Annotated in this window: 105 protein-coding genes, 2 tRNA genes and 2 pseudogenes (2 of these 109 only partly in view); 50 read left to right on the top strand and 59 right to left on the bottom strand. The window is 63.4% G+C overall.

The genetic code is table 11. The features are described 5' to 3' along the window. The 3 genes from ABID59_RS07535 to ABID59_RS07525 form a co-directional block, all read left to right on the top strand. Positions 1-612, top strand: partial view of an AI-2E family transporter gene (locus ABID59_RS07535; RefSeq protein ID WP_354082956.1) — the 3' portion only. 504 nt of this gene lie to the left of the window's left edge; 612 of the gene's 1,116 nt are visible here — the last part of the coding sequence; the start codon falls outside the window, past its left edge; it ends in the stop codon at positions 610-612. Positions 613-767: 155 nt separating this feature from the next. Continuing rightward, a complete protein-coding gene (locus tag ABID59_RS07530; protein ID WP_148749342.1) occupies positions 768-1,160 on the top strand; it encodes an NUDIX hydrolase in 393 nt (130 codons plus the stop codon). Positions 1,161-1,595: 435 nt separating this feature from the next. Then, the gene (locus ABID59_RS07525) at positions 1,596-2,558 is read left to right on the top strand and encodes an alpha/beta fold hydrolase (RefSeq protein ID WP_354082955.1); all 963 of its coding nucleotides are present in this window, start codon (positions 1,596-1,598) and stop codon (positions 2,556-2,558) included. A gap of 162 nt (positions 2,559-2,720) precedes the next feature. Here ABID59_RS07525 and ABID59_RS07520 read toward each other — a convergent pair whose 3' ends face one another. The 11 genes from ABID59_RS07520 to ABID59_RS07470 all read right to left on the bottom strand — a co-directional run bounded on the left by ABID59_RS07520 (position 2,721) and on the right by ABID59_RS07470 (position 13,792). After that, positions 2,721-3,008: a YciI family protein gene (locus ABID59_RS07520; RefSeq protein WP_354082954.1), complete on the bottom strand. Its 288-nt coding sequence runs from the start codon at positions 3,006-3,008 to the stop codon at positions 2,721-2,723. A gap of 287 nt (positions 3,009-3,295) precedes the next feature. Next, entirely contained in the window at positions 3,296-4,273 is a 978-nt protein-coding gene (locus tag ABID59_RS07515; protein ID WP_354082953.1) for a sugar ABC transporter substrate-binding protein, read from the bottom strand. Between the two features lie 43 nt (positions 4,274-4,316). Next, positions 4,317-5,294 carry an ABC transporter permease gene (locus ABID59_RS07510; RefSeq protein ID WP_354082952.1) on the bottom strand — a complete coding sequence of 326 codons (978 nt, stop codon included), beginning with the start codon at positions 5,292-5,294 and terminating at the stop codon, positions 4,317-4,319. Then, positions 5,291-6,241: an ABC transporter permease gene (locus ABID59_RS07505; protein ID WP_354082951.1), complete on the bottom strand. Its 951-nt coding sequence runs from the start codon at positions 6,239-6,241 to the stop codon at positions 5,291-5,293. Before ABID59_RS07505 ends, ABID59_RS07510 begins: the two co-directional genes overlap by 4 nt. Further along, complete coding sequence (locus ABID59_RS07500) at positions 6,234-7,748, bottom strand: sugar ABC transporter ATP-binding protein (RefSeq protein WP_354082950.1); 1,515 nt, start codon at positions 7,746-7,748, stop codon at positions 6,234-6,236. Before ABID59_RS07500 ends, ABID59_RS07505 begins: the two co-directional genes overlap by 8 nt. Beyond that, on the bottom strand, positions 7,745-9,136 hold the full coding sequence (locus tag ABID59_RS07495; RefSeq protein ID WP_354082949.1) for an FAD-linked oxidase C-terminal domain-containing protein: 1,392 nt from the start codon (positions 9,134-9,136) through the stop codon (positions 7,745-7,747). The genes ABID59_RS07500 and ABID59_RS07495 overlap by 4 nt, the downstream gene beginning before the upstream one ends. Before the next feature lie 63 nt (positions 9,137-9,199). Next, positions 9,200-10,084: an intradiol ring-cleavage dioxygenase gene (locus ABID59_RS07490; protein ID WP_354082948.1), complete on the bottom strand. Its 885-nt coding sequence runs from the start codon at positions 10,082-10,084 to the stop codon at positions 9,200-9,202. Positions 10,085-10,100: 16 nt separating this feature from the next. Beyond that, positions 10,101-11,003 (bottom strand): NAD(P)-dependent oxidoreductase, encoded by a 903-nt coding sequence (locus ABID59_RS07485; protein ID WP_354034408.1) that lies wholly within the window; start codon positions 11,001-11,003, stop codon positions 10,101-10,103. 20 nt (positions 11,004-11,023) lie between these two features. Beyond that, a complete protein-coding gene (locus ABID59_RS07480) occupies positions 11,024-12,388 on the bottom strand; it encodes an amidohydrolase family protein (protein ID WP_354082947.1) in 1,365 nt (454 codons plus the stop codon). Positions 12,389-12,392: 4 nt separating this feature from the next. Beyond that, the gene (locus ABID59_RS07475) at positions 12,393-13,472 is read right to left on the bottom strand and encodes a maleylacetate reductase (protein ID WP_354082946.1); all 1,080 of its coding nucleotides are present in this window, start codon (positions 13,470-13,472) and stop codon (positions 12,393-12,395) included. Beyond that, the gene (locus ABID59_RS07470; RefSeq protein ID WP_354034412.1) at positions 13,469-13,792 is read right to left on the bottom strand and encodes a Dabb family protein; all 324 of its coding nucleotides are present in this window, start codon (positions 13,790-13,792) and stop codon (positions 13,469-13,471) included. The genes ABID59_RS07475 and ABID59_RS07470 overlap by 4 nt, the downstream gene beginning before the upstream one ends. A gap of 107 nt (positions 13,793-13,899) precedes the next feature. Here ABID59_RS07470 and ABID59_RS07465 point away from each other — a divergent pair, with 107 nt between their 5' ends. After that, a complete protein-coding gene (locus ABID59_RS07465; protein WP_354082945.1) occupies positions 13,900-14,820 on the top strand; it encodes a LysR family transcriptional regulator in 921 nt (306 codons plus the stop codon). Positions 14,821-14,835: 15 nt separating this feature from the next. Here the strand turns inward: ABID59_RS07465 and ABID59_RS07460 are convergent, their stop codons facing one another. The 4 genes from ABID59_RS07460 to ABID59_RS07445 form a co-directional block, all read right to left on the bottom strand. Beyond that, on the bottom strand, positions 14,836-15,126 hold the full coding sequence (locus tag ABID59_RS07460) for a hypothetical protein (RefSeq protein ID WP_354082944.1): 291 nt from the start codon (positions 15,124-15,126) through the stop codon (positions 14,836-14,838). Between the two features lie 118 nt (positions 15,127-15,244). Then, the gene (locus ABID59_RS07455) at positions 15,245-15,484 is read right to left on the bottom strand and encodes a hypothetical protein (protein WP_354082943.1); all 240 of its coding nucleotides are present in this window, start codon (positions 15,482-15,484) and stop codon (positions 15,245-15,247) included. A gap of 140 nt (positions 15,485-15,624) precedes the next feature. Next, the gene (locus ABID59_RS07450; RefSeq protein ID WP_354034416.1) at positions 15,625-15,867 is read right to left on the bottom strand and encodes a hypothetical protein; all 243 of its coding nucleotides are present in this window, start codon (positions 15,865-15,867) and stop codon (positions 15,625-15,627) included. 167 nt (positions 15,868-16,034) lie between these two features. Then, positions 16,035-16,205: a hypothetical protein gene (locus tag ABID59_RS07445; protein ID WP_354082942.1), complete on the bottom strand. Its 171-nt coding sequence runs from the start codon at positions 16,203-16,205 to the stop codon at positions 16,035-16,037. 280 nt (positions 16,206-16,485) lie between these two features. Here ABID59_RS07445 and ABID59_RS07440 point away from each other — a divergent pair, with 280 nt between their 5' ends. Then, entirely contained in the window at positions 16,486-17,172 is a 687-nt protein-coding gene (locus ABID59_RS07440; protein ID WP_354082941.1) for a hypothetical protein, read from the top strand. 523 nt (positions 17,173-17,695) lie between these two features. On the opposite strand, the gene ABID59_RS07435 is transcribed toward ABID59_RS07440, so the two are convergent. From ABID59_RS07435 to ABID59_RS07420, 4 genes are all read right to left on the bottom strand, one after another. Continuing rightward, complete coding sequence (locus ABID59_RS07435; protein ID WP_148749324.1) at positions 17,696-18,013, bottom strand: hypothetical protein; 318 nt, start codon at positions 18,011-18,013, stop codon at positions 17,696-17,698. A 184-nt stretch (positions 18,014-18,197) separates the two neighbouring features. Further along, positions 18,198-18,273 (bottom strand) — tRNA-Lys (locus ABID59_RS07430). A 273-nt stretch (positions 18,274-18,546) separates the two neighbouring features. Then, entirely contained in the window at positions 18,547-21,207 is a 2,661-nt protein-coding gene (locus ABID59_RS07425) for a glycosyltransferase (RefSeq protein ID WP_354082940.1), read from the bottom strand. 222 nt (positions 21,208-21,429) lie between these two features. Further along, the gene (locus tag ABID59_RS07420; RefSeq protein ID WP_148749302.1) at positions 21,430-22,023 is read right to left on the bottom strand and encodes a beta-1-3, beta-1-6-glucan biosynthesis protein; all 594 of its coding nucleotides are present in this window, start codon (positions 22,021-22,023) and stop codon (positions 21,430-21,432) included. A 226-nt stretch (positions 22,024-22,249) separates the two neighbouring features. On the opposite strand from ABID59_RS07420, the gene ABID59_RS07415 reads away from it, so the two are divergent. Continuing rightward, positions 22,250-23,914, top strand: a complete 1,665-nt coding sequence (locus ABID59_RS07415; protein ID WP_354082939.1) for a glycoside hydrolase family 17 protein — start codon at positions 22,250-22,252, stop codon at positions 23,912-23,914. On the opposite strand, the gene ABID59_RS07410 is transcribed toward ABID59_RS07415, so the two are convergent. Both ABID59_RS07410 and ABID59_RS07405 read right to left on the bottom strand, forming a co-directional pair. After that, a complete protein-coding gene (locus tag ABID59_RS07410; RefSeq protein ID WP_148749300.1) occupies positions 23,874-24,254 on the bottom strand; it encodes a hypothetical protein in 381 nt (126 codons plus the stop codon). The genes ABID59_RS07415 and ABID59_RS07410 overlap by 41 nt on opposite strands. Before the next feature lie 393 nt (positions 24,255-24,647). Continuing rightward, positions 24,648-26,030: a hypothetical protein gene (locus ABID59_RS07405; protein ID WP_354082938.1), complete on the bottom strand. Its 1,383-nt coding sequence runs from the start codon at positions 26,028-26,030 to the stop codon at positions 24,648-24,650. A 166-nt stretch (positions 26,031-26,196) separates the two neighbouring features. On the opposite strand from ABID59_RS07405, the gene glmU reads away from it, so the two are divergent. After that, a complete protein-coding gene (glmU, locus tag ABID59_RS07400) occupies positions 26,197-27,564 on the top strand; it encodes a bifunctional UDP-N-acetylglucosamine diphosphorylase/glucosamine-1-phosphate N-acetyltransferase GlmU (protein WP_354082937.1) in 1,368 nt (455 codons plus the stop codon). Between the two features lie 6 nt (positions 27,565-27,570). On the opposite strand, the gene ABID59_RS07395 is transcribed toward glmU, so the two are convergent. Further along, positions 27,571-27,792: a hypothetical protein gene (locus ABID59_RS07395; RefSeq protein WP_354082936.1), complete on the bottom strand. Its 222-nt coding sequence runs from the start codon at positions 27,790-27,792 to the stop codon at positions 27,571-27,573. 220 nt (positions 27,793-28,012) lie between these two features. Here ABID59_RS07395 and glmS point away from each other — a divergent pair, with 220 nt between their 5' ends. From glmS to ABID59_RS07380, 3 genes are all read left to right on the top strand, one after another. After that, positions 28,013-29,839: a glutamine--fructose-6-phosphate transaminase (isomerizing) gene (gene glmS, locus ABID59_RS07390; protein ID WP_354082935.1), complete on the top strand. Its 1,827-nt coding sequence runs from the start codon at positions 28,013-28,015 to the stop codon at positions 29,837-29,839. A 79-nt stretch (positions 29,840-29,918) separates the two neighbouring features. Continuing rightward, positions 29,919-30,689, top strand: coding sequence for a DUF502 domain-containing protein (locus ABID59_RS07385; RefSeq protein ID WP_354034434.1), 771 nt, complete (start codon positions 29,919-29,921; stop codon positions 30,687-30,689). Between the two features lie 120 nt (positions 30,690-30,809). Further along, entirely contained in the window at positions 30,810-31,667 is an 858-nt protein-coding gene (locus ABID59_RS07380) for an NAD(P)-dependent oxidoreductase (RefSeq protein WP_354083118.1), read from the top strand. A gap of 187 nt (positions 31,668-31,854) precedes the next feature. Here the strand turns inward: ABID59_RS07380 and recG are convergent, their stop codons facing one another. After that, positions 31,855-33,963 (bottom strand): ATP-dependent DNA helicase RecG, encoded by a 2,109-nt coding sequence (gene recG, locus ABID59_RS07375; protein WP_354082934.1) that lies wholly within the window; start codon positions 33,961-33,963, stop codon positions 31,855-31,857. Between the two features lie 184 nt (positions 33,964-34,147). On the opposite strand from recG, the gene ABID59_RS07370 reads away from it, so the two are divergent. Beyond that, positions 34,148-34,438 (top strand): FAD assembly factor SdhE, encoded by a 291-nt coding sequence (locus ABID59_RS07370; RefSeq protein WP_148749293.1) that lies wholly within the window; start codon positions 34,148-34,150, stop codon positions 34,436-34,438. Next, positions 34,435-37,953, top strand: coding sequence for a transcription-repair coupling factor (gene mfd / locus ABID59_RS07365; RefSeq protein ID WP_354082933.1), 3,519 nt, complete (start codon positions 34,435-34,437; stop codon positions 37,951-37,953). The genes ABID59_RS07370 and mfd overlap by 4 nt, the downstream gene beginning before the upstream one ends. A gap of 12 nt (positions 37,954-37,965) precedes the next feature. Here the strand turns inward: mfd and ABID59_RS07360 are convergent, their stop codons facing one another. From ABID59_RS07360 to ABID59_RS07350, 3 genes are all read right to left on the bottom strand, one after another. Further along, positions 37,966-39,189: a GGDEF domain-containing protein gene (locus ABID59_RS07360; protein WP_354082932.1), complete on the bottom strand. Its 1,224-nt coding sequence runs from the start codon at positions 39,187-39,189 to the stop codon at positions 37,966-37,968. Between the two features lie 84 nt (positions 39,190-39,273). Beyond that, the gene (locus tag ABID59_RS07355) at positions 39,274-40,776 is read right to left on the bottom strand and encodes an AMP-binding protein (protein ID WP_354082931.1); all 1,503 of its coding nucleotides are present in this window, start codon (positions 40,774-40,776) and stop codon (positions 39,274-39,276) included. A gap of 4 nt (positions 40,777-40,780) precedes the next feature. Continuing rightward, positions 40,781-42,628, bottom strand: coding sequence for an extracellular solute-binding protein (locus tag ABID59_RS07350; RefSeq protein ID WP_354082930.1), 1,848 nt, complete (start codon positions 42,626-42,628; stop codon positions 40,781-40,783). A gap of 260 nt (positions 42,629-42,888) precedes the next feature. On the opposite strand from ABID59_RS07350, the gene ABID59_RS07345 reads away from it, so the two are divergent. Beyond that, entirely contained in the window at positions 42,889-43,713 is an 825-nt protein-coding gene (locus ABID59_RS07345) for an invasion associated locus B family protein (RefSeq protein ID WP_148749288.1), read from the top strand. Between the two features lie 78 nt (positions 43,714-43,791). Here the strand turns inward: ABID59_RS07345 and hspQ are convergent, their stop codons facing one another. Next, a complete protein-coding gene (gene hspQ / locus ABID59_RS07340; protein ID WP_018317973.1) occupies positions 43,792-44,124 on the bottom strand; it encodes a heat shock protein HspQ in 333 nt (110 codons plus the stop codon). Positions 44,125-44,230: 106 nt separating this feature from the next. Here hspQ and ABID59_RS07335 point away from each other — a divergent pair. Beyond that, a pseudogene (locus tag ABID59_RS07335) lies at positions 44,231-44,425 on the top strand (AEC family transporter); the annotation flags it as partial. A 207-nt stretch (positions 44,426-44,632) separates the two neighbouring features. Here the strand turns inward: ABID59_RS07335 and ABID59_RS07330 are convergent. Next, entirely contained in the window at positions 44,633-45,817 is a 1,185-nt protein-coding gene (locus tag ABID59_RS07330) for a UbiH/UbiF family hydroxylase (protein WP_354082929.1), read from the bottom strand. A 140-nt stretch (positions 45,818-45,957) separates the two neighbouring features. Here ABID59_RS07330 and pcsA point away from each other — a divergent pair, with 140 nt between their 5' ends. The 3 genes from pcsA (at position 45,958) to ABID59_RS07315 (ending at position 48,464) form a co-directional block, all read left to right on the top strand. Then, the gene (gene pcsA, locus ABID59_RS07325; RefSeq protein ID WP_354082928.1) at positions 45,958-46,683 is read left to right on the top strand and encodes a phosphatidylcholine synthase; all 726 of its coding nucleotides are present in this window, start codon (positions 45,958-45,960) and stop codon (positions 46,681-46,683) included. After that, positions 46,680-47,414 (top strand): TerC family protein, encoded by a 735-nt coding sequence (locus ABID59_RS07320; protein WP_148749285.1) that lies wholly within the window; start codon positions 46,680-46,682, stop codon positions 47,412-47,414. The genes pcsA and ABID59_RS07320 overlap by 4 nt, the downstream gene beginning before the upstream one ends. Before the next feature lie 75 nt (positions 47,415-47,489). Continuing rightward, positions 47,490-48,464 (top strand): quinone oxidoreductase family protein, encoded by a 975-nt coding sequence (locus tag ABID59_RS07315; protein ID WP_354082927.1) that lies wholly within the window; start codon positions 47,490-47,492, stop codon positions 48,462-48,464. Positions 48,465-48,585: 121 nt separating this feature from the next. Here ABID59_RS07315 and ABID59_RS07310 read toward each other — a convergent pair whose 3' ends face one another. Further along, positions 48,586-49,782, bottom strand: coding sequence for an acetylornithine transaminase (locus ABID59_RS07310; RefSeq protein ID WP_354082926.1), 1,197 nt, complete (start codon positions 49,780-49,782; stop codon positions 48,586-48,588). A 468-nt stretch (positions 49,783-50,250) separates the two neighbouring features. On the opposite strand from ABID59_RS07310, the gene ABID59_RS07305 reads away from it, so the two are divergent. Next, positions 50,251-51,192, top strand: a complete 942-nt coding sequence (locus ABID59_RS07305) for a hypothetical protein (protein ID WP_148749282.1) — start codon at positions 50,251-50,253, stop codon at positions 51,190-51,192. A gap of 24 nt (positions 51,193-51,216) precedes the next feature. On the opposite strand, the gene rimO is transcribed toward ABID59_RS07305, so the two are convergent. Continuing rightward, positions 51,217-52,542, bottom strand: a complete 1,326-nt coding sequence (rimO, locus tag ABID59_RS07300) for a 30S ribosomal protein S12 methylthiotransferase RimO (RefSeq protein ID WP_354082925.1) — start codon at positions 52,540-52,542, stop codon at positions 51,217-51,219. 112 nt (positions 52,543-52,654) lie between these two features. Here rimO and ABID59_RS07295 point away from each other — a divergent pair, with 112 nt between their 5' ends. The 6 genes from ABID59_RS07295 (at position 52,655) to ABID59_RS07270 (ending at position 59,374) form a co-directional block, all read left to right on the top strand. Next, positions 52,655-53,245, top strand: coding sequence for an ANTAR domain-containing response regulator (locus ABID59_RS07295; RefSeq protein WP_148772657.1), 591 nt, complete (start codon positions 52,655-52,657; stop codon positions 53,243-53,245). Next, a complete protein-coding gene (locus tag ABID59_RS07290; protein ID WP_148749279.1) occupies positions 53,242-54,405 on the top strand; it encodes a CmpA/NrtA family ABC transporter substrate-binding protein in 1,164 nt (387 codons plus the stop codon). Before ABID59_RS07295 ends, ABID59_RS07290 begins: the two co-directional genes overlap by 4 nt. 351 nt (positions 54,406-54,756) lie before the next feature. Beyond that, entirely contained in the window at positions 54,757-55,587 is an 831-nt protein-coding gene (locus ABID59_RS07285) for a formate/nitrite transporter family protein (RefSeq protein ID WP_148749278.1), read from the top strand. A 13-nt stretch (positions 55,588-55,600) separates the two neighbouring features. After that, on the top strand, positions 55,601-57,397 hold the full coding sequence (locus ABID59_RS07280; RefSeq protein WP_354082924.1) for a NirA family protein: 1,797 nt from the start codon (positions 55,601-55,603) through the stop codon (positions 57,395-57,397). Beyond that, on the top strand, positions 57,394-59,007 hold the full coding sequence (locus ABID59_RS07275; protein WP_354082923.1) for a sulfite reductase subunit alpha: 1,614 nt from the start codon (positions 57,394-57,396) through the stop codon (positions 59,005-59,007). Before ABID59_RS07280 ends, ABID59_RS07275 begins: the two co-directional genes overlap by 4 nt. Before the next feature lie 214 nt (positions 59,008-59,221). Further along, positions 59,222-59,374: a hypothetical protein gene (locus ABID59_RS07270; protein ID WP_187434626.1), complete on the top strand. Its 153-nt coding sequence runs from the start codon at positions 59,222-59,224 to the stop codon at positions 59,372-59,374. Positions 59,375-59,383: 9 nt separating this feature from the next. Here the strand turns inward: ABID59_RS07270 and ABID59_RS07265 are convergent, their stop codons facing one another. From ABID59_RS07265 to pxpB, 3 genes are read right to left on the bottom strand one after another with little or no spacing between them, the layout of a single operon-like run. Continuing rightward, positions 59,384-60,151 carry a LamB/YcsF family protein gene (locus ABID59_RS07265; protein ID WP_354082922.1) on the bottom strand — a complete coding sequence of 256 codons (768 nt, stop codon included), beginning with the start codon at positions 60,149-60,151 and terminating at the stop codon, positions 59,384-59,386. Between the two features lie 28 nt (positions 60,152-60,179). Next, positions 60,180-61,217 carry a 5-oxoprolinase subunit C family protein gene (locus ABID59_RS07260; RefSeq protein ID WP_354082921.1) on the bottom strand — a complete coding sequence of 346 codons (1,038 nt, stop codon included), beginning with the start codon at positions 61,215-61,217 and terminating at the stop codon, positions 60,180-60,182. Then, complete coding sequence (pxpB, locus tag ABID59_RS07255; RefSeq protein ID WP_354082920.1) at positions 61,214-61,945, bottom strand: 5-oxoprolinase subunit PxpB; 732 nt, start codon at positions 61,943-61,945, stop codon at positions 61,214-61,216. Before pxpB ends, ABID59_RS07260 begins: the two co-directional genes overlap by 4 nt. A gap of 247 nt (positions 61,946-62,192) precedes the next feature. Between pxpB and ABID59_RS07250 the strand changes: the two genes are divergently transcribed. Continuing rightward, a complete protein-coding gene (locus ABID59_RS07250; protein WP_354082919.1) occupies positions 62,193-62,891 on the top strand; it encodes a ribonuclease activity regulator RraA in 699 nt (232 codons plus the stop codon). Between the two features lie 19 nt (positions 62,892-62,910). Then, positions 62,911-63,315, top strand: a complete 405-nt coding sequence (locus ABID59_RS07245; RefSeq protein WP_148749270.1) for a (R)-mandelonitrile lyase — start codon at positions 62,911-62,913, stop codon at positions 63,313-63,315. Here ABID59_RS07245 and ABID59_RS07240 read toward each other — a convergent pair whose 3' ends face one another. The 3 genes from ABID59_RS07240 to ABID59_RS07230 form a co-directional block, all read right to left on the bottom strand. Continuing rightward, positions 63,316-63,696 carry a hypothetical protein gene (locus ABID59_RS07240; RefSeq protein ID WP_354082918.1) on the bottom strand — a complete coding sequence of 127 codons (381 nt, stop codon included), beginning with the start codon at positions 63,694-63,696 and terminating at the stop codon, positions 63,316-63,318. 65 nt (positions 63,697-63,761) lie between these two features. Then, on the bottom strand, positions 63,762-64,655 hold the full coding sequence (locus ABID59_RS07235) for a DUF2147 domain-containing protein (protein WP_354082917.1): 894 nt from the start codon (positions 64,653-64,655) through the stop codon (positions 63,762-63,764). A gap of 168 nt (positions 64,656-64,823) precedes the next feature. Next, positions 64,824-65,618 (bottom strand): transporter substrate-binding domain-containing protein, encoded by a 795-nt coding sequence (locus ABID59_RS07230; RefSeq protein ID WP_354082916.1) that lies wholly within the window; start codon positions 65,616-65,618, stop codon positions 64,824-64,826. 113 nt (positions 65,619-65,731) lie between these two features. Here ABID59_RS07230 and ABID59_RS07225 point away from each other — a divergent pair. Further along, a pseudogene (locus ABID59_RS07225) lies at positions 65,732-66,228 on the top strand (DUF1993 domain-containing protein). On the opposite strand, the gene ABID59_RS07220 reads toward ABID59_RS07225, so the two are convergent. From ABID59_RS07220 to ABID59_RS07195, 6 genes are all read right to left on the bottom strand, one after another. Continuing rightward, on the bottom strand, positions 66,229-66,714 hold the full coding sequence (locus ABID59_RS07220) for a hypothetical protein (protein WP_354082915.1): 486 nt from the start codon (positions 66,712-66,714) through the stop codon (positions 66,229-66,231). Positions 66,715-66,880: 166 nt separating this feature from the next. Next, positions 66,881-67,870 (bottom strand): hydroxyacid dehydrogenase, encoded by a 990-nt coding sequence (locus tag ABID59_RS07215; RefSeq protein ID WP_354082914.1) that lies wholly within the window; start codon positions 67,868-67,870, stop codon positions 66,881-66,883. Between the two features lie 34 nt (positions 67,871-67,904). Then, a complete protein-coding gene (locus ABID59_RS07210) occupies positions 67,905-69,005 on the bottom strand; it encodes an ABC transporter ATP-binding protein (RefSeq protein ID WP_148749266.1) in 1,101 nt (366 codons plus the stop codon). A gap of 6 nt (positions 69,006-69,011) precedes the next feature. After that, positions 69,012-69,917, bottom strand: coding sequence for a carbohydrate ABC transporter permease (locus ABID59_RS07205; RefSeq protein ID WP_148749265.1), 906 nt, complete (start codon positions 69,915-69,917; stop codon positions 69,012-69,014). Then, on the bottom strand, positions 69,917-70,858 hold the full coding sequence (locus ABID59_RS07200; RefSeq protein WP_148749264.1) for a carbohydrate ABC transporter permease: 942 nt from the start codon (positions 70,856-70,858) through the stop codon (positions 69,917-69,919). Before ABID59_RS07200 ends, ABID59_RS07205 begins: the two co-directional genes overlap by 1 nt. A 145-nt stretch (positions 70,859-71,003) precedes the next feature. Next, positions 71,004-72,344, bottom strand: a complete 1,341-nt coding sequence (locus ABID59_RS07195; protein WP_354082913.1) for an ABC transporter substrate-binding protein — start codon at positions 72,342-72,344, stop codon at positions 71,004-71,006. A 486-nt stretch (positions 72,345-72,830) separates the two neighbouring features. On the opposite strand from ABID59_RS07195, the gene ABID59_RS07190 reads away from it, so the two are divergent. Together ABID59_RS07190 and ABID59_RS07185 are read left to right on the top strand one after the other, a co-directional pair. Continuing rightward, a complete protein-coding gene (locus tag ABID59_RS07190; RefSeq protein WP_354082912.1) occupies positions 72,831-73,643 on the top strand; it encodes a Spy/CpxP family protein refolding chaperone in 813 nt (270 codons plus the stop codon). 111 nt (positions 73,644-73,754) lie between these two features. Beyond that, entirely contained in the window at positions 73,755-74,132 is a 378-nt protein-coding gene (locus ABID59_RS07185) for a response regulator (RefSeq protein ID WP_148749262.1), read from the top strand. A gap of 83 nt (positions 74,133-74,215) precedes the next feature. On the opposite strand, the gene ABID59_RS07180 is transcribed toward ABID59_RS07185, so the two are convergent. The 3 genes from ABID59_RS07180 to glk all read right to left on the bottom strand — a co-directional run bounded on the left by ABID59_RS07180 (position 74,216) and on the right by glk (position 75,832). Beyond that, entirely contained in the window at positions 74,216-74,404 is a 189-nt protein-coding gene (locus tag ABID59_RS07180; RefSeq protein ID WP_354082911.1) for a hypothetical protein, read from the bottom strand. Between the two features lie 112 nt (positions 74,405-74,516). After that, a complete protein-coding gene (locus ABID59_RS07175) occupies positions 74,517-74,720 on the bottom strand; it encodes a hypothetical protein (protein WP_148749261.1) in 204 nt (67 codons plus the stop codon). Between the two features lie 143 nt (positions 74,721-74,863). Beyond that, on the bottom strand, positions 74,864-75,832 hold the full coding sequence (gene glk / locus ABID59_RS07170; protein ID WP_354083117.1) for a glucokinase: 969 nt from the start codon (positions 75,830-75,832) through the stop codon (positions 74,864-74,866). A gap of 270 nt (positions 75,833-76,102) precedes the next feature. On the opposite strand from glk, the gene pncA reads away from it, so the two are divergent. From pncA to ABID59_RS07140, 6 genes are all read left to right on the top strand, one after another. Further along, positions 76,103-76,729 (top strand): bifunctional nicotinamidase/pyrazinamidase, encoded by a 627-nt coding sequence (pncA, locus tag ABID59_RS07165; RefSeq protein ID WP_354082910.1) that lies wholly within the window; start codon positions 76,103-76,105, stop codon positions 76,727-76,729. Between the two features lie 13 nt (positions 76,730-76,742). Further along, the gene (locus ABID59_RS07160; RefSeq protein WP_354082909.1) at positions 76,743-77,861 is read left to right on the top strand and encodes an alpha/beta fold hydrolase; all 1,119 of its coding nucleotides are present in this window, start codon (positions 76,743-76,745) and stop codon (positions 77,859-77,861) included. Between the two features lie 139 nt (positions 77,862-78,000). After that, positions 78,001-80,034 carry an NAD(+) synthase gene (locus ABID59_RS07155; RefSeq protein ID WP_354082908.1) on the top strand — a complete coding sequence of 678 codons (2,034 nt, stop codon included), beginning with the start codon at positions 78,001-78,003 and terminating at the stop codon, positions 80,032-80,034. Positions 80,035-80,664: 630 nt separating this feature from the next. Next, the gene (gene ilvD, locus ABID59_RS07150; RefSeq protein ID WP_354082907.1) at positions 80,665-82,515 is read left to right on the top strand and encodes a dihydroxy-acid dehydratase; all 1,851 of its coding nucleotides are present in this window, start codon (positions 80,665-80,667) and stop codon (positions 82,513-82,515) included. A 236-nt stretch (positions 82,516-82,751) separates the two neighbouring features. Next, positions 82,752-83,078, top strand: coding sequence for a hypothetical protein (locus ABID59_RS07145; protein ID WP_354082906.1), 327 nt, complete (start codon positions 82,752-82,754; stop codon positions 83,076-83,078). 296 nt (positions 83,079-83,374) lie between these two features. After that, the gene (locus ABID59_RS07140) at positions 83,375-83,689 is read left to right on the top strand and encodes a hypothetical protein (protein ID WP_148749254.1); all 315 of its coding nucleotides are present in this window, start codon (positions 83,375-83,377) and stop codon (positions 83,687-83,689) included. Between the two features lie 524 nt (positions 83,690-84,213). Here the strand turns inward: ABID59_RS07140 and ABID59_RS07135 are convergent. Beyond that, complete coding sequence (locus ABID59_RS07135) at positions 84,214-85,806, bottom strand: tyrosine-type recombinase/integrase (protein ID WP_354082905.1); 1,593 nt, start codon at positions 85,804-85,806, stop codon at positions 84,214-84,216. A 141-nt stretch (positions 85,807-85,947) separates the two neighbouring features. Between ABID59_RS07135 and ABID59_RS07130 the strand changes: the two genes are divergently transcribed. The 4 genes from ABID59_RS07130 (at position 85,948) to ABID59_RS07115 (ending at position 91,340) form a co-directional block, all read left to right on the top strand. Next, positions 85,948-86,172 carry a hypothetical protein gene (locus tag ABID59_RS07130; RefSeq protein ID WP_354082904.1) on the top strand — a complete coding sequence of 75 codons (225 nt, stop codon included), beginning with the start codon at positions 85,948-85,950 and terminating at the stop codon, positions 86,170-86,172. Positions 86,173-87,024: 852 nt separating this feature from the next. Then, positions 87,025-87,660 (top strand): hypothetical protein, encoded by a 636-nt coding sequence (locus ABID59_RS07125; RefSeq protein WP_354082903.1) that lies wholly within the window; start codon positions 87,025-87,027, stop codon positions 87,658-87,660. A gap of 67 nt (positions 87,661-87,727) precedes the next feature. Beyond that, a complete protein-coding gene (locus ABID59_RS07120; RefSeq protein WP_354082902.1) occupies positions 87,728-88,906 on the top strand; it encodes a phage major capsid protein in 1,179 nt (392 codons plus the stop codon). Between the two features lie 169 nt (positions 88,907-89,075). Next, a complete protein-coding gene (locus tag ABID59_RS07115) occupies positions 89,076-91,340 on the top strand; it encodes a hypothetical protein (RefSeq protein WP_354082901.1) in 2,265 nt (754 codons plus the stop codon). 300 nt (positions 91,341-91,640) lie between these two features. On the opposite strand, the gene ABID59_RS07110 is transcribed toward ABID59_RS07115, so the two are convergent. The 6 genes from ABID59_RS07110 to ABID59_RS07085 all read right to left on the bottom strand — a co-directional run bounded on the left by ABID59_RS07110 (position 91,641) and on the right by ABID59_RS07085 (position 95,097). Beyond that, the gene (locus tag ABID59_RS07110; protein ID WP_354082900.1) at positions 91,641-92,036 is read right to left on the bottom strand and encodes a type II toxin-antitoxin system HicB family antitoxin; all 396 of its coding nucleotides are present in this window, start codon (positions 92,034-92,036) and stop codon (positions 91,641-91,643) included. A gap of 23 nt (positions 92,037-92,059) precedes the next feature. Beyond that, positions 92,060-92,854 carry a hypothetical protein gene (locus tag ABID59_RS07105; protein ID WP_354082899.1) on the bottom strand — a complete coding sequence of 265 codons (795 nt, stop codon included), beginning with the start codon at positions 92,852-92,854 and terminating at the stop codon, positions 92,060-92,062. Between the two features lie 126 nt (positions 92,855-92,980). Then, a complete protein-coding gene (locus ABID59_RS07100) occupies positions 92,981-93,169 on the bottom strand; it encodes a hypothetical protein (protein ID WP_354082898.1) in 189 nt (62 codons plus the stop codon). After that, on the bottom strand, positions 93,169-93,672 hold the full coding sequence (locus ABID59_RS07095) for a hypothetical protein (RefSeq protein WP_354082897.1): 504 nt from the start codon (positions 93,670-93,672) through the stop codon (positions 93,169-93,171). The genes ABID59_RS07100 and ABID59_RS07095 overlap by 1 nt, the downstream gene beginning before the upstream one ends. Before the next feature lie 164 nt (positions 93,673-93,836). Then, the gene (locus ABID59_RS07090; RefSeq protein ID WP_354082896.1) at positions 93,837-94,652 is read right to left on the bottom strand and encodes a hypothetical protein; all 816 of its coding nucleotides are present in this window, start codon (positions 94,650-94,652) and stop codon (positions 93,837-93,839) included. Positions 94,653-94,680: 28 nt separating this feature from the next. Then, a complete protein-coding gene (locus ABID59_RS07085; RefSeq protein WP_354082895.1) occupies positions 94,681-95,097 on the bottom strand; it encodes a hypothetical protein in 417 nt (138 codons plus the stop codon). A 427-nt stretch (positions 95,098-95,524) separates the two neighbouring features. Here ABID59_RS07085 and ABID59_RS07080 point away from each other — a divergent pair, with 427 nt between their 5' ends. The 5 genes from ABID59_RS07080 (at position 95,525) to ABID59_RS07060 (ending at position 98,560) form a co-directional block, all read left to right on the top strand. After that, positions 95,525-95,818 carry a hypothetical protein gene (locus ABID59_RS07080; RefSeq protein WP_354082894.1) on the top strand — a complete coding sequence of 98 codons (294 nt, stop codon included), beginning with the start codon at positions 95,525-95,527 and terminating at the stop codon, positions 95,816-95,818. Between the two features lie 14 nt (positions 95,819-95,832). Next, entirely contained in the window at positions 95,833-96,258 is a 426-nt protein-coding gene (locus ABID59_RS07075) for a helix-turn-helix domain-containing protein (protein WP_354082893.1), read from the top strand. Positions 96,259-96,377: 119 nt separating this feature from the next. Beyond that, positions 96,378-96,467: transfer RNA gene (locus tag ABID59_RS07070), tRNA-Ser, on the top strand. Between the two features lie 161 nt (positions 96,468-96,628). Then, positions 96,629-97,786 carry a three-Cys-motif partner protein TcmP gene (locus ABID59_RS07065; protein WP_354082892.1) on the top strand — a complete coding sequence of 386 codons (1,158 nt, stop codon included), beginning with the start codon at positions 96,629-96,631 and terminating at the stop codon, positions 97,784-97,786. Positions 97,787-97,795: 9 nt separating this feature from the next. Further along, a complete protein-coding gene (locus ABID59_RS07060) occupies positions 97,796-98,560 on the top strand; it encodes a DUF5131 family protein (protein WP_354082891.1) in 765 nt (254 codons plus the stop codon). A 280-nt stretch (positions 98,561-98,840) separates the two neighbouring features. Here ABID59_RS07060 and ABID59_RS07055 read toward each other — a convergent pair whose 3' ends face one another. The 4 genes from ABID59_RS07055 to ABID59_RS07040 form a co-directional block, all read right to left on the bottom strand. Further along, complete coding sequence (locus ABID59_RS07055; RefSeq protein ID WP_354082890.1) at positions 98,841-100,061, bottom strand: VWD domain-containing protein; 1,221 nt, start codon at positions 100,059-100,061, stop codon at positions 98,841-98,843. 361 nt (positions 100,062-100,422) lie between these two features. Next, positions 100,423-100,659, bottom strand: a complete 237-nt coding sequence (locus ABID59_RS07050; RefSeq protein ID WP_354082889.1) for a hypothetical protein — start codon at positions 100,657-100,659, stop codon at positions 100,423-100,425. A gap of 225 nt (positions 100,660-100,884) precedes the next feature. Further along, positions 100,885-101,151, bottom strand: coding sequence for a hypothetical protein (locus ABID59_RS07045; RefSeq protein WP_354082888.1), 267 nt, complete (start codon positions 101,149-101,151; stop codon positions 100,885-100,887). A 206-nt stretch (positions 101,152-101,357) separates the two neighbouring features. Then, positions 101,358-102,704 (bottom strand): tyrosine-type recombinase/integrase, encoded by a 1,347-nt coding sequence (locus tag ABID59_RS07040; protein WP_354082887.1) that lies wholly within the window; start codon positions 102,702-102,704, stop codon positions 101,358-101,360. A 250-nt stretch (positions 102,705-102,954) separates the two neighbouring features. Between ABID59_RS07040 and ABID59_RS07035 the strand changes: the two genes are divergently transcribed. Then, positions 102,955-103,698 (top strand): DUF7168 domain-containing protein, encoded by a 744-nt coding sequence (locus tag ABID59_RS07035; protein WP_354082886.1) that lies wholly within the window; start codon positions 102,955-102,957, stop codon positions 103,696-103,698. A 286-nt stretch (positions 103,699-103,984) separates the two neighbouring features. On the opposite strand, the gene ABID59_RS07030 is transcribed toward ABID59_RS07035, so the two are convergent. Continuing rightward, positions 103,985-104,284: a hypothetical protein gene (locus ABID59_RS07030; RefSeq protein ID WP_148749245.1), complete on the bottom strand. Its 300-nt coding sequence runs from the start codon at positions 104,282-104,284 to the stop codon at positions 103,985-103,987. 1,122 nt (positions 104,285-105,406) lie between these two features. Then, positions 105,407-105,604 carry a hypothetical protein gene (locus tag ABID59_RS07025; RefSeq protein WP_148749244.1) on the bottom strand — a complete coding sequence of 66 codons (198 nt, stop codon included), beginning with the start codon at positions 105,602-105,604 and terminating at the stop codon, positions 105,407-105,409. Positions 105,605-106,132: 528 nt separating this feature from the next. Between ABID59_RS07025 and ABID59_RS07020 the strand changes: the two genes are divergently transcribed. The 3 genes from ABID59_RS07020 to ABID59_RS07010 all read left to right on the top strand — a co-directional run bounded on the left by ABID59_RS07020 (position 106,133) and on the right by ABID59_RS07010 (position 108,356). Beyond that, positions 106,133-106,324: a hypothetical protein gene (locus ABID59_RS07020; RefSeq protein WP_148749352.1), complete on the top strand. Its 192-nt coding sequence runs from the start codon at positions 106,133-106,135 to the stop codon at positions 106,322-106,324. A 22-nt stretch (positions 106,325-106,346) separates the two neighbouring features. Then, the gene (locus ABID59_RS07015) at positions 106,347-106,673 is read left to right on the top strand and encodes a DUF1476 domain-containing protein (RefSeq protein WP_148749243.1); all 327 of its coding nucleotides are present in this window, start codon (positions 106,347-106,349) and stop codon (positions 106,671-106,673) included. Between the two features lie 756 nt (positions 106,674-107,429). Beyond that, complete coding sequence (locus ABID59_RS07010) at positions 107,430-108,356, top strand: septal ring lytic transglycosylase RlpA family protein (protein WP_354034513.1); 927 nt, start codon at positions 107,430-107,432, stop codon at positions 108,354-108,356. A gap of 21 nt (positions 108,357-108,377) precedes the next feature. Here ABID59_RS07010 and ABID59_RS07005 read toward each other — a convergent pair whose 3' ends face one another. Further along, positions 108,378-109,334 carry an alpha/beta fold hydrolase gene (locus ABID59_RS07005; RefSeq protein WP_354082885.1) on the bottom strand — a complete coding sequence of 319 codons (957 nt, stop codon included), beginning with the start codon at positions 109,332-109,334 and terminating at the stop codon, positions 108,378-108,380. Positions 109,335-109,487: 153 nt separating this feature from the next. On the opposite strand from ABID59_RS07005, the gene ABID59_RS07000 reads away from it, so the two are divergent. Further along, entirely contained in the window at positions 109,488-110,750 is a 1,263-nt protein-coding gene (locus ABID59_RS07000; protein WP_148749240.1) for a D-alanyl-D-alanine carboxypeptidase family protein, read from the top strand. 2 nt (positions 110,751-110,752) lie between these two features. Beyond that, positions 110,753-110,983, top strand: partial view of a dTMP kinase gene (tmk, locus tag ABID59_RS06995; protein ID WP_354082884.1) — the 5' portion only. Its footprint extends 456 nt past the window's final position; 231 of the gene's 687 nt are visible here — the first part of the coding sequence; it begins with the start codon at positions 110,753-110,755; the stop codon falls past the right edge of the window.

Raw genomic sequence — 110,983 nt, 5'->3', positions numbered from 1 at the left:
ACGCTCCAGTTCCTGGTCTCGGTGTTCGTGGCCGGCTTCCTGTTTCCGCACGGACCCCGGCTGGTTGCGGCCGGGCGCGCTTTCCTGTCCCGCATCGTGCCGGCGCAGAGCGAGCATTTTCTCGAGCTGGGCGGTGCCACCATCCGCGCCGTGGCGCAAGGCGTGATCGGCGTCGCCATCGTGCAGGCGCTGCTTGCCGGCATCGGCTTCAAGCTCGCAGCCGTGCCGAGCGCGGGCCTGCTTGCCTTCATCGTGCTGCTGCTGTCGATCGTGCAGATCGGCGCCTTCCTCGTGCTGCTGCCGGTGATCATCTGGATCTGGACCGCCAAGGACGTGACCACGGCGCTGGTGCTCACCGTCTTCCTCGTCATTGTCGGCTTCCTCGACACCATGTTGAAGCCGCTCGTGATGGGGCGCGGTCTCAACACGCCGACCATCGTAATCTTCGTCGGCGTGATCGGCGGCACGCTCGCCCACGGTATCGTCGGCCTGTTCATCGGGCCGATCATCCTGTCAGTGGCGTGGGAGATGGCGGCGGCGTGGATTCGGACCGAGGACCGGACCGCGGCTGCGAAGCCGAATGCGATGCCGCCAGCCGACGAGGCTCGCTAGCCGGGCAGCCCCGGCAGGTCGCCCGGACGTTTGCCGCACCTTGCATGCGCGTGGACAACGATGGGAGCCGACGGGTATCCGGGGCGGTCGCCGAACTTGTCTAATGACATAGACAAGTTACGATAGCCCGATTCTTTTCTCGGTTTGCGACAGGTATGGCGAAGTCCTCCAAGCTGGTTGCCGCCAAGCGCGGCAAGGTTCTGTTGGTCAGGCGACGGGTGGACGGCCTGTGGATGTTTCCGGGCGGCCGCAAGCGCGCACGTGAGACTGAGAAGGACTGCCTGCGGCGCGAGATCAAGGAAGAGCTGCCCAAGCTGAAGCTCGGCCGGATCAGCCTCTGGAAGGAAGTGAAAGCCAAGAACAAGCGTTCGGGCCGCAAGATGAGCGACGCGATCTTCATCGCCAAGAGCGCCAAGGGCCGGCTCGCGATCGGCGACAAGAAGGAGATCGACCGCGCCGCCTGGCAGAAGCCGCGCGGGATCCGCCTGACCGCAACCTCGCGCTACATCCGCGATCGCCTGTTTCCAAGGAAGCCGCGGCGGCGGTGAGCTTCTCAGGGTGTGACAAATCGTCCGGTCATTCCTCGCGACATGTGTGAACCGGTTCACAGACTGACGCGGAGACGGCTGCTACAAAGACGTCATTGCCTTACCAATCCATTTTCCTTGAAACGCCCCAGTGCTTCCGCGCACTGGGTTTTTTTCGCGTCGGGGGCATGATACTTCTCGTTACCGGAAGATTTGTAAGATCGATGCGCGGCTATGTCGTCGCCTTGCTCGCGCTCGGCACATTCGGGCGGCCGGCGTCCGAAACCCTTCACAGAAGCCGACCTTGCGTCGATGCTGCCGGAGGCGCGGTGCGGGCTCGAAAATAAATTCGTAGAGCATGTCGTTTTGGCGGTCCGCCGTTCGACCGGGTGTCGGCGGGGCCACTTCGGTTGTGGCTGGAGCTCACAATGTGACTGGATCTTACGGAGGTTGGCAATGACGATCTCGCATCGATTTATCGAGACAAATGGCATTCGAATGCACCTGGCCGAAGCAGGGAGCGGCCCCACCGTGCTTCTCTGCCATGGCTTTCCGGAGTGCTGGTATTCGTGGCGGCACCAATTGGAAGCGCTCGCTGCCGCCGGATATTGCGCCATCGCGCCCGACATGCGTGGTTACGGGCAGACGGACAAACCTGATGCGATCGATCAATACACTCTATTGCATTTGACCGGAGACATGGTCGGATTGCTCGACGCGATCGGCACGGATCAAGCAGTCGTTGTCGGACATGATTGGGGAGCGCCGGTCGCTTGGCGCTGCGCTCTGTTCAGACCGGATCGATTTAGGGCCGTCGTTGGCTTGAGCGTGCCGTTTCAGGTGCGTGGTCCCAACCGACCAAGCACCGTCATGCCGAGGACCGACAAGCAGCGCTTCTATCAACTGTATTTCCAGACGCCGGGCGTTGCCGAGGCAGAACTCGAAAAAGACGTCCACAACGCAATCAAGACGACATTGTTCGCCCTATCTGGCGATGCGCCGGTTGAAGATCCTGCGTCGCTCACGATGCTTCCTAGTGAGGGGGGGTGGCTTGATGGGAAGCCTACAACCCAATCATTGCCGACGTGGCTCACGGACAGTGATATCGAATTTTACGTTGAAGAGTTCAAGCGCACCGGCTTTGGAGGAGGTTTGAATTGGTATCGCAACATTGATCGCAATTGGGAGTTGCTCGCACCATGGTCCGGCGCAAAGGTTCAGGTCCCGGCACTCTATGTCGTTGGCGATCGAGACGGGGTTTACAGATCGCCGAGTTGGAGCCATCTCGTCCCCAGCCTGAAACAGTTCGTGCCCTTGCTTCGCGAGACAATAGTCTTGAAAGGTTGCGGTCATTGGACTCAGCAAGAGCGCGCCAAAGACGTAAGCAATGCGCTCCTGGAATTCCTGAAACAGTTATAGATCGCGAACGGGGACTTGCGTAGACGCGGAAAGCAACGCAATGTCGCGTTTCGGCCCATCTGCGACCTCGGGAAATGTCCGCATTTCGGCCGCTGTTGGTGGGTAACCGGACATCAGTTGGCTGGCCATCCAACAAGTGCACACCGATGGACGCGGCGCTGCTCAGCCTTGCCGCCGCAGGAAGCCGGTGATCGTGACCTTCTCCCAGATGCCGGCCGCGGCGAACGGATCGGCGTGATTGAAGGCCTCGACCTCGGCGCGGCCGGGCGCCTCGATCAGGAACAGGCTGCCGATCATGGTGGTGCTGTCGTCGGCGACCAGCGGTCCCGACATCACGATCTTGACGCCGTAGCGCGAGGTGTCGCCGAGGAAGGCCTTGTGGGCGTCGTAATTGGCAAGCCGCGTCGGCAGTGCGCCGGTGCGGTCGATGGCATGGATGGCAAACAGCATGATGTCTCCGGGAGTTCTGCAGGGTCATATGGCATTTTGCATGACCTGAGTGCGCGCCTCGTCCTTCGAGACGACCGCTTCGCGGTCTCCTCAGGATGAGGCTAAGCGGCATCGGTGCTTGTCAAAACTGCGGCCGCACACTCGGTCCTCATCCTGAGGGCCCGCCAACGGCGGGCGTCTCGAAGGATGGCCACAGGGCAATCGCTATCCTATGCGATCGCCCTGGGGATTTTTGGAGGACGGCTGTCATCTCAGCCGTCCCGGTGCTTGATCAGAACGGGCCGCGGCTACTTCGCGCCGAGCTTGCTGGCTTCCTCGAAGGTCGGACAGGTGCGTTGCTCGAGCGGCTGGTCGAACGGCTGGTAGTTGTCCTTGGTGATGACGGTCGGCTTCAGCACGATCTCGTTGACGATCGGCTGGTTGCGTAAGCTGCGGACCGCCATCATGGTGCCGAGGCAGCCCTGGAAAAATCCGTTGTAGTCGCCGCTGGCGAGCAGCTTGCCGGACTTGATGGCGTCGATGGCTTCCTTGGTGCCGTTGATGCCGATCACCTGGGCCTTGCGGTTGGCGCCGTCGAGCGCCTCGATCGCACCGACCGCCATCGCGTCGTTGGCGGCGAGCACGCCGTCGATTTGCGCATTCGACTGCATCAGGTTTTCCATCACTTGTAGCGCCTGGAGCCGCTGATAGTTGCCGGGCTGCGAGGCCAGGAGCTTGGCGCCCGGATTTTCCTTCAGCGCATCGTTAAAGCCGCGGACGCGATCGACATTGGTCAGCGAGCCCTTGACGCCCTCGATGATGACGATGTTGCCCTTGCCACTGAGCGTCTTGAGCAGGAAGCGCGCGGTCTCGAGCCCGAGGCTGTAATCGTCGGCGCCGACGAAGGAGAGGAATTTTCCGCCGGCGGAGCGGTCGGTGATGTTGACGACCGGAATTTTGGCGTCGTTGATCTTCTCGACGCCCGGCACCATCGCCTTGTAGTCGACCGGTGTGAACACGATCGCGCTCGGCTTCTTCACCACGACGTCCTCGATCTGGCTGAGCTGCTCGGGGATCGAGTCCGGCTTGGTTGGGATGTACTGGAGCGTCCTGGCGTTCAGCGTCTTCGCCATGTTGTCGGCGCCGACCCGCACCGTCTGGAAGAACGGGTTGGTCTGGTTCTTGGTGAACACCGCGATGGTCTCGCCGTCGGCGCGCGCCTGCGTCGTGAATGCGGCCGCCATCACGAATGGCAGTAATGCGAGATAGCCCAGTCTCTGCTTCATGTCGTCTCCATCCCCATTTTGGTTTGTTGGCTTGCCTAGAAACTCATTGACCGCGGCGGCGGGTCTTCATGTCGAGCCAGACCGCGAGAATGACGATGATGCCGGTGACGAGCGGTTGCCAGTTGGCACTGACCGCCAGCAGGTTCATCCCGTTCAGCACCAGCGTCAGGATCAGCGCGCCGATGAAGGTGCCGAACACGGTGCCGATGCCGCCGAACAGCGAGGTGCCGCCGATCAGCACGGCCGCAATCGCCGGCAGTGTCAGGCTTTCGCCGATATCGGCCTCGGCGGAATTCAGCCGGGACAGGAAGATGATCGAGGCAAGCCCCGCCATCGTGCCGGAGACGGCGTAGACCAGCAGCAGCCGCCGCGTGACCGGAATGCCGGAGAGGCGGGCGGCGACCGGATTGGCGCCGATCGCATAGATCTCCTGGCCCCAGATCGTGCGCTGGGCAAACAGCGTGCCGATGCCGAGGAACACCAGCAGCAGATAGACCGGGATCGGCAGGCCGAACAGATAGCCGCTGCCGATCTGGCGGAAGCCCGCGGGGAAGCCGTGCAGCGTCTCGCCCGCCATGTACCAGTAAGTCAGTCCGTTCAGCACCCAGAGCATGCCGTAGGTGGCGATGAAGGAGGGGATGCGCAGCGTTGTCACCATGATGCCATTGAGGAGGCCCACGATGCCGCCGCAGGCAAGCCCGGTCAGGATGCCGAGCGTCGCTGAGCCCGTGGTGTGGATCACGGTCCCAGCGACGCACGCGGACAGCGCGACATTGGCACCGACGGAGAGATCGAGGCCGGCCGTGAGCACCACCAGCGTCAGGCCCGAGGCGATGAAGAAGGTGAGGCTCGCCTGGCGCAGCACGTTGAGGATGTTGCCGAGGCTGAGGAAGGAGTCGTTCAGCACCGCCAGCACGGCGCAAATCAGGAAAACCGCGAGCAACCGATAGAACAGCTGGATCGCGTCCTGGGACAGGAACGAACGTGGCGGCGACAGGGGCTCCTTGGCGATGTCGGTCATGCCCGGCTCCTGAGGCCGTCGAGGAAGAGCGCGACGATGACGAGTACGCCGACGCTTGCGACCTGTACCGAGGAGGGCAGCGAGATCAGATTCAGCCCGTTGCGCAGCACGCCGACGGCGATGACGCCAAGGATGGTGCCGAGCAGCCAGCCATTGCCGCGCTCGAACGAGGTGCCGCCGACCGCGACCGCCGCAATCGCATCGAATTCGAGCCCGAGGCCCGCGGTCGGATGCCCCGAGTTCATCCGGGCGGTCATCAGCAGGCCGGCGATGCCGGCCATGGTGCCACCGATCGCGTAGACCGCGATCAGCAACTTGTTGGGCGAGAGGCCGGCATAGCGGAGCGCTTCGCGATTGCCGCCGAGCGCGAACACATAGCTGCCGAAGCGAGTGTGATAGAGCAGGCCGTGAAACGCCGCGTAGGTCACGAGCGCGATCACGATCGGCACGGGAATGCCGAGCAGCGTCGCCGAATAGATGTCGCGGACGCCATGGGGAATCCCGACCACGCTCTGGCCGTCGGAGACGATCAGCGACAGGCCCTGCGCCATGCCGAGGGTGCCGAGCGTGGCGACGAAGGGCGGGATGCCGAGGATGGCGACCAGCCAGCCATTGACGGTGCCGAAGGCCGCGCCGACCAGCACGCCGGCGCCCAGCCCAAGCAGCATCGATTGGGTCGCGAGCGAGACGATGGCGACGCAGAGCGAGGTCAGCGTCAGCACCGCGCCCATCGAGAGATCAAGCCCCTCGGTCATGATGATCAGCGTCATCGGCAGCGCCAGCATGGACAGGATGGTCGACTGCACCAGCACGTTGGAGAGATTGGCAGGGGTGAGAAATCCGGGCGCGATCGCGCCGAACAGCACGATCAGGGCGCCGAGCACGATGGCGACGCCGGGAATGCGCTGCAGCGGATTGGGTTGTGAAACGACCGCGGCCTCACGCATGATGCATCCCCAATCGCACGATGTTCTCCTCGGTCAGCTCGTTGCGCGTCAGATGTCCGGCGACGCGGCCCTCCCGCATCACATAGGCGCGGTCGCAGACATGGCAGATCTCGACCTGCTCGGAGGAGATCATCAGGGCTGCGGCGCCTTCGGCAACCAGCCGGTCGATCAGCGCAAAAATCTCGGACTTTGCGCCGACATCGATGCCGCGCGTCGGCTCGTCGAAGATGAAGAGTTTGGCGCCGGCGGCCAGCCATTTGCCGATCACGACCTTCTGCTGGTTGCCGCCGGACAGAAGACCGACGGTCTGGCGTGCGCTCGGCGTCGCGATGCGGAGCTGCCGGATCAGGCCGTCGGCGGCGCGCTGGCCGCTGCGCGGATCGAACAGCCCGCTCGGGAATAGTTTTCGCAGCGCCGAGACCACGAGATTGTCGCCGACCGAACGCAGCAGCGCGAGCCCCTCGCTCTTGCGGCTCTCCGGGATCAGCGCGATGCCGCGGCGGGCGGCCACATCAGGCTCGCCGGAGATCGGCTTGCCGTCGAACACGATCTCGCCGGAGGTGACCTGATCGGCGCCAAAGATCGCGCGCGCGACCTCGCTGCGGCCGGACCCCACCAGGCCGCAAAGGCCGACGATCTCGCCGCGTCGCACCTCGATATTGATGTCGGAGATACCAGTCGGCGAGGTCAGGTTCTTGACCTCCAGCAGCACCTCACCGGGCTTGTCGGCGAAATTGCGCGGATAGGTCATGTCGACGGTGCGGCCGACCATCATGCGGACGAGCTGGTCGGGCGTGACGTCGGCCGGGCGCACGCCGTCGATACGGCGGCCGTCGCGCAGCACCGTGATGCGGTCACCGAGCGAAAACACCTCGGCCATGCGATGCGAGATGTAGACGATGGAGACGCCATCGGCCTTTAGCCGCGCGATCAGCGCGAACAAGAGCTCGGTCTCGCGGTCGGACAGCGCCGCGGTCGGCTCGTCCATGACCAGGATGCGCGCGTTCTGGCTGATGGCTTTTGCGATCTCGACCATCTGCTGCTGGGCGACGCCGAGCGTGTTGACGATGATGGACGGGTCGATGTCGAAGCCGATCGTGTCGAGCAGGCGCCTGGCGTCGGCCAGGATCCTGCGGCGGTCGATGGTGCCGGGAATGCGGCCCTTCGGCTCGCGGCCGAGGAAGATGTTCTGGGCGATGTCGAGATAGGGGACGAGCGAGAATTCCTGGAAGATCACGGCGATGCCGAGCTTTTGCGCGTCGGCCGTCGAGGCGATCGTGACCTTCTTGCCCTCAAAGAAGAACTCGCCGGCGTCGGCGCTGTAGGCGCCGCACAGCACCTTCATCAGGCTCGATTTGCCCGCGCCGTTCTCGCCGAGCAGCATGTGGACTTCGCCGGGGTAGAGCGCAAAGGACACGTCGTCGAGCGCCTTGACGCCCGGAAACGTCTTGCTGATGCCGCGCAGCTCGAGCAGCGGCGTCGCTGCGGTCTCGCCGGGAGCGTTCATGGTCGTGCTCCCGCAAAGATCTTGCCGGGATTCATCAAGCCGTCGGGATCGAGCGCGGTCTTGATCGACCGCATCACGTCGACAGCTTCGCCGAGCTCGTCGGTGAGATAATCGATCTTTCCGAGCCCGATGCCGTGCTCGCCGGTGCAGGTGCCGTCCATGGCGATGGCGCGGGCGACCATGCGGGCCTGCAGCGCCTTGGCGCCGTCGATCTCCTCCGGCTTGGCCGGATCAACCAGGATCAGCATGTGGAAATTGCCGTCGCCGACATGGCCGACGATGGGCGCGGTGAAGCCGTGCTCGTCGGCGTCGCGGCTTGTCTCGGTCAGGCATTCCGCAAGCCGCGAGATCGGCACACAGACATCGGTGATGACGGCGCGCGCGCCGGGCCGGAGGCCCAGGCCGGCATAGAGCGTGTTGTCACGGGCATGCCAGAGCCGGCTGCGGTCCTCCGGCGCCTTGGCCCATTCAAAACCGCGGCCGCCATGCTCGGCGGCGATTGCCTGCGCCAGCTCGGCCTGCTCGGCGACGGCGCTCTCCGAGCCGTGGAATTCAAAGAACAGCGTCGGCGCCTCGCGATAGCCGAGCTTGGCGTAGGCATTGATGCCGCGCATCATGACGTCATCGAGCAGCTCGACGCGCGCCACCGGAATGGCGGCCTGGATGATGCCGATCGCGGTATCGACGGCGTTATGCAGGGTGTCGAAGCTGCACACCGCAGCCGAAATCGCCTGCGGCAGCGGATGCAGTTTCAGCGTGACCTCGGTGATGACGCCGAGCGTGCCTTCGGCGCCGACGAACAGCCTCGTCAAATCGTAGCCGGCCGCGGATTTGCGGGCACGGCGTGCAGTGCGGATCACGCGACCGTCGGCCAGCACCACCTCGAGCGCCATGACGTTGTCCTTCATGGTGCCGTAGCGCACTGCCATGGTGCCGGAGGCGCGCGTGGAGGTCATGCCGCCAATCGAGGCATCCGCGCCAGGATCGATCGGGAAGAACAATCCGGTGCCGCGCAGCTCGGCATTGAGCTGCTTGCGGGTGATGCCGGGCTGCACCACGACATTCATGTCGCTGTCGTGCACGGTCAGCACCTTGTTCATGCGCGCGAAGTCGATGCAGACGCCGCCTTCCACCGAGGATGCGTTGCCCTCGAGCGAGGTGCCGGCACCGAACGGCACGATCGGCATGCCGGCGCCGGCGCAGAGCTTGACGATCTCGGCGACCTCTGCAGTCGTCTCCGGATAAACGACGATGTCCGGCGGCAGGGCGCGATAATAGGATTCGCTCTGGCCATGCTGGTCGAGCACGCCGCGCGCGATGGTCGCACGCGGACCGATCACGCCTTGGAGGCGTTCAGCCAATGCGGCACTAGTGACCCGCGGTCCCATCGTCTCTCCCTGTCGTCCGTTCTTGTCGCGGACTGTTGTCAGTCCGTCGAGTCGACATTCGGCTTACGCCGCCTGCGGGTTGCTTGCGGCCCGCTTCAGGCCAAAATCATAGTTGAGGTGGAAGTAGGCGGCATCCACCATGCGACCATCCGGCGCACGGCCGGCCGGGCAACGCACGAAGTCGTGGATCAGGCTATCCTTGACGCCGAACACCACGTCGCTGTCGAGATATTTGTCGCCGGCGACGAACACATGCGTCACGAGCTGCTCGAAGCCTGGCGCCGAGATCATGAAGTGCACATGCGCCGGACGCCAGGGATGGCGGCCCTGCGCTTCCAGCATCTCGCCGACCGGGCCGTCATGCGGGATCGGATAGGCCGCGGGCTTGATCGACCAGAAATGGAAGCGGCCGTTGGCGTCGGTGTGGAAGCGGGCGCGCATCGCGAGATCGCCGATCTCGTCGAGCTGCTGCACGTCGTAATAGCCGTCATTGTCGGAATGCCAGACGTCGACCACGGCGCCTGGAAGCGGCTTTCCGTCGACGGTCGAGACCGAGCCGGTGACGATCATGGGATCGCCTTCCATGCTGCCCGAGATATCGTCGCCGTTCTGCTTCTCGGGTGCGGCCTGGACGAAGAACGGGCCGAGCACGGTGGTCTCGGTCGCGCCTTCCGGCACTGGGTGGTTGATCGCGTCGACCAGCATGGAGACGCCGAGCGTATCCGACAGCAGGATGAACTCCTGGCGCTTGTCGTCGCACATGTGGCCGGTGCGGGTCAGGAAGTCGATGCCGTATTCCCATTCCTTCTGGGTCGGCCTGATTTCGCGCACGAAGGCGTGGAGGTGACGCACCAGGGCTTCGCTGACCTGCTTGATCCGCGGATCGGTTGCGCCCGCGATGCGCTCGAGCACGGCGTCGGTGATGTTGGTCTCGCTGAAATTACGCAAATTCTGCCTCCGTCGATCAGAGTTTGGGCTCGCCAAGGCCCGAGAGACGTTCGAGATGCTTGACGGTCGCGATGAAGTCGGTCTCGCCGTCGCCCTGCGCAACCAGCGCGCCGTAGGTCTCGCGCACCTGAGCCGCGAGCTGCAGCGGCACGCCGACGGCATGGCCGGCGCCGAGGATGAGATCGAGGTCCTTGGCCATCTGCTTGCAGGAGAAGCTGGAGACGAAGTCGCGCGTTCGCAGCGGCGCGGTCTTGTACTTCACCATGGGGGAAGCGACCGCACTCTCATCCAGCACTTTCAGAATGTCCTGCCAGCCGATGCCGCCCTTGCGCGCCAGCGCCAGGCTCTCGGCCATCATTGCTGCCGAGACCGCGATCATGAGATTGACCGCGAGCTTTGCGTAACGCGCTTCCTCGCGCGCGCCGAGATAGGTCTGGGCCCGGGTGAAGCTCGCAAACAGCGGCTTGGCGCTCTCGAAGGCATCGTTGGGCCCGGAGACGAAGCAGCTCAGCGCGCCGGTATGGACGATGCTGGCGTTGCCAGAGACCGGCGCCCGCAGATACGAAATCCCGCGGGCCTGTGCCGCGGCATCGACTTCGGCGGAGGCTTCGGCGCTGACCGTGCTGGTCTCGATCAGCACCGCCTTCGGCGCCATCGCGCCGATCAGCCCGGTCGGGCCGAGCATCACCGCGCGCAAGGCGGCGTCGTCGGGGAGCGATGTGATGACCACAGGCCGGCCGTTGACGGCCTCAGTGGGTGAGCTTGCGACAGCGATGCCGTGCTCGCGCGCCTCGTTGATCCGCGCCGCGCTCTGGTCGAAGGCGGTAACGGCATAGCCGGCCTTGGCGACGAGAAGCGACATCGGCAGGCCCATCTTGCCAATGCCGATGAACGCGACCTGTTTGCTTGCATCAGTCATTTCTTGTTGTCCGTTGGCCGCTATCTGGCGGCGTGGCCTTGTTGTTCGATATCCCGCACCAGCCGCTGACCGGATTGCGCGAGCAGCTCCTTCTTCCGGTCGAGCCCGTCGACCAGTAATCGTCCGTTCCGCTTCTTCCAGCGGCCTCCGATCATCACCGCCTCGATATTGGCAAGGCTCGTCTGCATCACCACGGTGGCGACGGGATCGTGGACCGGGAAGAGATTGAGATCGTCGGCATTGATCATCACGAGATCGGCGAGTTTTCCGGGCGTCAGCGAGCCGATCTCGCTCTCGCGGCCGAGCATGCGCGCGCCCTCGGTGGTGATCCATGCCAGCGCCTCGCGCGCGGGAATCGTGGTCGTCGCCGGAATGGCGCCCTCGTTCTTGCGCATCTCCGCATTGTCGAGCGCGCGCTGCATCGACAGTGCGATGCGTGCGGCGGAGAAGAGATCGCCTGCCAGCACGGATTCCAGGTCGATCCCGATGGTGGGGCGCACGCCGCGCTTGAGCAGCCGTCCGGTGATGGGAAAGCCGTGGCCCTGGATCATCTCGTTTTCGGGGGTCACCGAGAAGGTGACGCCAAGATCGATCAGTCTTTGCAGGAGATCATCGGGCAGGTCGTTGCCATGGACGATGTTGACGTGGGGACCGACGAGGCCGGCCTCGATCAGCTTCTCCCAGCCGCCTTGTGTTTTCGCGGGACCACCGCCCTGATGCATCGAGGCGATCAGGCCGAGCTCCCGCGCCAGCTGAAAATCATGCAAGGACACGTCGAGCGTCGAATAATGCGGACCGAGAATGGCAAGCCCGAGCGTCACGAGCCCATCGCGGTCGGCGAGGGGACCTGCCAGCAGCCGCTCGATCTCGCGGCGCGGATGCGGCACCTCGGAGAAGTGCGGCTCGCCCGGCTTCGGCTCGGGCTTGGGTGAGCCGTGGAAGAAGGCGGCGCGGATGCCGCTCTCGAGCAGGCCGCGCACGGCTGCGTCGGTATGGGCAGGCGTCGGGTTGTTGTGGCACCAGTCGACCAGCGTGGTGGTGCCGCAATTGATCTGGTTTAGGGCGCCGACGAGGGTGGCGATGTAGATGTCGTCGGGGGCGAACAAGGTCGCGAGCCCGGCATGCATGCGGCGGAAATATTCGAGCAGCGTCCAGTTCGCGGCATACCCGCGCAGCGCCGTCTGCCAGGTGTGCATATGCGCGTTGATGAGCCCGGGGATGACGATGCGGCCGCGGCCGTCGACGACCTCGGCATCAGCGGCTTCAATACCGGGACGCACCTCGGCGATCCGCCCGTTCTCGACCAGCACGTCGCCGACACGGAGATCGCCGATCGAAGCGTCCATGCTGATGATCGTTGCCGACTGGATCAGGGTGCGCCGCATGTCGTCAGGCCGCTGCTTTGGTTGCGGCCGGCGGCTCGCCCGCCCAGGCGCGCGCAATGAGGTCGCGGATGGCGTTGCGCTCGAGCGGACGCGGATTCCAGTAGGCATTGGTCACGGCGAGGTCGGCCGCCTTGTCGATGCCGCTCTCGGGCATGCCGATGTCGCGCAGCGCAACCTTGGCTCCTAATCGCCTGGCGAGATCGTAGAGCCCCTGCGCCGCATCGGCCGCAGCGATCGCGCGGGCGATCCGCGTCATCGCGTCAGGCACGGCCGGTGCGTTGTAGGCCAGCGCATGCGGCAGCACGATGGTGTGCGTCTCGGCATGCGGGAGGTCAAAGGTGCCGCCGAGGGTGTGGCAGAGCTTGTGATGCAGCGCCATGCCGACGGTGCCCAGGCACACGCCGCATAGCCACGCGCCATAGAGTGCGTCGCTGCGGGCGGCGCGATCGTCGGGCTTGGCCGCAATCGCGGGCAGGGCACGCGCCAGCGCGCGGATGCCTTCTTCCGCCATCAGCGAGGTCACCGGATTGGTGTCGCGCGCATAAAGCGCTTCGACCGCGTGGGCGATGGCGTTGATGCCGGAGGTGGCAGTGAGCCCGACCGGCAGCGTCAGCGTCAGGTCGACGTCGTAGATCACGGTCTCCGGCAGCACGGCGGCGTCGCGCACCGTGGTCTTCAGGCCGTTTTCAGTCTGACCGAGGATCGGCGTCATCTCCGAGCCGGCATAGGTGGTGGGAATGCAGAGCTGGTTGACGCCGGTCCGCAAGGCGAGCGCCTTGCCTAGTCCCGTCGTCGAACCGCCGCCGAGCGCGACCACGCAGTCGGCATCGCAACCTTTCATCGCCGCGATTGCACGCTCGGTCACCTCGACGGGCGTGTGCATCGTGGCGCCGGCGAAGATGCCGGCATAGAGCGGGCCGAGCGCTGCGCCGAGTGCTGTACCTTGCGCTTCCTGCTGCGGCGTCGTCAGCACCAGCGCGCGCTTGCCGCCGAGGCGCTCGACCTCGGCTTTGGCCGCGGCAAGCGTCCCGCTCCCGAACACGACGCGGCAAGGCAGATTTTCAAAGGTGAATGAACCGATCATGCGCCGGTCTCTTTGACGGGATAATCGACCTGGAAGCGCCCGATCCGCAAGTCGCCGAGTTCTTCCCGCACCCGCAGATGTTCCGGATGGGTGGCGTAGGCCTTTAAGGCGCTGCTGTCGGTAAACTCGGAGACGAGGACAACGTCGCAGGCATAATCGACATCGCTGATGTCAGCGCCAACCTCGATATGGGTGAGGCCGTCGATCCGGCCCCGGAGGCCTTCGAACAGGGTTTTGACCTTGGTCCGGGCGGCCAGGCGCTCAGCCTGGGTCTCCCCGCGCAGCCGCCACATCACGATGTGCTTGATCGGACCCGACATTTCCTAAATTTCCTCGCCTGCGATCTTGCTTGTTGGCGCCATTTTGCCTTGCAGAAATCGGAAATAAAGACCAAAAATCGTAAGTCTCTTTTCCATTATGAGGAAGAATGGACCGGCTTCTCCAGCTCGAGGTGTTCTCCAGGACGGCCGAGCTCGGCAGCCTCTCAAAGGCCGCCGACGCCTTGCGGATGTCGAACGCCGCAGCGAGCCGGCACCTGCGCGCGCTGGAGGAGCGGCTCGCGGTCCGGCTGATCGAGCGCAACACGCGCCGGCAGTGGCTGACCGAAGCCGGGCAGGAGCTATTGCAGCGTTGCAGCACGCTCTTGAATGAGCTCGCCGAAGCCGAGGACGCCGTCAGTGACCGCGCGCTGTCGCCGAAGGGCATGCTGCGCGTCACGAGCTCGCTGTCGTTTGCGATGATCTACATGGCGCCGATGCTGCCGGCGTTTCGCAAGCTCTATCCGAAGCTCGACGTCCAGATCACCGCCGCCAACCGCTATCCTGATTTCATCGAGGCCGGCATCGATGTCGCGATCCGCACGCGAGAGCAGGAGCCGGATTCCAACATCATCATCCGCCGCATCGGACAGATGCGCCGCGTACTTGCGGCCGCGCCGTCCTATCTCGCGGCGCATGGCGTCCCCGAGCATCCCGCCGATCTCGCGCGTCACGACATGCTGGTCTACAACCTCGCCAACGATCCCTATTCGCTGCGACTGAGCCAGGGCAGCACGACGCAGACCGTCCGCATCGCGCCGACGCTCGACAGTAATGACGGCCAGATCATCTGCGGCGCCGCGCGCGCGGGGCTCGGCATCCTGATCCAGCCGGTTTACATCGTGCAGAGCGACATCGCGTCCGGCAAGCTCGTGCCGGTCCTGACCGACTGGGAACTGCCGCTGTTGACGATGAACGTGGCCTACCAGAACCGCGTCCGGCTGCCGGCGAAGATCAGGGTGTTTTCGGACTTTCTGGTCGACCACATCCGCGCGCATTCGGATACCGGGATCTGGATCGAGGCGACGTAGTCGGCCCGCCGGGCGCTAGTCCGATCGCTCCTGCACCCGCGTCCGTCCGATGGACGACCGCGACCGGGGAGCGGCGCGCGGTTCGGGCGAGGCAGAGCGCCCGGCTGCATCGGCCTCGTACTGTTCCTTGCGGGCCTTCCGCGCGTTTCGCATCGCGCGCTTGATGAACGGATGTTGCGAGTCCTCGGCGAAGAACAACACGACTTCGCAACCGGGGCACTGCCTGGAGTAGCCGTCCTGCAACCGGCCTGCACGATCGCGAAACATCGTCTTGCAGCGCGTGCACTGGACCTGGACGAAGCTCATCGGGGACAATCAATGATGATTGGAAATCGGCAGTCACGGTGAGCCGAATGTCTGAAGAAAGCCTGAAAGCCGGTTGCGAGTTTGGCGCGCGTCTTGCGGCGCAACCGGCTGCGCGCCGCTATTGTTTCGCCGCCATCGCATCCAGGCAGTGGTTGAGATAGTCGGTCCGATCTCGCAGCAGCACTTTCGCCAGATCCGCCTTCAGGGCGCATTCGCGCTGACGGATTTGCTCGGCGCGGCGCTTTTCGGCCGCCTCGCGGTATTCGGGTGCAACCTTGCTGGGATCGACGAGAGCCTGGGATCGGGCGGGCGCCATGGCAAGCAGCGCGACGGCTGCGAAAATAATAACCTGTTTCAAATGAGCCTCCGTAAAAGGCTCATCCTAGCGCCTGGTTTCGGAAGGCTCAAACGGCAAGTGTATTGGGGCCGATCAACAACGCAGCCTGCCTGACCCAGGTGACTGGCTTGATGATTGCGAAGTTGGCCGGGCGACCTTCGTCACTTCGGGACGTGGTCGATCTTGTGCCCCAAATGCCCGGTGTCGTGATCGCGACGCAGCTGGCTCAGCGACGTCTCGTTCAACTGATGCAAGACCTCGCTTAGCGTTGTCGCATCCGGGTAGCCGGCCGCAAAGCCCTTGCCGTAGATCTTGCGCAACGTGCCGACCAGCGTGTTGCCGTGCTTCTTGCTGATCGCGCCGTCCTTGTCCCGATGGCGACTATCCAGGCCAGCTTCCTTCATGTGTCTCTCCCCGTGCGGCGTCTGCGCGCCTGACGTGAGCGTGCTCCCAAAAGAGTTGATTGGCAACGGTGGGGCCCGCGAGAGTTGCACCTCAGCAAACGCCGCAACAACGCCTCGTCCAAATGTTGTGGCCGAGACGGCTAAGTCGCTTGCGCGGTAGGTGGAAGCTAGGCTGCCTGCTCCTCAAACGACGTGTAGACCCGGCCCTTGGGATCGACGATCTGAACGTCACGGCACCCGTCCTCGATCAATTCCCTGGCCTTCTTGAGGGCGGCGGCGAGTGACTCGCGCTTCAGGTTGACGACGCCTGCCGTGTCGAAACCGGTGATTTCAAACATGCCGCTCCTCCGTTTGATCGAATCCTACACCTTTCCGGCGGGTTGTCTCCTGGCTTTTTTTGGCAGGGCGGGTGGAACAGAACGTAAGGTCTGCCACCGCAATTCCATCGCATCGCCCCGTAGTCGGCCGGAGTGGATGGACATGCCTGGCGGCCACGTCGCTAACTTGGAATTAATCCGAAAAGCCCACAATTTTTGGCAGTTGTAGGTGGGTGCTGCGTAAAGGAGGCGTCGCGAGGACGTTCCGGCGACGGCCTCCTTTTGCTCGCTCATGAGGTCAATGCGCATGACCACGACATCCGAAATGCTGGGCTTCGCCGAACACCTCGATGCCGCAGCACTTGCAGCCGCAGCATTCGAACCCCAAACCGAACACGAAGCCGAACACGAAGCGGCGGAAGCTCCAGCACCGGGCAAGCGGTCCAGCCGGAAATCGGTCCTGGCGCTGTCGGTGTGTGCTCTGGCGATCAATGGCGCGGCGGCCATCTATACATCGCCGTTTGATCTTCCGTCGCCGAACATCAGCAGCTTGGCAGCGCTGCTTCCGCGCCAGGAAGAGCCCGTCGCAAAACCGGATCCGATTGTCGCTGCCCTGAGGGACATCCAGTCGGCCCAGCAGCAGCAAGCCGCCTCGCTGCAGGAGATCAATTCCTCGTTGCAGCAAAATGCGGCTCTGCGGCAGCAGGATTCAACGACCCTCTTTTCTCTCCGACAGAGCATCACGGACGAACGGGGCGACGTGAAGAAGATATCGCCGCAGCTTTCGACGCTGATCGCGAAGATCGACTCGCTGCAAACTGCAATGACGTCGGACGTGACGTCCTCGATTCGAAGAGCGCATGCTCGCTATGGACTGTCCGCAGCGATGCGCAAACGGATGGTTCGGCAGTCGAAATCTATCGGGCCCATTTCGGTTGGAGGCGCGCCACTGACTGCGCCGGCGACAGTTGCAGCCCCGGAAAGCTGAAGGTACCTGGCACGCCAGGCGCTCCCGGCGCTCTGATCCGCAATTGAATCGGCAGCCGGGAGCATCGGGGGCTGGAAAGCGAGCCGTGCCAAGTTCGCCCTTTTACGATCATGGGTAGAACAGCCGACTCCGGTAGTCATACGGAGTCCATTTTCGGAACGGGGTGTTCTACTGTGAGAACACCGGCGAGATTTGAGTACCGACCATTTTTCTAGTTGTCCGGGATGGCCGCAGCGGGGGCTGGAACCACCCTGCGGCCTTTCCCCATTTTGAAGACGGTCATTGATCCCTCTTCAACTTCCGCCGGCCCCCCAACGGCTCTTTGCAATTCGGGTTAAACTCATAGTGTCGGTTCAGCGCACGCATGACGCCGATCCGCGCGAACAGCGTCGGGCCGCCGCGCTCGACCACCAAGAGCTTCCATCGCCACACGCCACTCCGGTGCTTCGTGCTCCGCGTTGTGGGTGTGGCAAAGCGGCCAGGCACAGGAAGCACTCAAAGCTGCGCTTTACGAAGCTGTCGCTCAGTGCCTCGCCGCTCTCTCAAGGAATTCCAACATCGAGGGCGCCACGTCCTCGAATTCGACGAAGCGACGGCGCAGCTCATCCGCGATATCCGTGGTCACATCGCGCGACCATCCCTCGGTCGTGTTGAAGGCGACGATGCGAGCTGGACGAATGTAATGGCCTTCGATCAGGTGCCGCAGCAGAGTCGCGCGGTTGCTGTCCTCTTCTGCCGTTTCGGACCAGGCCCGCCCCAAACGGCCGCCGAAGTCCTCAAGCACAAGATAGACATCGTGGCTTGCCGCACTCTGCGGCACGATGGATGGAGACTGACCCATGAGAACGCCGCTGGCTAAAGTTCCCTTCCGGACCGAACCTGATCCCAAACGGTGGAAAAGGCTACGGCTAAAAAGGGTTAGTTAGATAGGCGGCCGTACTCCCAACGTGGCGCGTTCCCGCGCTGCTCGGCCCGCCGCGTTTCTTGGGCGATGGCGGATTGGGGCGCAAGTTTTTGGTTTCGTGTGGTGAGCGCGCTGGGGCTCGAACCCAGGACCCCGTGATTAAAAGTCACGTGCTCTACCGGCTGAGCTACGCGCTCCCATGGCCGCCGATGGCTTCAGAAATCAATCGCCATCGTCTTCGGACATTTGGAAAAGCATGTCTTGCCGCCGCGTTTGACTGAAGTGCTGCGGGGAAAACCGGCTGTTTCCGGATCATGCTTTCGGCCCGCGCTGTGTAGGGGGATGGGGCGCGGAGGTCAATAGCGCGCGCGGCTGCCGAAGATCGCGCCAGAGGCGGGGATTTGCGCGACATTTCCATCGCTTAGCCCGGGATTTTCAACCCGATTGGCGGCCGGTCATCCACGCCGAAGTCAGTTCGCCTCCCGCCGCACCTCGCTCGGCACCGGCTGCGCGTTGCCGGGCGCCGGCAGGGCGACCGGGCGCAGGCCGATCAGCTCGGCGGTGCGGATCGCGCTGTCGCGCCAGAATTGGAACGAGTTGATGCGGCTGAGCTCGAGGATCGCAATCGCGACCGCGGCCAGGAACGGCAGGCTCTGCAGCACCAGGACGCCGGCGAAGATATAGATCTCGGTGATCTGCCTGAAACTGTTGGAGGCGATCAGCACGCCAGAGCCGATCAGGAGCAGGGCGCCGATCACGGCCTCCCAGAACGCCTGGAACTCGATCGACATCCTGGACAGGCCGCCCTTGGAGGTGCGCGCGAAGGCGATGTGCTCGGTGATCAGTCCTTGCGCGACTGCACGCGAGACCGTCCATTGCACGCTCATCGCGGCGATCATGGCGCCCAGCATCTGGCCGGGCTTGATCGCGACGCGCGCGCGGTACATCGACAGGAAGTGCGCGAGCGAGACGACGAAGGCGCCGATGATCGGCAGCGTCAGAATCTTGTCAGGGATCGCGATGTCGGCGAAGGCGACGATCGGCACCCAGATGAGGTTGAGCAGTGCCACGACCACGCCGAGACTTTCGGCCCCGAGCCAGTTCAGCCAGCCAAGACCATATTCGCGCTTCTGGTCGGGCGTGAGCCGGCTCCGGCCCGGCAGGAACTGCCGCCAGTGCTTCTTCACGATCTGGAGGCCGCCATAGGCCCAGCGGTGGCGCTGCTTCTTGAAGGCCTCGTAGGTGTCGGGCAGCAGGCCCTGGCCGTAGCGGTGGTTGGTGTAATGGGTGGTCCAGCCGAGCTCCTGGATCGCAAGCCCGAGATCGCTGTCTTCGCAGATCGTGTCGGATGACCAGCCGCCGGCCATGTCCATCGCGGCGCGGCGGATCAGGCACATCGTGCCGTGCACGATGACGGCGTTGAGCTCGTTGCGCTGGACCATGCCGATGTCGAAGAAGCCGGCATATTCGCCGTTCATGATGTAGTGCATGATCGACAGATCGCCGTCGCGGTGCTCCTGCGGCGCCTGCACGAGGCCGACGCGCGGGTCGGCGAAGGCCGGCACGAGGTCCTTCAGCCAGTCGGGCTCGACGACATAGTCGGCATCGAGAATGCCGATGATTTCGGCATCGGCGGCGGTGCGGTCCATGGCGATGCGCAACGCGCCGGCCTTGAAACCCTGCACCTTCTCCGCGTTGATGAACTTGAAGCGTTCACCGAGCGCGCGGCAGTGGTCCTGGATCGGCTGCCAGAAGGCGGGATCGGGCGTGTTGTTGATGATGACGACGCATTCGTAGTTGGGATAGTCGAGCCGCGACAGCGCATCGAGCGTCTGCTTGAGCATGTCGACCGGCTCGAAATAGGCGGGGATGTGGATCGAGACCTTCGGGCAGTAATTCTCGGGCACGTTCTCGACCGGCTTGCCCTTGGCGAGCAGCCGCTGCGGCGGCCGGCCGAACGCGACGGCCGCGATCTCGTCGATCCGGGCCATCGCGATGAGGACAAGGGGAACAAGAAGTATCATGCCGAGCGTCAGCGCGAAGGCCGATCCGAAGAGGAAATAATGTCCGTTCCAGAACGCGAATACGGTCGCGGCCCAGGCGCCGACGCCGTTGGCGGTGGCCGACAGCAGAAACGACTGCCTGGCGGTCGGCTGCTCCAGCCGCAGGATCGGCAGCGACAAGAGGATGCCGACCAGCAGCGCGATGGTCATCAGTTTCCAATAGTCAGGATTCTCGACCGGGCCGGTCCAGGCGAATTTCGGCTCGCGGCTGGCGTTGAGGATGCCCCAATAGGGACCGACGCCGCCTTCAAAGTATTTCCAGGGCTGATCGATGGCTTCGACGATGTTGTATTCCATGCCCAGCGCTTCGGCGCGGCTGACGAAATTGCGCAGCGTCAGCGCCTGCTGGAACGGACCTGGATCTGCATTGCGCAGATTATAGCCCGCGCTCGGCCAGCCGAATTCGGCGATGACGATGCGCTTGCCCGGGAACTGGTTGCGCAAGAGGTTGTAGCGGTCCACGGCCTGATCGACCGCCTGGTCCGACCGGAAGTTTTCCCAATAGGGCAGGACGTGCGCGGCGATGAAATCGACGTTGGAGCCGAGGTCGGGGTTGTCGCGCCAGATGTTCCAGATCTCGCCGGTGGTGACGGGCACGCGCACCGCACTCTTCACCCGCTTGATCATCTCGATGAGGTCTTCGACCTTCTGCTCGCCCCGGTAGATCACCTCGTTGCCGACGACAACGCCGTTCACGTTGCTGTTCTTGCGCGCAAGCTCGATCGCGGCCTTGATCTCGCGCTCGTTGCGCTCCGGGTCCTTGCCGATCCAGGCGCCGACCGTGACTTTGAGCCCGAACTCGGCGGCGATCGGCGGCACCAATTCGTTGCCTTCCGTCGCCGAGTAAGACCGAATCGCACGCGTGAGGGTCGAGAGCTTTTTCAGATCGGCACGTATCTTGTCGGGGTCGAGGTTGTTGTCGACAATATGTCCCGGTTCGAACGGCGTATAAGACAGGCTGGGCAACAGGCCCTTGAAATCAGGCGCGGGTTCCTTGTCGCGCAGGACTCCCCAGAGGCCGGCGTGGAGCATGGACACGAGCAACAGAACGGCGGCGACAACGCGCATCGCGGCTAAACCAAAAGGGGCTGAGGGGGCAGGGAAGCGGATCCGACCCCGAGATCCGACCAAGTCCACGGCAAAGGGAGCATACCTCTGCCGCACGGTTTCTCAACTGTCATGGCCTCATGTCCTTATCAGGGCATGGCCTTGTCCGGTCCGGTCAACGCGCGGCAGTGCCGTCTGTTGCTATCGCCGATCGTTCCTGAACGGAGGCTGAAACGATCGCGGCTATTTCTGGGGTGCCGGCGACGGGCTTGCCGCAGGCGTGGGGCTCGCGGCCGGCTGGGGGGCTTGCGAATTGCCGGTGGTCGGCGCCGGCGGCTGCGATGCCGCGGCGGCCGCCTGCTGCGGCTGGGAAGCCGGGTTGATCCAGCAAGCGTGGACACGGCTGTCCAGGGTCTCGGCAATCTTGGGATCGATCTGGGCGCCGAAGCGGGTCAGGCAGCGGAACGCCGCCTGGATGTGGCCGCCGGGGCAGCCGAAGCGGTCATAGAGGTCGAGATGGCGGAATGCGGTATCGAGGTCATCCCGCCACATCAGCCGCACCACGCGCCGGCCGAGCCAGACGCATTCGGGGTTGCCGGCCGGGCCGTTGATGACTTGAGCAGCTTCCGCGAACTCGTCGGTGCGGCGCTGGTTCTGGGCCGCGTCCTTGGCGGCGTCGGCGGGCTGGGCGGCAGCCTTGCCCTGGTCAGGGGCGGGCGAGCCGCTCTGGGCCGAGGCGCCACCAAGATTGGCCAGGAGGACAAGGGAGGAGACGGCCAACGTGGCGGCGAACTGCCGCAGGACCGCATTTCGTAACTCGAACACCCGTCGCCGCATGAATTCCCCAATATCTCAGCCGCTCGTCCGCGCGGAAGGACCTCGCGGACGCCGAGACGTGATGGCGTCCAAATGGGTCTCCAATGCGGCGGAAAAGTCCCGCAAAATCCAATGACCTGTAATTGGATTTTTGTCCAGCAAAGTCACGATCCTAGGGCCCGGTCGAACGGCCGCAGCCCAATCCGTCGGGGAGAGCGCGCAGCCGACCCGGGTACCCCCTTGGCAGATGGCGCGCGAGCAGGTAATCGACGGACCCTCGCGGAGGACGGAACCGATTTCACTTCGTACGCCACTGGCGCTTCTGCTTGTCTCCCTCTGTGCGATTGCTTCCGTGTGGTGGTGGCTGGCCACGCCGATCACGCTCGCGCGCGCGCCCATCGATCCCAATGACAAGGTGCAATGCGTCTCCTACGCGCCGTTCCGCGGCGACCAGACGCCGCTGAACGAATGGACCCATATCGAGGCCGACCAGCTCGAGCAGGATCTGCGCCAGCTCAAGCAGATCACCGACTGCGTCCGCACCTACTCGATCGAGAACGGGCTCGACCAGGTGCCGGCGGTCGCGACCAGGATCGGCGGGCTGAAGGTAATCCAGGGTATCTGGCTCGGCAGCAACCGCGCCAAGAATCTCGCGCAAGTGGCGACCGCTGTGCGCCTCACCAAGGAATTCCCCGACACCATCTCCTCGCTCGTCGTCGGTAACGAGGTGCTGCTGCGCGGAGAGATGACGACGTCGGATCTCACCGCGATCATCCGTTCGGTGAAGGCGCAGGTCAGCGTGCCCATTACCTATGCCGACGTCTGGGAGTACTGGCTGAAGAACCGCGACGTCTATGACGCCGTCGACTTCGTCACGATTCATATCCTGCCTTATTGGGAGGATATGCCGGTGAAGGCGAAGTTCGCGGCGAGCCATGTCGAGGCGATCCGTGAGCGCATGGCGGTGGCGTTCCCCGGCAAGGAGATCCTGATCGGCGAGACCGGCTGGCCGAGCGAAGGTCGCATGCGCGACGGCGCGCTGCCGTCACGCACCAACCAGGCGCGCGTCGTCTCGGAAATCCTGGGGCTCGCGAAGGCGCTGAAGTTTCGCGTCAACCTGATCGAGGCCTACGACCAGCCGTGGAAGCGGCAGCTCGAAGGCACCGTCGGCGGTTATTGGGGCCTGTTCGATTCCGTGCGGCGACAGCTGAAATATCCGCCGGGCGAGCCGATCAGCAATTTCCCGTTCTGGAAATGGTACATGGGCGCCGGCATGGTTCTCAGCGTGCTGGTGTTTGCGGTGGCCGGCATCACGCTGCGCCGCCGGCCCTGGACGCCGCGCTTCTCGGCCTGGCTCGGCGTCGGCATCTCCGCGACATCAGCGGGCATCCTGCTCGGGATTGCCGCCGACAAGATGATTTACGAGAGCTACGGCTGGGGCGGCTGGCTGCAATGGGGCATGCTGCTGCTGGCCGGCATCCTGTCGCCGATCTTATGCGCGCAGGCGCTTGTCATCGGCCGCAGCCTGCCGAGCTTCCTCGACCTGCTCGGTCCGCGCGAGGGACGGAAATGGTCGAAGCTCTCGGCCGTGCTGGGGCTGACCCTGGCGGTGACGGCGGTGATCGCGGCAGAGACCGCGCTCGGCTTCGTGTTCGATCCGCGCTACCGCGACTTCCCCTATGCCTCGCTGACGATGGCGGTGGTGCCGTTCGCGCTGTTGATGCTCAACCGCCCGCAGATCGGCGTGCGCCCGATCGCAGAAGCCGTGTTCGCAGGGCTGCTGGCGCTGTCGGCCGTCTACGTGATCCTGAACGAAGGCCGCGACAACTGGCAGGCGATGTGGACCTGCGCGATCTATCTCCTGTTCGCGCTCACGCTGTGGCGGGCGCGGGCCGAGCAAAGCCAAGGATGAGCAGGCCGATCGCCAGGCCCGACAGCACGATGTTGTAGAGCACGATGCCGAGGCCGGCTGCGACCACGCCGAGCGTGAGCAGCACGATCGAAGGCCGCATCAGGTTCAGCGTCGCGATCACCAGCGCGACGATGCCGAACACCGAATTCTTGAACAGCGACGTCGACACCGAGCGCGCCTTGCAGATCATGGTCTGCAAGCCGGCATCGCATGCGAGCGACACTTGCGAGAACTCGACGGCGAGATAGCGCACATAGAGCGCCCAGCCGACGGTGACGAAACCGACGACGATGAGAAACTGCACCTGATACGGCGTGAGGCGAAACGGCTTTTTTGTCATGGGGGCAATATGGTCGGGATGGCCGGAGGGAGCAACAGGGCCGGGGCATTTTTACACCGGGGGGACAGCGCAGGCGGCTGCATGCATTTGCGGCACCCCGAACGCATCGGAACCGTAGCCATACGGATTTGCTAGAGTTCCAGCGTGGCCTAACAATCCGATTTGAAGCGTGGGCGCGATCGCCGATCCAGTCAGGAGCAGATCACGTCGTTCAAGAACGCGACTGCGAGGATGCGAGCGAGGTTGGCAATGGTTGAAGCGTTGCAGGTCAATTTTGCGCTTTGGGGCATGATCATTTGCGCGGCCATCAAGATCAGCCAACTGGCGGCTGTTCTTTGAACGGCGCAGTCTCAGGGAGACGCGCCGCCGATTCAATCGGAAGTCCTGACAGTCCTACCGTCTGAAGAACGACGATATCGTCGAGCTCGCCGTCTCCGGCTTGGCGGCGGCCGCTGCTGGCTGTGGCGCTGGCGCAGGTGCGGGCTCCTCACGCTTTGAGGAGCGCTTGGATGAGTAGCTGCGGCGGTGCTTGTCAGGCTTGGCGGCGGGCGCGGGCGCCGGCGGGGCGGTCTCGGCTTGCGGCACTGAGTCCTGGCTCTTCTCTTGGCTCTTCTCCGAGCTCTTGTCCTGGTTCTTGTCTGAACCCTTGTCCTGGTTCTTGTCCTGGCCCTTCTCCGAGCTGCCGCGCATCGACAAGCGCTGGCCGTCGAACACTGTCGTCTCGCAGTGGCGGTCGTTCTCGGCCAAGCCTGCGCAGAGCTTTGCGGCGGCGGCGGCATTAATCAGGGGACCGGCACCCAGACGCAGCTGCATCCCGAGGCCGTTATTGCCTTCCTTGATCATGATGATCGGCCGAAGTGCTGCGACCTCCGGATTCGACTTGCTCAGGCCGCGCCAGAGCGCGCGCAGGCCGTCGACCGAGTTCGCACCGCCGAGATCGATGGCAAAGCGCGTCTGCTGGACTGCGATTGCGGGCGACTCGGCTTCGGTTGCCTCCGGCGGTTTGGCTGGTCCCGCGGCGACTTCGGTGGAAACGGGCGCCGGCTCGGATTTCTTCTCGGGGGCGTCCGGCTGAATCAGTTTCGACGCGGCCGGATCGGGCGGCGCCATGATCGACTTTGATGGCACCAGCGGAAGGATCGGCAGTGCCGACGTCGTCACTGGGGACTGCGGAACGAGCGAGGCGGCAGCCGCCGTCTGCGGCGGCGGGCCTGGCTGATCCTTCGCAGCGTCCTTCAACGTTTCCTTCAAGACGTCCTTGGGCGCCCGCGGCTTGTCGACCAGCGAGGCTGCGGTCGAGGCGACCGGTGCGACATCGGGGGCCGGGGACTGCGCGGCGGCAACGGACGACTCCTGCGGCTTCGATGCGGTGGGCTGCGGCGATGTCGCGCTTTGCCTGGCGATCGCGCCGGTGACGGAATCAAGCCCCTGCTCGAGCACCGTGACGCGCGAGTAGAGCCGGTCGCGATCGGTGTTCAGCGTCTCGATGGCGGAGGCGAGGCGACGCGCTTCGAGCTGGCTTTCCTTGGTCAGCACCTGGAGACGGTCGGACTGGTGGGCGAGATCGGCGGAGGCGACCTGGTCGCGGCGCCAGCCGAGCTGGGCCTGGTTGGCCAAAACGGCGATCACGACGGCGCCGACAGCGGTCGCGCCCCACGAGCCCAGCCGCCACATCATACGGCGATCGAACGTGCTTTCTTCAGCCAAGAGTCCGGAGAACAGCCCGCCGGTCTCGTCGCCGAAGGCATCCGCCAGTGGGTCGGAATCCTTTGCCATGAACGTTTAGTGCCCAGCCCCGCCTGGCTTCCCCGAATCAATCAGGGAACATTAACAGGAAAACCCCCTCGCACTTGAATTCCGGGTGTTTGCGGGGGTAGCAAGGCGACAAGCTTTCGTCGCCCATCGTGTGATGATTGATTCGGCCGTATTTGACAGGATTGCGATGACCGTCCGCTCAAGCCTCACGATCGTGCTCGCCGCCGGCGAAGGCACGCGCATGCGATCCAGCCTGCCGAAAGTGCTGCATCCCGTAGCTTCCCAGACGCTGCTTGCCCACGTGCTCGGAGCCGCACCGCGCGGAACCGGCACTGCGCTTGCGGTCGTGATCGGCCCCGATCACCACGCGGTCGCGGACGAGGCGAAGCGGATCCGGTCCGATGCGCTCATCTTCGTGCAGGCCGAGCGGCTCGGCACCGCGCACGCGGTCCTGGCGGCGCGGGAGGCGGTTGCGCGCGGCGTTGACGACGTCCTGATTGCGTTCGGCGATACGCCGCTGATCTCGGCCGAGACTTTTGCGCGGCTCCGCGCGCCGCTCGCGAAAGGTGCCGCGATTGCCGCGCTCGGTTTTCGCGCAGCGGACCCGACCGGGTATGGCCGCTTCATCGTCGAGGGCGACCGCCTGGTCGCGATCCGTGAGCACGCCGACGCCAGCGCGGACGAGCGCAAGATCGATCTGTGCAATGCTGGCGTGATGGCGATCGACGGCCGCCGCGCGCTCGCGATCCTCGACAAAATAGGCAATGCGAATTCCAAGGGCGAGTATTACCTGACCGATGCGGTCGGCGTCGCCTGCGACAATGGATGGGAGTCCGTGGTGATCGAAACCAGCGAGGACGAAGTGCGCGGCATCAACACCAAGGCCCAGCTTGCAGAAGCGGAAAGCGTGATGCAAGCGCGGTTGCGCAAGGCTGCGATGGAGGCCGGCGTCACGCTGATCGGCCCCGAAACCGTCTATCTCTCAGTCGATACCGTGTTCGGCAAGGACGTCACCATCGAGCCCTTCGTGGTGATCGGGCCGGGCGTTTCGATCGCCGACGGCACCGTGATCCATTCCTTCTCGCATATCGTGCAGACTACGCTCGGCAAGAACGTCTCGATCGGGCCCTATGCGCGGCTGCGCCCCGGCACCTCGCTCGGCGATGGCGCGCGGATCGGCAATTTCGTGGAGACCAAGGCCGCGACGCTGGAGGCCGGCGTCAAGGTCAACCATCTCTCCTACATTGGCGACGCCACCATCGGCGCCAACTCCAACATCGGCGCCGGCACCATCACCTGCAACTACGACGGCTTCAAGAAGCACAAGACGGTGATCGGGCAGGGCGCCTTCGTCGGTACCAACTCCTCGCTGGTCGCGCCGGTGAAGATCGGCAATGGCGCCTATATCGGCTCAGGCTCGGTGATCACGCGCGATGTGCCCGATGACGCCATGGCGCTGGAGCGCAGCCCGCAGACCATCCGCGAAGGTGGTGCTGCGCGTTACCGCGAGCTGAAGACAGACGGCAAGAAAGTGGACAAGAAGCCCGAGAAGTGAGCGGCGTTACTCGTCGGCGAATTCTGAGAAGACCGCGCGCGTCAGGCGCCAGCCGCGCGGGCTTGCACGCTTCGCGGGCTTGCCCTCGGCATGCTTCGTGAAGACCAAGACGGGCTTGCCTTCCTTGCTGCGGTGGGGCGGCGGCCAATGCGCGAGGTGCGTGCCCGTGGTCTCGCTGGCGAGCAGATACGTGGGTGACTGACCTTTGCGGTCGGACGTGGCTTTCATGGCCGTGATCTCCCGTAGGGGAATCGTTGGCCAAACTTGTTGACAACAAGTTAATTCGCGCGGTTAAAGCCGGCCACATCGACGCAGGCGAAGGCATGCCGTCATCTGACGCTGTCGCAATCCGTCATAATTATTGAGTAACTGGTTCCTTAGGAACTTCGCTAGAAACCGAGCGCGTCGTTTAGGCGATTTTTCGACGATTTGGGGGATATTGATCCGCATGTGCGGGATTGTCGGCATTCTCGGGCGCGAGCCGGTTGCAGAGCAATTGGTGGATTCGCTCAAACGTCTCGAATATCGCGGCTACGATTCCGCGGGCGTCGCCACGCTTGAAGGCAAGCATCTGGAGCGCCGCCGCGCCGAGGGCAAGCTGAAGAATCTGGAGAAGCGGCTGGAAGCCGAGCCGCTGAAGGGCACCACCGGCATCGGTCACACCCGCTGGGCCACCCACGGCAAGCCGACCGTCAACAATGCCCATCCGCATGCGACCGAGCGCGTCGCGGTCGTCCACAACGGCATCATCGAGAATTTCCGCGAGCTGCGCGAGGAGCTCGAGAAGAAGGGCACGGTGTTCCACACCGAGACCGACACCGAGATCGTGCTGCATCTCGTCGACGATCTGTTGACGCGCGGCAACAAGCCGGTGGAAGCCGTGAAGCTGACCCTGGCGCGCTTGCGCGGCGCCTTCGCACTCGGCTTCATCTTCGCTGGCGACGACGATCTGTTGATCGGCGCCCGCAACGGTCCGCCGCTTGCGATCGGCTATGGCGACGGCGAGATGTATCTCGGCTCGGATGCCATCGCGCTGGGGCCGTTCACCGACACGATCAGCTATCTCGAAGACGGCGACTGGGTCGTGCTGACACACAAGAGTGCTGCGATCTTCGACAAGGACGGCCACGCCGTCCAGCGCGACAAGATCAAGCACGCCGCCTCGACCTCGCTGGTCGACAAGGCGAACTACCGCCACTTCATGGCGAAGGAGATCCACGAGCAGCCGGAAGTGGTCGGCCACACGCTGGCGCGCTATGTCGACATGGCGACCGAGCGCGTCTCGCTGCCGGTCAAGCTGCCGTTCGACTTCAAGGACATCCAGCGCATCAACATCACGGCCTGCGGCACCGCCAGCTACGCCGGCATCGTTGCAAAATACTGGTTCGAGCGGTTTGCGCGCGTGCCGGTCGAGGTCGATGTCGCCTCCGAATTCCGCTACCGCGAAGCGCCGTTGCGCAAGGGCGATCTCGCCATCTTCATCTCGCAATCGGGCGAGACCGCCGACACACTGGCTGCGCTGCGCTACGCGAAGGCCGAGGGCGCGCACACGATTGCCGTCGTCAACGTCCCCACCTCGACCATCGCGCGCGAGAGCGAGACCGTGCTGCAGACGCTGGCCGGCCCCGAGATCGGCGTCGCCTCGACCAAGGCCTTCACCTGCCAGCTCATGGTGCTGGCGAACCTCGCCATTGCGGCCGGCAGGGCCCGCGGCGAATTGTCCGCCGAGGACGAGACCAAGCTCGTCCATGGCCTCGTCGAGATCCCGCGCCTGATGTCGGATGCGCTCACGGCCGAGATCCAGATCGAGAAGCTCGCGCATAGAATCGCAAAATCCCGCGACGTGCTCTATCTCGGCCGTGGCACCAGCTACCCGCTGGCGCTCGAAGGCGCGCTGAAGCTGAAGGAAATCTCCTACATCCACGCCGAGGGCTACGCCGCCGGCGAGCTCAAGCACGGCCCGATCGCGTTGATCGACGAGACCATGCCGGTCGTCGTGATCGCGCCCTACGACCGCGTGTTCGAGAAGACCGTCTCGAACATGCAGGAGGTCGCCGCCCGCGGCGGCAACATCATCCTGATGACCGACGCCAAGGGCGCGGCCGAGGCGACGGTGGATTCGCTCGTCACCATCGTCATGCCGGACATGGCCGCGGCCTTTACGCCGATGGTCTATGCGATCCCCGTGCAGCTGCTCGCCTACCATACGGCAGTGGTGATGGGCACCGACGTGGACCAGCCGCGCAATCTCGCGAAATCCGTGACGGTGGAATAGGCAGAACGGACCAGGCCGCGCTCTTCCAAAACCTGCTAGAAGCCCCTAGCTTGAACGAAGCGACCGACCTGGAACCAGAATGACCACCCGCGACGACGTGCCTGCGCCTCTCGATCCCGCCCCGGAGCCGCATACCGGCCTGATGGGCCGTTTCCGCAATTATTTCCTGACCGGGCTGATCGTCACCGGTCCGATTGCGATCACCCTGTACCTGGTCTGGTGGTTCGTCACCTGGGTCGACGGCGTGGTGCGTCCATTTGTTCCGCTCGCCTATCGACCGGAAACGTATCTGCCGTACGTCGTCCCGGGCTGGGGACTGGTTGTCGCATTTTTCACGTTGACGCTGGTCGGCTTCCTCGCAGCGAATCTGATCGGCCGCACGCTGGTCGATGTCGGCGAGACCTTCCTCGGCCGGATCCCGGCGGTGCGGGCGATTTATCGCGGCCTGAAGCAGGTGTTCGAGACGTTGTTCTCGGGCAAGGGCTCGAGCTTTCGCAAGGTCGGCCTCGTCGAGTTTCCATCGCCCGGCATGTGGTCGATCGTGCTGATCTCGCAATCCCCGAACGAGGACGTCGCGCGCAGCCTGCCGGGGCAGGAGGAACATGTCTCGGTGTTTCTGCCGTGCTCGCCGAACCCGACCACCGGATTCTTCTTCTACGTGCCCAGGAGCAAGATCATCGAGGTCGATATGAGCACCGAGGACGCGGCGACGCTGATCATGTCGGCCGGTGTGGTGCAGCCGGGCTCGGCGCCGGATCCGAAGAAGGCAGCCGCGCTCGCCGGCATGGCGAACGCCGCGCGCATTGCCAACGCCTCCACGTTCCAGCCCGAGCCTGCGAAGGCGGAGTAGGGCTATTCCGCGGCGGGATGGCCTGGGATCACGCGGGCATTCGCATCCTCTGCTAATGTTCCGGTCGAACTGAGCGCCAATGCTCGGAGTTCGAACTGGAGTGCCCCGATGTCCAACTCGATGTCGAAAACCATTGCGATCCTCGCGCCCGGCGCCATGGGCAGCGCGGTGGCCCGCCGCCTCAGCGAAAACGGCGCGCGCGTGCTGACGTCCTTGAAAGGGCGCAGCGAGGCGACGCTGAAACGGGCGGCGGATGCCGGCATGGTCGGCGCCGAGGACGAGGCGATCGCGGACGCCGACATCATCCTCTCGATCGTGCCGCCGGGCGAGGCGGTGGCGCTGGCCGAGCGGCTCGCCGCATTGATCGTGAAACGTAACAAGAAGCCGGTCGTGGTCGACTGCAACGCCGTCAATGTCGACACGGTGAAGCGGATCGAGGAGATCATCGGCTCGGCGCAGGCGCCTTTCGTCGACGGCGGCATCATCGGCTTTCCGCCGCAGCCGGGCGGCAAGAGCCCGGCGTTCTACATGTCAGGCGAACATGCCGGGGATATCGCCGTGCTCAGGGAATTCGGGCTCGACCTGCGCATTGTCGAAGGCCCGGTGGGGGCGGCCTCCGCGCTCAAGATGTCCTACGCCGGCATCGTCAAGGGTCTCGCCGGGATCGGCTCCGCCATGGTGGTCGCCGCGACGAAGGCGGGGGCCGCGGACGCGCTCCGCGACGAGCTCGCGCTCAGCCAGCCCGCGATCCTGGCGCGGCTCGAGGTCGCGCTGCCCGACATGATCCCGAAGGCCTATCGCTGGGTCGCTGAGATGCAGGAGATTGCCGGCTTCCTCGGGCCGGATCATCCGGCAAGCCAGATCTACCAGGGTTTTGCCAGATGGTTCGAGCATCTGGCCGGGGACGCAAAGGGCGAGGCGGTGGATGCAGCGCTATTGAAGGCATTTGCGGAGAAGAGTGCGTCGAAGAAGGGGTAAGGGCGGCGTCTCCGTCCTTCGCCTCTCCCCGCGTGCGGGGAGAGGCTGGAATTTGCGAGAGCAAATTTCGGGTGAGGGGGATTCTCCGCGAGTCCATCTCTCACCGTCTTTGCTGAAGCGGCCCCTCACCCCGACCCTCTCCCCGTAAGAACGGGGCGAGGGGGCGCACCTGCGTCGCGGCGCGTGCTCAGCCCGCCCCGATCAGCGGGATCGCCTCGTCCCGCTCGTAGAGATACAGCAGGCAGCGCAGCGCTTCGCCGCGCTCGCCTTTCAGCTTCGGATCGTCCTTCATGATGCGCAGCGCCTCGTCTCTAGCCTGCGTGATGAGCTGGCCGTGGACCTCCGGGCGCGCGATGCGGTAGCCGGGCAGGCCGCTCTGGCGGACGCCCAGCACATCGCCTTCGCCGCGCAGTTTCAGATCCTCTTCGGCGATACGAAACCCGTCGGTGGTCTCGCGGATCACTTTCAGCCGCGCCTTCGACATTTCGCCGAGCGGTTCGCTGTAGAGCAAAATGCAGGTCGAGGCCTCCGAGCCGCGCCCGATGCGGCCGCGCAGCTGGTGCAGCTGGGCGAGGCCGAAGCGTTCGGCATTCTCGATCACCATGATGGTGGCAGCCGGCACGTCGACGCCGACCTCGACCACGGTGGTTGCGATCAGAAGCCCGATCTCGTGCGCGGCGAACTGGCCCATGACGCGGTCTTTTTCCGTGCCCTTCATCTGTCCATGGACGAGGCCGACGCGATCGCCAAAACGCTTCTGCAGGCTCTCGAAGCGCTTGGTCGCGTTGGTGAGATGCTCGGTACCCTCCGCCTCGGATTCCTCGACCAATGGGCAGATCCAGTACACCAGCTTGCCGGATTCGAGCGCGCGGCCGACGCCGTCCATGACCTCGCGGAGCCGGCTCATGGCGACGGCGCGGGTGTCGATCGGCTGGCGGCCGGCGGGCTTTTCGCGCAACTCGCTGATGTCCATGTCGCCGAAATAAGTCAGCACCAGCGTGCGCGGGATCGGGGTTGCGCTCAGCACCAGCACGTCGACGGCTTCGCCCTTCGAGGTCAGCGCCAGGCGCTCGCGCACGCCAAAGCGGTGCTGCTCGTCGACGATGGCGAGCGCCAGATCGTGGAAGATCACGTCGTCCTGGATCAGCGCATGGGTGCCGACGAGGAGATCGATCTCGCCCTCGGCGAGCTGCGTGATGATCTCGCGCCGCTCCTTGCCCTTTTCGCGGCCGGTGAGGATCGCGACCCGCATGCCGGCGCGCTCGGCGAGCGGGGCGATCGTCTTGATGTGTTGGCGTGCCAGAATTTCGGTCGGCGCCATCAGCGCGGCCTGCTTGCCGACCTCGGCGACAGCGGCGGCCGCCAGCAGCGCGACCACGGTCTTGCCGGAGCCGACGTCGCCCTGGAGCAGGCGCAGCATGCGCACGGGCTGTTGCAGATCGTTCGCGATGGCCGCAGCTGCATCGCGCTGCGAGGACGTCAGCGCGTAGGGCAGGGCATCGATGATCTTGTGGCGCAAATGCCCGTCGCCGGCATTGCGCACGCCGGCGGGACGCCGGAGCTGCGCGCGGATCAAGGCGAGCGCGAGCTGGCCGGCAAGCAGCTCGTCGAAGGCAAGGCGGGACCAGAACGGCTGGTCCGGCAGAATGTCCGTCAGCTCGACCGGCTGGTGCACGCGATTGAGCGCTTCCGCGATCGGCGGGAAATTGCAGCGGCGCTGCACCTCCGGGCTGATCCATTCGGGCAGGGCCGGCAGCTTCTGCAGCGCCTGCGCGATCGCGCGGCGGAGCGAGCCGAGCGCGAGGCCCTCGGTGAGCGGATAGACGGGGTCGATGCCAGAGAGCTTTGAGATCGCCTCCTCGTCGAGCACGCGGTCGGGATGAACGATCTGCGGCATGCCGTCGTACATCTGCAGCGTGCCGGAGACGAAGCGCTTCTCGCCGACAGGCAGCAGCTTCTCGACATAGCCGGGCTTGGCGCGGAAGAAGGTCAGCACGACATCGCCGGTGTCGTCGCTGGCATAGACCAGATACGGCGCGCGGGGGTTGCGCGGCGGGGGCGGGCGGTGACGGTCGACGGTGACCTCCAGCGTCACCATGGTTCCCTGGACCGCGTCGCGGATCTTTGGCCGCGCCCGGCGGTCGATAACCTGGCTCGGCAGATGCAGCAGCAAATCGACCAGCCGCGGCGGCTCGTTGCGGCTGAGCAGATATTGCAGCAGCTTGTCCTGCTTCGGACCGACGCCGGGCAGGCTGGTCACGGGAGCAAACAGCGGATTGAGCAGGCTGGGGCGCATGAGAGCGAATCTAGGATCGTTTCGGCTCGTCGTGCCCGGCTTTATGCCGGGCATCCACGGCTTTTTTCGCAGCCCTTCGCGGGCGTCAAGCCATGCCAAATCGAGGGCTGACACGGCAGGTTCGAGTGGCTATATCACCCCGGCCCGGCACGTCCGGGCTTTCTGCGTTTGACTGGATTGAGACATGACGGGAACGACACGATCGAGCAACGGGCTGGACCACCGCCGCAAGCGGTTGTTGTTCCGCTGCTGGCACCGCGGCACGCGCGAGATGGACCTGATCCTCGGCCGCTTTGCCGATGCCGAGATCGCCAATCTCTCCGACGCCGAGCTGATCGAGCTGGAGACCCTGCTCGAAGAGTCCGATCCCGACCTCTACGCCGCCATCACCGGTGACAAGGTGCTGCCGGCCGATGTCACCGGCGCGTTGTTTGCCCGGATCAAGGCCTATCCGATCGCGGACCGCGATTTATGAAACCGGGAATGAAATCTCCGGCCGAGCTGCTGACACCCGGCCGCGCGCTGACGCTTGCCAATGTCGCCGAGGGCGCCGAGGGCCTCGTCGTCTCCGATCTCGCGCGCGCCATCGCGGCGCGGCCGAAGAAGCCGGCCGTCAGCCTTGCTGTGGTCTGCCGCGATGGTGCCCGGATGCAGCAGCTCGAACGCGCGCTGCAATTCTTCGCGCCCGATCTGCCGGTGCTTCAGTTTCCGGCCTGGGATTGCCAGCCCTATGACCGCGTCTCGCCGCATGGCGGAGTCCTGGCGCAGCGCCTGACAACGCTGGCGCGGCTGGCCCCGCTCACCGGCAGCGACAAGCCGCTGATCGTGCTGACCACGGTCAACGCAATCGTGCAGCGCGTGCCCGCGCGCGAGCTCGTCGCGGCGCAGGCGCTGTCGGTTGCGCCGGGCAATGTTGTGCCGATGGACACCATCATCGCCTGGCTCGAGCACAACGGCTACAATCGCTCCTCGACCGTGCGAGAGCCCGGCGAATATGCCGTGCGCGGCGGTATTCTCGACCTGTTTCCGGCTGGCCTCGAACAGCCCGTCCGGTTCGACTTCTTCGGCGACAGCCTGGAATCGATCCGCACCTTCGACGCCGAGACCCAGCGCACGCTGCTCGACATGCGCGCACTCGACCTGGTCCCGATCTCGGAATTCCAGCTCGTCACAGACACAATCCGCCGCTTCCGCATGGGCTATGTCGCCGAGTTCGGCGCGCCCGAGCGTGACGACGCGCTGTACGAGGCCGTCAGCGAAGGCCGCCGCCATCCCGGCATGGAACACTGGCTGCCGCTGTTCCAGGACCGGATGGATACGCTGTTCGACTATCTGCAGAGCGCGGCCGTTGCGATCGAGCCGCAGGCCGAAGACGCCGTCCGCGAGCGCTTCAAGCAGATCCAGGACTATTACGAGGCCCGCCGCGATGCGATGGAGCATCCGGGCGGCGGCGCCATCTACAAGCCGCTGCCGCCTGATCGGCTCTATCTGACCGAGGACGAATGGGGCAAGCGTCTCGGCGACATCCCGTTGGCGCGATTGACGCAGTTCTCCATGCCGGCCGACGGTACTTCGGTCGTCGATGCCGGCGCCCGCAAGGGCCGCGACTTCGCGCCCGAGCGGAACGATACTACCGTCAACGTGTTCGAGTCCGTCGTCGCGCATGTCATGGGCCTGCAGGCGAACCGCAAGAAGGTTGTGATCGCGCTCTGGAGCGAAGGCTCGCGCGACCGAATGACCTCGATGCTGCGCGACCACAAGCTGACCCACACCACCAGCGTCAACGCCTGGCGGACGGTACAGGCGACGCCGCGCAACGAGACCATGCTCGCCGTGCTCGGCTTAGAGGCCGGTTTCGAGACCGACGAGATCGCGCTGATCAGCGAGCAGGACATCCTCGGTGACCGCCTGGTGCGCCCGCGCAAGGCAAGCCGCAAGCTCGACAATTTCATCTCGGAGATCACGAGCCTCACCGCGGGCGACATCGTCGTCCACGCCGATCACGGTATCGGCCGCTTTGTCGGCCTGCAGACGCTCGACGTCGCCGGCGCGCCGCATGATTGCCTCGAGCTGCATTATGCCGCCGAGGCGAAACTGTTCCTGCCGGTCGAGAACATCGAGCTGTTGTCGCGCTACGGCTCCGACCAGACCACGGTCGAGCTCGATCGTCTCGGCGGTTCCGGCTGGCAGACCCGCAAGGCAAAGCTCAAGAACCGCATCCGCGAGATCGCGGGCGAGCTGATCAAGATTGCTGCCGCGCGGCATTTGCACGAGGCACCCAAGCTGCCGGTACAGCAAGGCATCTATGACGAGTTCTGCGCACGCTTCCCCTATGACGAGACCGAGGATCAGTTAGGGGCGATCGAATCCACCCTGAAGGACCTCGAGCTCGGCCGTCCGATGGACCGCCTGATCTGCGGCGACGTCGGCTTCGGCAAGACCGAGGTGGCGCTTCGCGCGGCGTTTGCCGTTGCGCTCGAAGGCAAGCAGGTCGCGGTCGTGGTGCCGACCACGCTGCTCGCCCGCCAGCATCACAGGACCTTCACCGAGCGCTTCAAGGGCTTTCCGGTGAACGTGGCGCAGGCCTCGCGCCTGGTCCCGACCAAGGAGCTCAACCTGGTCAAGAAGGGTATTGCCGACGGTTCGGTCGATATCGTCGTCGGCACCCACGCGCTGCTCGGCAAGGCCATCAAGTTCCGCGATCTCGGCCTCGTCATCGTCGACGAGGAGCAGCATTTCGGCGTCACCCACAAGGAGCGGCTGAAGGCGCTGCGCTCCGAGGTGCATGTGCTGACGCTGTCGGCAACGCCGATCCCGCGCACGCTGCAGCTGGCGCTCACCGGCGTCCGCGAGCTCTCGATCATTGCTTCCCCGCCGGTCGACCGTCTCGCGGTCCGCACTTTCGTGGCCCCGCACGATCCCTTGATGATCCGCGAGGCGCTGCTGCGCGAGCGCTATCGCGGCGGCCAGGCATTCTATGTGGTGCCGCGCATCGACGACCTCGCCGAGGTCAAGGACTTCCTCGACAAGCACGTGCCGGAGATGAAGGTTGCGGTCGCGCACGGGCAGATGCCGCCTGCGGTGATTGAGGACATCATGACCGCGTTCTACGACGGCAAGTTCGACGTCCTGCTGTCGACCACCATCGTGGAATCCGGCCTCGACATTCCCAACGCCAACACGCTGATCGTGCACCGCGCCGACATGTTCGGCCTCGCCCAGCTCTATCAGCTCCGCGGCCGCGTCGGCCGTTCCAAGCTGCGGGCCTATGCGCTGTTCACGCTGCCGGCGCAGCAGAAGATCACGACGCAAGCCGAGCGCCGGCTCACCGTGCTGCAATCGCTGGAGACGCTGGGCGCCGGCTTCCAGCTCGCCTCGCACGACCTCGACATCCGCGGTGCCGGCAACCTCTTGGGCGAGGAGCAGTCCGGCCACATCAAGGAGGTCGGATTCGAGCTCTACCAGTCGATGCTGGAGGAGGCGATCGTCAACCTCAAGGCCGGTGTCTCCGAGCCGGCCGCCGACCGCTGGTCGCCGACCATCACCATCGGCATGCCCGTGCTCATTCCGGAAGATTACGTCGGCGACCTCTCGGTGCGGCTGTCGCTGTACCGGCGCCTGGCCGATCTCGACAGCGAGGAGGAGATCGAGAACTTTGGCGCCGAGATGCGCGACCGCTTCGGCGTGCTGCCGGACGAGGTGCGTTATCTCTTCAAGGTCGCCGCGATCAAGGCATTCTGCCGCCAGGCCAATGTCGGGAAGATCGATGCCGGTCCGAAGGGCGCCGTCATCGCCTTCCGCGACAATTCGTTCGCACATCCCGACCGCCTGGTGACGTTCATCCGCAGCCACGGCCAAGCCGCCAAGGTGCGGCCCGACATGAAGGTGGTGTTCCTGCAGGATTGGGAGACGCCGGAGGAGCGTCTCGCCGGCACCACCGAGATCATGCGGCAGCTGGCGCAGCTCGCGCAGAAAAAGAAAGCGGCGTAGGCGAGGTTGTGATTACGACGCTGCCCTTGACGCGTCGGCCGACAGCCGCCCGAGCAGCGACCTTGCCGTATCCGACGGCGACAGCGAGTCCACGCTGACCACGGGATCGCTGCGCATCTCGTGCTTGCCGTTCGAGGTGTGCTTCATCACCGCCGAGAGGCGGCGGGCGATCATATGTGCCGTGCGGAAGTCGGTCTCGGCGAACACCACGATCACCGAGCCGTCCTTTTGTGCTGTGCCAAAATCCATCTGCCGCATCAAGCGGCTGAGGATCCGTGCGGCATCGAGCTGCGCGCGGGGATTGCCGGGATCGAAGGCGAAGCGCGCCACCGACAGGCCGCCGCCGCGCGCGAGCGTCTGCTCGACCGCTTTGGAAAAATCGCGGGCAAAGGCTTCGACCGTCAACAGGCCGCTGCGCGGATCGAGCCAGCCGCCGGCGTCAATCGAGCGCAGCGTTCGGCTCAGTTGCGCTTCCATCGCGTGCTGGCGGATCAGCGGCAGCGCGTTGGCCGCGACCTTGGCGGGCTCGCCTGCGATCAGCTCGAGATTGGGCAGGTCGTAGCTCTGGGTGAGCTGGTGCGCGGTGACGACCACGGGCAGGTTGCGGAAGCGCGTATCCTCCGCGAGCACCGTGAGGAAGGCATCGGTGACGCGCGGCGTGAAGCCGTCCGTGAGCACGACGCCATCGATGTCCCGGGTGTTGAGATGTTTTGCCGCGGCCTCGATCGAAAGTGCGCCGACCACACCCGTCCGTTCGCCGAATGCGACGGAGAGCGCGGGATAAGCCGCGCCGCGGCCGATCAAGAGCACGATGGCGTCGCGCACCGGATCGGTCTCCGGCACCGCGACCTTCGCCTCCGGCAGCCGGCGCAGCACGGTGGCGTGTAGCGTGCGGATGCGGATCGCGGCGCGCAAGCGCGCGATCAGGCGTTCGGCAGCGTTGCCGCGCGTGGCGAAGGGCAGGGCGTTGTGGGGCAGCGAAGCTTGCGCATCCAGCGCGACCAGCGGGAGATAAAGCGGCTGATCGGCGACCTTCCTGGCGAGCAATGCCATATGCGGCTCGTGCCCACCAGACATGGCGGCGAGGACTGCGGCTGGCTGAACCTGCTCGACGGCGCGCGCGGCGCTCGCCCAATCGCTGTCGACGACCGGAAAGAGACGGGCCTCGTCCAGCGCCGCAATGAAGGCGGGGCGCTCGGCATTGGACACAAACAGGATCGGGCCCGCCTGGGACATGGGATACTCTGATCACGCAATCGATGCCGCGCAATCTAGTCCGGCGGCCTTAATGCAGCGTCAATGTGTCGGGCCAAACTGCGCCTAGATCGGCCCGGAGCGGTCGCGAAAAGCCTCGACCATCAGGGGGTTAAGGCCAAGCTCGCTAAGCGCCTCCCGGGCGCGGGCATTGTCCTGGGCCCGGCCGGCCAGCCGATGGCCCGAGAGGCGGTCGGGCAGGGCCGTCAGCAGCGCGCCCTGGCCGAGCCGGCGCGCCCATTCCTGGAGGTCGTTGGAGAGGAAGCGATAGCCACCGACCGCCATGATGCCAGAGGGCGGTGCGGTGATGCAGATCGCGCCGCTGGCGCGGTCGATCCGCGCGGCAAAGCCGGTGTCGACGTAGTCGCGCGGCGGCTGCGCCGTCAGCGTCTCGCCGACCGGCTGCGGGGGCGCGTAGGCCGCGATCGGCACCATCGGGCCGCGCAGGCCGAGCGTGCCCTTCGGGGTCAGCAGAATATCGCCCGCGATCGATGAGCCGGATTGCTCGCGCGGGGCGCCGTGCGGTCCCGGCATCACCGCCGCCGCCACGCCGTCCTTGCCGCGCCGGGCGCCGAACAGCCCGGCCTCGCCGAACAGATAGACGTCCGTGAGCGACGCATGCGGCGCGATCCAGGCTTCGCTTGCGGCTACCTGCTCCGGCGCGCGCCAGAGCCCGATGACGTTGCGCAAGGTCGGCATCCGTGCCGCGAGGTTGGAATCGCCAAGCCGCAGCGCGAGCTGGGCCGGCGCGATCAGCACGTCGCATGCGTGCTCGTTGATCTGCTGCTCCAGCACCTCGCTCTCGAACGGATGATGCAACGCCAGCGTGCCGCCGCAAAGCAGCCACACCGCGAGCGAGGAGGCGAGGCCCGCGAACGACATCGGCGTGAACGCCGCCATCACGGTCGCGCCCTGCTGGATGTCGGCTTCCAGCGACATCGCAAGCCCGCCCGCGATCAGGCTGAAATGCGGCCGCGGCACCGGGCGGAAGCCCTCGGCCGTGACATCGAAGGAGATCATCGCCGCCTTGCGGCCGTCCTGGATCACCGCGCGCGTGGTGCCGGGCGGGCGCGCGAGCACCTCGTCGAGCGAGGCCATGCCCTCGGGCAGATCAGCCCCGAAGCCGAAGACGTGGCGGATCGAGAAGGCCTCGGCGGCGGCGTGCATCGCGAGGTCGGAATAGCTGACGCCGTCGACCTTGCTCATGGTGACGATGGCGCGCGCCGCGGTGCGGTTGAGCGCGGCTGCCAGTTCCGCCTGCCGCCACAGCAGCGGCAGCACGGCGACCACGAGGCCGGCGCGATGGGCGGCGAGCACCGTCAGCACGAACTCGACCGTAGAAGGCAGCTGGATCGCGATCACCGAATTGGCCGGCAGGCCCGATTCGACGAAATGCGCCGACATCGCATCGATGGCCATGTCGGCTTCGGCGTAGGTCAGCCGCCGCGGCCGATGTCCGGTGATGCGGGATTTGTTGAGGGGATCGAGCAAAGCCGGCCCGTGCGGCTGCCGCATCAGCGTCCGCTGGAACAGCGTGTCGAGCGTCGGCGATACGGCTGGCTGGTTCACGGGGTCACTTCGCTGGATTGGCTTGAGGCTCACCCTTCGACCACCAGGTCTCCGGCAGATAGCCTGATAACGCAGTGGTCGATGGTCGTTCTATCCGATTCCAGCGCGCGATCCATTGCTCGGATACGTTAAACAGGGGGATTGTGTAGCAGCCCGCGATCAAAGCGCGGTCGAGCGCCCGCACCGCCGCGACGAAATCCGTATGATCACGGGCCTCCAGCAGGGCCTTGATCATGGCATCGACCGCGGGATCCCTGGCGCCCATGTAGTTGCGGGTGCCCGGATTGTCCGCTGCAGCGCTGCCCCAATAGAAATACTGCTCGTTGCCGGGCGACAGCGACTGGTCCCAGCGGTTCTGGATCATGTCGAACTCGTAAGACAGCCGGCGCTGGTCGAACTGCACTGGATCGACCGAACGCACGCTCGGCGCGATGCCGGCGCGCTTGAGGTCGCGCTGGAACGCGAGTGCGATGCGCTCCTGGTCGCGGGTCGTCACCAGCATCTCGAAGGTGAAGGGTGCCTTGGTCGCGCGGTTGCGCAGCACGGTGCCGTCGAGATCGTAACCGGCGTCGGACAGGAGTTTTAGCGCGGCGCGCAGCGTCGTCCGGTCGCGCCCCGAGCCATCGGTGACGGGAAGCCGATAGCTGCCATCCATGATGTCAGGCGGAATCTGTGCGGCAAAGGGCTTTAACAGCCCGCGCTCGCGCGCATCCGCAGGCCGACCATAGGCCGACAGCTCGGAGCCTGCAAAGTAGCCGGCGACGCGCGAATAGAGCGAGAAGAAATAGTTGCGATTGACCAGCTCGAAATCGAACAGCAGCGTCAGCGCCTGGCGCACGCGGATGTCGGCGAAGATCGGACGGCGGGTATTGAACACCAGGAATTCCGAGGGCTGCGGCACGCCGGGCTTGATGGTGTCGCGGATCACGTCGCCGTTCCTGGCGGCCGGAAAATCGTAGCCCTCGTGCCAGCGCAGCGGCTCGTTCTCGACGCGGAAATCATAGAGGCCGCGCTTGAAGGCTTCGAACTGGCCGTTGGCCTCGCGAAAATAGTCGAGCCGGATCTCGTCGAAATTGAAGAGCCCGCGATTGATCGGGAGATCGCGGCCCCAATAATCGGGATTGCGCGAGAGCGTCACGCTGGCGCCGGGCTTGACCGCCGTGACGCGATACGGGCCCGAGGCGATCGGCCCGGTCAGCGTCGTCTCCTCGAAGGTCGCGACGTCGACGGCGTGCTTCGGCAGGATCGGCATCAGGCCGAGGATCAGCGGCAGCTCGCGGTCGTTGGCGCCGGTGAAGTCGAAGCGGATTGTGAGGGGATCGGGTGCCGAGGCCTTGGCGACCTTGGTGTAATATTGCCGGAGGTTGGGACGGCCGTGGTCGCGCAGGAGCTGCCAGGAGAACAGCACGTCCTCGGCGAGCACCGGCTTGCCGTCGGAGAAGCGCGCGCGAGGATCGAGACGGAATGTGACGTAGCTTCGCCCGTCGTCGGTCTCGACGGTTTTGGCGAGCAGGCCGTAGAGCGTGAACGGCTCGTCCTGGCCGCGCGCCAGCAGGCTTTCGACGACGTAGTTCCGGATCGGCTGCACGGCCAGTCCCTTGACGATGAAGGGGTTGAGGCTGTCGAAGGTGCCGAGGATTCCCCAGGTCAGCCGGCCGCCCTTGGGGGCATCAGGGTTGGCATAGGGCATATGGGTGAAATCGGCCGGCAGCGCCGGCTTGCCGTGCATGGCGATTGCGTGGGCCTCCTCGGCCCCGGCGCCGCCGAACGCCGATAGCCCAATGGTGAGGACCAAAGCGAGGCTACAGAGTCGGACACCGGGGCCCTCGAGCAGGCGCTGGAACATGAACATTCGGACACGTTGATTCGAGGGCCGGCAGGGGCTGAATCCTATCACAGGGATTTCACTGAGCGCCCGTCGGGAAACAGCCAAAGATGCTTGTCGGCATTGATCTTTCCGTCGACCGCGTTAAGAAGGCACGCAATCGCGCACGAGCGCCGAGCCCGTCACGTATCCGCCTCAATTGACGGGGAGAGAGCCGCGCCCAAGGCGGCTTGTTTCGGCGCTTCGGAGCGGTTCGGGCACTTCCCGTTCAGAAAGGGTTTTCTGCAATGAATTTCCGTTATTTGGCCGCGTCCGTCCGGCCGCGCGGGCGAGTTCTCGCCTTGTTGACGGCGACGGCGTTGGTCGTCCCGTTTGCTGCCGAGGCTCAGACTCCCGCGCCGGCCCCGGGCGCGCCCGCGCCGAAGGCAGCCCCGAAAGCCGCTCCTAAGGCTGCCCCTAAGGCGCCCGCTGCGACTCCCGCGCCGGCTCCCCAGGCGCAGCAGCCCCCGGCCCAGCCGGGCGCTCCGGCGGCGCAGGGCGGCCAGCCCGCGGATCAGCAGATCCAGCTGATCTACGCCCCCTGGACCAAGTTCTGCCTCAAGGGCCAGGACGCCAACGCCAAGCAGGTCTGCTTTACCGGCAAGGACGGTCGGATCGAATCGGGCCAGCCTGTCATCGCGGCCGTGATCATCGAGCCGGAAGGCGAGCCCAAGAAGATCCTGCGCGTGACCCTGCCGCTTGGCATGCAGCTCGTGCACGGCACCCGCGTCATCGTCGACAACAATCCGCCGCTGCAGAGCCCCTATGTGATCTGCTTCCAGAACGGCTGCATGTCGGACTACGAGGCGACGCCCGAACTCATCGCCAATATGAAGAAGGGCCAGAACCTCGTGGTGCAGGCGATCAACGCCAACGGTGCGCCACTGACCCTGCCGCTGCCGCTCACGGGCGAATTCCAGAAGGCCTATGACGGTCCGCCGACCGATCCAAAGGTGTTCGAGGAGACCCAGAAGAAGCTCCAGGAAGAGCTTCAGAAGAAGGCCGACGAGCAGCGCAAGAAGCTTGAGCAGCAGGGTGGCGCACCCGGCGCGCCTCCGACGGCTCAGAAGTAATCGGGCTCTGATCCCGGACATGAAAAAGGCGCTCGGTTTCGAGCGCCTTTTTTGCGGGCCGCTTGATGCGGGCGAAGCTCAGTTCAAAGAGGGATTGCGCGGGCGGTAGCCGCCATCCTTGTTCTTGATGAAGATCTCGGCGACCTGGGAATGCCGGATCGGCTCGCCGGATTCGTCGGGCAGCAGGTTCTGCTCGGACACGTAGGCGACGTACTCGGACTCCGCATTCTCCGCGAGCAGATGATAGAACGGCTGATCCTTGTGAGGCCGCACCTCCTCGGGGATCGACAGCCACCACTCCTCGGTGTTGTTGAATTCCGGATCGATGTCGAAAATCACCCCCCGGAACGAGAAGATCCGGTGGCGAACGACCTGACCGATCTGAAATTTGGCGGTCCGCGCTTTAATCATTCCCCGTCGATAGACCAGGATTGTGGCCGATGCTAGTGCCCTCATTTGGAATTAACGTCTACTTAAGGGGCAGATAAACCCCAAGTCTTTAGAAAACACTTTATCGATGGTCGATATCCTCAATCTGGCACTATCTTATTTTGGCTTGATCTTCGTCGGATTCGCGTGTGGCAAGGCCAAGTCACTACCGGAATCGGGCCTCGCCTGGATGAACTTCTTCCTGCTCTACGTGTCGCTGCCGGCGCTGCTGTTTGCGATCATGTCGAAGACGCCGTTCGCGGAATTGAACAACCCGCCGTTCCCTTCGCCGTCGTGCTGAAGCAGATCGTGCTCAACCCGCTGATCTTGTCGGCCTGTTTTGGCGCAGCCATCGCCGCGCTCCATATCGGGCTGCCTGGATCGAAGCCGCCTCCGTCGCCGTGCTGCTCGGAACGTTCGCATCCGTGGTCACGCTGACCGGCGCGATGTGGCTGCTCCAGACCGGCCGGCTGGCGTTTCCGTAAGCGGGCTATTTTCGCCAGGTCGGCGTGAGCCCCTCGCGCATCGCAAAACGCCGGAGCGGACCGATGGCGCCAAGCAGGTGCATGCCGATGGCACGGACCGGCTGCAGTGGCAGGAAATCGTTGAGCAGCGAGCGATTGGCGATGTCGATCGCAAAGGTCCGGCTCAAAATGTCCGGACGCCGCGCCCGGTCGTAGTGCTTGAGCACGTCGGCCGCGCCGGGATCCCGGCCCGATGCGATCGCCTCGCCAGCCAGCCTCGCAATATCGGCGGCATCCCGCAGGCCGAGATTGAGGCCCTGGGCACCGATCGGCGGCAGCACATGGGCGGCTTCTCCGACCAGCGCGATGCGGTCGCGCGCGAAGGAATTTGGCCGTTCGATCGCCAGCGGAAAAAGGTTGCGGCCGGGCTCGACCGTCATGCGGCCGAGAATGGAATGCGACTGCTTCTCGATCGCTGCGGAAAGGTCTTCGTCGCTCAGGCCACGAATCCGTTCGGCCTCCGCGGGCGCCGAGACCCAGACGATGCTGGAGCGGTTGCCGGGTAGCGGCACGAACACGCAAGGGCCGTGTGGCGTGTGGAACTCGGTCGAGACGTTGCGGTGCGGGCGGGCATGGCTGACATTGAAGGTCAGCGCCGTCTGCATCAGCTCGCGCCGCGTCACGGCAATGCCGGCGGCCTCCCGGCACAGCGAGTGCCGGCCGTCGGCGCCGACCACGAGCCGCGCGGTCAGGAATTGTCCGGACGCCGTGCGGATTGCGACGTCATCGGCTTCGATGACGACGTTCTCGGCCTCGTCGTCGAAGCGGACAAGGTCGGGAAGCTCGGCCGCGCGCGCCTCGAGCGCCAGCATCAGCGAACGGTTGTCGATGTTGTAGCCGAACGCGTCGAGCGCGATCTCATGACAGGAGAACCGGACCTCGGAGCTACGGAACAACCGTCCGGTGTCGTCGACGAGGCGCATGACCTCGAGCGCCGCCGCCTTGTCCCTGCAGCGCGGCCAGACGTCGAGGTTTTCCAGCAGATCGACGGAGGCACCCAAAAGCGCGGTGGTGCGATTGTCGGCGTAGGGCAGGCGCCGTGCCAGCAGCGCGGTCCGCGCGCCGGCCCGTGCCAGTGCAATGCCTGCCGCTAGGCCTGCCGGTCCGCCGCCGATAACGCTGACGTCGAAGAGTGTGGATGCGTCTGTCATGGAACGACATGTGACACGGCCCACGGCAAATACAAGCCCACCTATTTTGCCTGATTTTATGACGAATTGCGCGGCGCAATGCCGCGACGGCGGATGTGCAAACCGGTCCCGTTCTGGTAGCAGGAGCCATGGAAACTCAGATGGACAGCCAAGAGGATTCCCTCAAGCCGACGCCCGCGATCCGGGTCGCGGCGTTTTCGGTGCACATCTTCACCGCCTTTGGCGCTGCGATCGCGCTCCTGGCGATGCTGGAGGCGGTGCGCGAGCACTGGGCGGCGATGTTCGGCTGGCTGGGCGTCGCCCTGATCATCGATGCCGTCGACGGACCGATCGCGCGCCGGCTCGACGTCAAGAAGGTGCAGCCGAACTGGTCGGGCGACGTGCTCGATCTCATCGTCGACTTCGTCACCTACGTCTTCGTGCCGGCCTACGCGATCGTGGCGAGCGGCCTGTTGCTGCCGGTGGCGGCGCCGTTGCTCGGCATCGCCATCATCGTCACCAGCGCATTATATTTCGCCGATCTGCGCATGAAGGCGGATGACAATCATTTCCGCGGCTTCCCGGCGCTGTGGAATGCGGCGGCGTTCTATTTGTTCCTGCTGCACTGGCCACCGCTGTCGTCGACGCTGCTGGTCGCGGCGCTGGTGGTGCTGACCTTCGTGCCATTCCACGTCCTGCATCCGGTTCGCGTCGTGCGGCTGCGCTGGCTGACGATGTCGCTGATTGCGATCTGGTCGCTGCTCGGGCTTTACGTGCTGGAGATGGATTTTCGCGTCGGCACCGGCGTGACGGTTGCGCTCTGCGCGATCGCGCTCTGGATCGTGTTCAGCGACGCGCTGATCCGCCTGGCAAGGTCCTTCGCATGATGCATTTGCTGACCAGCCCCGAGGCCTGGGCCGCGCTGCTCACCTTGACCTCGCTCGAGATCGTGCTCGGCATCGACAACGTCATCTTCCTGTCGGTGATCGTTTCGCGCATCCCCGAGCCACAGGCCCGGCGCGCGCGCCAGATCGGGCTGGCGCTGGCGCTGGTCTTCCGCATCGTCCTGCTCAGCGTGCTGGTCTGGCTGATCGGCCTGACCGCGCCGGTGTTCTCGTTTGCGGGCTACGACTTCTCATGGCGCGACCTGATTCTGATCGGCGGCGGCCTGTTCCTGATCGCGAAGGCGACGCACGAGATCCACGCCGAGGTCGAGGCCGATGACGGCGAGGGGAAGAAGGACTCCGGCGGCAGTGCCTTCTTCTGGGTGATCGTCCAGATCATCGTCATCGACATCGTGTTCTCGCTGGACTCGATCATCACCGCAATCGGCATGGCGCAGGACCTCGAGATCATGATCGCCGCCGTCGTGATCGCCTGCCTGATCATGTACATTTCGTCGGGACCGGTGGCGCGATTCGTCGCGGAGCATCCGACCACCAAGATGCTGGCGCTGGCGTTCCTGGTGCTGATCGGCGTCGCCCTGGTTGCGGACGGATTCAAATTCCACATCCCGCGCGGCTACATCTATTTCGCAATTGCGTTCTCGGCGGCCGTCGAGTTCTTCAACGTGCTGGCGAAGCGTAACCGCAAGAAGGCCAGCAAGCCGTCCGTCTAGTCGCTCCAATTTGGGTCGAGTTGACAAGGCGGGCGCTATGTCTTTCGCTGGCGCTGGAGAAGAGGAGGTCAGGTGATGACCAAAGCGGTCCGTGTGCACAAGGTCGGAGGCCCCGAAGCGCTGGTCTATGAGAGCGTCGAGGTCCCGGCGCCTGCTGCCGGCGAGGTGCGCATCCGCCAACATGCGGTCGGCCTGAACTTCATTGATGTCTACTACCGCACCGGCCTCTACAAGGCGCCGGGGCTGCCCTTCATCGCCGGCAACGAGGCCTCCGGCGAGGTCTTGGCCGTCGGGCCGGGGGTCACGAATTTCCATCCCGGCGACCGCGTCGCCTACTACCACAATCTCGGAGCCTACACGAGCGAGCGCAACATCCCCTGGGAGAAGCTGGTCAAGCTGCCCGACCACATCACCCACGAGCAGGGCGCCGTGCTGATGCTCAAGGGGCTGACCGTCTGGTATCTGCTGCACAAGACCTTCAAGGTCGAGCCGCATCATCGCGTGCTGATCCATGCGGCGGCCGGCGGCATCGGCCTCTTGGCCTGCCAATGGGCGAGCGCGCTGGGAGCCCATGTCATCGGCACCGTCGGTTCGCGCGAGAAGGCCGAACTCGCCGAGGCCAATGGCTGCGACCACGTCATCCTCTACAACGAGGAAGACTTCGTCGCACGCGTCAAGCAGATCAGCCGCAACGAGGGCTGCGATGTCGTCTATGACGGCGTCGGCAAGACGACCTTCCCAGGCTCGCTGTCGTGCCTGAAGCCGCGCGGCATGTTCGTCTCGTTCGGCAATGCCTCGGGGCCCGTGCCGCCGTTCTCGATCGCCGAATTGAACAATCACGGCTCGCTGTTTGCGACGCGGCCGAAGCTCAACGACTACGTCGGCACGCGCAAGGAACTGCTGGAAGGCGCCGACACGCTGTTTTCCGCCGTCATCAACGGCAAGCTGCACGTGCCGATCAACCACGCCTATGCGCTCAAGGACGCCGCCAAGGCCCATATCGACCTCGAAAGCCGCCACACCACCGGCGCGTCGATTTTAAAGCCGTAGGTCGCGGCCATTGCTCCGACAGCGGATACGGCTTTCGTAGGGTGGGCAAAGGCGCAAAGCGCCGTGCCCACCATCTCGCGGCGGCGGTCTTGAATGGTGGGCACGCTTCGCTTTGCCCACCCTACGCGACCCTCCGTGCCGCGCCGGCTTTCGTCAAAATCGTATCGAGACAATCGATCATCTCGGCGATCTCTCCCTTCGTGACGTTGAGCGCCGGCATGAAACGCAGCGCGTCGAGCTGCGGTGCGTTGAGGAGCACGCCGGCCTCGAACGCCTGCGCGACGATGCCGGGCGCGATCGGCAGCTTGAGGTCGAGCGCAAGCAGCAGCCCGCGTCCCCGCACGCCGCCGAGGCCGTGCCGCGCCGAGACTTTTTGCAGCTCGCTTTCGAGCAGCAGGCCGGTCTCGGTGACCGACTTCAGGAAATCCGGCTTACCGACCTCACCGAGCACCGCAAGGCCGGCAGCGCACATGACCGGGTTGCCGTTGAAGGTGCCGCCCTGGTCGCCGTGCTCGAAGCAGGAGGCACGTTCGGTCGCAAGCAAAGCCGCGAGCGGCACGCCGCCGCCGATGCCCTTGCCGAGCGTCATGATGTCGGGCGCTATCCCGGTATGCTCGTAGTGGAAGAGCTTTCCGGTCCGGCCCATGCCGGTCTGGATCTCGTCGAAAATCAGCAGCAGGCCATGGGCCTGGGTCAGCGCGCGCAGCTCCCGCAAGAACTGATCGGTTGCCGGCCACACTCCGGACTCGCCCTGGATCGGCTCGAGCATCACCGCAACGGTGTTGCTGCCGATCAGCTTCTCGACCGAGGCAATGTCGTTGAGCTTTGCCTTCTTGAAGCCGGCAACCTTCGGCTCGAACAGCGGCTCGAACGCCTTCTTGCCCGAGGCCGACATCGTCGCCAGCGTCCTCCCGTGGAAGCCGCCTTCGAACGCGATGATCTCGAACGCCCCGCCTTTGTGCCGGCTACCATATTTGCGCGCGAGCTTGATCGCGCCCTCATTGGCCTCCGCGCCGGAATTGGTGAAGAACACCTGGTCGAACGCGCTGTTGCCGACAAGCGCCTGTGCGAGCTTGAGGCTGGGCTCGTTGTAGAACGCCGGGCTTGGCGTGAGCAACCGCCGGGCCTGCGAAGCCAACGCATCCGCAACCGCCGGCGGGGAGTGGCCGAGGCAGTTCACGGCCCAGCCCTGCACGAAATCGAGATAGCGCTTGCGGCTGTCGTCCCAGAGGTATGAGCCGGCGCCACGGACGAACACGGCCTTGGGCCGTGCGGTGATGTCCATCAGCGCGTCATACGGATGGGTGGCGGTGGTCATGTCGAGCTCCTCTTGAGGTAGCGAAGATCTGGGGGCGGGTGAAAAGGGATGCGAAAAGCAAGAAGGCCGCACTTTGCGGGTGCGGCCTTCTCGAAAACTATGCTGAAGCTACTGGTTCAGCGGCGTCGTCGGACATGGCGCAACCCATCATCGTCGCGGGAGCGACGACGCATGGCCTGGCGCAGATGGGTCCGGGAATTGATCATGGGGCGGGTCCCTACAGCCGAAAGGCAGGGCTTGTCAAGCGGGACCTACTGAACGCCGTAAAGCGCGAACGTATCGGCACAAATTTCGGGTTGAGCTTGATGGCCCGGTCGTATTCCGCGATCGCGCGCTCGTTTCATAGTTTGCTGCGTAGAAACCAACAAGCCTCTAGCGCGTTTGTGATCTCGGAATGCGAATTGGCTCGAACCGGCGGCAGGCCGGGGCAGACCAAGAGGGACGGGACCAACCAGACAGTTTTCAGCCTTGTCCGAAACGCCTTATCCGATCGACCTCGACAGCATTCGCGGCGCGTTTCCGCCGGGCATCGAGGCGCCGCCTTTGCTGCTGGATTTTGCCGGGTGGCTGAACGGGCGGGCCTGGGGCAGCGTCGGCTGTTTCTCGCTGCAAGGCCAGTTCTCCGACCAGGCCCCGATCTTCGACGGCAGTCCGCTGCGCGACCGGTTCGCGCTGTTCATGCGCCTGCCGGACGGTTCGGCTGTCGGCGGCTGGTACGGCGCGGGTCTCGACCGCGACGATCCTCCGATCGTGGGGCTCGGCTCGGAGGGTGATTACGAGCTGCTCGCGCCGTCCCTCGACGCGCTGCTTGCAAAACTGACGTCGCAGCAATTCGACAAGGCCTGGCACGATCTGTGTCCGCACGACGAGGTCGAGCCCCAGACGGTCGAGCTTGCGCAATGGCTGGCCCGGCGGCCGACCGGCGAGCCTGTTACGTGCGAGGATGGCGCATGCGAGCTGCCCGACTTCCGCGGCTTCGTTGAGAAGTGGAGCCGGGACCGCGAAGAATACTGGGCCAATCACCGCCTGATGGCCGAGCTCGGCTGGCGGCTCGCTGCGCATCTGCCGAAGGGCAAGAACGCGTGGGACAAGACGCATTTCGAGGTCGCGATCGTCGGCAAGCAATACGAGGCGCGCGTTCTGTCGCGCGGGCCGCAGCCGTTCGAGGAGGCCGCCTCGATCGAATCTCTGCTGCGCGACCTGCGCGAGGAGATGCGCCGCGCGCAGCCCGAGCTCGGGCTGTGGTACGCGATGAAATTCGGTCTCTATGCCGACGGCCGCGTCATGCCGAACTTCGAATACGATGTGCGCCCGACCATCGGCGGCGAGCCGGCTCTGCTCGCTGAGGCAAAGGCCGATCTCGCGCGTGGACCGCGCCCGGAGCGCTGGGTACCGAAATGGCTAGCGTGAAAGCATCCGCGATGACGGAATGCCTCAGAATCCCGCGACGCTGCCGTGCAGGTCGTACTGGTCGGCGCGCTCGATCTTCGCGGTGACGATCTCGCCGACGCGCAAGGGGCGGCGGCTCGTCAGATACACCGCGCCGTCGATCTCCGGCGCATCGGCCTTGGAGCGACCCTTGGCGACGGTGGGGCCGACCTCGTCGATGATGATCTGCTGGCGCGTGCCGACCTTGCGCTTCAGCCTGCGCGCCGAGATCTTCTGCTGGCGCGCCATCAGCGCGTTGTAGCGCTCCTGCTTGATCTCGGCGGGCACAGCACCTTCGAGCGCGTTCGACGTCGCGCCCGCAACCGGCTCGTATTTGAAGCAGCCGAGGCGATCGATCTCGGCTTCATCGAGCCAGTCGAGCAGATAGGCGAAGTCGGCATCGGTCTCGCCGGGGAAGCCGACGATGAAGGTCGAGCGCAGCGCGAGATCGGGGCATTCCTCGCGCCAGCGCTTGATGCGCGCCAGCGTCTTGTCCTGTGCAGCGGGGCGCTTCATCGCCTTCAGCACCTCGGGACTTGCATGCTGGAACGGGATGTCGAGATAGGGCAGCACCTTGCCCTCGTTCATCAGCGCGATGACCTCGTCGACATGCGGGTAGGGGTAGACATATTGCAGCCGGACCCAGGCGCCGAGTTCGCCGAGCTCGCGGGCGAGGTCGAGGAATCTTGCGCGGACCTGGCGATCCTTCCACGGGCTCTCTGCATATTTGAGGTCGACGCCGTAGGCCGAGGTGTCCTGCGAGATCACCAGCAGCTCCTTGACGCCGGCGCCGACCAGGCGCTCAGCCTCGCGCAGCACGTCATTGGCCGGACGCGAGACCAGATCGCCGCGCAGTTTCGGGATGATGCAGAACGTGCAGCGGTTGTTGCAGCCTTCGGAGATCTTCAAATACGCATAGTGCCGCGGCGTCAGCTTGATGCCCTGCGGCGGCACCAGGTCGAGATGCGGATTATGCGCCGGCGGCAGCGCGCGATGGACGGCGTCGAGCACGCTCTCATATTGCTGCGGGCCGGTGATGGAGAGCACGCCGGGATAGGCCTCCTCGATCTGCTCGGGCTCGGCGCCCATGCAGCCTGTCACGATCACCTTGCCGTTCTCGGCCATGGCCTCGCCGATCGCCGAGAGCGATTCCTGCTTGGCGCTGTCGAGGAAGCCACAGGTGTTGACGATGACGATGTCGGCGCCGTCATGCTTGCGGGCGAGCTCATAGCCCTCGGCGCGCAGGCGCGTGATGATGCGCTCGGAATCCACCAATGCCTTGGGACACCCGAGCGACACGAAGCTGACCTTGGGCGCAGCCGTCTGATCCATATCCAAATCTGCCTGATTGACGGGCTTGAGCTAATCCCAATTGCTCATAATTACAACCCTTTGCATCGCCGTTCGGCATGCTATGGATGAATCGCCGGGTTGCGAGTGAGCTATGAGCGCCGAACAGTCGCCTAAAATCGTGATTGTCGACGAGAGCCCGATCCGGGCCGCGATCCTCGAGGAAGGATTGCGGGAGGCCGGATTCACGCAAATCGTCCATATCCGCGAGATGCAGAGCCTTCTTGCGCGTATCTACGCCGTTGACCCCGACATCATCCTGATCGATCTGGAAAACCCCAGCCGCGACGTGCTGGAGGCGATGTTCCAGGTCAGCCGCGCCGTGCGGCGGCCGATCGCGATGTTCGTCGACCAGAGCGATTCATCCTCGATCCAGGCCTCCGTGGAGGCAGGGGTGTCCGCCTACATCGTCGACGGGTTGAAGAAGGAGCGCATCAAGCCGATCCTCGACCTCTGCGTGTCGCGCTTCAACGCTTTCGCAAAACTCCAGGAGGAGCTGGAGCGGACCAAGTCGCAGCTCGAGGACCGCAAGATCATCGAGAAGGCCAAGGGCATCCTGATGAAGGTCAAGGGGCTCACCGAGGACGAGGCCTACGTGCTGCTGCGTTCCACCGCCATGCGCGAGAAGAAGAAGATCGGCGAGATCGCGCAGTCGATCATCACCGCGTCGGAGATGCTGAAATGACCGCGACCCTCCGCATCGGGTTCATCCCGCTGGTCGATGCCGCCGCCCTGATCATCGCCGTGGACAAGGGCTTTGCCGCCGCCGAGGGTCTCGAGGTCGAGCTGGTGCGCGAGGTGTCCTGGTCCAACGTCCGCGACAAGCTCAACATCGGCCTGTTCGACGCCGCGCATCTGCTCGCGCCCGTGGCGATCGCGTCCTCGCTCGGGCTCGGCCACGTCAAGGTGCCGATCGTGGCGCCCTTCAGTCTCGGCATCAACGGCAATGCGATCACGGTGTCGCCGGCACTCCTTGCCGCGCTGATGGAGGAGATCGACGGCGATCGTTTCGATCCGCTCGCGACCGCGAAAGCACTGGCGAAGGTGGTGGCCAAGCGGCGCAAGGCGGGTGCCGACCCGCTGACCTTCGGCATGACCTTTCCGTTCTCGACCCACAATTACCAACTGCGGTTCTGGATGGCGGCGGCCGGCGTCGATCCCGATGAGGACGTGCGTCTGGTGGTGCTGCCGCCGCCCTACATGGTCGACAGCCTCGCCAACGGTCATGTCGATGCCTTCTGCGTCGGCGCGCCCTGGAATTCGGTCGCCGTCGATCTCGGCATCGGCCACATCCTGCATTTCGTTTCCGATATCCTGGTGCGTGCCGCGGAGAAGGTGCTGGCGGTGCGCCAGATCTGGGCCGACAAGCATCCGGACGTGGTCGCGGCGCTGGTGCGCGCGGCGGTGAAGGGGACCGAATTCATCGAGGAGACCGCAAACCTCGCCGAGACATCGCATATCCTGGCGCAGCCTGAACGGATCGGCGTCGATGCCGAAGTCATCCAGCGCACGCTCACGGGGCGGCTGAAGATTTCGCCCGACGGTACGTTCCGTGAAAGTGCTCGCTACCTGCTGGTCGGGCGCGAAGGGGCAGGGCGCCCAGAGCCGGTCCAGGCTGCCTGGCTCTATGCGCAGATGGTGCGCTGGGGGCAGACGGCGCTGAGCGCTGAGGCGCTCAAGACCGCCATGGCCGTGTTCCGGCCGGATCTCTACGATGCTGCCTTGGGCCACAGCGGAGACGGTCAGGCTAGCACGCCGTTCAGGGCCTTCGCCGGACCGGCCTTCGATCCCGCCGATCTCGGCGGCTATCTGTCCTCGTTCGAGGTCGGGAGACGGGCTCCATAAGGCCTGCTCATTTCTTAATCACATCGATTCGAAGCTTAATCTTTGGGCCATTGCTGCCCGAAGTGGCATGAATTGCGGTCCACTTCATGCACTGCACACAATCCTAAACTACTGATCGTATACGGCTTTGCCGTTTATGTTGCGTTGGCACACTCCTTGAATAGGGAGAACCCAAGCCGTCCGGCGTGGGCGCCGGCGGCTCCAGTCCATGGTGGATTTCCGCAGCAACGAAGCTGATCGGATCGTTCCGGGTTCCGGCTGGGCGCTTATGCGCCTCCAACCGCCTCCCAGCGATCGACGTCCGTTCAACCCGTTGACGCCGCCTTTCGCGCGGCAAGCTGGAGCTTCGATATGGATTACGCGAAACCCTCCGACGTTGTGGCCTCGATGGTCGATGCCAGCCTGAAGAAGCTGGCGCTGGCCCCGCGCGACATCATGATCCGCGGCGCGATTTCCGGTGCGCTGCTCGGCGCCGCCACCACGCTCGCCTTCAGCGGCGCTCTCACCACCGGCCAGCCTCTCGTCGGCGCGCTGATCTTTCCCGTCAGCCTCGTGATGATCGTTCTGCTCGGCCTCGAGCTCGTCACCGGCAGCTTCGCCATCATTCCGCTGGCGCGCCTCGAGGGCAAGGCGAGCTGGAATGCGGTGATCTCCAACTGGTCCTGGGTCTTCATCGCCAATCTGCTCGGCAGCCTCGCTTTCGGCGTGTTGATCGCGATCTCGCTCACTAACATGGGCAAGGTCGAGGTCGCTGGCGTCGCCGCCCGGATCGTTGCGGTGGCCGAAGCCAAGACCATCGGCAATGCCGCGATCGGCACCGCGGGCATGGTCTCCGTCTTCGTCAAGGCGATCCTCTGCAACTGGCTGGTTTGCCTCGGCGTCGTCATGGCGATGACCTCGACCTCCACGGTCGGCAAGATCGCGGCGACCTGGCTGCCGATCTTCCTGTTCTTCGCGCTCGGCTTCGAGCACGCCGTCGTCAACATGTTCGTCATCCCGACCGGCATGCTGCTGGGCGCCAAGGTCAGCCTCTCCGACTGGTGGCTGTGGAATCAGATCCCGGTGACGCTCGGCAATCTCGTCGGCGGCTTCGTCTTCACCGGCCTTGCGCTCTACGCCACGTACAAGCCCGCCAAGCCCACGGCCGACGTCGCGCAGGTCGCGGTCCAGGCAGCAGAGTAGGTCTATTCAGCCCATGAAATTCGATACAGCACCCACGGCCGATTTCTCCGACGAGCAAAAGCGCTATCTCGAAGGTTTCATGTCCGGCATGCAGGTCGGACGTGTCGGGCGCGCCTTTGCAGCCGGCGGCGCGCCTGCGGCCAACGCTCCCTCGGAGCCGATGGGGCCGGACGCTGCGGCGATCAAGGCGCAGGACAAGCTCACGGCGGCGGGCAAGAAGCTCGCCGACCAGGAGAAGTTCAAGCGCGAGCTGCATCCGTTCGATGCCTATGATCGCTTGAAGGACCAGGCGCGCAACAACGCCAACCCGACGCCGGCGGACAATTTCCGCTGGCGCTATTACGGCATCTTCTGGGTCGCGCCGGCGCAGACCTCCTACATGGCCCGGCTGCGCATTCCCAACGGCATTTTGAAGCACTGGCAGATGTCGGGCCTCGCCGACATCGCGGAAAGCTGTGGCGGCGGTTACACCCACGTTACGACGCGCGCCAACTTCCAGATCCGCGAGATCGAGCCGAAGAACGCGGTGGCGCTGATCGAGGGCGTCCAGGACATTGGCCTGTGCTCGCGCGGCGCTGGCGCCGACAACATCCGCAACGTCACGGGCACGCCGACGGCCGGCATCGATCCGCAGGAGCTGCTCGACACGCGCCCCTACGCACGCGAATGGCACTACCACATCCTCAACGACCGCTCGCTGTTTGGCCTGCCGCGTAAGTTCAACGTTGCCTTCGACGGTGCCGGCAAGATCGCCGCGCTGGAGGAGACCAACGACATCGCTTTCACTGCGGTCGAGGTGAAGGACGGCTTTGGCGTCGAACCCGGAATCTGGTTCAAGCTCGGCCTTGGCGGCATCACCGGTCACAAGGATTTTGCGAAATATTCGGGCATCGTCGTTCGTCCTGAGGACGCGACCGCTGTTGCCGACGCCATCGTGCGCGTCTTCATCGAGCATGGAGACCGCACCAACCGCAACAAGGCGCGGCTGAAATACGTGCTGGACAATATGGGGCACGACGGCTTCCTCAAGCTGGTCGAGGAGCGGCTGAAGAAGCCTTTCGCACGCGTGCCGGCCGAGGCGCTTCTGCCGCGCCCCTTGTCCGACCGCATGGCCCATATCGGCGTGCACAAGCAGAAGCGGGCCGGGCTCAACTGGGTCGGCGTCGCGCTGCCGGTCGGCAAGCTCACCTGCGAGCAGATGCGCGGCCTCGCGAAGATTTCGCAGGATCTCGGCGACGGCGATATCCGCCTCACGGTCTGGCAGAACTTGCTGATCTCGGGCGTGCGCGACGAGAATGTCACGCTCGTCACCGCCGCGGTCGAGAAGCTCGGCCTCGCCACTGAAGTCTCAAACGTCCGCGCCGGCCTGATCGCCTGCACCGGCAACGCCGGGTGCAAGTTCGCGGCCTCCGACACCAAGCGTCATGCCGCCGCGATCGGCGACTGGTGTGACGAGCGCGTCAATCTCGATACGCCGCTCAACATCCATCTGACCGGCTGTCATCACTCCTGCGCGCAGCACTATATCTCCGACATCGGCCTGATTGCGGCCAAGGTGCCGGGCGCGAGCGAAGAGGACACGGTCGAGGGTTATCACCTCTTCACCGGCGGCGGGTTCGGTCCCGATGCCGATATCGGGCAGGAGGTGTTTCAAAACGTGAAGGCCGAGGATGCTCCGAAGATCGTCGAGAGCCTGCTCAAGGCCTACCTCGCCAACCGCGCCTCGCCGGAAGAGACGTTCCTGACCTTTTCCCGTCGCCATGACGGCGAAGCCTTGCGCAAACTGGCCGAAGCGGAAGTCGCAGCATGACCCAGATGGCCCTGCCTCCCACGATCGAGATCATTCCGGCCAATGCCCCGTTCAGCGAGGGCCAGCGGCTGTGGCTCAACGGGTTTCTCGTCGGCATGCTCGGCCTCGACGGCTCGACGGCGCTGTCGCCGATCGAGAACGGGGTCATGCTCGGCCCGCAAGGCGACGGCGATGACGGGGAGGCGCCCTGGCACGATCCGGCGATGGCGATCGCCGACCGCATGAAGCTCGCGGAAGGACGTCCGCTCCGCCGCCGCATGATGGCGGCGATGGCGCAGCAGGATTGCGGTCAGTGCGGCTACAATTGCGCCGACTATTCGGACTCGATCGCCAACAAGAGCGAAGCGCGCCTCAACCTCTGCGCCCCCGGCGGCAAGGAGACGGCGCGGATGCTCAAGCAGCTTTTCGAGGAGGTCGACAAGGCGCCGGCCGCAAAGCCTGCGGCAGGGGCGGCTGCGGCCGCGAGTGCACCGGCTGCACCGGAGGTGAAGGCCGCGCTCGGCCGCGCCCGCGAAAATCCGGCTGAAGCGACCTTCCTGTCGCGGCACCTGCTCAACAAGGGCGCTTCGGAGAAGGAGACCTATCACGTCGAGTTCGATCTCTCCGAGAGCAAGCTCGACTACGTCGTGGGCGACAGCTTTGGCGTGTTCGCGCGCAACGATCTCGGTCTCGTCGACCAGATCATCGCGCTGCTCGGGGCGTCCCACACCACCAAGGTCAACAACAAGACGCTGCGCGAGGCGCTGGTCGAGGACGTCTCGCTGTCGCCGGCGCCGGACAAGCTGTTCGAGCTGCTCTCCTTCATCACCGGCGGTGCGCAGCGCGAGAAGGCGCGAGCGCTGGCGCAGGGCGAGGATCCCGATGGCGATGCGGCAACGCTCGACGTGATGGCCGCGCTGCAGAAATTCTCGGGCACGCGGCCGCATCCGGAAGCCTTCGTCGAGGCGCTGGAGCCGCTGCAGCCGCGGCTCTACTCGATCTCGTCGTCGCACAATGCGACGCCCGGAAAGCTGTCGCTGACGGTCGATTCCGTGCGTTATGTCATCGGCAAGCGCAAGCGCGTCGGCGTCGCCTCGACCTTCCTCGGCGAGCGCATCAACGAGGGCGACAAGCTCAAGGTCTATGTGCAGAAGGCGCACGGTTTCGGCCTGCCGGAGGATCCGAAGATTCCGGTCATCATGATCGGCCCCGGCACCGGCATTGCGCCGTTCCGCGCCTTCCTGCTCGACCGCAAGGCGACCGGCGCGCAGGGCAAGAACTGGCTGTTCTTCGGCCATCAGCGCAGCGATTGCGATTTCTTCTATCGCGACGAGCTCAATGCGATGAAGACCTCAGGCCTTCTGACGCGCCTGTCGCTCGCCTGGTCGCGCGACGGTGAGAAGAAGTTTTACGTGCAGGATCGCATGCGCGAGCTCGGCCGCGAGGTGTGGACGTGGCTTGCCGAGGGCGCCCATCTCTACATCTGCGGCGATGCCAAGCGCATGGCCAAGGATGTCGAGCGCGCGCTGGTCGACATCGTCGCCCAGTTCGGCGCACGCTCGACCGATGAGGCCGTCAGTTTTGTCGCCGATCTCAAGAAGAAGGGCCGCTTCCAGGCTGACGTCTACTAAGCCCTTTTCCCCGGCTGTCATTCCCGTGTCATCCGAGCCGGTTCCAGCTGGCTCGGAGTTTAACGAATAAGATTCTTGGAACCGGCGGGCGAAGAGAATTTGTTCCTGCGATATGCGCTCTTCAGAGCACCGATATCGCTATTTGCGCGGCCGTCTTGCCTGCTACCCGGGTCGATCCCTGATAATGCCGCAAATGCGGCGTTGGAGATCGACCATGCGCGAACTGTCGGCGGAAGCCAGGCTGCACTTCTACGCGCGCTCGCTCTCGCGTCGGACCGCGGCGAACGCCCATCACATCGGGCTCTACAGCGCCTTCGCCGTCATCGCCGCGATCGTGTTCGGCACCTTGTCGGTGCACCCGTTCTAACGAGGCGTCTCACCCGCGCTTGAACGGCGCGACCTCGATGCCCGCATCCTTCAATGACTGACGCAAGGTCCGTGCGATCTCGACCGCGCCGTGCGTATCGCCATGAATGCACACCGTGTCCGTGCGCATCTTGATGACCTTGCCCGTCACCGAGACCACCGCACCATCCTGCACCATGCGCACCACGCGATCGGCGATCGCCTTGGCATCGTGCAGCACCGCGCCGGGCTTCTTGCGCGAGACCAGGTTGCCGTCGTCCTCATAGGCGCGGTCGGCGAACACCTCGTGCACCATCGGCAGGTTGGCCTCTTCGCCGGCCTTCACCAGCTTCGAGTTGGCAAGCACCACGAAGATCAGGCTGGGGTCGACCGCCCTGATGCCGGCGGCAATCGCCTTCGCTGTCATGTCGTCCTCGCAGGCGACGTTGGACAGCGCGCCATGCGCCTTCACATGGGTGACCTTGTGGCCGGCCGCGGTCGCGATCGCCTGCAGAGCGCCGATCTGGTAGGCGACGAGGTTCTCGATCTCGGATGACTTCAGGCCGGCGATCGGATGCCGGCCAAAACCGTGCAGGTCGCGGTAGCCGGGGTGAGCGCCGACCGAGACACCGCGCGCTTTCGCGAGCTCAACGGTCCGCCGCATGATGTCGGGGTCGCCGGCATGGAAGCCGCAGGCGACGTTGACCGAGCTTGCGAGCTCAATCATGGCGGCGTCGTTGCCCATCTCCCACGCGCCAAAACCTTCGCCGAGGTCGCAATTGAGATCGATCGTCTTCATGGTTGCTCTCCGCCTTTGGTCTTGTTGTCTAAGGCTCGGCCGTCACCTGCCAGGTCCCGGCATCCATCGCGCTCACCGCATAGCCCGCGACGTTGGCATCGCTGAGCGCCTCGATGTTCAGCTCGACCGTGTCGGACGAGCGCAGGCGATCGGGCAGGGTGCGGATCAGCTGTTGAAATTTGCGTGCCTCCTCCTGCGCCTCGGCCATGGGGACGGCCTTGAAGCGGAACGCCGTTCCGGCCGAGGTCTGCGCGAGGCGCCCGACATCGGCCGTGATCACGGTTGCGATTTTGGGATAGCCGCCGGAGGTGCCGCGATCCATCATCAGCGCGATCGGGGCGCCGTTGCCGGGCACCTGGATGCTGCCATTGACGGTGCCGTCGGAGACGATGTTGTGGCCGTGCAGATGCTTGATCGCGGGACCTTCGAGCCGGTAGCCCATGCGATCGGAGGTCGCCGAGATCTTCCACTCGCTGTCGAGGAACAGGGCCTTGTTGGCGTCGTCGAACTCGTCGTCCTGTGGCCCCAGCACGACGCGGATCGGACCGCTCACAGGCTTCGGCAACTCGATCCGCAATTCCGGCGCGCCGCTTGCGGCATCGACCGTGAACTCATCGCCGGCCTGGAGCGGGCGCGGGTAGGGGCTGCCGAGACCGGCACGGGCATTGACCGCAAGGCTGCCGAACACCAGCTCGCCCTTGATGGCGCCTTCGATCGCGAGATAAGTGAATGCGCCGCCGCGGGCGAAACCAAGCGTCAGTGTCTCGCCGTCCTTCAGCGTGACGGATGTATCCATCGCTACCGGCCGCCCGGCGATGTCGGCGTTGCGCGGTGCGCCCGCGATGGCGACGCGCACGGCTCCGTCCTTGGCGGTGAACGTGGCGCCGAACGGGCCGATCTCGACCGCGGCTGCGAGCGGCTCGTTGCCGACCAGCGTGTTCGCCGCCGCCAGCGCCAGCCGGTCCATCGCGCCGCTGACCGTCAGGCCATAGCGCTGCGCACCGTGGCGTCCGCCGTCCTGGACGGAGCTTGCCGGTCCAATGCTGGCGACGATGAGCCGGCTCATGCGTCTACCCGCTCGGCTATGATCTCGCCGGCTTCCGCGGCGCGGTCCTGCTCCTCGAACGTCTTGTGGTCGATGGCAAAAAACGTCACGCGATCACCGGGTTCGGTCAGGAAGGTCGGATTCCGGTGCAGCTGGTAGGTTCTGACCGGCGTGCGGCCAAGCAGGTGCCAGCCGCTCGGCGCAGCGAGGCACTGGATTCCGGCCTGGATGCCGCCGATCGAGATCGTGCCGGCCGGCGTCAACAGCCGCGGGTTCTGCCGCCGCGACATGTGCAGCGATTTATCGAGGCCGCTGAGATAAGACCAGCCCGGCGTGAAGCCGATCATGGCAACGCGATAGTCGCCGCCGGCGTGACGGGCGACGATGTCGTCGGGCGTGGTGTTGAGCGCTTTCGCGACATCCTCGAGGTCGATGCCGTGCTCGCCGCCATAGGCAACGGGAATGCGCCAGCGCCGCGCCTTGGTCGACGGCGGCAGCGGCCGGCCAGCGATCGGGAGCAGCTTTGCGCAAAGCGCGTCAAAGCCGATCTTGCCGGGATCGTAATGCACCAGCAGCGAGCGATAGGTCGGGATGGTCTCGGAGATGCCCTCGATGGGTGTGGCTAGCAGCGCCTTGTCCAGCGCGAGCACGCGCTCGTTGGCGGCGTCGTCAATGGTGCGGCTGAACTCGACCGTGACGGCGCTGTCGCCACTGGGCAGAAGGCGGGGCGGGGGAAGCGTCGCGGCCATGAGATGTCGACATCGGGCCTTTGGAAAAGCGCGGGCTCGGCCTTGAGTTCCGCATTACCCTGCTTCGCGTAAATGCGCCCGCAAGTCCAATAAATTAATGCAAGGGGTCGCGATAAAGCCTTGTTATCGCGTCGCATAACAGCCCAGCTGGGCCGCGTTCTTGTTAGGGCTTTGGGCCTTGACGGCAGGCGCGCGGCTCGCAAGATGCGCGCGTTCTTTCCCGTCCATCCGGAGCTCGTCTGTTTCCATGTCGCTGTCCCCCGAAGCCCGCAAGACCCTCGCCGGCATCACCACTGCCACCATCACCACGGTCCTGCTGAAGAAGGGCCTGCGCAATGTGTGGATGCGCGGCGCGCGTCCGCTGCGCCCGGGCCTGCCGCGCCTGGTGGGCCCTGCCTTCACGCTGCGCTTCGTCCCGGCGCGCGAGGATCTGGCGACGCCGGAATCCTGGTCGTCACCGATCTCGACCCGCACCGCGATCGAGGCGATGCCGGAAGGCTGCATCGCCGTGGTCGACGCCATGGGCATTACTGACGCCGGCATCTTCGGCGACATCCTCTGCGCCCGCATGATGAAGCGCGGCGTCACCGCGCTCGTCACCGACGGCGTCGTGCGTGACGTCGAGGGCACGCTCGGCACCCATCTTCCGGTGTGGTGCGACGGCTATGCCGCGCCCCCGTCGGTTGCGGGCCTCACCTTCGTCGGCTGGGGTGAGCCGATCGGCTGCGGCGGCGTCGCCGTGTTCCCGAACGACATCGTGGTCGCCGACCAGGACGGCTGCGTGCTGATCCCGCAGGCGATGCTCGAACACGTGCTCAACGAGGGCGTCGAGCAGGAGCGGATGGAAGCCTGGATCGTCAACGAGGTGAACAACGGCGCGGCGCTGCCGGGCCTCTATCCCATGAACGCCGAGACCAAGGCGCGCTACGCCGCCAGCAAGAAGTAACAGGAAACGAGGACCCCCAATGGATATCACGCTCGCAGGCACGCGACCGACCCGCCGCGCGCCCAAGGAACACTTCACCGGCACCGTGCTGCAGGACCCCATCAACATGGCGCCTGCGCCGGCGCGGCTGAACGTCTCACGCGTCTCGTTCGAGCCGGGTGCCCGCACCAACTGGCATCATCATCCGCTCGGGCAGACGCTCTACGTGATTTCGGGTGTCGGCCGCGTCCAGACCAAGGGTGGCCCGGTCCAGGAAATCCGTCCCGGCGACACCGTGTGGATCCCGCCGGGTGAAGTGCACTGGCACGGCGCCTCGCCAGGCAACAGCATGTGCCACATCGCCATGCAGGAAGCGCTCGACGGGGTGTTCTCGACGTGGCTCGAGCCGGTGACGGACGCCGAATACGGCGTGGCGGTCGGCTGATTACATCCGCTCAGCGGTCCACGTTCCCGTGCACAGGGCGCCGCGCCAGGTGCCGGAGCCGGAGGTGCCGCTGAGCCGGCCGAAGCCGACGGCGTGCTTGATACCCGTGCTCAGCGTGACGTTGATGGCGCCGGCATCCGCGACGCGGCCGGACGCCATCACGGCTGCGCTGCTCGAGGCGATCTGACCGTTGTTGATCCCGATCGCGACGGTCGCGCCGTTGCCGCAGGTCTCGCTCGATGACGCGATGCGGACATTCCATGCGCCGTCGAAAGTCGAGCCCGCGGCATCCGCCTGCGCGAGCGGGACAACGATGGCGATAATGGTGGCGAAGAGTGCTGTGCGAAATCCGTTCATGACGCGCCCCTTGGGGTTGACCATGCGGGGATCCTGTCACGGGTGCGGAACCGGCGATGTGAGGGCCGTCACGCGCGCGAGGTGCGAGCCTAGTTCACACGCGTCCAGGTTTGGCCGCCGCAGAACATGCCGCCGAAGGCACAGCCCTGCACGCGCAGGCGGTCGCCTCCCTTCAGCGCGATCGTCGAGTCGTAGGTCGAGCCGGTGTTGGGATCGAGGATGCGGCCGGACCATTTCTGGTCCTTGTTCTGATCCTTGCCGGGCTTCATGTTGATCAGGACCTGTTCGCCGTTCTGGTTCGATTTGCTGTCGACCGAATAGCCGCAGAGGTTATTGCCGCACTGCTCGATGCGGACCTTGCCTTCCTTCTCCTCGGTAAGCCAGACGCCGAGCGGTGAATTGAGATCGCGCGTGGGCGCTGCTGCCGGAACCGGCGGCGCGACGGCGGCGGCCTGAACGGGCGCGGGGGCAGGCGCCGGAGCCGGAGCAGTTGGCGCGGGCGCTGCTGCGACGGTCGGAGCCGGCGGCGGAGGCGGTGCGGGCGGTACCGCGGCAACCGCCGGGGCAGCGCTTGGAGCCGGTTGAGGCGGCGGCACCATCGCATCTTCGGTCGGTGCGTTGTTTGCCGTGGCGGCCGGAGGTGGCGGCGCGGCGGGAGGCGGTGCCGCGGCTGCGGGGGCAGGTGCTGCAGGAGCTTGCTCCACTGCGGGCGGCGCTACGATTGGAGCAGGCGCCGGAGCCGGGGCAGCCGGTGTTTGCGGATCGACCTTAGCCTGCTGCGGCGCCTGCTGGTCTGGCTTCGTGTCGTTCTTCTTGGCCTTCTTGGCCTTGCCTTGACCGGTGTTGTCGTAGACGCCGGGAATCTGCACCGTGCCGCGGTCCGGATCGATGCGGATGGTGCGCCCGCCATATTCGAAAGTGTACTGCGCCTGCGCAGCGGTGCTCGCCAAAAGGAATGCGGCCGTGGCCAACAGCTTCCTCATTTCCATCTCCCGAACAGGTGGTCCCCGCACCGAGGCTTACGCCCCGGCGCGATCGCGAAAAGTGATCTAGATCACTGTTTCTCGGTATGAGTCGCCTTCCGGCGGTTCCGGGTTCAATAGGCCCGGAGCCAGCCCAAAGTTTGACCGGGCAAGCGACAGGAACGCGAGTTAGTCGAACCAGGCGGCGTAGATCTTCTTGTAGCTGCCGTCCTCCATGGAGATGTGCAGCCACTGGTCGACGAAAGCCTTCAGCGCGACGTCGGGCTGGAGCCAGTAGGCCTTCTCCGAGAAGTCGAACGGTTTTTCGGGGTGCACCGCGCAGAGCACGCCTGAATGCTGCTTCTGCTGATAGCGGGTCTCGGAGGCGTCCGTCATCATCAGATCGGCGTTGCCCTTGGCGATCTCGTCGAAGATCGCGGTGTTGTCGGGGAAGACGGTAATGTCGGCGTCCTTGACGTTGGCGCGCGCGAAACGCTCATTGGTCCCGCCGGGATTGACGATGACGCGGGTGCCCTTCTTGTCGATATCGGCGATGCTCTGGTACTTGCCGGCGTCGGCGCAGCGCGCGATCGGCGTCTTGCCCTCGCGCATGATCGGCATCGTGAAATAGCCCTTCTTCTGGCGGTCAAGCGTGACCGAGACGCCGCCCATCGCGATGTCGAACTGGTCGGACTCGAAATCCTTCATCAGCTTCGGCCAGGCGGTGGCTACGTATTCGACCTTGACGCCGAGCGCCTTGCCCAGCGCCTCCGCCATGTCGACGTCAAAACCGGAGAACTGCTGCGTGGCCTTGTCCAGGTAGGTGAAGGGCTTGTAGTCGCCGGTCATGCCGACGCGCAACGTGCCGCGCTTGATGATCTCGTCGAGGCGCGAGGGCGCCGGCTGCTGCGCGTGCGCCGAGAGGTTTGGCAGCAACATCACGGCCAAGGCCGCCAGGATTCGAACGGTTATTCGAACGGTCATCTCTTTTCCACCTATGCCCAAGCTGTCATTGTGCAGCTCTTGAACGTGGATTTAGACCAGATGCCAGTTTCTGGCGAGGCGGAATTGAAGGGAATCTTGAAGTGACGATCTCGATGTACGAGGCCTCGGTCGGCCTGTTCGTGCCTTACCTGCGCAATGTCTCCGTCCTGCTCGACAAGGGCGTTGCCTATGCCGAGACCCGCAAGTTCAATCCGGCGGTCCTCCTCGGCATGCGCATGGCGCCGAACATGTACGATCTGGCGCAGCAGATCGGCGAGGCCTGCCGCCACGCCACCGTCGCTCCGGCCTTGCTGGCGCAGTGCGAACCAGTCGCGCTGCCGCCGCTGGAGCACGACATGGCCGGGCTTCAGGCGCGGATCGCCACCTCAATCGAATTCATTGAAAGCCTGCCGCGCGCCGAGATCGATGCGGCGGCGGAGCTGAAGGTCTTCTTCAGGCTCAAAAATGGGACCGAGCTGCCCTTTACCGGGCGGACGCTGCTGCTCACCAACAGCGTCCGCAATTCTTCTTCCACGTCACGACCGCGTACGACCTGCTGCGGCACGCGGGCGTCGAGCTCGTGAAGAAGGATTTCCTGGGAAGGAAGTAATTACGCTTCGCCCTTGCGCTCGTAGTCGGCGAGCGAGCTGCGGCCGGCGATCTCGCTGCGCAGCAGCTCGAAGCGCCGATGCGCCTCGTTCTCGTGTTCGTCGACGAAATGCACGGCGGCCTCGCTGGTCATCGGGCCGCTGACCACGGGGGCGGACTGCTCGCCGATGGTTTCGTGCACGTAGTATTGGCCGTCGTCGCCGCGATGGACCGCCCATTTCAGGCGGATCGCCACCATCGGCCCGGGACCGACCTTGCTGTAGCCGTCGGCGTCGGTGTGGTCGGGCACCAGCGGCTGCTCCTCGACCACCGGATGCTCGTCGGAGGCTTGATGATCGTCGGAGGCATGATGCTCGTCTGCGACCGCATAGTCATCGGCGGCCACCGTTTCCGTCTCGGTGTCGCGGACGACGAGAACGGGCTCGGGGTGCTCGAAAATGCTCGCGATGGTCGCCAGCGCTTGGTCGGTCGGGTCGATCTCTGACAAGGTCCATCCTCCAGCTCGACGCGGCCGGCAAAGTCTGTCCCACTGCCGCCGCGGCCGGATACATTACGCGGGTTTGATTAAGGCTGAGTTGGGGCCCGATCTGCACCAAAATGGGACGCATTCTGGCCGTCCGAAGGCGGGCGGTGTGGCCGCCTTCGGATTCACCTCAGCCCAGCACGTCCTGGTTGATGATGTTCTGCCGGATCGGATCGCCGTCCAGTACACTCAGGATGTTGCGCGCGGTCTGCTCGCTCATGCGGCTCACCGCCTCGACGGTGACGCCCGCCACGTGCGGGGCCATGATGACGTTGGGCAGCGCGAACAGCGCATTGCTGACCGGCGGCGGTTCGACTTCGAACACGTCGATACCGGCACCGGCGAGCTTGCCGGAGACAAGGGCGTCGTACAGCGCAGGCTCCTTCACGATGCCGCCGCGCGCGGTGTTGATGAGATAGGATCTCGGCTTCATCCGGCCGATCCGCACGGCATCGAACAGGCCGATGGTTTCCGGCGTCTTCGGGCAGTGGATGGTGACGAAGTCGGCATTGGGCAGCGCCGCGTCGAGATCCGCGACCGGCTCGCAGCCGGCGGCCTTGATCTCGGCGGCTCCCTTGTAGGGATCATAGACCTGCACCTTCATCTCCATCGCCAGGCAGCGCTTGGCGGTGCGGGTGCCGATGCGGCCGAAGCCGACGATCAGCACGGTCTTGCCGTAGAGGTCGAACGGCAGCATGGCGAGGCGGTTGGCCCATTGGCCGTCCTTGACGCAGGCGTGCATTTCATTCGCGCGCTTGGCCAGCGTCAGCATCATGAACAGGGCTTGTTCGGCGACGGACGGTGAATTGGCGCTGCCCGCGACCATCAGCGGCACCTTGCGGCGGGAGAGGGCGGGCACGTCGACGGCGTCGTAGCCGACGCCGATCCGGGTCACCACCTTCATGTCCTGGGAAGCTTGGAGCTCCGTCTCGCCGAAGGCCGTGGCACCCAGCGCCACGCCGTGGACTGGCGCATGGCTCTTGAGCAAGGCCTCGAAATCCTTGGCGGAGATCAGGTTCGGAAACTCGACGAGCTCGATATCGTCCCGCCGGGTGAGGAGGGCGCGTGCCCCTTGCGACAAAGTTTGTGTAACGAAAATCTTCTTCTTGTTGGTCGCCATTGCTCCCCGCCTGCTTGCGTTTCTTGAAGCGGCGTCACAGTACGACGCCGGTCTCCTCGTTTAGCAGGTGCATGTTATTGAGGTCCATCGCCAAACGCATGGGAGCCCCGTCCTTGGCGCCGGCATTGGGATTGACGCGGCCGCAGACCGGCGTGCCGTCGAGCCCGAAATAGACCAGCGTCTCCATCCCCATCGGCTCGGTCACGTCGAGCACGGTATCGAAGCTCTCGATGCCGGGATCCAGATGCGCGTGCGCCTCGGTGAGATGCTCCGGCCGGACCCCGAGCAGGAGCTTGTCGGTACGCGGCAACGCGTTGTAGCGCGCGGCGCGCGCCGGCGGCAGCGCAAAGGCGATGCGGTCGGTCAGGCGGATCTGCAGCGTGCTGCCGGCATCTTCCAGCCGGCACGGGATGAAGTTCATTGCGGGCGAGCCGATAAAACCTGCGACAAAGCGCGTCGCCGGCTTGTGGTAGAGCTCGTTCGGCGTGCCGATCTGCTCGATGCGACCCTTGTTCATCACCACCACGCGGTCGGCCAGTGTCATCGCCTCGACCTGGTCGTGGGTGACGTAGACGGTGGTGGTGCGCACCTTCTGGTGCACCTTCTTGATCTCGATCCGCATCTGCACCCGCAGCTTGGCGTCGAGATTGGACAGCGGCTCGTCGAACAGGAAGACCTTTGGATTGCGCACGATGGCGCGCCCCATGGCGACGCGCTGGCGCTGGCCGCCGGAGAGCTGCTTGGGCTTGCGGTCGATCAGATCGGTGATGTCCAGGAGACGTGCGGCTTCCGTCACCCGCGCCTTGATCTCGGCCTTGGGATAATGCTTCAGCCGCAGTCCGAACGACATGTTCTCGGCGACCGTCATGTGCGGGTAGAGCGCGTAGTTCTGGAACACCATGGCGATGTCGCGGTCCTTGGGCGGCACGTCGTTGACGATGTCGCCGCCGATCATGATGTCGCCGTCGCTGATATCCTCGAGTCCCGCGATCATGCGCAGCGTGGTCGACTTGCCGCAGCCGGAGGGCCCGACCAGCACGATGAACTCATGGTCGGCGATATCAAGGTCGATACCGCGCACGGCCTCGACATCGTCGTAACGCTTGACCACCTTCCGCAATGCAACGTCAGCCATGAACATTCAACCCTTTGTCGCGCCGGCGGTCAGGCCGGCAATGTAGTAATCCATCAGGAAGGCGTAGATGACGAGCGGCGGCGCCGCGCCGAGCAGTGCGCCGGTCATGATCTGACCCCAGTTGAAGACGTCACCCTTGATCAACGTGGTGGTGATGCCGACCGGCAACACGAGCTGGTCGATCGATGTCGTGAACACCAGGGGATAGAGGAACTGGGCCCAGGACACGGTGAAGGCGAAGATCGTCGCCGCGATCAGCCCGGGCAGCGCCACCGGAATGAAGATCCGCAGCAGGGTCTGGAGCCAGGAAGCGCCGTCGATGATCGCGGCCTCATCGAGCTCCTTCGGGATCGAGGCGAAGTAGCCGATCATGATCCAGGTGCAGAACGGCACGGTCAGCGTCGGATAGATGAACACCAGCACGTACCAGCGGTTCAGCAGCGTGATGCCGGTGAAGTCCTGGATCACCGCCAGCATCTTGAACAGCGGAATGAACAGGAGGCTGTCCGGGATGAGGTACGTGAGAAAGACGCCAGTCGCGAGCGTCGCCGAGCCCCAGAACTTCATCCGCGCCAACGCGAACGCCGCGGGGATGCTGATCAGCATGGTGACGATCACGACCACGATCGAGATGATCGACGAGTTCCAGAAGAACCGCAGGAACTGGTTCGAGGTCAGGAGCTCGACATAGTTCGACAAAGTGGGGTGAAACACCCACCACGGATTGGTCGCCGCCGAAATCTCCGCGCTGCTCTTGAGCGAGGTGATCAGCATGTAGACCGGCGGCGTCAGGAAGAAGATCGCAAACAGCACCAGGAAGAAATAGGACCAGCGCAGCGCCCAGATACGGTCCCGGCTCATGCTGCCGAGCTTGCGAGTTGGTCCAGCCTTGTCGATTACGAGCGTGCTCATCAGGCTTCGTTCCCACGTTTATTGACATCGCGCAGGATGAAGATCGCTGCGACGGCAAGGATCGGCACCATGAACAGCGAGACGCAGGCGCCGAGCGGGATATCGTTGCTCTGGATGCCGACCTGGAACGCCCAGGTGGCGAACAGATGCGTCCGGTCCAGCGGACCGCCCGAGGTCAGGATGCGCACGATGTCGAAATTGGCGAAGGTGACGATCAGCGAGAATAGCGTCGTGATGGCGATGATGTTGCGCATCATCGGCAGCGTGACGTACCACATCTTCTGCCACCAGTTGGCGCCGTCGATGGCGGCGGCCTCGTAGAGCTGGTCAGGCACCGATTTCAGCGCGGCGAGATACATGATCAGGAAGAACGGCGCGCCGTACCAGACATTGACGAGAATCACGGAGAAGCGCGCCCAGAAGGTGTCACCGAGCCAGGGGATGGGACCGACGCCGAAGAAGGAGAGCGTGTAGTTGAAGGCGCTGTAGGAGGGATCGAACAGCCAGAGCCAGGCCAGCGTGCTCATCGCCGGCGGAATCACCCAGGGCACCAGCAGCATGCCGCGCCATTTGCGCTGCTTCTTGCCCGGAATGTTGTGGACGAAATGCGCGACGATGAAGCCGATCAGCGCCTTGAAGAATACGGCGGTGATCGCAAAGATACAGGACTGCCTCACCACCATCCAGAACGTCTCGCGCTTGAACAGGAAGGTGAAGTTGCCGAGGCCGACGAATTTCGTCATCGCCTTGTTCAGTGTCGCCAGGTAGAGCGAATAGAAGGCAGGATAGAGCACGAGCAGCGCGATCAGGAGGATCAGCGGCAGCGTCAGGAAGAACGCCACGGACGATTTCCGACCCAGCACATTACGCAGGCTCGCATTCTTTTTGCGGGGGCTTGCGGCACGAGCGCGGCGACCTTGCTCTACGACGACATCGGCCATGAATCTGACTTTCTGGTCAAACTTTCTGAGGGACGTTCAACGGTGAAGCCGGCGAGCGGTCGGCCTCAGGAACATGCGGACGGAACGAAAGCGCGCCTTGGCGGCTCACGCCCGAAAGCGCGAACCGCCATGGCACACACCCGGCTCAGGTCCGCATGAAGCCCTCGCACTCGCCCTCGGCCCAGGCGAGCGCCGTGTCCATCTTCTCGCCCTGCGCAAAGCGCAGCGCCATCTTGGTCAGCGTCGCCTGGAAATAGATCTGCTGGGCGATCTTCGGCGGCGCCGGCGACGCTGCGATCGACATCGTCTGCTGCTTGTAGGGATCCGGATAGTGGAAGAGCGTGCCCTTCGGCGGCCCTTCCTCGGCCCAGGTCTTGAATTTCGTCATGTTCGCGTAGGCGGGGAGATCGTAGCCGCCGCTCGCCGCGACGAATTTTTCAATCGCCGCCGGCGAGGACAGATGGATGAGCAGGCTCTTGGCCGCCTCCTTGTTCTTCCCGAAGCTCCAGACGCCCCAGAAATACGGCAGGAACGGCGCAAAGCGTCCCTTCGGGCCGGCTGGGAAGCCGTGCGTCCAGCATTGCTCGGCGACCTGCGGTGCGTCGCGCTTGGCGACGGCCCAGGCGCTTGGCGGGTTGAGGATCATCGCGCCGCGGCCCGAGATCAGCCATTTGTTGTTGGAGGCGTCATCCCAGGACGGCGCATCCGTTGGCAGCACGGCGATCAGCTTCTTGTAGAATTCGAGCGCTTGCCGCACCTCGTCGGTCTTGACCGTGACATCGCCCTTGGCGTTGACGAGCTCGGCGCCGAACGACTGGAAGATCGCCCCCGCCGTGTCGACGCTGTCGGTGGTTTCGCCGAGACCGATGCCGAACGGGAAGCCGGCCTTATGGCAGGCTTCCGCCGCCTTCAGGAACGTCTCCATCGTCCAGTTGTCGGCTTTCGGCGGGCTGCCGGCCGGATACATCTCCTGCACGTCGATGCCCGCATGCTTCTTCATGAGATCGATGCGGGAGCAGGGACCCTTGATCTGGCTTCCTGGCGTCGCGGGCACGGCGAGCCATTTGCCGCCCGACTGTCCCAGATATTTGACGGTGCCGTTGACCTCGCCATTCTGCTTGATGAGCGGCTCCATGACGTCGTTGAGCGGCTCGAGATTTTCTGAATAGGCGTGCGGCCACCAGCTCGGCATCTGGAGAATGTCATGACCGGACTTGGCCTGCGCTTCGGCCGCTGCGGTCAGCTCAATCTTCTTGTTGTTGCTGGTGATGTAGTCGATCGAAACCTCGACCTTCTCCTTGTCGGCCCATTCCTTGACGAGCGCGGTGGAGGCGTCGTTGGCGTTGGGCACCCAGTGGTCCCAGAAGCCGATCGAGAGCTTGCCGGCGGCGTAAGCGCCTCGGACATAGGGCGCCGCGATCAACGCCGTGGAGGACATTGCAGTGGCTGCCATAAATTGACGTCGTGTCAGTGTCTTGCGTGACATCTCGTTTCCTCGCCTTGGTGTGTTTTATTATTCTTTCGTTTCCTCTGACTTTCCTGAGTTTGTTTTTTTTTGATTTTGTTGTTGGACGTTTCTTGTTGGCGTCGTTATCCCCGGGCGGCTAATCACGCGCGGGACACGGCTAATTGGTAGCGCGATCAGATCATGATTGATTACGTCTGTCGAGAAAGCCGAACGTCTCACTCTCTAGAACTAACGTTGTGTAGGGAAAGGCTGCGGCGTGCGCCGAGCATGAGCCGAGCATGAGCTACCGCTGCTCTTATTGCGACGCACACTTCGGAGTGCGACAGCTGGGGACGATCCGTGCGCAATTACGCCGCAGTTCCGAATAAGCCTGCATAACCGCTTCGTGCCAAAGGCCTTTCAAACGGGGACAGCGATGGTCTGCGCCTAGACCTCGGCGCGGCGAAAACGATAGAGTTGCAACCGGCAGGAGGCCTGCCGTTTCCAGAGGGCAAGCAGATCGAGATGAAGACCCAGAAGATCACCCCGGCGCCGCCTGTACGGCTTCGCCTGCGACGATGGCTCGCGCTCGGCTCCGTTGTGACAGTGCTGATCGGCGCGGCCGCAGTTGCGAATGCACAAGGTCTGGTCAAGGGCGTTCAGGACGGCGCTGCGGCCGGTAACAAGGCGGCAGGTCCCGTCGGTGGCGTTCTCGGCGGCGCCATCGGCGGCGTGGTCGGCGTCTTCACCGGTGTGCTCGGCGTCGGGAACAACAATGGTCAGGCGCCGGCTGCCAAGGACGCGAGCAAGGATGCGTCCAAGGATGCGAAGGACTCAAAGCAGCCGGGCGCCGCCAAGGACAAGGATGCCAAGAGCGCGAAAGCCGGCAAGGGTGCCAAGGCGGGCAAGGAGGCCAAGAACGCTCCAGCGGATACCGGGGATAAGGACGTTACGGTCCTGACCCAGCCCGGCACGCCGCAACTGACCGCCGACCAGATTGTCTCCAACAGCGATTCCTACATCGAGCGGATCAAGACCGAGCTGAACCTCACACCCGATCAGGAGAAGCACTGGTTCGGCTTCTCGAGCGCGATGCACTATCTCGGGCATAACGGCGCCGAGCGGCTCAACCTGCGGATCGAGCGCGCCAAGCGGGATCCGCCCGACGACATCATCGAGCAGATGCGCAACGAGGCGCAATTCCTGATCGACCGCGCCTCCGATCAGCGCAACGTCGCCGACGCCGCCGAACCGTTGTTCTCGAGCCTCGACGACAAGCAGAAGCAGGTGTTCATCCAGGAGATGGTGCGCCTCAGCCATGAGCGCGGCCTGGATTGATCAAGCTTGAGTCGGATTGCATGCATTGGTGGAATTTGAAGGCCACGAATTCGTGAATCCTTCTCGCAAATGGGGTATGCTTAGCTGCGCAAGGCGGCTGAGAGGTTGATAATGGCGGACAGGCTCTCCGTTTTCCTGGTCGAAGACGAGGCGTTGATCCGGATGATGATGGCTGACATGGTGGAGGAGCTTGGTCACCATGTCGTCGCGGAAGCGGACAATGTGCGCGATGCGAGCGCCTTTGCGATGACCGCGCAGTACGATTTCGCGATCCTCGACATCAATCTGATGGGTGTTTACGTCGATCCGGTCGCCGATCTGATCGAGCGCCGCGGCAAGCCGTTCCTGTTCGCGACGGGCTATGGGCCGGAATTGCTGCCGTCACTGCTGCGGCGCCGGCCGATCCTGCGCAAGCCGATTGCGCTCGACCAGCTCAGGATCATGATCGACTCGCTGTTTCCCGATACGCCCGCGAAGGCCCCCCACTGACACTGTCAACGATCGCGACATCGCCCAACGAAAATGGCCGCCCGACAGGGGCGGCCATTTAGGACGAAAGAGTCGTCAGTGTCTCAGATCAGGCCTGCGCTGAGGTCAACGCCGTGCGCCATCAGGCCGAACGAGGCGATGAGCCCCATGCCGCAGAAGATGATAATGGCTTTAAGAGAATAGTCGGTCGACCGGGTCTGGACGGCAGCCGGCATTTCGGCGAGCGAAATCATGCTCATGTTCATTCCCCCTGTGTTGATCCTGAATTGCATCAGGTGAGGGAACTCTTAGAGCAAAGAGTTTGACATAGGCTTGCGAGAGATCGTTAACGGAATCGCAACCGATCGCGGACTTGTTGCCCACGCGACAGGGGGCCTGCAAGCCTTAGTTGCGGCCGGCATTTAGCACCGTGGCGATGGTGTGGGCCGTCATGGCGGCGCGGTCGGAGGCGCGCTGGGCGGCCAACCGGTCCCGGGCCTTCTCCTCGATCAACAGCTCGATCAGCGCCATGCGCTTGTCGTCATCGTCTGCCTCGGTCAGCAGCCGGTGATAGCGGTGATAGTCGAAGCCCACATCCTGCTTACGCATGTCACGCCCCCGTACCTACGCCACACACTCCTTGAATTCTTGCTTATCGGAAACAACGGGGCAAGCACGATCCTGCGTGGAACCGCGCGAGTGCTGCAATCAGCTGTGAATTGCTTAACGGAGAGTGCGAGGTCCGGCGCGCCTCAATCCAGATTGTGGTCGGCGAACATCTTCAGGCCGACGAAGCTTGCATCGGGCTTCATGACGAGACGGGTCGGGATATTGCGCAAATAGTCCTGGAAGCGCCCTTTGGCTTCGAAACGCGCGCGGAACGCTGAAGCCGAAAGGAATTCCGGAAAGCGCGGCACGATCCCGCCGGCAATGTAGACGCCGCCTCTGGCGCCGAAGGTCACCGCGAGGTTGCCGGCAACCGAGCCGAGGATGGCGCAAAACATCTCCAGCGTGGCGCGGCTGAGCTCGCAAGTCCCGTCCAGCGCCGCCTTGGTGACCGCCGCCGCATCGCGTTGGGGCACCTGGGCTTCATCGACCTCGGCCATCGCTTCGTAGAGGGACTGCATCCCCGAGCCGGAGAGGGCGCCGCGCTCGATGGAGACGTGGCCGAAGCGCCGGCGCATGGCGGCGATGACGCGCTCCTCGCGCTCGGTCTCAGCCGGCAGGGTGGCATGACCGGCCTCGGTGACGACGGCCAGCCGGGAGCCATGGCGCTCGACCAGGCAGGAGACGCCGAAACCCGTCCCGGGCCCGACCACCAGCAGCGGCTCCCCGGACATGCCATCCTGTCCGCCGAGCGGAATCAGGTCGGCCGGCTGCAAGGCGGGCAGGGACCAGGCCACCACCTCGAAATCGTTGAGCACGTGGGCGCTGTCGAAGCCGAGCGCCGACTGAAGCTCGTTGCCGTCGATCACCCAGGGGCTGTTGGTCATGACGCAGCGGTTATTGGTGACGGGACCGGCGACGGCGAGGACGGCCCTGACCGGCTTCTCGCTGTCGGCCCGCCGCAGCACGTCGGCGATGGCTTCGCGGACCGTCGGATGGTCGGCGACCTTCACATAGTCGATCGGTCCGATCTGCTTGCCATTGCTCAGCGCGAAGCGCGCGTTGGTACCGCCGATATCGGCGAGAAGAATGTTTCCTGTCTTGCCGATACTCATGACCATTTGGCTACCTTAGCCTTGCAGGCTTTGGGAACCCTTTCCTCCACGCCTTCGCCGCGATCCGTATGCCGCGGATATCAGAGATTCCGCCCTCGGGTACAGCTAGTCAACACGGACGAGGCCAAAGCGTTGCATCCAGGAGGATCAGCCGGCCGTTCGCGCGACATCGTTACAGGGTGTCGGAGGTTGCGAAGCGGCGCGGGAAGATCGACATTGACGACAGCGGCCTGCGCCTGGTGCGCCGGACGGACGACATGGGGCCTTGCGATGAAGATAACCGACCGCGACGTGCTGCTGGCGATCGACGTGCAGAACGATTTCTGCACGGGCGGGGCGCTCGCCGTTCCCGGCGGAGAGAAGGTCGTCCCCGCCATCAACCGGATCGCCCAAAAATTCGCCAATGTGGTGCTGACGCAGGACTGGCACCCGGGCGACCACGTCTCCTTCGCGCCGAACCACGCGGGCCGCCAGCCGTTCCAGACCATCGAGCTCGACTACGGCACCCAGGTGCTCTGGCCGGCGCATTGCGTCCAGGGCACGGCCGGCGCCGAATTCCATCGGGAGCTTGAGGTCGCCCGCGCGAACCTTGTGGTGCGCAAGGGTTTCCGCCGCGGGATCGATTCGTATTCGGCGCTGTTCGAGAACGACCACAGGACGCCGACCGGTTTGCTCGGCTATCTCAGGGAGCGCGAGCTGAAGACGGTTTTCGTCGCCGGCCTGGCGCTCGATTTCTGCGTCCGTTTTTCCGCGGAGGATGCGCGCAAGGCGGGATTCGAGGTTGCCGTGATCGAGGACGCCTGCCGTGGCATCGACCTCGACGGCTCGGTCGCAGCGACCCATCACAGCTTCAGGGAGCTCGGCATCTCCGTGGTCAGCCTGGAGGCGTTTTTGTGAGGATGATGCGGTAATGGCGGCGGGGAAGAGCGGTCAACAGCCCGGTGGAGCGGGGCGCGGTTCCGATGACCCCGTGCTGTGGCCGTTTGCGGCGGCACGTCTCGCCATGGACGCCTGCTTCTGGTGGCTGGAGCGCGGCCCGGCGGAGCAGGGCGAGGGCGACCTTCCCTGGACCACACCCGGCATCGTGGCGCTGGAGCTCGCCACCATGCGGCTGCGCGATTGTTCGCGGACGCGATCCGGTCAGCCGGCTCTGGTCTGCGCGCCCTATGCGCTGCATCGGGCCTTGATTGCCGATTTTGCACCCGGTCACAGCGTGATGCAGTCGCTGCAACAGGGCGGCATCGACCGGATCTATCTCACCGACTGGCGCTCGGCCACGCCTGACATGCGCTATCTCTCGATCGACAGCTATCTCGGCGATCTCAACGTCGCCGTCGACGAGATCGGCGCGCCGGTCGATCTGGTCGGCCTGTGCCAGGGCGGTTGGCTGTCGCTGCTTTATGCGGCGCGGTTTCCGGCCAAGGTGCGGCGGCTGGTGCTGGCAGGTGCGCCGGTCGACCTCTCGGTCGAGTCCAGGCTGTCCCAACTCGCCCGCAACGCCCCCGGGATCGTCTACGACCAGCTCGTCGCGCGCGGCGGCGGCAATGTCAGCGGCGAGGAGATGCTGCGGGTCTGGTCGAAGGCGCCCTGCCGTGACGACGTTGCGGCGTCGTTGCAGAAAGACCTCTCGGACGCGGAGGGCGCGGCCCTGCTCGCGCGCTTCGAGCGCTGGAACACCGAGACGCTCGACCTGCCGGGCACCTATTATCTCCAGATCGTCAACTGGATCTTTCGAGAGAACCGGATCGCGTCAGGCAATTTCACGGCACTCGGCCGCGCGATCGACCTGAAGGACGTCAAGGCGCCGGTCTTCCTGCTGGCCGGGCTCGACGACGATGTCGTGCCGGCCACGCAGGCGCTCGCGGCCGCCAGCCTCATCGGTACGCCGCCGGCTTTCGTCGCAGCCGCTTCCGAGCCGAGCAACCATCTCGGGCTGTTCATGGGCGCGCGGACCCATGCGCACGCGTGGCCCCGGATCGCGGAATGGCTGCGCAACGACCTCTCGGGCGTGCTCGCGCGCAGCGCGTGATTCTGCCAAAAAAGCCGGCCGGCGAAGCTGCAAAGCGGTTATGCATGATGGCGGATGGCCTGCACGGGGCGCGGTCGATGGGCTACATAGAGTCCAGCGCCGGCGGCCGGTCCGGCAAGATTTAAGGGTCCTTTGCCCGATGAGCTTCCACTCGATCTACGCCCACGGGTTTGCGCGCGTTGCGGCCTGCGTCACCACCTCCCATGTGGCCGATCCCGCGGCCAATGCGAAGGCGGTCATGGCGGCGGCCAAAACCTGCGACGCGCAATCGGTCGCGGTGGCCGTGTTTCCCGAGCTGTGCCTGTCCGGCTATGCGATCGAGGATCTCGTCAAGCAGGATCCGCTGCTCGACGCCGTCGAGCGCGGGCTTGCGTCGATCGTCGAGGCCTCCGCGGCGCTGATGACCGTGCTGATCGTCGGCGCACCGCTGCGCTTTGGCAATCGCATCTACAATTGCGCCGCCGTCATTCACCGCGGCAGCATTTTGGGAGTGGTGCCCAAGAGCTATCTGCCGACCTATCGCGAATTCTACGAGGGCCGCCATTTCGCCTCCGGCGCCGGCATCGCGGGCGAGGCGATCGCCATCGGCAAGCTCCACGCGCCATTCGGCACCGACCTGCTGTTTGCGGCCGAAGATGTTCCCGGCCTCACCATCGGCGTCGAGATCTGCGAAGACATGTGGATCCCGGTGACGCCCGCCTCCGAGCTTGCGCTGGCCGGTGCGAGCGTGCTGATCAATCTATCGGGCAGCCCAATCACGATCGGCCGGGCGCGTTCGCGCGCGCTGTTGTGCCAATCGACCTCGGCGCGCTGCCTTGCGGCCTATGTCTATTGCGCCGCCGGGGCAGGGGAATCCACCACCGACCTCGCCTGGGATGGCCAGACCTCGATCTACGAGAACGGCGTGCTGCTGGCCGAGGGCGAGCGGTTCCGGCAGGCGGGCCAGATCACGCTGGCCGACGTCGACCTCGACCTGCTGAGGCAGGAGCGCGCCCTGATGGGCACGTTCGACGACAATCGCCGGCAGCGCGAGGGCCGTTTCCGCAAAGTTAGCTTCACCCTGAAGCCGCCTGCGGCCGACATCGGCTTCCTGCGCAAGGTCGAGCGCTTCCCGTTCGTGCCGAGCGATGAAAGCCTGCTCGAGCAGGATTGCTACGAGGCCTACAACATCCAGGTCGCGGGCCTCGTGCAGCGCATGCGCGCGACCGGCACCAAGCGCGTCGTGATCGGCGTATCAGGCGGTCTTGATTCCACCCATGCGCTGATCGTCGCCGCCAAGGCCGTCGATCTCTTGGGCCTGCCGCGCGAGAATATTTTGGCCTACACCATGCCGGGCTTTGCCACCGGCAGCGAGAGCAAGACCAATGCGCTGGCGCTAATGAAGGCGTTGCAGACGACTTGGCAGGAGCTCGACATCCGCACCACCGCCACGCAGATGCTGAAAGATATCGGCCATCCCTTCGGCACGGGCGAGAAGGTCTACGACGTCACCTTCGAGAACGTGCAGGCAGGCCTGCGCACCGACTATCTGTTCCGGCTCGCCAACCACCATGGCGGCATCGTGATCGGCACCGGTGACCTCTCCGAGCTCGCGCTCGGCTGGTGCACCTATGGCGTCGGCGACCAGATGGCGCATTACAATGTCAACGCCGGGGTGCCGAAGACGCTGATCCAGCATCTGATCCGCTGGGTGATCGCCTCGAAGCAATTCAGCGGTGACGTGAACGGGACGCTGGGCTCGATCCTGTCGGCCGAGATCTCGCCGGAGCTGGTCCCAGTCAAGCCGGGCGAGAAGCCGCAGAGCACGGAGGCCTCCATCGGGCCCTACGAGCTGCAGGATTTCAACCTGTTCTACACGCTGCGCTTCGGCCTGCGGCCATCCAAGATCGCCTTCATGGCGTTCCAGGCCTGGAAGGACGTCGCCAAGGGCGAATGGCCGCCGGCATTCCCGGCCGACAAGCGCCGCGCCTATGATCTTCCGGAAATTCGGCGCTGGCTTGAAGTGTTCCTGCGCCGCTTCTTCGCCTTCAGCCAGTTCAAGCGCTCGGCGATGCCCAACGGACCGAAGGTCTCGGCCGGCGGATCGCTGTCGCCGCGCGGCGACTGGCGTGCGCCGTCGGATTCGAGTGCTGCGGCCTGGCTCGAGGATCTCGAGCGGAACGTGCCGAAGTAAGTGGAGAGGGCAGTCCAGAACGACTTCGCGCCGCACGGCTCACAGAGCCGGCGGTGCGAAATTGCGTTCGATGAAGAAAGCACGAGGTCCGGAGTGCCTAGGAGTCCGGACCTCGTAACCTTGCCCCAGCCTTTGATCCCCCGCCCCAGATGGTCCCCCAACCCCGTGGTGCGCGATCAGAGGGTGATGCCCTTGGAAGGCCGCCGATCGATGTCCCGCGATGTACGCGAGACAGGGTTAGGACTCCATTCCGGTTCACTACGGATTTAATCGCGCTTGATTTTGCGCGCGGATGCATGCGCCTGAAAGCAGCAAGGTGCGACTGGCTCCGCGATCGGCTCGATCCGACTTTGCAGTAAATGCTCCGTCATGGCCGGGCTTGTCCCGGCCATCCACGACCTTTTCGGCGGCATCAAGAACGTGGATGCCCGGGACAAGCCCGGGCATGACGGCTGAGATTGCCTGTGCCCACGCGCCGGAAGCAGGGGAGGCCTGCGATAGACCAATCCGGGGCTATCAGAGGCAAGTTCTCGTTGCGCCCGCCCACCCCGTGCGCTATCCGGCCGGAAAGGCCTGAGGCGGCTTCGATATTTTCCGCTCAGGCACCCAAACCCGAGGACGGAAACCGCCATGCCAGCCTATCGCTCCCGCACCACCACCCACGGCCGCAACATGGCGGGCGCCCGCGGCCTCTGGCGCGCAACGGGCATGAAGGATGCGGATTTCGGCAAGCCGATCATCGCGGTCGTCAACTCCTTCACCCAGTTCGTGCCCGGCCACGTCCATCTCAAGGACCTCGGCCAGCTCGTCGCCCGCGAGATCGAGCAGGCCGGCGGCGTCGCGAAAGAATTCAACACCATCGCGGTCGATGACGGCATCGCCATGGGCCATGACGGCATGCTCTACAGCCTGCCGTCGCGCGAGCTGATCGCCGACAGCGTCGAGTACATGGCCAACGCGCACTGCGCCGACGGGCTCGTCTGCATCTCCAATTGCGACAAGATCACGCCCGGCATGCTGATGGCCGCACTTCGGCTCAATATCCCCGCCGTGTTCATCTCGGGCGGCCCGATGGAGGCCGGCAAGGTCAAGCTGCAGGGCAAGACCAAGGCCGTCGATCTCATCGATGCCATGGTCGCCGCGGCCGATAGCAAGGTCAGCGACGAGGACGTCAAGGTGATCGAGCGCTCGGCGTGCCCGACCTGCGGCTCCTGCTCGGGCATGTTCACCGCGAACTCGATGAACTGCCTGACCGAGGCGCTCGGCCTGGCGCTGCCCGGCAACGGCACGGTCGTCGCGACCCACGCCGATCGCAAGCGCCTGTTCGTCGAGGCCGGTCACACCATCGTCGATCTCGTCCGCCGCTACTACGAGCAGGACGACGCCTCTGTGCTGCCGCGCAACGTCGCGAACTTCAAGGCGTTCGAGAACGCCATGACGCTCGACATTGCGATGGGCGGCTCGACCAACACCGTGCTGCATCTGCTCGCCGCCGCCCATGAAGGGCAGGTCGCGTTCACCATGCAGGATATCGACCGGCTGTCGCGCCGCGTGCCTGTGCTGTGCAAGGTTGCACCATCAGTTGCCGACGTGCATGTCGAGGACGTGCATCGCGCAGGCGGCATCATGGGCATCCTGGGCGAGCTCGATCGCGCCGGCCTGATCGACACCTCGGTCTCGACCGTGCACGCGCCGACCATGAACGAGGCGCTGGAGCGCTGGGACATCAAGCGCTCGAAAAGCGAGGCGGTGCGTACCTTTTTCCGTGCCTCGCCCGGCGGCATCCCGACCCAGGTCGCCTTCAGCCAGGAGCGCCGCTACGACGAGCTCGATGCCGACCGCGAGAAGGGCGTCGTGCGTAACCTCGAGCACGCCTTCAGCAAGGACGGCGGCCTCGCCGTGCTCTACGGTAACCTCGCGCAGGACGGCTGCATCGTGAAGACTGCAGGCGTCGATGCCTCGATCCTGACATTCTCCGGCCCCGCACGGGTGTTCGAGAGCCAGGACGCGGCCGTCGAAGGCATTCTGGGCGGCAAGGTCATCGCCGGCGAGATCGTGGTCATCATCTACGAAGGCCCGCGCGGCGGCCCCGGCATGCAGGAGATGCTGTATCCGACCAGCTATCTGAAATCGATGGGCCTCGGCAAAGCCTGTGCGCTCGTCACCGACGGACGTTTCTCCGGCGGCTCTTCGGGGCTGTCCATCGGCCATCTCTCGCCGGAAGCGGCTGAAGGCGGCAACATCGGTCTGGTTCGCACCGGCGATCGTATCGCCATCGACATTCCGAACCGCAGCATCAACCTCGAGGTCTCCGACGAGGAGCTCGCTGCGCGCCGTCTCGCCGAAGACGCGAAGGGCGATGCCGCCTGGCAGCCTGCAGCCCGCAAGCGCAACGTCTCGACCGCGCTGCAGGCTTACGCTGCGCTCACCACCAGCGCGGCCCGCGGCGCGGTGCGCGAAGTAAAGCGGCGCCCGAAGTAGGCGCGTCTTGTACGGGCGCGATCGCAAACGTCGCGGTCGTGCATGGTCAACAAGTTCTGAACGGCCGGTGAAAGCCGGCCGTTCGCATTAAGGATGCCCCGACGAACTTCGGCAGCCATGGGTTTTGCGGCGTATACTGCGGCGACCTTCGCAAATCCATTTCGGGCAACTGGGGCGCTACCACAATGTCTCGTACTCTTGCTGTCGTTTTCTCAACAGTCGTCGCTGCCATTGCCATGACCACCGCGGCCTCCGCCGGCTGCTACAATTGCTACGCGCCACCGCAGCCGTGCACGACCTGCTATCAGCAGCAATACGTCGCGCCGCAATACCGCGCCGTCGACGAGACCGTGATGGTGTCGCCCGGTGCGACCGTTGCGCATCGTTCACCGGCGCAGTACCGCACCGTGATGGTGCCGCAGACCGTGATGGTGGCGCCGCCGAGCGTGCAGTACGAGCGCATCCCGCCGCAATACGCCACGCGCCAGCGCGTCGAGATGGTCTCGCCGGGCTATTCCTATTACGCGCCGGTGGCGCCGAGCTGCAGCAATTGCGGCTACTGAGCCAACGCAACCAGAGACGAACGCAACAAGCAGACTTCGCGCGGTGCCCCCAAAAAGGCGCCGCGTTTTCTTTTGCGGGCGAAGCCAAACGAGGCCCGGAAATAGAGGTGACTCCAACCGGGCCTCGCGACCGGCGACGCCCTGGGAGGTGTCACCAGTCCTGATCGAGGCTAGAGGACCAAACTGACGCGCGCCTGACAGATCGTCCGATCAGCGTCATATCCAACTCACGCCCGGCTGCATTGCTACCGCAATCGGCGCGGTGTTATGCTCGTCGCAGAACGGGGAGTTTCTCGATGCACAAAATCGCCGTCGCCGTCTTGCTTGCCCTGATGGCCGCCCCCGCGCTGGCGGAGGAACATATGCTAGGGCCTGGCGAAGAGCCCAAGGCGAAGACGGCGACACAGAAGGCGGACGATGAGCGGGCTGCGCGCGCCTATCAACGCTCCCTCAACAATGTTCCGGACCAGAAGGCGGTCGATCCGTGGGGAACTGCCCGCGGCGATGATGCGTCGAAGAAGTCGGCCGCGCCGGCCAAGCCGGTTGTGAAGCAGTCATCCAAGGCCAAGAGCGGCAGCACCGCCAACAAGAGCGGCAGCACCGCCAATTAGCAAAGATGCGTGAAACGGCGGGCTCCCTTCGTCCGCACACGACGCGCAGTAGCCCGCGTGCGCTCCGACCTACCAGTAATCGACAATTTGATACCGGCCGGCGCCTTGTTTCGATGGCGGCATGCCTCGCCCTGTCCGCCATACGCCTACGCACGCCGATGGCAGGCCACTCTATTCACACCTGATGCCGAACATGCAGGTGGGGCAGCCGCAGCGGTTGACGACGCCATGCGAGCCGCCATAAAGAAGCGCACCGACGACGTTGGGTAGCAAAGCGGTAGCAGAGTCCTCGAAATGTTCTCTGCGAAGCGGCGAAAAGCCTAGCAATTTCAAGTCTTGGAAGGGTGGCCGAGTGGTTTAAGGCACCGGTCTTGAAAAACTAATGGCCGCGTTGTGCCTCGTTGCTTCCAGTGTTGTTCCGTTTGGTTTTATTGAACTTTTGGGACGCTCTAATCCGCCCGCGTCCACCTAGTAGCTTACTGTTCTATCTGGTTTGGCCCCAAAATTGTCCCCGAGAAGGGGGATCACTGGCCTAGAAAGCCGGTGGCGAGCGCCGCCAGCGTCGTCGACATGGATTCATCAGCACGCTTTGCCCGCTTTCGCTTCGCGTAATTTCTGAGCACGACTGCCGGATCGTCGCCTATGCGCTCAGCCACCCGGTGCACCGGAATGCCGGCGTCGAGTAGAGCAGTTGCGTGAACGCCTCGGAGATCGTGAAATCTGGTTGCCCCGAAGCCGATCACGCCGGCACGCCTGGCAAACTCCTTTGAGAAATTCCTCGGGTTGCGCGGTTTGGTAAAGTCGACACCTGCGCCGCGCTCCGGCACCGCTGGAAAAACGAGCGCCTTGGCGGGCAGTCGCACGAGCGTCAGATCGACGGCTGCGTCGTCTGGAATCCCTGCCGATAGCCGCTGGTGGCTTTCGCGGTGCGCGAGCAATACGCCTATGGTGGCACCGTCAATGTCGATAGTGCGGTAACCGCGCTTTGTCTTGGGAGGCTTGACGCGGATCCCAAATTTTTTCGTCTGCTCGAGGGCGCGCTCGATGCGCAATTTTTTCTTGTCGAAATCAATGTCCGCCCATCGGAGCGCCAGCAGCTCGTTGCGCCTGGCGCCAGAAGCCGCCGCCAAGGCGACGATAGGGAATAAGCTCGATGGCTTGAAGCCGGCGATGAGTGCGGCGAGCTCAGCTTCCTCAAGCCCCTCGCCAAGATCGTCGCTTTCGTCGTCGGTCTCAGCACCAGCATTCGGGTCGGGGATTTGCTGGACATGAGCCATCGGGTTCACAACGATTAATCGTGTCCGGTGAGCCGTGCCGAGCGCCGCGCCTAACACGACGTGCACGTGATGGGCAGTCCGAGGCGCGATCTTGCCTTCGAGGCCTCTATAGAGTTCGTCAATTGCCGTTGCCCGCAACTGCTGAAGAGCGGTCGCCCCGATCGTTGGCGCAACGTGCGTATTCAAAAGCTGCTCATATCGCTCGAGCGTGCGCTGCCCGACTTTCTTCTTTTTGCGGCCTGGCGCGCCGGCGGCGATCCATTGCTGAACCGCCAACGCAATGGCGCGTCGGCAGCGCGTTTGCGAGCACTGCACCAAGCCCTTCACTGCCCGCAATCCCAGCGGCAAAGCGCGCGCCGGCCTTGTGCGCGAGGGTTTGTATTGCTCACGCCGCTGCGCGGTGATGGGGCGGATCGGGGCGGATCTGTTTTCGGAGGCAGGCCTTCGTTGCCCATAACGCTCGACCAGCTGCGGCGCACGTGCGACCAGGCGGAAGGCCTTCCGACCGACGTTGCGCTGGAGGTGCTCGCAGACTTCGAGCGATACGTGCGCGCCGCCGGCGCGCTCGAGCTGGACCAGGCCTTCGGACTGTGTGGGCCATCGGGCTCGCGTCCCTGGCATGCTCGCCTGGCGCGGGAGCGCGCCCTGGCCGTGCTTCGGGAGCTTGGCGCCTTCCTGGGAGGAAACGCATCGCAGCGCGCCGACGCGATCGGGCGGGCGCTGCGTAAGCATCGGCCGGCCTGGCTCCGGCACGATACGCTGGGCATGGACGACCCGGTCATCCGAAGATACGCTTGCGCCGCCGGCCGTCCCTACGGAGATGGTGCGCGGCGAAGCCATGGTGTCCTCGGCCTTTGCCGAAATAGGCCGCATGTTCGGCCGATTTGAAGCAGGTAGCGTCACGACAAGAGACGACGCTCTCCGCGATATGTTGGGCCCAGCGATACTGGAAAGAATTCAGGGCAATCTGGAGCGCCTCAAATGAGCAAGCGCAGCTACGGTGACGGTGGCATCGAAACCCGCGGCGACGATGTTCATCGCCTTCAATATAGGATCGACGGGAAGCGCTATCGGCTGACATTTCATGGCAGCCTGAAAGATGCGCGGGCAAAGCTGAGATCGCTCATCCGCGCCGCCGACGTCGGCGAGCATGTCGATCCGAGCAGACTCACTGTGGCACAGTGGATTCCCCGATGCACGCCGTGAAAATAAATGCCCCCATCGGCGACGGGATGCTCGATCACGCGTAGATGGTCTCGCCACCGCGCAAGGCCCGCGATCAACGAGAGTGGCCCGACGCGCAACGCCGCGGAAGCCGCGATCGGTTGCGGCCATCAGCAACGCCGCAAGCGCGATCGCTCGCCGTTTGATTAGCTTGAAAAACCGATGATCAATCAAAACTTCGGCTCCAGAAAAAATTTCTCCGCGTGGCACCATATGCGGTAGCTGCTCTCCAAGGCTGCAGAGATTTAATCCCCCTTACTTACCAGGGGCGCCGACCAAGATTTGACATGTGATCACGCACTCCCTTCGGTTCGGAAACCGGCGCGCTGCCATGCGGCGCGCTTCATGCACCGCTGCCCTGCTATCTCGCCGTAGACATCGAGCCAGAACGGCCCGTCTAAATCGAAGGTCTCACCACAGCTGCGACGAAGCACGCGGCTTCCGTCGTACTGGATCGCAATGTCCCGTACGGCCGCGTCTCGGCTGACCACGGAGCAGATGCTGTTGCGTCTCCGCATCGCTCGATCCCAAGTCCTGATGATTTTCATTTTACCGTCGGCCATCGTGCCGGCGCCGAACAGCGGCAGTGCCGCTTCGCTAGGACGGTAATCGATAACAAGATGCTCTGAGCCTCTGTGCGCAGCAACGACAAGCGGATGATCTTTGACGCGCTATCGCTCGACGACGCGATTCCGGACAGCTTCGAGAGCCTCCGCAAGTTGCTTGGCGATGCAAGCGATTGATTTTGTTGGCGGACCGCTGGTCAGAATAAACCGGTTTTTTTGACCAGTGCATCGTGATGGTTTCTCCCCAAGCTCAGTATGAGAGGCGGCGATGAACATCATTCCGAAAATGTCCGGTGCGGCGCTGACCGACGACAAACTGATCTTGGAGACGCTCCTCAACTCCGAAATCGGAAAGAAGGCGATCGCCGATCGGCAAAAGGACGTTCTTGCGTTCCGCACGTCCGCGGCCAAGAAGCTCGCCGAGCTCGACGCGGCGGCGGGGGCTTCTTTTCCCAAGCTGCGCGCCGCTCGCGAGGCGGCAGAAGCCGAGGCCATTGCGGCGGAGCGGCGGTGGCGCGAAGCCTGTGATCGTGCGCAGCAGGCGCGCCAAGCGATAAGCACCGCCAGCTTTGCCCACGACGCCGCGCTCCGTGAGGCCGAGGCGAAGCTGCTGTCGACGGCGCATCCTGAGATCGCGCTGTTCGTGAGCGAGATGGATGACGCCCACGAAGCCTGCTTCAGGCAATTCGGGTATTCCAACGGCTCGGAGACGAATCGCATCACCGGCAAGCGGGTCGACTACACAGTAAACAACGCAGCGTCCATTCAGGCCCGCCAACACGCAATTCGCGAGGCTCAGGAGCGCGCGCGCCAGATGCGGCTGGAGCCGGATCAAACGACGGTGCCCGCTCGGTTGCAGGAGCTGCGCAACGGCCTTCCGGCCATCAAAGGGCTTGAGTGGTGACGGCGCAAGCGCTGGCTCACTGAAGGATCAGGTTCAACTACCAGTCATCAAGGGGATCTTGAAACCAATGCCGAACCTTCGCTCACCGGCCAAACGACCTGCCGAGACATTGAAGTCCATCATCACCAGAGCAGCCGCGAGAGCAGCCACGATGCCGCAGCCGTCGCCTCAGCCCAAATCGGAACGTATCGCGGGAGTGCCTGCCGAAGGGCAAAGCCTGGGAGCGGATGTGCGGCGCGCGCGGTTCGGCGCACAGCGGGCATTCGGCGAATTTCTTCAGCTCGTGGCAAACGCGAACGACGGCCCGCCCGATGCGCGGTTGCTCCGCGCAGCCAGTGAAGTTGATCCCACCTCTGGAGGCTTTCTGGTGGGGCCTCGTTGGTCCGATCAGCTCCGGGAATCGGCCTATGACGCCAGCGTCCTTGCGCAGATGGTCGACATCGAGGAAGCCGAGCGCCCGGATGTGAAGTTGCCGGCCGTGGATGAAACAAGCCGTGCCGACGGTGCGCGCTGGGGCGGCTTCGTATCGTATTGGGCAGCGGAATCGGCCTCCGTCGCCGGCTCCTGGCCGCGCGTGAAGTTGCTGGAGTTCAGCGGCCACAAGATCATCATCCTGGTGCGGTGCAGCCGAGAACTGCTGTCTGACGTATCGCTTCTGGGTGGTTTCATCAGCAGGGGATTTGCGGCGGAAGCCGGCTTCAAGCTTGACCAGGCCGTCCTCAGTGGCACGGGCGCCGGCACGCCGCAGGGAATGCTGAAATCGGATTGCCTGATCACGATTGCCAAGGAAGGCGGACAAGCGGCCGCCTCGATCGTCAGCGAGAATGTCAAGAAGATGTGGTCGCGACTGCCTGCGCCATGCCGGCGCCGCGCGGTTTGGCTCTGCAATGAGGATGCGGAAGGCGAGCTCGAAAATCTCGGCGGTGCATCGGGGCCGGCGCTGTACATGCCGGCCGGCACCGGCGGCAATCCATATCCGCTCTTGAAAGGCCGGCCAGTCCACGTGCTGGAGCAAAGTCCTCCGCTCGGCCAGGTCGGGGATATCGCGCTGGTCGACCCGACGCAGTACCAGATCATCGACGGCGGCCAGCGGACAGCGCTCTCGCTCCACTCCCGTTTCGACAATGACGAGGTTGTGTTCAAGTTCACGTGGCGCGTCGACGGCAAGGGCATCTATTCCTCGCCGATCACACCCTACAGCGGTTCATCGACCAGGTCGCCGTTCGTCGCGCTCACCGCGCGATGATGCAACAAGTTTCGCCGCGCGCCCTTCTGTGCGCGCGGCGAAAATCGAGGTTGTCCTGCGACAACCTCTCGCCGGACCGCACCGGCTGCGCGGTGACGAGCTAGGTCGCGCAGCCGGTGACGGCAAAAATTCCGAATTCGCGCCACCATCATCAGAGGGCAACGATCAAATGTCGCTTACAGCTTCATCCGTCTTCCGCGATTATGTCACCGACGGTGTGCCGGCATCGGGCGTTAATCCGCCAGCGAAGGCGGAAATTCGGACACTTCTTGGCGCCTACGAAGAGGGCATCGACGGAATCAAGGTCTCGACATTTTCGACGCTGACAGAGGCAATCGCGGCCAACATCAAGGTTGGCGCAGACGTCGTTCGCACGCTCGGCCGAAACAGCATCGGCGACAATGGTGCCGCCACGTACATCCGCATCGGTGCGTCGACAGCGGCGGCTTGGCGGTTTCAGAGCCTTGATGGCCAGTGGTGGGCTCTGAGTGATCGCGTGGTTACGCCAGAAATGTTCGGCGCGGTTACCGGGCAGGACTGCACCAGCGTATTCATCGCGATGGCGGACTGGTTGAACAATTGGACTGGCGGCGGCGGCATCGTCGTCAACTTCCTGCCGAACGCCGATTACAGCATTTGGCCGGTCGGCACGCATCCAGGTTACCTAATGCGGTTGACGTCGCTCGACGGCGTCACCTTCAATTTCAATGGTGGTCGAATCTCAACACCGAACGCCTTCGGCTTCAATGACAGCCCGATTGTATTTTATCTGGAGCACTGCAGCGATATTGTCTTCAACGGTCCGTCCTATGCTGCCACAGCGTGGTCCGGATCGCTTCACTCAACAGATTTTGGCGAGTTCATTTCGGTCTATGAAACGGCTGCTCCGTGGTCGGAGAACATTCGCGTATATGATGCAAAGCAAAACGGAGGCTCAGGATTCTTCCGGGTTTCGTGCTTGGACCCAGCGCTTAACGGCGGAGGCTTTGCGCAAAATTTCACCGTCATCAACGCCGACATTCAGAACGTTTTCTATGGTTTGGTTTTCCAGGCTAGCGGTGACAATTTTTTCGCGCGCGGGATCAAGGGCACCAACAACGGACGCATATATTTCCCGTGGAATGTTTCGAATCACGACGTTGAAATCATCAGCGACGGCAGCACCGCTGGCTTCGTCAACGTACATTTGAAGGCTTACGCACTGCCTTGGGCGGGTGAGCTTCGTAGAAGCCTCTCTAACATCAGGGTAAAATATCGCGATTCCGCTTCCGCGACAGTTACGGGCTTTCACGCCGGGCTGTTTTTGCAGCAGTACATGCCGGAAGTAGTCGTAACCGGTGCCGCGAATAATGGATCGGGCTTGGTGCGCCTAACGGTTACCGCGTCTAACACGACAGCCCACATGGCGACCGGGCAAACCTGGTTCGTTAACGGGCTCGGCGGGAATCCTGGCAGCGTGAACCTGCTCCAGTGGAAAATCACAGTCGTCGATTCTACCCATGTTGATCTGCAGGGGTCTACATTCTCAGGATCGTATACGTCCGGCGGCTACATGCGCGTGCCTGCCACGCTCAAGAATATTCACGTCGAGCTGGATGTTACCGGCAATAGTGCCGTCACTGAATCGCCCGTTTTCGTCACGCAGAAGAATAATGAGGACGGCACCGTCGACACGACCACTAACGGCTACACTATCGAGAACATTGCCGTCAGCGGCTCCATCAAGAACGCCAATTCGGGATCTCCGGCCGTTTCACTTTTTGCCAACAACGGGACATCAACAGGGACCTGGACGTCGGAGACCATTCGAAACGTCGTCCTGCGCGATCTGACGATTTCCGGGCCCAACGCAACGGCCGTGGTCGACGCCACCAACGTAACCGCCAACATGGTGCTCGAAAACATCTGGAGCACGCCCGGCGGTGTCCTCTGGACGCTGACCGATCCGAACAATAAGGCGCGGATCAGAAATGTCAGCGCAAGTGGAATATCGGATCGTCTGCCCGGAACGGCCACCAACGATAACGCCAGTGCAGGCAATATCGGCGAATACGTCGAAAGCGTAATCACGTCGGGGTCGGCGGTGGCATTGACAACCGCCACGGCCAAGACGGTGACGAGTATCAGCCTCACGGCCGGGGACTGGGATGTCGATGGAGTAGTTGGATTCTTGCCAGCCAATACAACGAGCGTGACGCTTTTTGCAGGGTGCCTATCGCTTGTTACGAACACACTCGATGTCACACCCGGTCGGATCGTAAACCCGCCGCTTGGCACAGTTGTCTACAATGGCGGCACAGCCACGCACGCTCCGGTCCCGCCTTATCGATTTAGCCTTAATGCCACGACGACAGTTTTTCTGGTCGCTCGGTCTGATTTTACGGCTAGCACCAATGTAGCCTACGGCATCGTTCGAGCGCGGAGGGTTAGGTGATGGCCGGCGCGCAGGTCGAGCGTAGGGGGTGAGCTTATTGGCTGGTGCGTCTGTTTGCCTCACCAGCCTCTAATCAGCGCTGATGTCCAAGTCCGACTCGTGAACGACAACGGCGACAAGATCGGTCGGTAGTGTTGGCGCGGCAGAACGCTGAACTGCCGTCGCGCATTGTGGCCATAGTGAAGGACGCCCGAAGGAAGCTTCCGAGGGCCCACGCACTTCCGCATGCAATCCGGCCAATCTCCTAGAGTCCATCCAATGGCCGTGCACAAAGCTACGCGCGATCCTAACCGCTGCCCGTTAGCTCTCCGCTATTGCCCTCTTCGCCGCATGCATCAGAAACCCTGATCGTGTAAGGCCTTTGCTCTTTGCGTATTGGTCGATCTCGTCGAGTAAATCAGCCGAAATCGTGATGCTGACGCGGACTGATTTTGTTCCCGACGTTGGCGCTGCAATGAGAACGGCGACGCCAACCCTATTCTCTTGGTCTGCCATGATCGCTTCGAGCGATGACGGCTGCGGGATCGCCCCACCATCTTCGACCATGCCCTCGAGATGCAGGGCGAGAGCCTCGGTTGCCATGTCGTGTGCTTCGTCAAGAGTCGAGGCGGCCGTGATGACGCCGGGCAGATCCGGAAACGACACGCCGTAGTCGCTGTCGGAGTCTTTGCGGATTAATCCGATGTATTGAGGCACGCTTGAGACCCTCCATGGTCAGATTATACATCCTGCCAGTCGATCACGAGCCGGCCGCCGAAGAATTCGACGGCTTTGGCGATCTTGTCGAAATTGTCCGCGCCAGGTTTACGACGAGGTCGCAGGATATGAAGCCCGCATCCAGATTGCGCCGCGAGCGCGAGCAGGGTAACGCGATCCTCTCGCGCGCGAGCTCTTATCTGCTCATAGATCGAAACCATGTCGAAGGTTTTGGCTTTTTTCAGGCCGAGCTTTTCGTTCGCCATGTTGCGGATCGAGAGGACCGGATGCCGCGGGAGAGCTTTCACAACATCGGCTGTGGGGCTGCTGGACCACATTTTGCGGAGCAGACTGATTTCGGCGCCTGTCCACGGTGTTTGGCCATTGAGGCGGCACCTTCTGTTACAGCCGAGGCGAATCCGCCTGGTTGAGATCGCCGCCACAGTGCGGTTCTTGAAGAGCTTCACGACCTTCGCTAACGGGAGGCCCGCCGTTCGGTAAAGGCGACGATCTTCGACCTTCGTCCACTCTTGCTGTTTAACAATAGCACCGAGCAAATGACGGCGCTGCTTTATTGCTTCCTTGCTGCGCTCGAGCAATCGAGCGGCACCCTTGATCGAGTTGCTCCTGACGATCTCGTCTTCGTGAGGTTTCCACTTTACAGCATCGTTCGCCGGTGGGCACGTTGGCTTGACGACGTGCCGCCGGTTCTTCACCGCCGACGCGGTCCTCCACGGGAGAAGTGCCGCGGCGTCCTTGGTCGAATGTGTTCTGACGATATTGTCTTCCCTGGCGGTCCACCTGGTGGGATTGGGCATTGAGCGGGCTCCAATTTGCGAGGATTCCGCTAAAATGTGCGCCCGATCGACTGGCCCGGAAAAGCGTGCCTTGGATCTATTCCCCGATAACAACAGGGGGCCCCTCTATGAGGCGACTGCCGCGCTTTAGGCGCCCAAGTCGTTTCGATAGATGTAGGTCCGATAGAGCAGGACCACGCAGCCGACGCTGAGCGCGCAGAACATCAGTCCTGGAAAGACATTGCCGGATTTGAATGCGGTGGCTGCGATCGAGAGGTTTCCGAAGAAGCCGATGACGAGAACAATAACCCACCAAACGAGGAGTGGCTTTGCCACTAGCGCCCCGAACGGTACGATTTTATCAGCGACGGGCAGTAGGACGAAAAATCACGGTCGGCACGCGCATCGGGCGTGCAATGGACGCAATAGGCAGCGGCGTTCTCTCCTCGGTAGTCGGGATCAGAGGCGCCGCTGAGCATCATTGTTGCGAGGTTCTGACGCCTCTGGAAGATGAAGCCGCGAGCTCCGGCGTAGCCGCCCATGCTGTTCTTCGAATTGACCATTCCACACACCACGTCGCCTTCGCCGGTCGTTGAGACTTTGAAGAGATCGGTGAAGCGCGCCGATTCAGGATCCTTAAGCTTGCGGATCAGGGCCGCCTTTGCGTCGGCAAATTCATCGGCTGGAGGCTTCTTGGCTGTGGAGGCTTTGGGGGTGGTCTTAGGCGCCGCGTCGTAGCAAGCCAACCTGGCGGCCGCATCCGGGATTGACTTGCACTCAGCGGCGTTGGCCGCGCTTCCGCACAACAGGGCGATGATGGCCGCCATAAACCTCAGCATGAAATCCCCCGACCGTAGTAGCGAAAGCTAGCGCAACCGTTGAGAGCAAAGAAGTGAGGCACCCTCTTTTTAGTATAACTGACTGTACCCCAGCGGAACAGTTTCTCGTCGGCGTGGCGGCGCGAAAGCCCGCGCCAGGACGCATGCGCCGTCGCTTCGCCTCTTCACCTTGCTCCCGCTTTCGGACTGTACGTCGACATCTCCGTGGCGCTCGGGCTGGCCTTCTCTCGTCTCGAAAGATCTTCGTGCACCCTCGGATAAGCGTCTGCCCACACGTTCATATTGTGCAGCGCGGCGCCGACGCTATCCCAGACCAACTCTATCGGCGGATGCTCTGCCGCTCGTCTCGCGTATGCAAAGAACGACGACGCGCCCGCATAGATGATTGCGGCATCGACAACCAGGCTCTCCAGCTGGTGTCGCGTGACAACGCCGTGAGCAGACCTATCCGAGACCAGAAGCGATTGAAGTCGTGCTTGGTGAATTTGAATGCGCGCCAACGTGGTCTCGACCAATCTTGCGTCCATGGCTTCGCTGTATTCGATGAACTCCGCTAACACATCCAAGCTTTTCGAGGGGACGGCCTCATCGGACAGCGCTGACGTTGCGGAATTCTTTGGAAGTGCCTCCCGGTCGCACCGCTCGATCATTTCCTTGAGTTCGTTCACAGTCGCCGCCGCATACCTCGTGATGTCACTCAAGGCCAACGGCAGCACTGCCCGGAGCGCAGCATGTTTGCGCGCGCGCTTTTCGCTGTCGATCTGCCTCGCGTGCTTGATAGACCTGGTCGTGTTGTAATAGGCCAGTGCTGCGGCAATCATCGCGACAGTGGCCCCCACCAAGGTCTGCCAACGCTGCAGCCACGATAAGAATGCGCCTTCCGGAAGGTAGATGGACGGAAGGACTACGAATAGCCAAGCACCTAATACGGCGAGCGCTGACACCGTGATCGGGCGGTCCCTTGTATTTGCTTCCGGCATGCCACGCGCCTCGTCATCGCGAGATGGTCTAGATCAACTTTTCCTCGACGACCTTCTTGCGGCCAGCCGGCGTCAGAGCCCAATAAAGCGCTCCCGATACGTAATTGCCGCCGGCGCACGTCGCGAGCCCTGCTTTATCGAGCTCGTCAAGATGGTATTGCAGCACGCTCTTCTCCATTTGGAGTTTGCGTGTCAGCACCGCTACGTCACGATCATCGATATTGGACGCGCGAAACAACGTCACCAGCACGCGGCTGGTGTCAGCGACGAGACCAGACGGTTGCGGGAGCTGATCGCGAAGCCCGGCGTTCTCTTTTTCCAGAATGGCAACGCGCTGGGTTAGCTCCGTAATGTGCTCGGTATATTTGTCTTCAGCGAGCTTCACGCGCTCACGAAGTGCGCCAGGGAGTGACACTTCCTCTAGCAGATCCAGCAACCACCCCATCAAAGCCTCTCCTGATTCGTTCGCGGGAAGAGTGACACGGCCAGCGAGCGCTTCGGCCGGCCTATACGCTTATCCCACCTATTCACAGGTGCCACAGGCGCGCGAAAGCCGCCCCAGAGGGGGGCTTGGCAATCGGTCGCAAATCAGGGAGTCTGTCCGTGGGCTTGATAACCCGGACTAGTGATGCGGCACTCCCGGTTGGCGCCGGAATGCCGTCTGCGCGAATGAGCCTTGGCGGGCTTTATAGCGCTTGGCTGCACCTTGGCGGGTGCGCCGAACCTGGCCATTATGGCCGGGAGCGGTGCGCTATGTCCAGAGCCTTCGGGCTTAAAAGCTGCCGGCCCGTCTCACTAGCGGGTTATCAACTCCCGGCTGCCGGTCTGACACCGGCGCGGCCTTGATAAGCCGAACCTAGTGAGAAACTCCCATGACCCTAGAACGCCCAATGTTCCCGCCTAGGCGGGAAGTCGAAACCATCGAGCCATTTGCCATGCAGGACATGTTCGTCGCGTCGCTGGTGCGTGTTGATCGCATCGGCTCTGTTCGGCGGCTGGTCTTTGCAGTGCCCGACGGAAGCGACCCGGACGTGCCCGTGCGCGTCGTTACGGCCCGCCTGGTGCTCCCGGTCGAAGCATTGGCGGAGATCGCCGCCCAGCTGCTCGATGTGCCCCTTGATGCCGGCGCCGGGGCCTTCGCGCCCCGCGGCGCAACCGTGAACTAGGGGAGGCCGGTGTCATGGATTCGAACATCGTCCAATTCCACAGTGCCGCCCGCAGGCCGGCGGCGCCGGCAGCGCCGATCGGCGAGGCATCGGTTATCGAATTCCCAAGTCCCGAATGTCGTGTTCTGTCGCCGCCTCGTGCGCAATGTTCAAAAACCGCGCATGGGCGAAAAAGCGCATTCGGCGACGATGAGTGGTATCGCGCTTTCGGACGGCAGTTGTTCGAGGCGCGGATTAAGGCACGCGTCTCGATCGAGGATGCTGCCGCCGCGGCAGGCCGGACCGTGGAGACCTGGCGCCATTACGAGATCACCGGAAGGGGGCGACTGACATTTCCGGTGCTCCGGTTCGCGAGGCGCTACGGTCTTCGGCTCGACGACATATTCGACGGAGCAAATGCGGCGCTCCGCGATATTGCCGAGACCGACCTAAGCAAGTGATACGATGAAGGCCTGCGCCAACGGGCGCAGGCCTTTTCTTTCGGTTTGGCCCCAAATTGTCCCCAAGTTCGCGTTGCGTTCGAAACGGGCCTGCGCTAAGCGATTGAAATTCCTGATCCGGAAGGGTGGCCGAGTGGTTTAAGGCACCGGTCTTGAAAACCGGCGTGCCCGCAAGGGTACCGTGGGTTCGAATCCCACCCCTTCCGCCAGTCAAGACCAAAAACCCAATGATTTCAATATTTGGCGGTTTTGGCTCACCAAAAGCTACTAACCAATACCGTAGCTTGCGCTTGGGTGAGCCAAGGTCTAATTGCCTAGACGGAACAAATAGTGAACGATATAGTGCGTGTCGAATCTACGGAGTACGTGCATGCTGGCATCGAATCCACTCGAAGGTGTGCAAGGAAACGCTCCGTTGGCAGGCGCAAAATTTTTTGATGAACGATCCGATCAATCGGAAACAAAAGCGAGGATCATCCAGAAATACTTCTACGCTTGGGCAAAAGTAATTATTCCCACGACGAAGCAACACGGCAAAAAGATCGCTTACATCGACCTCTATGCGGGACCGGGCCGTTACAAAGACGGCGCAGCCTCGACTCCGCTGTTGGTTTTAGAACACGCCATCAACGACAAGGATATGTGTTCGATGCTGGTAACGCTGTTCAACGATGCCAGTAAGGACCATTCCTCTAATCTTCAGCAGGAAATCGACGCGCTACCGGGCATTGAAAAGCTGAAATTCAAACCGGACGTTCAGTGCAACGAAGTCGGAGCGGACGCAGAGAAATTCTTTGCTGAACGGAACATAATTCCGTCGTTCACCTTTGTTGATCCGTTCGGTTACAAGGGCCTGTCGCTGAAGATTGTAAATGGCGTCATCAAGGATTGGGGATGCGACTGCGTATTTTTCTTCAATTATGGGCGCATCAATGCCGGGCTATCGAACGATAAAGTGAAACAACATATGGATGCTCTGTTCGGTGTGGAACGCGCCGACAATTTGCGAAAGAAGATCGAAGGAAAAACGCCTGATGCGCGTGAGACGCTAATCCTTGAAGAGCTATCACAGGCGATCAAAGGCATGGGCGGAAAATTCGTGCTTCCGTTTCGTTTCAAGCGTGGCGCGCGAACGTCGCACAGTTTGGTCTTTGTATCGAAGGCCTTCAAAGGCTATGAAATCATGAAAGGGATCATGGCGGGCGAAAGCTCGACCGATGATCAAGGCGTGGCATCCTTTACTTATTCGCCAGCCGACGCTTCAACGCCGCTACTATTTTCGCTATTGCAACCGTTCGACAAGCTACTAGCGGATTTGCCCAAGGTGTTTGCGGGCGAGACTTTAGCGATGCGCCAGATTTACGAAAATCATTCCGTTGATACTCCGTACACCGATAAGAATTACAAAGAGGCTCTTAGACAGCTGGAAGCAGCAGAAGTGATCACAGCTGATCCACCAGCAGCGAAGCGACCAAAACGGGCAGGCTCCGTCACCTTCGCAGATCACGTCAAGGTGACTTTCAGGTAGGATGCCGCAATGGCCACCAACTCACCAATCGAATGGACAGAAGCAACGTGGAATCCGGTGGCAGGGTGCACAATCCTGTCGCCGGGTTGCACCAATTGCTATGCGATGCGACTTGCTAGGCGATTGGAGGCCATGGGGCAACCAAAGTACGCGGGCACAACGCGCGTATCAGGTGGACGCGCCAAATGGAACGGCAAGATCGTTCTAGACGAAGCTGCCTTGAACATACCGCTGAAGTGGAAGACACCCAAAGTTATCTTCGTCAATTCGATGTCGGACCTGTTCCATGAGAACGTGCCGCTGGAATTCATCGGCAAGGTTTTTGATGTGATGCAACGTGCTCGACACCACACATTTCAAATTTTGACCAAACGTGCAGAACGGCTCGCTAGCATTGCGAACCAGCTGCCCTGGCCGAATAACGTCTGGATGGGCGTAAGCGTCGAAAACGACGAATATACCGATCGAATTGACCATCTGCGTTCGACACCGGCATTCATCAAGTTCTTGAGCCTCGAACCGTTGCTTGGCCCACTTGAGAACTTGGATCTTGAGGGCATCGACTGGGCTATTGCGGGCGGCGAAAGCGGTCCTGCCGCGCGCCCGATGGACCCGGATTGGGTACGATCGATTCGGGATCAATGCGTAGATGCGGGCGTTGCCTTCCACTTTAAGCAGTGGGGTGGAGTGCAAAAGAAGCAAACCGGTCGGGTGTTGGACGGGCGAACGTGGGATCAACTTCCAACTGCGAAGGCATCCGCGATTTCGGCTTAAAGCTAAGTTTTCACGCCAAATGGTCAGTAGTGCTGGTGAGCGGTGAAAAATGTCGAACGGCTTCAACGCAGATTACGGATGACGTTTCCGCCGCTCGTCCGCTCCAGCACGCTTTCCGGACATATCGGGCTCAACGTCGTAGAGTCCGCAAAGGGCCCCAGAAACGGACATGAGCCGCCGTAACAATGCGGGCAACTCGATGACTGATCGGCGAGGGCACGATTACGGGAGGGCTGGGCTGTCGCCCATCGCTTAATCGAACCGATCCAAAGTGTATCCGCTAGTAGCCGACCGGCCTTAACACCCGAACGGGGATCGGGGCGTTAATAAATACATCCGCCGCGGTTTTGCTGCGCAGTAGACTAACGTCGAGAATACAGTCGTCCAGCGGTGGCAATCCAGGTTTTACTCCTGTCTGTGTGCAAATATCACGCGCAGCATCCCTCTCTTGCGTAGGAAGATTTTCCGCAAATATCGGCTCTAACGGCCATCCACGGTGAATCTCTTTTTCACAGTCTCCGGATAACCAATCTGGACGAGCGATCCAGCTATTTCCGAAGCCCTGAAACTGCTTGTACGTAAAGGGACTTCTCAGTGGCTGCCCTTCCGCATTTACGGGGTCGTGCGTTGTCGGATCACCGCTTAATAAACCGCGCAAATTGTTACCAGAACTAGTTACGCCTAATCGAACCACCAGATTCATATAATTACCTGGGCTCTGATCGGCCGTTATCATATCGCCGCTTGCGCTTTCGACAGAGTACACTGACCCCTTCCGGGAAACGGTCACCCCGCCGGCGAGGTGCAAGGCGGGGGCGCCGTCTGGCAATGGAGTAGAGGTGCCATTAACTGCAAGACGGTTGTTTAAGCAAACGGACACACGAACACGCCCCATTTTTGCGGCTACAGCGGTGTTGAGCGCCACTGCAGGATTGCTCAACCGCTCTTGCCGGGCTTGAACAATTAACTCCGGGCCAGCCTGCACCAGCAGAAAATCTCCAGCCGCCTGAAAATCGTAATGTACTCCGTACAACGTAGTAATATGTGTATCACCGCTATCCGATCCGGTTAGATTATCGACACACTGATGGGATTTATTACTATATTCTTTTTGAACAGCATAAGACACGCCGTTTAGCGATAATGGATTGAGGATTTGCCAGGCGCAAATATCGCCTATTTCGTTTCCATCCGAGGCGAACCATGCATTTAAATCCGGATCGGTGATTGTCTCAAAAATTTCATGTGAGAAAACATTGTTTGTCGAGTCAACAAGAGTGCCATTAGGACCATTAGTCACCTGACAATTTGCAACGTTTTGGTACGGCTGCGCCTGATAGATTATATGAACTGGAGCGCCGGCTGCGTCGGTAGAGTCGAAAGATCCGTGATACGCACAAAACGCGAAGGTACCTCCGTTGCAGTTTGCGTCAGGGCAATAGCAGCTGGTGCTGTTATCAAAACACAGGTTTTGATTCTGAGGCAGAAAGATACTGTACATTCTATTGTATCCGCCACCTCCACCGCTTGGGTTTGCGGACTTAACAGCTGTTAGAACAAGAGCGCGCACCTGTGAATCGAGAAGTACGTGCGGCTGCGTTCCCGAAAGCTGTATCCCATTCGGATTGGTTGCATAGGCCTCAGCTGTCGTACGAACGTATTGATCCGCTATGTGCATAAATGGAACATTTATGCCCGCAAATAGGTTGGTCAGAAACGAATATGGATCTCCCCAGCAAGAGATTGCGCAATTAAGAACTATGAATGAATGTTGTGTGTTCGTAATTATCGGTCCGCCGTGAAATATTAGATCCCCGGACGGAACAAGATTTGGACGAGGATTTCTGACTAACTTGTCACAGTCAGGTGGGGCGGGCATTGTAGTGCCGCCTCCAGATCCTTTTTGAATGCCGAAAATATGACATCGAAAATTCGACATGTTGGGGATGGTAAGCTGATCCGCCGACGGGACGGTGATTGTCCTCATCTTTCATTTCGCCCGATACCTTGGGTGATGGGCGTTGTTGTTGCTGCGCATGCGCGCCGACAGCAAGAAACGCAGCTGACAATGCGGCTATCAATGCGAATGCCTTGTTCATGGCGCTCTTCCTCTCACTATTCGAGGCTCGCAATTGATCCGACAATCGCCGGATGCTGCTGTTTTGCGACCATGATCGCGCTTCCGAGTTGCTGGCGCAAGTAAAATCGCGCCTTGCGTGTCTGGCAAAGCGTCCAATCCACCTGTCGTATACGCCGAAGCGGCACCCCCATGATTGCCTGCGTTAAGGCGCGCCTCGCTCATCGTTCCGTCTGGTAGCTGTTTCTCAGCCCGCTGTGATGATCTGGACCGGCCAGTCTTGCTTCAGGCTGGGAGCGAACTCGGCGTGTTGCAGAAGCCGCACAAGATCATCAAGTGCGTTCTTGTCGCGCAGGAAGGACAGCATAGGGGCCGGCCCGCCGACATTGCGGTTTTCGATCGTGCGGTCGAGAGCGGCGAGGTTCACGTAGGCCGTCTTCAGCGCATCAACTGCGCTGGCGTAGGCTACGCCGGCAGCGGCTCGCTGGGTCATCAGTTGCGACAGTGTGCTCATTTGGCGGTTCTCCTACAGCTATGCGGCTGCACGAGATCGGCCGTTCGAGCCGGACCGTCAAAAATAGCTGATCAAGATCAGAAGGGGCTACAAAGCGTTACGAGCGGTCATGAGCGGTCATCGGGCGGATATCGCGTGACGATTTCCGATTTCCACAGCCATATAAACCGCGATGGTTAGACAATTGGGTGAGTGCGCGAAAATCACTAGCGATGACAATGCGCCGGGAGGAGGGCGCGTCCGCCAATCCACCGAGACATTCCCCGGACGCCTTGTGTACATCCGACAAGGCGTCCGGGGCCTGCCCATGAACCCCGGCGATAGGCGCGCTTGGTTTTATTCTTGATGGTGTGCGCGAGTGCTATATCGGTGATTACGTCTGGGTGCACGGTTGTATCTTCCGCCCAATCTTGGAACGATGATCTGAAACCATGTACGGTGATGCCTTCGCGCATTCCGCGTAGCATTTCCAACATACTCATGTCGCTGAGCGGCTTGCCATGCTTCATACCGGGAAACACATAAGGATTGCCATCGATCGTTGGCAGCGTCCGCAATAGCTGAACAGCGGCATCCGACAAGGGGACGCGATGTTCAACGCCCGCTTTCATACGTTCCGCGGGGATGATCCAGATCGCATTATCTAGATCGAATTCGGTCCGTTGGGAGTTTAGCGTTTCGTTCGTCCGCGTTGCGCAGAGAATTGTCAGCATCAATGCCTTTGCGCTGTAATCGGCTTTGTCACGCAATTCGGTCATGAATGAGGGGAGTTCTTTCCAGTCCATCGCGGTGAAATGTCCTCTCGATTGCTTCCCGTTCAGCCAGTGTTCAAGGTGATCTTTCCATTGCGCCGGATTGTGATGGTTGGTCCAAATGTCGCGCGTTTCGGGGTTGGTTATCCCTTTCGCCTTCGCGGCGCCGATCACGGTTTCGATTCTCATACGGACGCGTGATGCTGTTTCGCGTGCGCCTGTCCAAAGCGTGCCTTTCTTTCCTGCGCGCTCATGATCCTGCCGCAAGACCTTCAACACATCATCGGTCGTGATCTCGTGCGGGAGTGACTTGCCGATGATCGGATATGCATAGGTTTCCAGTGTGTTTTCCCACTGCTGAAGGTGTTTGGCATTCTTCCAACCATCCTTGTGTTGGGCGATGTAGTCGCGGGCGACTTCCTCGAATGTATCGACGGCTATTCGGTTGACCGTTGTGGCCGCCGTAGCGGTCGTTGCAGCGTCCGCGTCTCGTTCGGCCAACGGGTCGCGACCTGCCTTGATCAGCTTGCGCAGTTCTGCAGCTTGCCATTCGAGGGCCTTCAGCCCGGCTACATCGATCGGCTGGTACGGCTCCAAGGTCATCAGTCGCCGCCGACCGTCTCCCGTGGAATAGCGGAGCGCCCAGAAGGCTGAGCCGCTTTTGGCGACTGCAAGGCATAGCCCGCGTTCGTGCGCCCACATGCCCGGCTGAGCGGCCTGGACAAGGCTTTGAATGGTTTTGAGGGTGAGACCTTTTTTGGGGCTTGCTGGCTGGGGTCTGTGTGGATTTGGTGCGTGCACTGCTGGCGACCTCGCTGGTTAATCGCCACGCTAGACATTCACCTTTCCGAGTTCACCACTGCTCTTTGCGCCTGTTTCCTCATGATTGCTCATGATCGTCTAAACTTGGGGATAGCGAAACATGCTCAGTGAGTTAAGGTGCGCTCGTGATCGCTAGTGACGTCGCGTGACGCCCCAACGCTAAGGTCACCCCTTCCGCCAATCTATCCGACCGGGGTATGTCAGTCGGGCTTTCCCGGGCAGGTGATCGGTGAATCAGACGTTCAATCCGGCCACGCTCGACAAGCTGAAGCTCCGCATTCAGGCGTTGCGCGCCAAAACCATCGCCAACGGCTGCACGGAGGACGAGGCGCTGTCTGCCGCCGCCAAGGTCGCCGAGTTGCTGGATCGCCACGATTTGTCGCTCTCCGACGTCGAGCTGCGCGCCTCGTCGTGCGAACGGAGGGTCTACGAGACCCATCGCAAGAAGCGAATTCCCCTGGACGACTGCATCGGCGCGATCGCTCATTTCTGCGATTGTCGGGTCTGGCGCGAGAAGAACGCGGCCGGCGAGAGCAGCTATGTGTTCTTCGGTCTCGGCGCGGATGTCGAGGTCGCGCATTATCTGGCCGAGTTGATCGACGGCGCCGTGCGCGCCGAGCTTGGCCGCTTCAAGACCTCGGTCGACTACAGCAGGTTCCGGCACCAGCAGCGGCATCTGGCCAATGCCTCCTTCGCGCTCGGAATGGTGGCGTCGATCGCGGACAGGCTGGTGGCGATCAAGGCCAGTCGCGATCAGGTCAACGAAGGCACCGGCCGCGGGCTGGTCGTCCTTAAGACCTCGGTGGTCGATGCGGAATTCGACAAGCTCGACCTCAAGCTGCGGACCCAGCGCAGCGCCGGCCGGATGGTGTCGATGACGGCCTATGAAGCCGGCGGCGCTGCGGGAGCGTCGCTGGCCATCAATCCCGGCCTTGGCGAGTCGCGGTCAGGGACCGCATCCAAGGGAAGCTGATCGCATCGGGGAGGGGCGCGGTTCAGCCGGGAGTGAGAGCATGGCGATGTCATTCCGTTAATTAGCTGCCCTCTGTCGTCTATGCTGCCAGTGCTAGTAAAGTGCAGCGTCACCGAAATTACGTAATCGAGTCTTCCGCAGTTACGCTGCGCGACGAGTTGTTATAGGGGCCTCCCTCGTGGATGATTGGTCTGCAGCGTTCCACGACAGCGCCTAACTCTGGTATCGAAACAAAAACCCGCGGCGGATTTCTCCCCGCGGGTTCGAACCTTCTTAGGAAGGCGCCTTACAAGCCCCCGTGCGGCTTGGCGGGCGGCCCGCTCTTACTTCCCGGCAAGCCCGCAATCTCTGCCGTGTCCTGATTCTTGATGGCCGGGTTCGCCTGGTCCTTCGCCGCAGTGGAACCAACTGTCATCCCTCGATGCACAGCGGGACCATTCTTGTTTCCAGCAAAGCCTGGAATCCCGGCGCCCGAGTTCTGCGCACTCGGAACCGAAACCGAGAGGTCCAGCCGGCCGGTTTGCGGCGCCGCCATCGCAGACGACGTTGCGAGCGCGATGACGATTGCGCTTGCTATGAGCTTCATGTCTGTCTCCAGTAGCTGCGCCCCACAACGGTCGAACGTCAGCCGCCAGCTGCGGTTTCTGCATTGACGGAATTTAAGATATCACACGTGCTGCGTGAATTGATCTATGGGGCGTTGGAACACGGCCATAGGCAGGGAGCGGCATGATGGCAGTTGAAGAGAGGGACCTCAATAACAGGGGGCACTAAGCTCGGGGCAAACTCGGCGTGTTGCAGAAGTCGCACGAGATCATCAAGTACGTTCTTATCACGCAGAAAGGACGGCACTGGCACCGGTCCGCCAACGTTTCGCGGCGCTGATGTTCGGCCCGACTTCGAGCGCGACAACAGCAGCTTGCATCAAGGCTATCGAAAGAGGAGGTGACCGAAGGATTTGAGCAGCCTTACTCCAACTCGATTGTGTCGACCCGGAAGCACGGCAAGCATCTGTAAGCATGTACTGCTGGCAGGTTTGCAATCTGTGGCAGTGTCGCAAGATAATCCATCGGCCGCCCGCACTTATTGCAGATGAGGATAGGTGGAATGTCCCTCGTTCGGCCGTCGGCCATTACCCAGCGCTCACGCTCACAGGCGTGGCAGCATAGTTTTGGACGATGCTGATCACAGCCCCGGTGAACTACTGAGGATTATCGGAATTTGGCAAAGGCCCCGCCAGCGCGAACCGGCCGCCCAGCCTTTACCGCCTCAGCCGTCGGCGGTGCGTCATCCAGCCGTTGCCGGGCGCCCTTCTGTACAATTGGTGCGGGGGTACGCCTCAGTCGTCCCAGAGGCGCTTGCCGCACGGGCATTCGAACATGTGAGTGATGTCTCCACTGTCAGAGTCCACCACCGTTCGTACAAGCTTCATTTTCTGGCCGCAGATTCGGCAGGGTTTGCTTGAGTTGTCCTCGACAACGCAAATCTTCTCGGCGCGAAATATTTCCATGAGTCTCGCCCCCATCCGAGGTGACCTAGTGGAGATTACAAACCTATTGAAGCGGGGAAATTGGAAGAAGTCGGTACGAAGCCGCGACGCATTTACGCCTGTACACGGACCAAATCAAGACGCGCCAGCTATCCTGACGACCTTTTTGGGTACCTCATTAGATGGGCCCAATAGTGGGACGGAGCGATGTTCATCCTCTTACAAGCTTGGGCTGATGTAGTCCCTGTGCAAAACGGTAGGTCGTTTGGCACCATCGAACAGAATGGTGATGCCGGTCGTCCGAGAGCTTGTGGCGACAACGATGCCAGCCTTGCCAGCCAATTCCGGGCAACGAATTGTTCCGAGGTCGCTGAGCTTGAAACGCGCGCCGACCGCAATCTCTGTTCTCAAATCCATGGTTGCGCCTCCAAAAAGAGACAGATCGCAATGAAATGGGATACCCCGAGTAGCAAACTTCTTCAGAAATACCGCTAATCATACGCGGCAATTGTTTCAGGACCGTTTCATGGTCCGAGATTTGCGTTGCGTGGGAGACGGGTTCGCCTGCGTTTCGCGGAGGACGCTCCGAACGTGGAAGAGTTGCCCTGGGCTCGGCTCATCTCCGCGCCCGGCCTTGACGTACCCTCGTTGCCGCTTCCCGTGCCACGCATCGAAAGCAGCCTTGATCTCCGCGCCTCGGGCGACCAATTCTTCTCATGCTGGTATCAGCAGACGGACACGTGATTTTTTGATTTCGGAATAATCGCATTTTGCCACTGTTTTGCCCGACGCGTCAAATGGTTTTTGCGGGAATGCCTGGCGTCGGCGCACAAGTCCTTGATCCAACAGGCATGGGCTACTGTGCATGGGGTTGTTTTCGATCTTTCGGCATGTCCGGCCGGCGCGCCACACGGAACTTTTTCCTCACCGTCGCGTTATCTTGGCATGACAGAAGATCTTTCCTTCCGACGCAAACCGCTGACCCCTGAACAGCGCCAGGCGCGCGATGCGGCGCGCCGCGTCGAGGCCGAGAAGGCCATGCGCGACCACGAGGCCGCGCAGAAGGCGTTTTATGAGAATCGGGAACGGCTGAAGGCCGAGCGGCTGGCCCGAGAGGCGGCCGCGGCAAAAGTCTGACGGCCAACGGGACCGATCGGTCATGACCACGTTCGACAAGCGCGAGCAGGGCTTCGAGGCCAAATTCGCCCACGACGAGGAGCTCATGTTCAAGGCCGCAGCCCGGTCCAACAAGCTGCTCGGGCTCTGGGCCGCTGGTCAGCTCGGACTCAGCGCCGATGCGGCAGCAGCTTACGCGACGGCGCTGGTCACGGACAATCTGGCCAACCAGACGATGACCCTGAGCAAGGTATCGAGCGATCTCGCGGCGAAAGGGATTTCGCGCGAGCAGGTCGCGCAGAAGCTTCAGGAATGCCTGCACCAGGCGCTGGCGCAGGTCGCAGCCGCAGCGAGCAAAGCCGGCGATTGATCACTTCACTCGGCCTGCCTGCACTCGGCCTGCCTGCACGCGGTGGCGTCGCTGAACTTGTCGACGACGACGATGCCAGAGACTACGAAGGTTACGAGGATTAGCCGAAGGCCAGGGCGACGAGGCTCGAGCAGAGCAGGACCAGACCGCCTGCGGTCAGTGCCAGAAAGCCGTCGGATACCAGGTCATGTTTGCGCATGGGACACCTGCCGCTCTCGTCTTTGATGCTCGATCGGATTGATTAAGATTGTCCGAACCTGCCGCCATGAAGAGGTGATGCAATGTCGCCCGCGCGTGCCGTCAGGCCCTCGTGCGGTAGCCTTCAAACGCGTGGGCCAAAAAGATCCCCGCGCTTACCAGACCCATCAGTGCCGAAACCGTCTCGATCATCGTTAAATTCCAATCCCGCCCCTGCAGCTGAGAAAACGCGGGCGGCCTTGCACAGTCAAAAGAATTCCGGTGAAGCCGGCGACAATGGGGGTGGAGTGAGCTTTTGGCGCAACAGCTTGTGCGGGTCTGGCACAAAGGAGGCGGTGCCGAAGCCCTCGCGCTCCGTAGATCAGCGGAGAATGCCAAACGTCCTGTTTACCATCCCGGCGCGAACGCTGTGGGCTCCCCATTTCCGCCGTGTTCGAGTTGCGTTATCGTTACCGCCTCTGAGACGGTGGTGGGCCGCCTCGGAGCTTGAGGTCCGGAAGGCACTCCCTGCAGGCAAGCGGGTTGGGGCCGGCTCCGGCGAAATGGTATTTGGGGCGAATGGGAATCCGACGGTCAGATTCGGTGGTGCGGGCGGCGCGTAGCGTCGCGGCGGTCGCCACCTGCCTGGCGCTCGCCAATTGCGCCTCGTCCAACAAGTTCGCCAGCCGGGTCGATCCCAAATACGGCGTGTCCTCCAGCCCGCGAGTCGTGGCCTGGGGCGATCCCGTCCCCAAGGGCGGCGGCACTTATCGCGTCGGCAAGCCCTATATGGTTGCAGGCCGGACCTACGTGCCGGAGGAGGACGTCAACTACCGCGCCGAGGGCCTGGCGTCCTGGTACGGTGACGATTTCCATGGCCGCCAGACCGCCAATGGCGAAGTGTTCGACATGGGCTCGCTGACGGCGGCACATCCGACCCTGCCGATGCCGTCCTATGCGCGGGTCACCAACCTGTCGAACGGCAAGTCGCTGGTCGTCCGCGTCAATGACCGCGGCCCCTATCACGGCAACCGCCTCATCGACGTCTCGAACAAGGCCGCTGAACTGCTTGAATTCAAAGGCAATGGCGTTGCCAGGGTCCGCGTCGAATATGTCGGCCGGGCGCCGCTCGAAGGCTCCGACGACCGCCAGCTGATGGCGACCTTGCGCACCGGTGTTCCCGCGCCGTCGCCCTCGATGGTCCGGGTCGCCTCGGCGCGGCCGTTCGTGCCGGAGCTGTCGTCGAGCCGCGGCGCCATCCGGGGCGATGTCCCGATGCCGGAGGGGCGGCCGTATTCGCTCGGCAACACCTCGGCCGACGTCGCCTCGATCAATGCGACCTCGGAGATGTCGGCCTCGAGCCGCAGCCGGGGCCGAGCGTTCCAGAATGCTCGCCAGGTATCCTATGACGAGGACGGCCGCTATGCCGCCGAGAGCGGTCCTGCGGCTTCCGGTGACGGCGCAGCCGAAGCCCGCAGCATCCTGACCGGCCGCGGCCTCTACTGATCCCGGAATACGAGGCGCCCCCTAGCGCGACGCCGCGTCGCGCAGGAAGCTCACGAGTGCGGCGTTGACCTCGTTCGGCCGCTCCTGCTGCACCCAATGGCCGGCGCCCTCGATGATCAGTTTGCGCGTCAGGTTAGGCAGCACGCGCTCCAGCTCGTTGACGCGCTTGGCGCCGATCAGGCCGGTGATGACGGCGTCCTGCGCACCTGCGATGAAGAGGGAGGGCTGCTGGATCTGCGCGCCCTGCCAGGGCGCCGTCAGCTCCCAATTGCGGTCGAGGTTGCGATACCAGTTCAGCCCGCCGCGGAATCCCGACTTGCGGAAGGCTTCGGTGAAATGGGCGAGATCGTCCTCGCTCAGCCACGCCGGCAGCGGCTCCTCGGTGCTGGCTTGGCCGAGAAAGCCCTTGCCCTCCTGCACGAACATCGCCGCGTTCGGATCGGCAAGCCCACGTCCGCCGAGCACGGTGCGCATGGTGCGGGCGACGTCACGCTCGAACTCGGTCTCGGCGACGCCGGGCGCCTGAAAGTACTGCCAGTAGAAATTGGTGATGCCGCCCTGGCGCAGCAGCTCGAGCGGCTTGCCGCGTCCGCGGAATGGCGGCGGCACGCTCAGGCCGGCAACGGCCGTAAAGATATCGGGGCGGAACAGCGCCGCATGCCAGGCGACCGGCGCACCCCAGTCGTGGCCGACCACCATCGCCTTGGTCGCGCCGAGCGCCTGGACCAGGCCGACGACGTCGCCTACCAGGTCGAAGATCGAATAGGCGGTCACGTCAGGCGGCGCCGCACTCTGGCCGTAGCCGCGCATGTCCGGGGCCACGACATGAAAGCCTGCAGCCGCGAGCGCCGGGATCTGATGCCGCCAGGAATAGGATAGTTCCGGCCAGCCATGGCACAGCACCACCAGCGGCCCCTGGCCGGCCTCGCGGATGAAGAGATCGATTCCGTTGGCCTTGATCGCTCGGGTGGTCGACATCGCTTTTCCGCCTTGTTTCAGGGGTTTGGTCGAGAAACATGAGATGTCACGATAGGGACGCGAGGAGAATCGTGCAATCTCGCAGGCAAGCACCGATCCTCATGTTGTTCGCACCGGTGCCAACTGTTAGAACGCCGCTCTCAGGGCTTCGCCATGGCATTTCGTCTCATCTCGCTCGGTCATACCGGATTGTCGGCCGGAGCACTGGCGCGCGGGCTGGTCGCGGCGGCGATTGCGGTGAGCCTCAGCTGGGGCGGGGTGCTCTACGCCGCCAACCAGAGCGTCCAGGGCGCCAAGAAAACCGAAGATGCAGGCTTTGACGGCGACGCCCCCACCGCGATCCTGATCGAGGCCTCCAGCGGCAGCGTGCTGTTCGAGAAGAACGCCGACGAGCTGCGCGCGCCCTCCAGCATGATGAAGCTCGTGACAGCGGAGGTCGTGTTCAACGCGATCAAGAAGGGCGACATCAAGCTGACCGACGAATACCGGATCAGCGAGAACGCCTGGCGCAAAGGCGGCGCGCCCTCCGGTGGCTCGACCATGTTTGCGGCCATCAACAGCAAGGTTTCGGTCGATGACCTCCTGCACGGCGCGATCATCCAGAGCGGCAACGATGCCTGCATCGCGCTCGCCGAAGGCATCGCCGGCAACGAGCGGATCTTTGCATCCGACTTCATGACCAAGCGCGCCCGCGAGCTCGGCATGGCCAAATCGACCTTCGCCAACTCCAATGGCTTGCCCGACCCCGGCAACAAGATGACGGTGCGCGAGCTCGGCATGCTCGCCCGCCACATCATCCTGGACTTCCCCGAGTTCTACAAACTGTTCGGCGAGAAGGAGTTCACCTGGAACAAGATCCGCCAGCCCAACCGCAATCCGCTGCTCAATTCGATGGAAGGCGCTGACGGCCTGAAGACTGGCTACACCAAGGAAGGCGGCTACGGCATGGTCGGCTCGGCCGTGCAGAACGGCACGCGACTGATCGTCGTCGTCAACGGGCTTGAGGATAGCGAGGATCGCGCCACCGAAGCCAAGAAGATGCTGGAATGGGGCTTTCGCAATTTCGAGACCCGCACGCTGATCGCGGCCGACCAGCCGGTCGGCTATGCCAAGGTGTTTGGCGGCGAGAGCCGTTCGGTGAAGCTCGTTGCGAAAGAGCCGGTGAAGGTGATGGTGCACAAGAGCGGCGGCGACAAGCTGATCGCGCGAATCATCTATAGCGGTCCGGTCCGCGCGCCGGTTCAGGAGGGGCAGCGGGTAGGCGTGGTCAGGGTCTGGCGCGGCGGCAATATCGCGGTGGAGACGCCGGTCTATGCGGCCGAGGCAATCGGCACCGGGTCGACCGTGCGGCGCGCGATCGACGGGGCCAGCGAGCTCGTGATCGGCATGTTCCGCGCAGGCGCCGAGAAGCTCTGATCATGAGTGAGAGCACGGGACAGCGGCCGTCCGGACGCGGACGCTTTATCACCTTTGAAGGAGGCGAGGGGACCGGCAAGTCGACCCAGATCAAGAAGCTCGCCGACCGGCTCAAAGCGGCCAAGTTGCGCACGCTCGTCACGCGCGAGCCGGGCGGCTCGCCCGGCGCCGAGATCATGCGCCATCTGGTGCTGTCGGGGATGGGCAAGCTGCTCGGGCCTGAAGCCGAGACG

The organism is Bradyrhizobium sp. S3.3.6 (assembly GCF_040546905.1).
In the GTDB taxonomy this organism is placed as follows: Bacteria; Pseudomonadota; Alphaproteobacteria; order Rhizobiales; family Xanthobacteraceae; genus Bradyrhizobium; species Bradyrhizobium cytisi.
This window is presented reverse-complemented; position numbering and strand designations above follow the sequence as displayed.

What these genes read in the sequence shown, in the direction of transcription:
- ABID59_RS07530 (WP_148749342.1), top strand. Translation starts at nt 768, where the DNA reads ATGGCGAAGTCCTCCAAGCTGGTTGCCGCCAAGCGCGGCAAGGTTCTG.
- ABID59_RS07525 (WP_354082955.1), top strand. Translation starts at nt 1,596, where the DNA reads ATGACGATCTCGCATCGATTTATCGAGACAAATGGCATTCGAATGCAC.
- ABID59_RS07520 (WP_354082954.1), bottom strand. Translation starts at nt 3,008, where the DNA reads ATGCTGTTTGCCATCCATGCCATCGACCGCACCGGCGCACTGCCGACG.
- ABID59_RS07515 (WP_354082953.1), bottom strand. Translation starts at nt 4,273, where the DNA reads ATGAAGCAGAGACTGGGCTATCTCGCATTACTGCCATTCGTGATGGCG.
- ABID59_RS07510 (WP_354082952.1), bottom strand. Translation starts at nt 5,294, where the DNA reads ATGACCGACATCGCCAAGGAGCCCCTGTCGCCGCCACGTTCGTTCCTG.
- ABID59_RS07505 (WP_354082951.1), bottom strand. Translation starts at nt 6,241, where the DNA reads ATGCGTGAGGCCGCGGTCGTTTCACAACCCAATCCGCTGCAGCGCATT.
- ABID59_RS07500 (WP_354082950.1), bottom strand. Translation starts at nt 7,748, where the DNA reads ATGAACGCTCCCGGCGAGACCGCAGCGACGCCGCTGCTCGAGCTGCGC.
- ABID59_RS07495 (WP_354082949.1), bottom strand. Translation starts at nt 9,136, where the DNA reads ATGGGACCGCGGGTCACTAGTGCCGCATTGGCTGAACGCCTCCAAGGC.
- ABID59_RS07485 (WP_354034408.1), bottom strand. Translation starts at nt 11,003, where the DNA reads ATGACTGATGCAAGCAAACAGGTCGCGTTCATCGGCATTGGCAAGATG.
- ABID59_RS07480 (WP_354082947.1), bottom strand. Translation starts at nt 12,388, where the DNA reads ATGCGGCGCACCCTGATCCAGTCGGCAACGATCATCAGCATGGACGCT.
- ABID59_RS07475 (WP_354082946.1), bottom strand. Translation starts at nt 13,472, where the DNA reads ATGATCGGTTCATTCACCTTTGAAAATCTGCCTTGCCGCGTCGTGTTC.
- ABID59_RS07470 (WP_354034412.1), bottom strand. Translation starts at nt 13,792, where the DNA reads ATGTCGGGTCCGATCAAGCACATCGTGATGTGGCGGCTGCGCGGGGAG.
- ABID59_RS07465 (WP_354082945.1), top strand. Translation starts at nt 13,900, where the DNA reads ATGGACCGGCTTCTCCAGCTCGAGGTGTTCTCCAGGACGGCCGAGCTC.
- ABID59_RS07460 (WP_354082944.1), bottom strand. Translation starts at nt 15,126, where the DNA reads ATGAGCTTCGTCCAGGTCCAGTGCACGCGCTGCAAGACGATGTTTCGC.
- ABID59_RS07450 (WP_354034416.1), bottom strand. Translation starts at nt 15,867, where the DNA reads ATGAAGGAAGCTGGCCTGGATAGTCGCCATCGGGACAAGGACGGCGCG.
- ABID59_RS07445 (WP_354082942.1), bottom strand. Translation starts at nt 16,205, where the DNA reads ATGTTTGAAATCACCGGTTTCGACACGGCAGGCGTCGTCAACCTGAAG.
- ABID59_RS07440 (WP_354082941.1), top strand. Translation starts at nt 16,486, where the DNA reads ATGCGCATGACCACGACATCCGAAATGCTGGGCTTCGCCGAACACCTC.
- ABID59_RS07435 (WP_148749324.1), bottom strand. Translation starts at nt 18,013, where the DNA reads ATGGGTCAGTCTCCATCCATCGTGCCGCAGAGTGCGGCAAGCCACGAT.
- ABID59_RS07425 (WP_354082940.1), bottom strand. Translation starts at nt 21,207, where the DNA reads ATGCGCGTTGTCGCCGCCGTTCTGTTGCTCGTGTCCATGCTCCACGCC.
- ABID59_RS07420 (WP_148749302.1), bottom strand. Translation starts at nt 22,023, where the DNA reads ATGCGGCGACGGGTGTTCGAGTTACGAAATGCGGTCCTGCGGCAGTTC.
- ABID59_RS07415 (WP_354082939.1), top strand. Translation starts at nt 22,250, where the DNA reads ATGGCGCGCGAGCAGGTAATCGACGGACCCTCGCGGAGGACGGAACCG.
- ABID59_RS07410 (WP_148749300.1), bottom strand. Translation starts at nt 24,254, where the DNA reads ATGACAAAAAAGCCGTTTCGCCTCACGCCGTATCAGGTGCAGTTTCTC.
- ABID59_RS07405 (WP_354082938.1), bottom strand. Translation starts at nt 26,030, where the DNA reads ATGGCAAAGGATTCCGACCCACTGGCGGATGCCTTCGGCGACGAGACC.
- glmU (WP_354082937.1), top strand. Translation starts at nt 26,197, where the DNA reads ATGACCGTCCGCTCAAGCCTCACGATCGTGCTCGCCGCCGGCGAAGGC.
- ABID59_RS07395 (WP_354082936.1), bottom strand. Translation starts at nt 27,792, where the DNA reads ATGAAAGCCACGTCCGACCGCAAAGGTCAGTCACCCACGTATCTGCTC.
- glmS (WP_354082935.1), top strand. Translation starts at nt 28,013, where the DNA reads ATGTGCGGGATTGTCGGCATTCTCGGGCGCGAGCCGGTTGCAGAGCAA.
- ABID59_RS07385 (WP_354034434.1), top strand. Translation starts at nt 29,919, where the DNA reads ATGACCACCCGCGACGACGTGCCTGCGCCTCTCGATCCCGCCCCGGAG.
- ABID59_RS07380 (WP_354083118.1), top strand. Translation starts at nt 30,810, where the DNA reads ATGTCGAAAACCATTGCGATCCTCGCGCCCGGCGCCATGGGCAGCGCG.
- recG (WP_354082934.1), bottom strand. Translation starts at nt 33,963, where the DNA reads ATGCGCCCCAGCCTGCTCAATCCGCTGTTTGCTCCCGTGACCAGCCTG.
- ABID59_RS07370 (WP_148749293.1), top strand. Translation starts at nt 34,148, where the DNA reads ATGACGGGAACGACACGATCGAGCAACGGGCTGGACCACCGCCGCAAG.
- mfd (WP_354082933.1), top strand. Translation starts at nt 34,435, where the DNA reads ATGAAACCGGGAATGAAATCTCCGGCCGAGCTGCTGACACCCGGCCGC.
- ABID59_RS07360 (WP_354082932.1), bottom strand. Translation starts at nt 39,189, where the DNA reads ATGTCCCAGGCGGGCCCGATCCTGTTTGTGTCCAATGCCGAGCGCCCC.
- ABID59_RS07350 (WP_354082930.1), bottom strand. Translation starts at nt 42,628, where the DNA reads ATGTTCATGTTCCAGCGCCTGCTCGAGGGCCCCGGTGTCCGACTCTGT.
- ABID59_RS07345 (WP_148749288.1), top strand. Translation starts at nt 42,889, where the DNA reads ATGAATTTCCGTTATTTGGCCGCGTCCGTCCGGCCGCGCGGGCGAGTT.
- hspQ (WP_018317973.1), bottom strand. Translation starts at nt 44,124, where the DNA reads ATGATTAAAGCGCGGACCGCCAAATTTCAGATCGGTCAGGTCGTTCGC.
- ABID59_RS07330 (WP_354082929.1), bottom strand. Translation starts at nt 45,817, where the DNA reads ATGACAGACGCATCCACACTCTTCGACGTCAGCGTTATCGGCGGCGGA.
- pcsA (WP_354082928.1), top strand. Translation starts at nt 45,958, where the DNA reads ATGGACAGCCAAGAGGATTCCCTCAAGCCGACGCCCGCGATCCGGGTC.
- ABID59_RS07320 (WP_148749285.1), top strand. Translation starts at nt 46,680, where the DNA reads ATGATGCATTTGCTGACCAGCCCCGAGGCCTGGGCCGCGCTGCTCACC.
- ABID59_RS07315 (WP_354082927.1), top strand. Translation starts at nt 47,490, where the DNA reads ATGACCAAAGCGGTCCGTGTGCACAAGGTCGGAGGCCCCGAAGCGCTG.
- ABID59_RS07310 (WP_354082926.1), bottom strand. Translation starts at nt 49,782, where the DNA reads ATGACCACCGCCACCCATCCGTATGACGCGCTGATGGACATCACCGCA.
- rimO (WP_354082925.1), bottom strand. Translation starts at nt 52,542, where the DNA reads ATGGATCAGACGGCTGCGCCCAAGGTCAGCTTCGTGTCGCTCGGGTGT.
- ABID59_RS07295 (WP_148772657.1), top strand. Translation starts at nt 52,655, where the DNA reads ATGAGCGCCGAACAGTCGCCTAAAATCGTGATTGTCGACGAGAGCCCG.
- ABID59_RS07290 (WP_148749279.1), top strand. Translation starts at nt 53,242, where the DNA reads ATGACCGCGACCCTCCGCATCGGGTTCATCCCGCTGGTCGATGCCGCC.
- ABID59_RS07285 (WP_148749278.1), top strand. Translation starts at nt 54,757, where the DNA reads ATGGATTACGCGAAACCCTCCGACGTTGTGGCCTCGATGGTCGATGCC.
- ABID59_RS07280 (WP_354082924.1), top strand. Translation starts at nt 55,601, where the DNA reads ATGAAATTCGATACAGCACCCACGGCCGATTTCTCCGACGAGCAAAAG.
- ABID59_RS07275 (WP_354082923.1), top strand. Translation starts at nt 57,394, where the DNA reads ATGACCCAGATGGCCCTGCCTCCCACGATCGAGATCATTCCGGCCAAT.
- ABID59_RS07270 (WP_187434626.1), top strand. Translation starts at nt 59,222, where the DNA reads ATGCGCGAACTGTCGGCGGAAGCCAGGCTGCACTTCTACGCGCGCTCG.
- ABID59_RS07265 (WP_354082922.1), bottom strand. Translation starts at nt 60,151, where the DNA reads ATGAAGACGATCGATCTCAATTGCGACCTCGGCGAAGGTTTTGGCGCG.
- ABID59_RS07260 (WP_354082921.1), bottom strand. Translation starts at nt 61,217, where the DNA reads ATGAGCCGGCTCATCGTCGCCAGCATTGGACCGGCAAGCTCCGTCCAG.
- pxpB (WP_354082920.1), bottom strand. Translation starts at nt 61,945, where the DNA reads ATGGCCGCGACGCTTCCCCCGCCCCGCCTTCTGCCCAGTGGCGACAGC.
- ABID59_RS07250 (WP_354082919.1), top strand. Translation starts at nt 62,193, where the DNA reads ATGTCGCTGTCCCCCGAAGCCCGCAAGACCCTCGCCGGCATCACCACT.
- ABID59_RS07245 (WP_148749270.1), top strand. Translation starts at nt 62,911, where the DNA reads ATGGATATCACGCTCGCAGGCACGCGACCGACCCGCCGCGCGCCCAAG.
- ABID59_RS07240 (WP_354082918.1), bottom strand. Translation starts at nt 63,696, where the DNA reads ATGGTCAACCCCAAGGGGCGCGTCATGAACGGATTTCGCACAGCACTC.
- ABID59_RS07235 (WP_354082917.1), bottom strand. Translation starts at nt 64,655, where the DNA reads ATGAGGAAGCTGTTGGCCACGGCCGCATTCCTTTTGGCGAGCACCGCT.
- ABID59_RS07230 (WP_354082916.1), bottom strand. Translation starts at nt 65,618, where the DNA reads ATGACCGTTCGAATAACCGTTCGAATCCTGGCGGCCTTGGCCGTGATG.
- ABID59_RS07215 (WP_354082914.1), bottom strand. Translation starts at nt 67,870, where the DNA reads ATGGCGACCAACAAGAAGAAGATTTTCGTTACACAAACTTTGTCGCAA.
- ABID59_RS07210 (WP_148749266.1), bottom strand. Translation starts at nt 69,005, where the DNA reads ATGGCTGACGTTGCATTGCGGAAGGTGGTCAAGCGTTACGACGATGTC.
- ABID59_RS07205 (WP_148749265.1), bottom strand. Translation starts at nt 69,917, where the DNA reads ATGAGCACGCTCGTAATCGACAAGGCTGGACCAACTCGCAAGCTCGGC.
- ABID59_RS07200 (WP_148749264.1), bottom strand. Translation starts at nt 70,858, where the DNA reads ATGGCCGATGTCGTCGTAGAGCAAGGTCGCCGCGCTCGTGCCGCAAGC.
- ABID59_RS07195 (WP_354082913.1), bottom strand. Translation starts at nt 72,344, where the DNA reads ATGTCACGCAAGACACTGACACGACGTCAATTTATGGCAGCCACTGCA.
- ABID59_RS07190 (WP_354082912.1), top strand. Translation starts at nt 72,831, where the DNA reads ATGAAGACCCAGAAGATCACCCCGGCGCCGCCTGTACGGCTTCGCCTG.
- ABID59_RS07185 (WP_148749262.1), top strand. Translation starts at nt 73,755, where the DNA reads ATGGCGGACAGGCTCTCCGTTTTCCTGGTCGAAGACGAGGCGTTGATC.
- ABID59_RS07180 (WP_354082911.1), bottom strand. Translation starts at nt 74,404, where the DNA reads ATGCAATTCAGGATCAACACAGGGGGAATGAACATGAGCATGATTTCG.
- ABID59_RS07175 (WP_148749261.1), bottom strand. Translation starts at nt 74,720, where the DNA reads ATGCGTAAGCAGGATGTGGGCTTCGACTATCACCGCTATCACCGGCTG.
- glk (WP_354083117.1), bottom strand. Translation starts at nt 75,832, where the DNA reads ATGAGTATCGGCAAGACAGGAAACATTCTTCTCGCCGATATCGGCGGT.
- pncA (WP_354082910.1), top strand. Translation starts at nt 76,103, where the DNA reads ATGAAGATAACCGACCGCGACGTGCTGCTGGCGATCGACGTGCAGAAC.
- ABID59_RS07160 (WP_354082909.1), top strand. Translation starts at nt 76,743, where the DNA reads ATGGCGGCGGGGAAGAGCGGTCAACAGCCCGGTGGAGCGGGGCGCGGT.
- ABID59_RS07155 (WP_354082908.1), top strand. Translation starts at nt 78,001, where the DNA reads ATGAGCTTCCACTCGATCTACGCCCACGGGTTTGCGCGCGTTGCGGCC.
- ilvD (WP_354082907.1), top strand. Translation starts at nt 80,665, where the DNA reads ATGCCAGCCTATCGCTCCCGCACCACCACCCACGGCCGCAACATGGCG.
- ABID59_RS07145 (WP_354082906.1), top strand. Translation starts at nt 82,752, where the DNA reads ATGACCACCGCGGCCTCCGCCGGCTGCTACAATTGCTACGCGCCACCG.
- ABID59_RS07140 (WP_148749254.1), top strand. Translation starts at nt 83,375, where the DNA reads ATGCACAAAATCGCCGTCGCCGTCTTGCTTGCCCTGATGGCCGCCCCC.
- ABID59_RS07135 (WP_354082905.1), bottom strand. Translation starts at nt 85,806, where the DNA reads ATGGCTTCGCCGCGCACCATCTCCGTAGGGACGGCCGGCGGCGCAAGC.
- ABID59_RS07130 (WP_354082904.1), top strand. Translation starts at nt 85,948, where the DNA reads ATGAGCAAGCGCAGCTACGGTGACGGTGGCATCGAAACCCGCGGCGAC.
- ABID59_RS07125 (WP_354082903.1), top strand. Translation starts at nt 87,025, where the DNA reads ATGAACATCATTCCGAAAATGTCCGGTGCGGCGCTGACCGACGACAAA.
- ABID59_RS07120 (WP_354082902.1), top strand. Translation starts at nt 87,728, where the DNA reads ATGCCGAACCTTCGCTCACCGGCCAAACGACCTGCCGAGACATTGAAG.
- ABID59_RS07115 (WP_354082901.1), top strand. Translation starts at nt 89,076, where the DNA reads ATGTCGCTTACAGCTTCATCCGTCTTCCGCGATTATGTCACCGACGGT.
- ABID59_RS07105 (WP_354082899.1), bottom strand. Translation starts at nt 92,854, where the DNA reads ATGCCCAATCCCACCAGGTGGACCGCCAGGGAAGACAATATCGTCAGA.
- ABID59_RS07095 (WP_354082897.1), bottom strand. Translation starts at nt 93,672, where the DNA reads ATGCTGAGGTTTATGGCGGCCATCATCGCCCTGTTGTGCGGAAGCGCG.
- ABID59_RS07090 (WP_354082896.1), bottom strand. Translation starts at nt 94,652, where the DNA reads ATGCCGGAAGCAAATACAAGGGACCGCCCGATCACGGTGTCAGCGCTC.
- ABID59_RS07085 (WP_354082895.1), bottom strand. Translation starts at nt 95,097, where the DNA reads ATGGGGTGGTTGCTGGATCTGCTAGAGGAAGTGTCACTCCCTGGCGCA.
- ABID59_RS07080 (WP_354082894.1), top strand. Translation starts at nt 95,525, where the DNA reads ATGACCCTAGAACGCCCAATGTTCCCGCCTAGGCGGGAAGTCGAAACC.
- ABID59_RS07075 (WP_354082893.1), top strand. Translation starts at nt 95,833, where the DNA reads ATGGATTCGAACATCGTCCAATTCCACAGTGCCGCCCGCAGGCCGGCG.
- ABID59_RS07065 (WP_354082892.1), top strand. Translation starts at nt 96,629, where the DNA reads ATGCTGGCATCGAATCCACTCGAAGGTGTGCAAGGAAACGCTCCGTTG.
- ABID59_RS07060 (WP_354082891.1), top strand. Translation starts at nt 97,796, where the DNA reads ATGGCCACCAACTCACCAATCGAATGGACAGAAGCAACGTGGAATCCG.
- ABID59_RS07055 (WP_354082890.1), bottom strand. Translation starts at nt 100,061, where the DNA reads ATGTACAGTATCTTTCTGCCTCAGAATCAAAACCTGTGTTTTGATAAC.
- ABID59_RS07050 (WP_354082889.1), bottom strand. Translation starts at nt 100,659, where the DNA reads ATGAACAAGGCATTCGCATTGATAGCCGCATTGTCAGCTGCGTTTCTT.
- ABID59_RS07045 (WP_354082888.1), bottom strand. Translation starts at nt 101,151, where the DNA reads ATGAGCACACTGTCGCAACTGATGACCCAGCGAGCCGCTGCCGGCGTA.
- ABID59_RS07030 (WP_148749245.1), bottom strand. Translation starts at nt 104,284, where the DNA reads ATGAAGCTCATAGCAAGCGCAATCGTCATCGCGCTCGCAACGTCGTCT.
- ABID59_RS07025 (WP_148749244.1), bottom strand. Translation starts at nt 105,604, where the DNA reads ATGGATTTGAGAACAGAGATTGCGGTCGGCGCGCGTTTCAAGCTCAGC.
- ABID59_RS07020 (WP_148749352.1), top strand. Translation starts at nt 106,133, where the DNA reads ATGACAGAAGATCTTTCCTTCCGACGCAAACCGCTGACCCCTGAACAG.
- ABID59_RS07015 (WP_148749243.1), top strand. Translation starts at nt 106,347, where the DNA reads ATGACCACGTTCGACAAGCGCGAGCAGGGCTTCGAGGCCAAATTCGCC.
- ABID59_RS07010 (WP_354034513.1), top strand. Translation starts at nt 107,430, where the DNA reads ATGGGAATCCGACGGTCAGATTCGGTGGTGCGGGCGGCGCGTAGCGTC.
- ABID59_RS07005 (WP_354082885.1), bottom strand. Translation starts at nt 109,334, where the DNA reads ATGTCGACCACCCGAGCGATCAAGGCCAACGGAATCGATCTCTTCATC.
- ABID59_RS07000 (WP_148749240.1), top strand. Translation starts at nt 109,488, where the DNA reads ATGGCATTTCGTCTCATCTCGCTCGGTCATACCGGATTGTCGGCCGGA.